Raw genomic sequence first — 115,343 nt, 5'->3', positions numbered from 1 at the left:
TCCTGCGGGTCAAGGAAAAGGAACTGCCGAAGTTCTTCTCCGAGTACCAGCGCGGCGGCCGCCGCGGCAGTTGGGACCTGGAGCGCGACTGGGACGACAAGAAGCCGCTGTCCAAGCTGGCCGAGCCGGTCTACGTCAACCGCTTCGTGCTCGGCGGAAAGCCCAACGAGCGGGTGCTGACTTACCTGCCCTTGCAGGACATCAAGGAACTGCAGGAGCCGGGCCTGTACTTCGCGGTGATGAAGCGCGCCGGCCAGTTCAAGGACGAGTTCGAGACCGCGTTCTTCACCGTCAGCGACCTCGGCCTGCATGCGCGCGCCTACAAGGACAAGCTGTTCGTGCACGTCGCCTCGCTGCAGGCCGGCGAATCGGCCAGCGGGGTCGAACTGAAGGTGCTCAACGCCGAAGGCGAGCCGGTGCTGAAGGGCCAGACCGACAGCAACGGCAACGCCATGCTCGGTTACAAGCTCGATGCCGGCCACGTGTTGATCGCCCAGCGCGGCAGCGATGTGTCGATGTTGCCGTTCAACCAGCCCGCGCTGGACCTGTCCGAGTTTGCCGTCGCCGGCCGCGAACAGGCCTGGTTCGACGTGTTCGCCTGGTCGGGCCGCGACCTCTACCGGCCCGGCGAAACCGTGCGCCTGTCGGCGCTGTTGCGCGACCAGGACGGCAAGCCGGTCGACAGCAAGGGCAAGGCGCCGCAGCCGGTGTTCCTGCGCTACGTGCAGCCGGACGGCAAGACCTTCCTGGAAACGCGCCTGCAGCCCGACGCGCAGGGCTATGTGCGGCATGCGCAATTGATTCCCGCCGACGCCGCCACCGGCCGTTGGCGGGTCGAATTCCGCACCGACCCGAGCAGCAAGGAAGCGGTGCAGGGCATGAGCCTGCGCATCGAGGAGTTCCTGCCCGAGCGCCTTAAGCTCGAACTCGACGCGCCGGCGGTGCTCAAGCCCGGCCAGCCGTTCAAGCTCGGCGTCGATGCCGCCTATCTGTACGGCGCGCCCGCCGCGGGCAACCGCTTCACCGCCAAGCTCGCGGTGATGATCGAACAGCATCCGCTGGAGCAGTTGCCGGGCTATTTCTTCGGCGACCCGACCGTCAGCCTGCCGAAGGAAGCCAAGGACGTCGTCGACACCAGCCTGGGCGCCGACGGCAAGCTGCAGCAGGACATCGCCTTGCCCGACGAGGCCAAGCCGGTCAGCCCGATCGCCGCGATCGTCACCGGCAGCGTCTACGAGACCGGCGGGCGCAGCGTCAACCGCAGCCTCAAGCGGGTGCTGTGGCCGGCCGACGCCCTGGTCGGCGTGCGTCCCCTGTTCGACGACAAGGAGGGGACCGACGCCGACGGCAACGCCGGCTTCGAGATCGCCCGCGTCGGCAGCGACGGCAAGCCGCGCCCGGCGACCGGTCTGCGCGTGACCCTGGTCCGCGAACATCGCGACTATCACTGGAACTACGGCGACGAGGGCGGCTGGGACTACGACTTCACCCGCCGCTACGAAGACATCGAGGTGCGCAACGTCGACGCCGGCGCTGCACCGGTCAAGCTCAGCTTCCCGGTCGAGTGGGGCGAGTACCGGGTCGACGTCTACGACCCGGCGACCAAGCTCACCACGCGTTATCCGTTCCGCGCCGGTTGGAGCTGGGACGACCAGAACCGCGGCCTCGACGCGCGTCCCGACAAAGTCAAGCTCGCGCTCGACAAGACCGCCTACCAGGCCGGCGACACCCTCGAAGTCACCCTGACTCCCCCGCACGCCGGCCCGGGCCTGCTGATGGTCGAGAGCGACCGCATGCTGTACGTGCAGTCGATCGACGCCAAGGCCGGCAGCAAGTTCAAGATCCCGGTGACCGCCGAGTGGGAGCGCCACGACGTCTACGTGACCGCCCTGGTGTTCCGCGGCGGCAGCGCGCCGAGCAAGATCACTCCGGCGCGCGCGGTCGGCGTGGCCCACGTCAAGATGGACCGGCGCGAGCGCAAGGTCGCGGTCGGCCTCAACGTGCCCAAGCTGATGCGTCCCGAGCAGGACTTGCCGGTCACCATCAGCGCGCCGCAGCTCGCCGGCAAGGACGCTTACGTGACCGTGTCCGCGGTCGACCTGGGCATCATCAACATCACCCGCTTCCCGGTGCCGGACGCGGCCGCGCATTTCTTCGCCCAGCGCCGCCTCGGCGTCGACGGCTACGACGTCTACGGCCGGGTGATCGAAAGCTACGAGGGCGAGACCGCCAAGATCCGCTTCGGCGGCGACATGGCGCTGCAGGCGCTGCCGCAGGCGCGGCGCCCGACCGCGCGCGTGCAGACCGTCGATCTGTTCGCCGGGCCGGTCAAGCTCGACGCCAAGGGCATCGCCCGGGTCAAGCTGGCGGTGCCGGACTTCAACGGCACCCTGCGCGTCTCGGCCTTGGTCTATGCCGGCGGCAGCTACGGCAACCGCGACGCCGAAACCGTGGTGCGCGCGCCGGTGCTCGCCGAGGCCAGCACGCCGCGCGTGCTCGCGCCCGGCGACAAGAGCAACGTGACCCTGGACGTGCAGAACTTCACCGGCAAGCCGGGCGAGTTCGAAGTACGGGTGGAAGGCATCGGCCCGCTCGGTTTGTCCGACGGCCAGCACAAGCTCTCGCTCGGCGTCGACGCCAAGCGCACCCTGACTTTCCCGATCGTCGCGCGCGAGGGCTATACGACCGCGCAGGTGCGGGTGCGGGTGGACGGCAACGGCTACAAGGTCGATCGCCGCTACGACGTGCCGGTGCGTCCGGCCTGGCCGTCGGTGCTGCGTTCGCGCACGCGCGTGCTCGACGAACTCGGCACGGTCCAGCTCGGCGCCGACTTCGCCGACGGGCTGATGCCCGATTCGGTCAACGCCCGCATGGTGATCAGCGCGCTGCCGCCGATCCCGTTCGCGAGCGCCTTGCAGGGCGCACTGGAATACCCGTACGGCTGCGCCGAACAGACCACGAGCAAGGGCTATGCCGCGCTCGAACTCGACGAGGCCACCGCCAAGATGCTCGGCGCCAAGGGCCTCGACGCCAAGCAGCGGCGCGCGCGCATGGAAGGCGCGTTCGGCCGCCTGGCGGCGATGCAGATCGGCTCGGGCCACTTCTCGATGTGGGGCGACGGCGACTACGTCAACCCGGCGATCACCCCGTACGTGGTCGAGTTCCTGCTCGATGCGCGCGACGGCGGTTTCGCCGTGCCCGAGGCGATGTTGCAGAAGGCGCTGAAGGTGCTCAACGAGGACTTGCTGTCGGGCAATGCCTCGTTCTACGGCTACGATCGCCGCGAACATCTCAAGTTCGCCTATCAGGCCCACGCCGGCTACGTGCTCGCCCGGGTCAACCGCGCGCCGCTCGGCACCTTGCGTGCGCTTTACGACAACGACCGCAAGCAGAGCCTGACCGGCCTGCCGTTGGTGCACCTCGGCTTGGCTCTGTCGCTGCAGGGCGACAAGGGCCGCGGCGCCAAGGCGATCAAGGAAGGCTTCGCGCGCGATCCGGCCGACCGCCCCGAGTATCTCGGCGACTACGGCAGCCGCTTGCGCGACGACGCCCTGATGATCGCGCTGGTGCACGAGCACAAGTTGTCCAAGCCCGAGTACGAAGCGCGCGTGGTCGGCATGGGCCGCGAGCTCGATGCGCGCCGCAACAGCGGTTGGCTGTGGCTCAGCACCCAGGAGCAGGTCGCCCTGGCGCGGCTGGGCAAGGCCTTGATGGCCGACCAGGCCAAGCAGATCTCCGGCCGCTGGACGGTCGGCGACAGCGCCTCGGACGCCGACCCGGCCAAGCTGATCGGCCGCGTGTTCGACTACGCCGCGCTGGCCCGCGGCGTCAGCTTCAGCCCGAGCGGCCAGCCGCCTCTGTACGCGAGCATGGAAATCGCCGGCGTGCCGCGCACCGCGCCGGCCGCCGACAGCTCGATGATCGAAGTCGGGCGCAAGTACTACACCACCGAAGGCAAGGAATGGTCGGGCGGCGGCCTGGTCGAAGGCGAGGCGCTGATCGTGCAGGTCACGATCAAGGCCCATCGCGCGATGCCCGATGCGCTGCTGACCGACCTGCTGCCGGCCGGCCTGGAGATCGAGAACTTCAACCTCGGCGACGCCAAGCAGTGGGCCGGCGTGGTCGTCGACGGGATCGAGATCTCCGAGCGCAGCAGCGCCGCCGAAGTCCGCCACGAAGAGTTCCGCGACGATCGCTACGTCGCCGCGCTCAAGCTCGAGCAGAACCAGACCGCGCGCGTGTTCTACCTGGTGCGCGCGGTGACGCCGGGCACCTATACGGTGCCGCCGTCGCTGGTCGAGGACATGTACCGGCCCGACTTGCGCGGTGTCGGCAAGGCCTCGCCGGCCTCGCTGACGGTGCGTCAGCCTTGAGTCGAGGCAGGGCGGCGGAAAGCGTTTCGCTTGCCGCCGCGCTGGCCTGGCTGCTCGCGGCCTGCGCGGCGCCGACCGCGCCGGCGGCGCCTGAGCCGCAAGCGACGGCGAGCGCCAATGCCGTCGCCGTCGCCGGGGCGGTTGCCAGCCCGGCTCGGCCGGCAGGCGAAGCGCCGGCACATCCCTTGCAGCTCGCGGCCGAGGCCCTGCTGCGCAAGGACGCGCCGCTGTTCGACCGCTATTACGTCGATTATGCGATCGGCGATCTCGATCGCGACGGCCGCGACGACATCGCGGTCGAGTACGGGCTGGGCGACGAGGGCGCGATGCGCCATGTCGCCAATCGGGTGCGCGTGCTGATGTCGCGCGAGGGCGGCCTGCAGCCGCTGGCCGAGGACGGCGGCGAGCTGTTCGGTTATTGCGCGGCCTTGCGCGACATCGTCGACGGCGTGCTGCGGGTCGACGCGCTCGAAGCCTGCATGGTGCCGTTCCCGAAGACCGTCGCGCATCACCGATACCGATGGTCGGAGCAGGGCCTGCGCCGGCTCGACGAGGAAACGCCGGAGCAGCGCGTCCTGTCGCAGCTGGCCGAACTGGCAACCGCGCTGCGCGAGCAGCGGGACGAGGTATTGGTGCGCCATCTGCGCACGCATCCGCGATCGACCGGACCCGGCGCGGCACCGCCGCCGGCCGACGCGGGCGTCGACCGCTCTCTGTTCGCCGATGCGCCGCGGCGCAAGGATTTCGCCGCCGCGGTCGAACTGTTGCGCAAGGCCGAGCTGCGGTCGCTCGGCGGGGACGAAAGGCAGGCCTCGGTACGCGGCCGCGCCGCCAGCAGCGGTGGCGAGTATCGTTTGCGGATCGACCTGAGCCCGGACCCGGGCCTCATCGAGACCGACGACGCCAGCTACGTGGTCGATGCCGAGGCGATGCTGGAATGGCCGCAGCGCGACGGTAGCCATTACCACGCGCGATTCCGCTTGATCGAAGGCGAGCTGTACCTGCTCGACCACAACTCCGATGAAGTCTGAGGCCGCCTGAAAGCCACGCGGCCGGCTCGCCGCGAGCCGGGCGCCCGTACCGCCCACGATCCGGCCCGAGGCCGCGACCGCCACCACGCAAGGAGCGAACATGCGCAAGATCGCAGCACTGTCCCTGATTCTCGGCCTGGCCGCGTGCCGGGCCGGCACCGAGGCCGGCCCGACCGATACCGCCGGGTCCGAAGATGCATCTATTGCATCCGCTGCAGCCCCTGCGGCGGCCGCGACGGCGGCGAACGGCGATACGCATAAAGCCACCGCCGAGCGCGCTTTCGCCGCGCTGCGGCAGCTCGACCCGGGCTTCGAACGGCTCGGCTTCGAGCACCTGGTCGGCGACCTCGACCGCGACGGCCAGGACGACGTCGTCGTCCTGTTCGGCCAGGGCACGCCCGATGCGACCATGGCCGCGTCGAAGAAGCTCGTGGTGCTGATGAACCGCGGCAAGGACTTCCAGGCGCTGCCGCAGGCGACCATGCCCGAGTTCTGCCCCGAGCTCGACAAGATTTCCGCCGGTCGCTTGTACCTGCGCGCGATCGACATCTGTTCGGCGGCGCGCCCCAAGACCACCGACTACTACGTCTACGCCTGGAACGGCCAGACCGTGGCCGAAACCGAGCACCAGACCCGCCAGCAGCGCGTGCTCGCCGAGCTCGCCGAACTCGGCCGGGCCTTCCGCATGCGCGACAAGAACCTCGTGCTCGACCGGATGAAGTTCCCGCTCGAAGCGGTCGGCCTGCCGATCTACGAGACCGCGCTGGAGAAAGCCGCCGCGGCCGCCGGCGGCAAGATCGATCGCGCCCTGGCCGAGAGGCACTACACCGATCTGTTCCCCGATTCGCGCGCCGACACTTACGCCGAAACCATCGAGCAGGCGCTCGGACGAAGCTTTACCAGCGAGCCGGACGGCACCCTGGTGGCGAGCCGTTCGCAGCAGCGCGGCAGGACCGAGGAAACTTATTCGATCAGCATCCAGCCCGACCCGGACGCCGACCGCGAGGAGGGCAACGAGGACCGCATCGACGCCCAGGTCTCGGTGATCGCGGCGGCCGCCGAGGAGGTCGAAGTCAGCGACGCCGAAGGCGGCAAGAGCGTCGAGCGACAGGAGGGTGCGGAAAGCCTGATCCTGCATTTGATCGACGGCCGCCTGCGCCTGGCCGCCTTCAACGTCGCCGGTTGACGTCGTCTGGCGTCGCGCCGTTGCCTGCCCGGCAACGGCGCGGCGCACTGCCGTAAGCTGATCATGGTCTCCGCCGGTCGCAGCCTGTCCCCCGTGTCCACCGAAACTCCCGCGCCCCAACTGGCTGATCGCCCCCGCGACCGTCCGCGCCGGCGCCGTGCCGCGCTGAAAACGCTGCTGGCGCTGATGCTGTCGGCGACCCTGGCGATGCTGCTCGACCTCGCGTTTCCGCTGCCGTTGCCGAAACCGCGCGACGCCGGCGCGGTGGTCACCGCCTCCGACGGCACTCCGTTGCGCGCGTTCGCCGACCGCGACGGCGTCTGGCGTTATCCGGTGCGCGCCGACGAGGTCTCGCCGTTGTATCTGCAGGCGCTGTTGAATTACGAGGACCGTTGGTTCTGGAAGCACCCGGGCATCAACCCGGTGGCGATGCTGCGCGCCGCCGGGCAATGGCTGGGCAGTGGGCGAGTGGTCTCGGGCGGTTCGACCCTGACCATGCAGGTCGCGCGCATCCTCGACGCGGCGCCCGGGCAGAACCGGCGCAGCCTGTGGTCGAAATCCCGGCAGATGCTGCGCGCGCTGCAGCTCGAAGTGCATTTGTCCAAGCGCGAGATCCTCGCCTTGTACCTCAACCGCGCGCCGTTCGGCGGCACCGTCGAAGGGGTGGAAGCGGCGAGCTGGGCCTATCTCGGCAAACCCTCGGCGCGTCTGTCGCATGCCGAGGCCGCGTTGTTGACGGTGCTTCCGCAATCGCCGAGCCGGCTGCGGCCGGACCGCGAGCCCGAGCGCGCGCGCAAGGCCCGCGACAAGGTCCTGCAACGCATGGCGGTGCTGAAGGTGTGGTCGAAGGCCGAGGTCGACGACGCGCGGGTCGAGCCGGTGGTCGCGCGCTCGCTGCAACCGCCGCGTTATGCGCCCTTGCTCGCCCAGCGTCTGCGCGTCGACAACCCGAAGGCCCTGCGGGTCGAGTCGACCATCGACCTGGAGCTGCAACGCACCCTGGAAGACCGCGTCTCGGCATACTTCTCCAGCCTGCCCGAACGCACTTCGGCGGCTTTGCTGGTGGTCGACAACGCCAGCCTGGAGGCGCGCGCCTATGTCGGCTCGGTGACCTTCGGGGATGCCGCGCGGCTCGGCCACGTCGACATGGTCAAGGCCTGGCGTTCGCCGGGCTCGACCCTGAAGCCGTTCCTGTACGGCCTCGCGCTCGACGACGGCCTGATCCATTCCGAAAGCCTGTTCGTCGATGCGCCGCAGTCCTTCCACGGTTATCGGCCGGGCAATTTCGACACCGCGTTCAACGGCCCGGTCGGCGCGGCGACCGCATTGCGCCTGTCCTTGAACATTCCCGCGGTGGATCTGCTCGACCGGGTCGGCCCCTCGCGGTTCTCCGCGCGCCTGGCCCATGCCGGCATCGACCTGCAATGGCCGAGCGGCGCGACGCCGAACCTGGCGATGATCCTGGGCGGCACCGGCGCGCGTCTGGAGGATTTGGTCGGCGCCTATTCGGCGTTCAACCGTGAGGGCATCGCCGGGCGCGTGCGTTACCAACGCCAGGCGCCGCGCTTGGAGCGGCGGCTATTGTCGCCGGGCGCGGCCTGGATCGTGCGCGAAATCCTCGAAGCCAACCCGCGCCCGGGCAGCGTCGAGCAGACCTTCGACAGCCGCGGCCGGCCGCGGGTGGCCTGGAAGACCGGCACCAGCTACGGCTTCCGCGATGCCTGGGCGCTCGGCAGCACCCGCGGCTATACGGTCGGGGTCTGGGTCGGCAGGCCGGACGGCACGCCCTTGCCGGGCCAGTACGGCGCGGTGACCGCCCTGCCTTTGCTGTTCGAAGTGATCGACAGTCTGCCGCGTCAGAACGGCGACGCCGCATTGCGGCCGCCGCCGAAGAACGTCGAGCAGATCGAGATCTGCTGGCCGCTCGGCGTCGCGCCCGACCCGCAGGCGCCGGAACTGTGTCACCGACGTTTGCAGGCATGGACGCTCGACGGCTCGGTGCCGCCGACCTTCGCCGAACGCGACGCGCGCTTGTGGAACGCCGGGCTCGAACGCTTCGAGGTCGATGCGCGCACCGGCCTGCGCCTGTCGGGCGAGTGCCGCCAGCCTCACGAACGCCGTACGCGCGAACTCGCGCGTTGGCCGGCGCTGGCCTCGCCCTGGCTCGCCGCCGATACCCGCAAGGCCGCGCGGCTGCCGCCGCTGGCGCCGGACTGCAGCGACGACGGCCGCGATGCGGTCGAGGAACTGCGCATCGAGGGCATCGACGATCAGGCTACCTTGGCGCGTGCGCCCGGCAACGCGACGCCGCTGCGCCTGTCGATTCGCGCGCTCGGCAGCGATGCCCGGGTGCGCTGGCTGCTCGACGGTCGCCTGATCGGCGAATCGCAGGGGCGTGCGCGCTTCGATCACGACTTCGGCGAGGTCGGCGAACACACCCTGACCGCCTTGGCCGACACCGGCGCCTGGTCGCGGGTGAGGTTCCGTGTGCTGCGCTGACCTATAGCCCGGAAAGGGCCAGGACTTGACGGAGACAGGTACCGAAAGTAACTTACACATAGTAAGTTACCTTTAGTAGTTAAATCTTCAGCGGACCTTTGCCCATGAATGCTCTGATCGTCGTCGCCCATCCCGACCCGCAATCGCTGACCCACGCCGTCGCCGCGCAACTGGCCGAAGGACTGTCCCAGTCGGGCCATGCCCACGAAGTCGCCGATCTGGCCGCGGAGGGGTTCGACCCGCGCTTCAACCGGGACGACGTCGCCGGCTTCTACCTGCGCGAGCCCGCGCCCGCGGACGTGCGCGCCGAGCAGGCGCGGATCGACCGCAGTGATGCGCTGGTGCTGGTGTTCCCGGTGTACTGGTGGTCGATGCCGGGCCTGCTCAAGGGCTGGATCGACCGCGTCTTCGCCAACGGCTGGGCCTACGAGGAAAAGGACGGCCGGGTCGCCAAGAAGCTGCAGCGCTTGCGCGTGCATTTGCTCGGCATCGGCGGGGCCGGCGCCGGTACCTACCGCAAACACGGCTACGACGTGGCGATGAACACCCAGATCGACCACGGCATCTTCGACTACTGCGGCGCCCGGGTGCTGACCTCGGAGCTGTTGCTGCACACCAGCCCCGACGAAGCCGCCGCGCTCCTGCCCAAGGCCTTCGCGTTCGGCCGCAGCGTGTTCGCCGAGGCGGCGCAAGGGGAGGCGGCGCACGGCGAAGCGGCGCAAGGCGAAGCGGCCTGAACCTTCGCGGAGATCTTGAGACGGCGGTCGCGGCTTACGCTGCACCTACACAAATCACTGCGTTCTGCCCCCTGTAGGAGCGGCGTAAGCCGCGACCGTGGAACGCGTAGAGTGCAAAACGCCTTCGGTCTTCGATCGAAGGCACGATTCCCACCGCGGGGCAGGAGCGGCGCAAGCCGCGATCGCGGAACGCGCAGCGGTCTGCACCGTCGTTGCCGTCCGACGAAGACCGGTTCGCCGCGCAGACCGGCCGCGGCTCACGCGGATCTACGAAAGAAGCCTCGAGCCGCGGCCTTCCGGAGCACGGCTTATTTGCCGGTCCAACCATCCAGCATGTCGGCCAGTTCGTCGGCGTGCTCTTCTTCCTGCGCCAGGATGTCCTCCATCAGACGCTTGGTGGTGGTATCGCGGTCGCCGAGGTAGTTGATGATCTCGCGATAGCTGTCGATCGCGATGCGCTCGGCGACCAGGTCTTCCTTGACCATGTCGCGCAGGTCGGTGCCTTCGACGTACTCGGCGTGGGCGCGCTTGGACAGCACGTCGGGGTTGAAGTCGGGGGCGCCGCCGAGCTGGACGATGCGCTCGGCGATGCGGTCGGCATGCGCCTGTTCTTCGTTGGCGTGTTCGAGGAATTCGGACTTGACCGCGTCGGCCATCAGGCCGCTGGCCATGTAGTAGTGGCGCTTGTAGCGCAGCACGCAGACGATCTCGGTCGCCAGGGCTTCGTTGAGCAGCTTGATGACCGCCTCGCGGTCGGCGCTGTAGCTTTCGGTGATCGCGCCGTCCTCGATGTGCTGGCGGGCACGGGCGCGGATCGTGGCGAGGTCGGTCACGAACGGCGAGGGTTGGCCGGCGGACGACGGGGTGGGCGCCGGACGGGCGGCGGTATTGCTGACGGGCTTGGCAGGCATGGTGCCTCCTGGCAGGTCGGGGATGAGAGCGGAGAAACCTCGAGCAGGCAGCTGCGGGAAAACGCGACGGTGCGCGTCGACGAAGCGGCCGGCCCGGACCTGCGACGGCCCGGGCCAGCTGCGGATCAAACCTGTTGCAGCATGTATTCGGCCGAAGACACCCGGTATTCGCCGGGTTCTTCGACATGCAGTTGCTTGACCACGCCATCCTCGGCGTACAGGGCGAAACGCTTGGCGCGGGTGCCCATGCCATAGGCGCTGGCGTCGAGCTCCAGGCCGAGCGCGCGGGTGAAGTCGCCGTTGCCGTCGGCCAGCATGATCATGCCGTCGGGGGCGTGCTGGCTCTGCGCCCAGGCCTGCATCACGAACGGGTCGTTGACCGCCAGGCACAGCACTTCGATGCCCTTGTCGCGGAACGCCTGGAAATGCTCGACGAAACCGGGCAGGTGCTTCTCCGAGCAGGTCGGGGTGAAGGCGCCGGGCACCGCGAACAACACGGCCTTGCGTCCGTCGAACAGGGTCCGGGTATCGACGCTCTCGATGCCTTCGTTGATGCGCTTGAGTACGACTTCGGGAAGGCGTTCGCCGACCTGGATGCTCATGGAAATCTCCTGTGGGGGTTCGAGTCTAGGAAGCAAGTGCTAAATACCGCGTCAACGACTTGAAATCGCGGTCGCCGCCGCCATGCTGTCAGGCTAATAATGCGTCAAGACGGCGTGAGTGGGCTGCGCCGCGTATTGGCGCTTGCAAGCGGGAGCGACGATGCAGTTCAAGGATTACTACGAAACCCTCGGTCTGGAACCGAGCGCCGGCGAGGCCGAGATCAAGACGGCCTATCGCCGCCTGGCGCGCAAATACCATCCCGACGTCAGCAAGGAGGCCGGCGCCGAGGAGAAGTTCAAGGCGGTCAACGAGGCCTACGAGGCGCTGCGCGACCCGCAGAAGCGCACCGCCTACGACCAGTTGCGCGCGCGCGGCTACCGGCCCGGCGACGAGGTGCAGCCGTCCGCGGGCGGCTACGGCGGCGGCAGCCCGGATTTCGAGGAGATCTTCGCCGGCGGCGGCGCCGGCGGCGGCTTCAGCGATTTCTTCGAGACCCTGTTCGGGCGTGGGCGCTCGGCCGCCGGCGGCTTCGGCCAGCAGGGCGCGCGCAGCGCGCCGCCGCGCGGCGACACCCGGGCCAAGCTCGCGGTGTCGCTGGAAACCGTCTACGAAGGCGGCAGCATCCGCATTTCGGTCAACAACAAGACCCTCGACGTGCGCGTGCCCAAGGGCGTGCGCCCGGGGCAGCTGATCCGCCTGGCCGGGCAGGGCGCGCATGGCGACCTGCTGCTCGAGATCGAATACGCCGCGCACCCGCAGTTCGAGGTCGACGGCCGCAACGTGATCCACGTGTTGCCGTTGGCGCCCTGGGAAGCCGCGCTCGGCGCGACCATCAGCGTGCCGACCCTCGGCGGCCCGGTCGAACTGAAGATTCCGGCCAACTCCGAAGCCGGGCGCAAGCTGCGCCTGCGCGGCCGCGGGCTGCCGGGCACGCCGGCGGGCGACCAGATCGTCGAGCTGGAAGTACTGGCGCCACGCGCGGAAACGCCGGCGCAGCACGACGCCTACGAGGCGATGCGGGTGGCGTTCGGCGAGGACTGGCGGCGGGTCTGAGCGCCGCCACGGCGGGGTCTTAGTGCCGCCGCGCCCCTGGCGCGGTTCGTCCTGCGATCCCGGCAAGGCCGGCAAAGAAAAACCCGGCTCGCGCCGGGTTGGTCGTTTTGCTGTGGAGCCGGCCGGTCAGCGGCGTTCCGCGTCCCGCATTCAGGCGGCCGAGGGCAGCAACTGCGCGATGATCTCGGACAGATCGGTCTCGCTGAACGGCTTGGTGATGTAAGCCTTGGCGCCCTGGCGCATGCCCCAGACCCGGTCGGTGTCCTGATCCTTGGTCGTGACCAGGACGATCGGGATGTGCTTCGTCGTGGATTCGCGGCAAATCGAGCGCGTCGCCTGGAACCCGTTGAGGTTCGGCATTACCACGTCCATCAGGATCATATCGGGCAGCTCGCGCTTGGCCGCTTCGACGCCGGCGGCGCCGTCCTCCGCGGTCAAGGCTTCATGCCCCAGTTTTTCGACGATGCGACGGATGCCCATCAGCTGGGACGGCGAATCGTCGACGATCAGAATACGCGCCATGTGTTTCCCCCAAGAACCTGCGGCCGATTGTAGCGACGCGCCGCGCCGCTGCAATGCCAACTAGATCACGACGAGGGTCCGGCCGACCGAACCGCCGGCCAGCATGCCCGGAAACACCTGCGGCAGCTCGGCCAGGCCGACTTCGCGCGTGCAGATCCGCTCCAGATGCGCGGGCTTCCAGTCGCTGCCCAGGCGCTGCCAGATCTCGTCGCGGATGCTTCTTGCGGTGCCGGCCGAGGCGACGCCGAGCAGGGACACGCCGCGGATGATGAACGGCATCACCGTGCTCGCCAGTTCGTGGGTCGCGGCGAGGCCGGCGGTGGCGACGTTGCCGTAGGGCGCGGTCTGGGCGAGCAGGCTGGCCAGCATCGGCCCGCCGACGTTGTCCAGGCCGCCGCCGAAGCGCGCCGACTCCATCGGCCGGCTGGTCTGCAGGGCGTCGCGGCCGAGCACCTCGCGGGCGCCGATCGAGCGCAGGTAATCGGCTTGTTCGGGCTTGCCGCTGATCGCGTGCACCTCGAAGCCGGCGCGGCTGAAGATGTCGAGCGCCAGCGAACCGACCCCGCCGGTGGCGCCGGTGACCGCGAGCGGCCCCTGCGCCGGCGTCTGCCGGTTATCGAGCATGCGGTGCAGGGCGAGCGCGGCGGTGAAGCCGGCGGTGCCGAGGATCATGCTTTCGCGCAGGCTCAGCCCGGCCGGCAGCGGAATCGTCCACTGCGCCTGCAGCCTCGCGTACTGGCCGTAGCCGCCGTCGCGCACCTCGCTGAGGCCGCAGCCGGTGACCAGCACCGCATCGCCTTCCTTGAACGCCGGGTCGCTCGAAGCGACCACGTGGCCGGCGACGTCGATGCCGCCGACCAGCGGGAACTGGCGCAGGATCTTGCCTTCGCCGGTGCCGGCCAGCGCGTCCTTGAAATTGACCGACGAGTACGCGGTCTTGATCACCACCTCGCCCGGCGCGAGATCGTCCAGGCGGACCGATTCGATGCCGCTGCGGTAGCCGCTGGCGTCGTTGTGGATTCGGAAGACGTCGAAGGGGGCGGGTAGGCTCATTGCGTGCTCGGCTGCGGTGCGGCCCGGGTGGGTGTTGCGGGCGGAGGTTGGGATGATAGCCGAGTGGGGATGGGCGATTTCGGAGTGATTCGGCTTCTGCGATACGAGGCCGTAGCCGTCGAGTAACGCCGGCAGCCGGTGGCCTGGTCTTAGGTAGGAGCGGCGCAAGCCGCGACCACGTACTCCGACAGCTCGCGTCGGCGGCCGCAGGTTCGCGGTCGCGGCTTGCGCCGCTCCTACAGGGGACGGCTGCGCGGCGCCCTAATGCCGGCTTTGGCTGTGCGCGGTCTCGCACTCGCGAAGGCTAGAGGAGACCCGCAGGGCGGCGCGCAGGGACGTGCGCCGTTTTTCATCGGGACAGGGATGTCCCGTATGAAAAATCCCTGCGTCGGCATCGCTCGTGCGGGCTTGTGATTCAAAACAAAAGCGTTTTTCTTTGGTTACTTTCTTTTGTCGCTTTTGACAAAAGAAAGTAACCCGCCGCTTTAGTGGCGGAAGCTTTGGGTTTGATCTCGATCTATTGAATGAGAGAAGCGCCGCAAGACTGTCATAGCGATGTCGCGGCTTGCGCCGCTCCTACCCCTGGCGAGAGCACGTCGCCACGATCGGTGGCATAGGCATTGCTGCCTCTGCGCGTCCCGTGGTCGCGGCTTGCGCCGCCCCTACAGGGGACGGCTGCGCGGCGCCCTAATGCCGGCTTTGGCTATGCGCGGTCTCATTCGCGAAGGCTAGAGGAGACCCGCAGGGCGGCGCGCAGGGATGTGCGCCGTTTTTCATCGGGACAGGGATGTCCCGTATGAAAAATCCCTGCGCCGGCATCGCTCGTGCGGGCTTGTGATTCAAAACAAAAGCGTTTTTCTTTGGTTACTTTCTTTTGTCGCTTTTGACAAAAGAAAGTAACCCGCCGCTTTAGTGGCGGAAGCTTTGGGTTTGATCTCGATCTATTGAATGAGAGAAGCGTCGCAAGACTGTCATAGCGATGTCGCGGCTTGCGCCGCTCCTACCCCTGGCGAGAGCACGTCGCCACGATCGATGGCATAGGCATTGCTGCCTCTGCGCGTCCCGTGGTCGCGGCTTACGCCGCTCCTACAGGGCGGCGACCAGGACGATCCATGCAAGATCGTTGATAGCCTCACGGCTGCACGGACCCTGCACTCGCGGCTTTGCCGAACGATGGCAGGCGGCAGCGATCCGGAGACGACAGCCGGGGATCGTCGGGGTCCAGCGGGGGGCGGGTCTGCGCGGACCAATAGCCGGCGCAGCTCGCGGTTTCGATCAGGGCCACGGTCTCGCAGAACACGTCCGGGACGAAACGCGCCTGCGGGTCGATCGAGGTCGACGACAGGGCGCCCGGTTTCTTGCTGTCGCGCAGGCAGGCCACCGCGTCCTGAGTAACGCGGCGCTTGCCGGCGGGGGTGCTGACGGTGATCGTCGTGATCGGGCCGTCGGAAGCGCTGGCGGAGTATTCCGGCAACAGTGCAGCGAAGGCCTTGGAGTTGACCCGCTCGAACAGCGCGCGGCGGTCCTTGTCGGCGATTTCGTGCGGGATCACAAGGTCGCCGTCGGCGTTGCGCAGCGGGTGGCGGCCGGTGAAGTCGCGGGCGCTGAAGATCGCCACGCCGTCTGAGCCGATGCGCAGCTTGTAGGCGGGACAACTGTCGCGGCAGCCGCTGCGTTCGATCACGACGGTGGTGCGGTCGATCGACGGCGGCCGGGCCGGCTTGCAGGCCGCGACGGCGACCAGGGTCAAGGGCAATACGATCCAGCGCACGATCCGACCTCCTGTCTGCGTTGCCTCATAGCTTATCGGGACTGGCTGCTTACCGCCGACCAGGCAAGCTCCGCCGCTCAGGCGCCGCCGGGCGAAGCCCGCCGTTCAGCGCAGGGCGTTGCGGCGCTTCTCGTCCATCCACTTCGATGCGGCCGCCGGCTCGTAGTCGCGCATCCAGGCCAGCATCGTGTTGAGGTCGTCGCCGTGCCACAGGTCGCGGCGCTGGTCGGCGTGCAGGAAGCGTTCTTCGACCATGCGGTCGAGCATCGACATCAGCGGGGTATAGAAGCCGTCGATGTCGAGGAAGGCGCAAGGCTTGTTGCCGATGCCGAGCTGGCGCCAGGTCAGCATCTCGAACATTTCGTCGAGGGTGCCGAAGCCGCCGGGCAGAGCGACGAAGCCGTCGGCGAGGTCGAACATGCGCGCCTTGCGCTCATGCATCGAGCCGACGATTTCCAGCTTGGTCAGGCCGCGGTGGGCGACTTCCCAGTTGACCAACTGCTCGGGAATCACCCCGATCGCTTGCCCGCCGGCTTCGAGCACGGCGTCGGCGACCGTGCCCATCAGGCCGACGTTGCCGCCGCCATAGACCAGGGCGATGCCGTCCTTGGCCATGCGCGTGCCGAGCGCCATCGCCCGTTCGGTGTAGATCGGCCTGGAGCCGGAGTTGGAGCCGCAGTAGACGCAGAGGGTTTTCATTGTTTTTGAGCTGTTGGGACTCGGGACTCGGGACTCGGGACTCGGAATTCGGGACTTGTAAAAAGCAAAACGCCAGGGCGGACCTGGCGTTTGCATTGGGACTCGGGAGGAAGGGCCGATCTCGCTTTGCGAGTCCCGAGTCCCCAGTCCCGAGTCCCGGCTTCAATTAGCCTTGTGGATCGCCCGCTTGTCGACCGCCATCGCGGCATCGTGGATCGCTTCCGACAGGGTCGGGTGGGCGTGGCAGATGCGCGCGAGGTCGTCGGCGGAACCCTTGAACTCCATGGTCAGCACGCCTTCGTGCACGAGTTCGGACACGCCGACGCCGACCAGGTGCAGACCGAGGACGCGGTCGGTTTCGGCGTGGGCGATGACCTTGACGAAGCCGGCCGGCTCGCCCATCGCCACCGCACGGCCGATCGCCGCGAACGGAAAGCTGCCGGTCTTGTACGGGATGCCTTCGGCCTTGAGCTGCTGCTCGGTCTGGCCGACCCAGGCGATTTCCGGCTCGGTGTAGATGACCCAGGGAATGGTGTCGAAGTTGACGTGGCCCGGCAGGCCGGCGATGAGCTCGGCCACGGCGATGCCTTCCTCGAAGCCCTTGTGCGCGAGCATCGGGCCGCGGACGCAGTCGCCGACCGCCCAGACGCCGTCGACGCCGGTGTGGCAATGCTCGTCGACCTCGATCTGGCCGCGCTCGTTGAGCTTGACCCCGGTGCCTTCGGCGAGCAGGCCCTTGCTGGCGGCGCGACGGCCGACCGCGACGAGCAGCTTGTCGACCACCAGTTGCTGGTCGGACTTGCCGTCGTTGTAGGTCAGATGGACGCCGTCCTTCTGCACTTCGGCCTTGCTGACCTTGGCGCCGAGCTTGATGTCCAGGCCCTGCTTCTTGAATTCCTTGGCGGCGGTCTTGGCCACTTCGGCATCGGCCGCGGCGAGGAAGTCGGGCAGCGCTTCGAGGATCGTGACCTCGGCGCCGAGGCGCTTCCACACGCTGCCGAGTTCCAGGCCGATCACGCCGGCGCCGATCACGCCCAGGCGCTTGGGCACTTCGGTGAAGTCGAGCGCGCCGACGTTGTCGACGATCTTGTCGCCGTCGAACTTGGCGAACGGCAGTTCGATCGAATCCGAACCGGCGGCGATGATGACGTTGGTGCCCTTGAGCTCGACTTCCGAACCGTCGTGCTGCTTGACCTTGACGATGTTGCCCGGGTGCAGGGTGCCGAAGCCGTAGTACGGGGCGACCTTGTTGGCCTTGAACAGCATCGCGATGCCGCCGGTGAACTGCTTCACGATCTTGTCTTTGCGGCCGACCATGGTGCCGACGTCGATCTTGGCGTTGTCGGCGCTGATGCCGTGCTCGCCGAACAGGTGCTGCAGGTTCCAGAACTGGCGCGAGCTGTCGAGCAGCGCCTTGGACGGGATGCAGCCCACGCGCAGGCAGGTGCCGCCGAGGGCGGGCTTGCCGTCCTTGCCGAGCGCGGCGTCGATGCAGGCGGTCTTGAGGCCCAGCTGGGCGGCGCGGATGGCGGCGTGATAACCGGCCGGACCGGCGCCGATGACGACTACGTCGAATTGTTCAGACATTGCGGAGTCCTTGGGGGTGCGGGACTCGGGACTCGGGGCCCGGGACCCGCACGACGAAGCGCGCGAGGCCCGGGTCCGCTGTGTTGTTCTTAGCCGAGTCCCGAATCCCGAGTCCCGAGTCCCGGCGAGGCATTACATGCCGAGCAGCATGCGATGCGGGTTCTCGAGCTGGTTCTTGATGTCGACCAGGAACAGCACCGCGTCCTTCCCGTCGATGATGCGGTGGTCGTAGGACAGCGCGATGTACATCATCGGCGCGGCGACCACGGCGCCGTTCTCGACGATGGCGCGTTCCTTGATCGCGTGCATGCCGAGGATGGCCGACTGCGGCGGATTGACGATCGGGGTCGACATCAGCGAGCCGAAGGTGCCGCCGTTGGTGATGGTGAAGGTGCCGCCCTGCAGGTCTTCCAGCGCCAGCTTGCCGTCGCGGGCCTTCTTGGCGTATTCGCCGATGGCCTTTTCGACGTCGGCGAAGCCCATGCGCTCGACGTTGCGCAGGACCGGCGTGACCAGGCCCTTGTCGGTCGACACCGCGATCGAGATGTCGGCGTAGCCGTGATAGACGATGTCGTTGCCGTCCACCGAGGCGTTGACCACCGGGTGGCGCTGCAGCGCGTTGGCGGCGGCCTTGGCGAAGAAGCTCATGAAGCCGAGCTTGACGCCGTTGGCCTTCTCGAAGGACTCGCCCAGCTCCTTGCGCATCGCCATGACCTTGCCGAGGTTGACTTCGTTGAACGAGGTCAGCATCGCGATCGAGTTCTTCGACTGCATCAGGCGCTCGGCGATGCGCGCGCGCATGCGGGTCATCGGCACGCGCTCTTCCGGGCGGGCGCCCGAGGCGTTGCCGACGCCGCCGGACTTGGCGTAGTTGAGGATGTCTTCCTTGGTCACCGCGCCCTTGCGGCCGGTGCCTTCGACCTGCGCGGCGTCGATGCCTTCCTTGTTCGCGGTGAAGCGCGCGCCCGGCGGCAGCTGGTCGTTGGAGGCGGCGGGCTTCGCGTCGGCCTTGGGCGCGTCGGCCTTGGCGGTGATCGGCTGGGCGCCGGCGGCCGGCAGGGCTTCGGCCTTGGCGGCGGCCGGAGCGGCGGCTGCGGCGGCGGGCTGGGCTTCGGCGGCGGCGCCGGCTTCGACGATCGCGAGCACCTGCTGGCTGGTCACCGTCGAGCCTTCCTCGAACTTGATTTCCTTGAGCACGCCGTCGACCGGCGAGGGCACTTCGAGCACGACCTTGTCGGTTTCCAGATCGACCAGGTTCTCGTCGCGCTTGACCGCATCGCCCGGCTTCTTGTGCCACGTGGCGATCGTGGCGTCGGAGACCGACTCGGGAAGGACGGGGACTTTGATCTCGGTGCTCATGGGGCAGGCATCCTGGAGTGCTTGAAAGGGTATGAGTCGTTCTGGGATGTAGGGTCGGCAGGCCAGCGCTTATTCGGCGCTGGACTCGCCTTGCAGCGAATTGACCAGCGCGTCGGCGACCAGCTTGGTCTGCTCGGCGACGTGGTCGGCCAGGTGGCCGGCCGCCGGCGAAGGCGAACGCGCGCGGCCGGCGTAGTGCAGGCTCTGCTTCGGCGCCAGGCAGGCGGTCAGGTGGTGGCGGATCTGGTACCAGGCGCCCTGGTTCTGCGGCTCTTCCTGGCACCACACCACGTCCTTGGCCGCGCTGTAGCGCTTGAGTTCGGCCGCCAGCAGTTCGCGCGGGAACGGATACAGCTGTTCGATGCGCACCAGGGCGACGTCGTCCAGGCCTTCCTTCTGCGCCTGTTCGAACAGGTCGTAATAGACCTTGCCCGAGCACAGCACGACGCGCTTGACCTTCTTGACGTTGGCCTGGGCGTCGGGGATCAGGTGCTGGAACTCGCCGTTGGCCAGTTCGTCCAGGGTCGAGACCGCGAGCTTGTGGCGCAGCAGCGATTTGGGCGTCATCACCACCAGCGGCTTGCGCGTGCTCATGCGCATCTGCCGGCGGATCATGTGGTAGGCCTGGGCCGGGGTGGTCGGCGCGCACACCAGCATGTTGTCGAGCGCGCACAGTTGCAGGAAGCGCTCCAGGCGCGCCGAGCTGTGCTCGGGGCCCTGGCCTTCGTAGCCGTGCGGCAGGAACAGGGCCAGGCCGCACAGGCGGCCCCACTTGGCTTCGCCCGAAGACAGGAACTGGTCGATCACCACCTGGGCGCCGTTGGCGAAGTCGCCGAACTGGGCTTCCCAGATGTCCAGGGTCATGGGATCGGCGGTCGAATAGCCGTACTCGAACGCCATCACCGCTTCTTCGCTGAGCAGCGAGTCGATGATGGTCATGTCCGACGGCGTGCGCACCAGCTCGCGCAGCGGCATGACGTAGGCGTCGGTGCTCTGCTCGTGCAGAATCGCGTGGCGGTGGAAGAAGGTGCCGCGGCCGCTGTCCTGGCCGACCAGGCGCAGCTTGTAGCCTTCGCTGAGCAGGGTGGCGTAGGCCAGGTTCTCGGCGAAGCCCCAGTCGCCGCCGAGCTCGCCGGCGGCCATCTTGCGGCGGTCCTCGTAGATCTTGGCCACGCGCGGGTGCAGCTTGACGTCGTCGGCGACCGCGTTGATCCGGGTGGCCAGCGCGTCGAGCTTGCTGCGCTCGAACTTGGTGTCGACCGGGTCGCTGAGCTTGCCCGACAGATACTTGGACCAGTCGATGGTGAACTCGTCCGGCTTGACCTCGACCAGCTCGGTGGTGACCGCACCCTGATCGAGCTTGTCGCGGTAGTTGTCGACCAGCGCCTGCGCGTCTTCGGCCTTGAGCACGCCTTCGGAAATCAGGCGGTCGGCGTACAGCTCACGCGGGGTCTTGTGCTTGCGGATCACCTGGTACATCAGCGGCTGGGTCGCCGCCGGCTCGTCGGCCTCGTTATGGCCGTGGCGGCGGTAGCAGACCAGGTCGATGACCACGTCGCGGCCGAAGCGCTGGCGGAAGTCCAGCGCCAGCTCGGCGCAGAACACCACCGCTTCCGGGTCGTCGCCGTTGACGTGCAGGATCGGCGCGCCGACCATCTTGGCCACGTCGGTGCAGTACAGCGTGGACCGTGCGTCCTGGCGCTCGCTGGTGGTGAAGCCGACCTGGTTGTTGATGACGACATGGACCGTGCCGCCGACCGCGAAACCGCGCGCCTGCGACATCTGGAACAGTTCCATGCCGACGCCCTGGCCGGCGAACGCGGCATCGCCGTGCAGCAGCACCGGCAACACCTGCGCGCGACCGTTCTCGCCGCGGCGGGTCTGGCGCGAACGCACGCTGCCGGCGACCACCGGGTTGACGATTTCCAGGTGCGAGGGGTTGAACGCCAGCGCCAGGTGGACCGGGCCGCCGGGGGTGGCGACGTCGGCGCTGAAGCCCATGTGGTACTTCACGTCGCCGGTGTGGGCGTGCTCGTCGTGGTCGAACTTGCCTTCGAACTCGTCGAACAGCTTGCGCGGCGGCTTGCCCAGGGTATTGACCAGGACGTTGAGGCGGCCGCGGTGGGCCATGCCGATCACCACGTCCTGCACGCCCTGTTCGCCGGCGCGGCGGATGGTCACATCCATCAGCGGGATCAGCGCGTCGCCGCCTTCCAGCGAGAAGCGCTTCTGACCGACGTACTTGGTGCCGAGGTAGCGTTCCAGGCCGTCGGCCGCGGTCAGCCGCTCGAGGATGCGCTTCTTGTCCTCGGCGCTGCGGGAGAACTTGCCGCCGGCGCCTTCCAGGCGTTCGTACATCCAGCGGCGCTGTTCGGCGTCGGCGATGTGCATGAACTCCGCGCCGATCGGGCCGGTGTAGGTGGCCTTGAGCAGGGCGAGCAGGTCGCCGAGCTTCATGCGTTCCTTGCCGGCGACGCCGCCGGTGCTGAACTCGCCGGCCAGATCGCTCTCGGACAGGCGGTGGAAGCCCAGCGCCAGGTCCGGCGCTTCGGGCTTCTCGAGCAGGCCGAGCGGATCGATGTTGGCGGCGAGGTGGCCGCGCGAACGGTAGGCGGTGATCACCTTGCCGACCGAACGCTCGCGCTCGTCGCTGGCCTGGGAGCCGCCCGCGGCGGCGGCGACGACGCCCCTGGAGGCGGCGCGGCCGGCGGCGGCGATGCTTTCAATGGCGGCCGAATGCGGGATGTCCCCGGCTTCGCGGCCCTTAAATCCGTCGAAATAGGCTTTCCATTTGCCCCCGACGCTTTCGGGGTCGACCAGGTACTGCTCGTACAGGTCTTCGATGAAGGCGGCGTTGGCGCCGAGTTGCGAGGATTGCGAGAACTGCTTCAGGAGACTGTCCACGATGGCTATCGGGAAACTCTAGGTGGGCGGATTGGGGTCGCGCATGCGCCAGGGGCGCGCGGACAAGGCCCGGAATTATAGCGGTAGTGTTAAGGCCAGCGGCATAACTACTTATGTCTAAGCGGCCGATTTTGTTCGATATCCGACACCGGAGCGGATACGGACCGTTCCGGCAATGCCGCCGGGCGCGCGCCGGGCGCCGGGTTGCGGGCGTCGGGCCCCGGCACGAGGCGGTTTAGCGCGGCCTCAGATTCCGAGCGCGCGGAACTCGCTGCAGGGGCGGGCGCGCTCCCAGACCGGGTCGAAATGCGCGCGCAGCTGGCGGGCGCGGGCGCCGCCGTCGAGCCGCGTCTCGCCGTCGTAGCGGTGGCCCAGCGGCCGGTAGTACCAGCCGTCGAGGTCGTTGACCAGATACGCCGCGGGGTATTTGAGGTCGACCGGCTCTTCGATGGCGCGGAACTCGAACACGCTCGACAGACGCTGGCTCAGCCCGATCAGGGGGGCGAGCGCGCGTTGCGGTGCGCCCGGGTCGTGCAGCAGCACCCGGACTGCGCCGCCGGAGGTGGCGAAGCGGCGGATCGCGGCGACCACCTCGGGGCGGTCGAGCAGGCCGGGATCGAGGTCGCGGCTGTAGATGGACAGGCCGCGGCGGGCGCTGCCGATCACCCCGGCCAGGGCGGCGAGGGCGGCGGCGCGGGTCTCGACCGGGTTGGCCGCGTCGAGCAACAGCCGCATCGACCGGTGCTCGATGCCGGCTTCGACGAACCGCTCGCCGACCGGCAGGAAACCGCGGCGGGCATAGAAACCGATCGCCGTGGCCTGGGCGTGCAGGGACAGTTCGCGCCAGCCGAGCTGGCGGGCGCGTTCGATCAGCGCCTCGAGCAGAGCCTCGCCGACGCCGCGCCCGCGCCAGGGGGCGAGCACCGCCATGCGGCCGATGCGCCGGTCCGGGGTCAGCCGACCGGTGCCGATCGGGCGTTGCTCGGCGTCCAGGGCCAATACGTGATGGCACAGCGGGTCGTGCGCGTCGAGCTCGATCTGGGCCGGGACCTGCTGTTCCTGCACGAACACCGCCTCGCGCACCGAGCGCAGCGCCGCCAGCGCGGCGGCGTAGTCGGCGACGGCGACGACCCGGAACCCGGCGCTCATTCCTCGTTCTCGCCGTGTTCGTCGGCGCCGTCCTCGTCGTCGAGGCCGAGGCGGTAATGGCCGGCGGCGATCAGTTCGTGGACGCAGTCGCGGCCGGCGTCGGACAGCGCCGAGTAGACGGCAGCGTCGATCTCGGCGGCCGCGGCGATGGCCTGGGCGTCGCCCGCCGGCAAGGCGAATTCCTGGCCGCTGACGTAGAGCCGGGCGAGCGCGCCTTCGGCCTTGGCCGGCTTCGACGCCTTGGCCGGCTGTGCGTGGGCCTTGCGCCAGGCCATCCGCGACCAGGGGTGGCGCCACAGGCTGGCGCCGCGCTCCAGGTCCCATTCGATTTCGATCCGCGAGCGCGGTTCCTCCTGGCCCGAGGAGACTTCGCCGGCGGCGCGGTAGACCGTGATGAAGCGGCCGAACCAGTCGCCGAGGCGGTCGGGATCGTTCATGCGCAGGACGTTCAGGGCCTCGACCACCCGGCCCATCGCGGCGGCGTCGATCTCGTTGGGATCGGCCGGCGGGCTCAGGTCGGGGTCGCGGTAGCGCAGGCTCTCGTCGGCTTCGACGGCCAGGGTGTCGATGAAATCGCCCATCAGCTCGGCGGCCGACGGCGCGCGCATGCCGACCGAGAAGGTCAGGCAGGCATCCTCGGCGACGCCGTGATGCGGCACGCCGGGCGGCAGGTACAGCATGTCGCCGGGGCCGAGCACCCAGTCGTGGCTCGGCTCGAACTCGCGCAGCAATTTCAGCTCGGCGTCCGGGCGGAAGTCCTGCGGCGCGTTGGGGCGGGCGTCGATCTGCCAGCGCCGGTGGCCCTGGGCCTGCAGCAGGAATACGTCGTATTGGTCGACATGGGCGCCGACCGAGCCACCCGGGGCGGCGAACGAGACCATGATGTCGTCGATGCGCCAGCGCGGCAGGAAATCGAAGGCCGGCAGCAGCGCGGCCACGTCGGCGTCCCACTTGTCGACGTCCTGGACCAGAAGAGTCCAGTCCTGCCTCGGCAGACCGGGGAACTCGGTCTCTGCGAACGGCCCGTGCCGCAAGGAATAACGATCGGTGGCGCGATCGTGCTGGATCAGGCGCGCCAGCACGCCGTCCTCGCAGGCCAGTCCGGCCAGGTCCTCGGGCTGGATCGGCGACTGCAGCCCGGGGAAGGCGTTGCGGATCAGCAGCGGGCGTTTCTGCCAATAGTCGCACAGGAATACGGCCGGCGGCATGCCGAGCGGCGGGCGTCGAGCGGCGTCGACTTCGATGAGAGGCGATTTCATGGGCGCGAAGTCTACGCCAGGGGCGTCGCGCCCGGCGTCGTCGCGGCTGGCGGAATCAGCGCGGCGTCAACGCGTCCTTGACTCCGCGTTCGCGGCGCTCGATGTCGCGGTCGAGCTCGCCGCCGCGTTCGTGCGAGGTATCGGGCGCGGCGCCGCCGCCCTGGGCCAGGCGCAAGCGCTGCAAATGCGCCGGTTCGCGAGGCAGGGTCAGGCCGCGCGCGGCCAGCAGTTGCTGGCAGCGCTGCTGCCATTGCGCGAGCTGCGGGAATTTGCCCCCGTCGACCGGCCACCAGTAGACGTTCTCGACCACGGTCTGGGCGCCGATGCGCTCGGGCTTGGCCGCGCTTTCGAGGCGATGGGTCGGGTCGGCGCCGCGTTCGAGCAGCCAATGGGCTTTGTCGAACTGGCCGCGCGAGTAGTAGCTCAGCAAGGTGTCGCCACCGTCGCCGTGGGCCGGCGCATCGATGTCGGCGCCATGTTCGATCAACAGTTGGACGTTGTCCCATTGCCCGGCGAGGGCGGCGATCCGGGTCAAGGGTTGCTGATCCTGATCGCTGGCGTCGGCGCGGCCGCCGCGCTCGAGAAAGGCACGCAGGATCTCCGGCGATTCGGCTTTGGCCGCCCACACCATGACCGTGCCGACCGCGGGTACCGCACGGTTCGGGTCGGCGCCGGCGTCGAGCAGGGCGGCGACGCCGGCGGCGTTGCCGCGCAGCACCGGCCAAGCCAGCAGCGGCAGGCCGCCGGGAGACACCGCATTGGCGTCGGCATGGGCTTCGGCGACCAGCCGGCGCACTTCGTCGCTGCGGCCGGCCGCGGCCGCCTGGGCGAGTTCGAGTTCCGGACCGCTGAAATGTTGCTCGATTCGCAAATTAGGGGCCATGGCGACGACGGGCTCGGCAGGAGAGGGGGAGGCGACCGCGGGCATCGGTGCCGAGTCGCTGCAGGCGCCCAGCGCCAGCAGGAGCGAAGGCGCCCAGACCCATTTAAAGCCGGCCCGGTGCGAGCAGGCCGGACCGGAGCCGCTGGGACGGAAGGACACGCGGGTCATGCCGGCAGTATGCCGCCGCGGCGATCATCCGGCGTGAGCCCGGCGCGTCGGCGCGGACTCAACCGAGCTGTTCGCGCAGGGCCGCCTCCTCGCTGTCGATGTGGTTGGCCATGGAGTCGTCGAACACGCCGAAGCTATGCCGGTCGACCATCTCCAGCACGCTCGGGATGGTGTCGGGTTCCAGTCCGGCCTCGATCGCGGTGGCCACGCCGGTCTCGATCGCGTCGGTCGCATCGGCGGCCAGGTCGCCGCCTTGCTCGACCAGATCGCCCAGCGATTCGATGCCGTCGCCGAGGGTCTCCACGCCGTCGCCGAACGCACCCAGGATCGCACCCGCCGGGCCGGGCAGGTGCTCGTCGATGAATTCGGTGCCGCTGTCGACCAGGTCGGTGAAGCCGCCGACGATGTCGCCGAACAGGCCGCCGCCGTCGCCGACGGTCTCGGCGACATCGCCGAGTTCGCCGATCGGCAACTGGTCGGAGGCATCGTTGATGCCGTCGATGGTGTCGTCGAGCGAGACGATGTCGGGACGCGCCTCGCCGTTCTCGTCGGTGGCGTCGAGGGTGACCCGGCGGCCGACCGCGTCGGGCAGATTGAGCACGCTTTCGGCGGTGGCGTTGGTCGGCAGCACCACGTCGTCCTGCAGTCGGTTCGCGGCCAGGCCGACCCCGTTGAGGATGGCGGCGAAGCCGGCGGCGTTGTCCTCGGACAGGCCCGAGGTCGCGGCCTGCAGTTCGGTCAGCAGATCGCCGTCGACCGCATAAGTGGTGATGTTGCCGTCGGCCTGCTCGAAGCTGAGGCCGCGCTCGGCCAGCGCCGCCTCGACCGTGGCCGGGTTCACCCCGGCCGGGTTGGAGACGATGCCGGGGTTGCCGGTGACCAGCGCCGCGGCGGTGGCGAGGCCGCCGCCGAGCGAATGGCCGCTGAAGATCACGTTGTCGCCGCCGTGCTCGGCGACCGAACTGGCGATGTCGATGGCCTGGTTGTAATAGGCCTCGTCGTTGCCGAGCGCCTGGGCGACGTCGGCGTTGACGTCCTCCAGGTCGGCGAAGTCGGTGCCCTCGAACTGCAGCACCGGCGCGGCATCGGGGCCGAACACCGCGGGGTCGGGGATGAACAACTCGGCGTTGAAGCCGGAGCCTTCCGGATGCAATTGGTCCGAGGTCAGACCGTACTGCTGCAACTCGGCGTCGCTGGCGCGATGCCAGCCTTCCGGCACTTCGTCGTCGGCGCCGAGCGAGCGGCTCAGGGCCAGCACTTCACGGTCGTGGTAGAGGGTTTCGAGCGCTTCGGTCTGCTGCCACAGAGCGCCATCCTGGTTCTGCTGCGCCTGGGTATAGCCCTGAGTCAGCAGTTCGCGCTGCTCCGGGTTCGAAGTCGCGGCGTTGACCCGGGCCTCGATCTGTTCGGGAGTCTGCGCCGGCGGCGGGGGCGGCGGCTCCTGCTGCAGCACCTGTTCGACGACACGGGATACGCTTTGCACGAAATCGGTGACGAAGGACATGACCGCGATCCGGGTTGTGACGGCTAAGGCGAATCTCGCCACAGGCTGCGCCGCCGCGCCATCCGGGCCGACCCTAGGCTAGGGGCGCCCCGGGGCGAATGGATCGGACCGGACCGTCCCCAGGCGATCGGATTCAGGGCGCGGTCGCGATTTCGTCGTAACCGCGGCCGACGAATTGCAGCAGGCACCAACCGTGCCCGAACGGGTCGGCGATCTGCACGATCCGGCCCCAACGGGTGCTGCGGATGCGGTCTTCCTGCACCGCGCCGGCCGCGACCGCGCTGGCGAGCGCGGCCTCGACATCCTCGACGACCACGTCGCAGTGCAGCGGCGTCCAGTGGCGCGAATAAACCCGCACGTCGTGGCCCGCGGCCGGGCTGCCTTCGCCCTTGAGCAACAGGTAGATCGGCGCTTCGCCGCCGATCAGCTCGACCACCTCGTCGCCGAAACGGCGGCCGACGTGCAGGCCGAACGCGCGGGTGTAGAACGCGGTGGCCTCGTCGAGGTGCGGGACGTCGATATTGATCAGTTGTTTCATCCGGCAGGCTCCACGGGCGACGAGGTCGTCGAGTGTGCGCGGGCGGACGCTAACGTTGCGTGGCGACGCCGCGAGGCTGCAGCAGAAGGCTGCGCCATGCCGCCGCGAAGGCGGCAGGCGAGAGGGCCGCGCCGGTGCCGGCGCGGCCGGGCGCGGGCTCACGGCGCCGAGGCGCGCTCCTTGGCCAGACGCGCTTCGAGCTTGCCGGCGCCGGTGGCGGCATAGGCGCGGCAGTCGTTGGAGCCGCTCTTGCCCTGCGGCGAGGGGGCGTCCAGACGCGCGAGCAGATCGCTGGCGTTGGGGTGCGGGGTCACCAGGATGTCGCAGGGCAGCGCGGCCACGGTCTCGATGCTGCGGCGGAACGCGGCGACCACGCCCGGATGCGCGGTCTCGTCGCTGTAGCGGTACACCTCGTCGCTGATCGGGGTCAGGCTGTCGGCGTAGGCGATCGCACGGCAGACGCCGGCCTCGTCGCAGGCGCGCCAGCTCCAACTGGTGCCGCCGGGAGTATGGCCCGGCGTGGCGTGCGCCGTCAGCGCGATCGGGCCCAGGCGCAGGGTGTCGCCGTCGCCGATGATCTGCACCTCGGTCACCGGCGGAAATGGCGAAACGCTGAGGAACTGCGGGTCGCCGCGGTCGGTCTTGCCGGTTTTCAGCGCTTCTACGGCCGGCGCGCGCGCGACCACGGTCGCGCCGCTGACGCGCTGCAGATGGGCGAGGCCGCCGGCGTGGTCGTTGTGTTCGTGCGAATTGAGCAGATAGCGGATCCGCCGCGGATCCACGCCGAGTTTGCGGATATTGGCTTCGATCAGCGGCGCGGCCTTTTCGGTGGCGCCGTCGATCAGCACATGGCCCTCGTCGGAGGTGATCAGCACCGCGCTGAGCCCGCAGGTGCCGACGTACCAACTGTTGCCGTGAATGCGACGCGGCTGGGTGGGCTGGTGCCAGTCCGGATCGGCCGCGCACGGCGCGAGGGCGGCGGTCGTCGCGACGACGGCGGCGGCTGCAGCGGGATTCGAACCGGCGCCGGCGACGGAATCGGTGTTGCCGCTTGAGACCGGCGGAGGCGCGCTCGCGCAAGCGCCGAGCAAGGGCAGGAGAGAGGCGGCAAGCAGACCGGCGCGCAAAGTCATCGGCGAATCTCGAACGAAGCGGAAGACCGCACACTATGTTCGATCGTGTCGCGCAGTGGAACCGCTGCGCGACGCGTCTTGGCCCACGGCGATCCGCGTCGACCAATCCACGGCAGGATCGACGCGAGTCGCGACCGCAGCCCGTGATCGCCGCGCCGCCGTCTGAAACCCCGCGGTCGCGGCTTACGCCGCTCCTGCAGGGAAACGGCGAATCGCTCAGTTTGGATCAGGCCTGGGCCTTGGGGTAGGAGCGACGCAAGTCGCGACCGCGCAGCTCCATGGCCGCCGCGCCGCCGGCGGTAAGCCCGCAGTCGCGGCTCGCGCCGCTCCTGCCCTGGAGCGGATCGCAGCGTCGCCGGCGAATCAGATCTCGCGCGCCAGCTTTTCGGCCAGGCCGGTGTAGCTGCCCGGGGTCATCGCCAGCAGGCGTTGTTTGTCCTCGGCCGGCAGTTCCAGCGAGGCGATGAACTCTCGCATCGAGGCCTCGTCGATGCCGTGGCCGCGGGTCAGCGCCTTGAGCTGCTCGTAGGGGTTCGGCAGGCCGTGGCGGCGCATCACCGTCTGCACGGCCTCGGCCAGCACTTCCCAGGACGCGTCGAGTTCGGCGGCGAGGCGCTCGGGATTGGCACTGAGCTTGCCGAGGCCGCGCAGCAGCGCGTCCAGGCCGATCAGGGCGTGGCCGAAGGCGGTGCCGAGCGCGCGCAGCACGGTCGAGTCGGTCAGGTCGCGCTGCCAGCGGCTGATCGGCAGCTTGGCGGCGAAATGCTCGAACAGGGCGTTGGCGATGCCGAAGTTGCCTTCGGCGTTCTCGAAGTCGATCGGGTTGACCTTGTGCGGCATGGTCGAGCTGCCGACTTCGCCGGCCTTGACCGACTGCTTGAAGTAACCCAGCGAGATATAGCCCCAGACGTCGCGGCACAGATCGATGCAGACCGTGTCGATGCGGCGCTGCGCGTCGCAGACTTCGGCGATGCCGTCGTGCGGTTCGATCTGGGTGGTGTAGGGCTGCCAGTCCAGGCCCAGCGAAGCGACGAAGCGCTGGGCGAAGGCCGGCCAGTCGATGTCCGGGTAGGCCGAGACGTGGGCGTTGTAGTTGCCGACCGCGCCGTTGATCTTGCCCGGCATCTGCGCGCCGGCGAGGGTCTCGCCCTGGCGCTGGAGGCGCGCGACCACGTTGGCGATTTCCTTGCCGACCGTGGTCGGCGAAGCGGTCTGGCCGTGAGTGCGCGACAGCATCGGCAGCGCGGCGTAATCGTGGGCCATCGCGCGCAGCTTCTGGATCAGCTCGTCCAGGCGCGGCAGCAGCACGTGCTGGCGGGCCTCGTTGAGCATCAGCGCGTAGCTGAGGTTGTTGATGTCCTCGCTGGTGCAGGCGAAGTGCACGAACTCCAGGGCCGGGCCGAGTTCGGCATCGTCCTTGAGGCGTTCCTTGATCAGGTACTCGACCGCCTTGACGTCGTGGTTGGTGGTGCGCTCGATCTCCTTGACCCGCGCGGCGTCCTCGATCGACAGCTCGTCGGCGAGTTTGCGCAGGCGGGCCGCGGCGGCCTCCGAGAAGGGCTCGAGTTCGACGATGCCGGGCTCGTTCGCCAAGGCCAGCAGCCATTCCACCTCGACCTTGACGCGGGCCTTGATCAGGCCGAATTCGGAGAAGATCGGCCGCAACGCGTCGACCTTGCCGGCATAGCGGCCATCGAGCGGGGACAGGGCGAGCAGGGTGGTCTTGGGATCGGCGGACATGGCATGCGCAGGGCAGGAAACAGTCGGCCATTCTACAGCCACGCCGCCGTGGGCCGCTCCGGCGCCCAGGCCGGGCTTCGAGATCGACCCGGATGCCGCCCGCGCCGAATCCGTGCCGGGCTCGGACTCGACAGGGTTTGGCGGTTCGCGCCCGCGCTCTCGACGCCCGGCTGCGCCCTCGCCATCATGGCGCCCGCCAGCCGCTGCACGCGCCAGCTCGTCCGTTCCGCCGGGCGTATCCTCGCAGCATCCGCGATACCCAGCGGCGCCTCGCATCCCCCTTGAATCGATGGAGCTGGCCATGGCGACTTCCGCCAAGAATCAAAGCAGGACCGCAAGCAAGACCGCGCCCAAGCGCGTCGCCAAACACTCGACGAACACGCCCGCAGCAGGCCGGGTCGCGGCCGGCTTCCGCCTGGAACACGACAGCATGGGCGAGCTCAGCGTGCCCGCCGAGGCCCTGTGGGGCGCGCAGACCCAGCGCGCGGTGCAGAACTTCCCGATCTCCGGCGTGCCGATGCCGCGCGAGTTCATCCGCGCACTGGCCCTGGTCAAAGGCGCCGCAGCCGAGGTCAACGCCGGTTTCGGCCTGCTCGCCAAGGGCCCGGCCGCGGCGATCCGCGCCGCCGCGGCCGAAGTCGCCGCAGGCCGCCACGACGCGCACTTCCCGATCGACGTCTACCAGACCGGCTCGGGCACCTCGAGCAACATGAACGCCAACGAGGTCATCGCGACCCTGGCCAGCCGCGCCGGCAAACACGCGATCCACCCGAACGACCACGTCAATCTCGGCCAGAGCTCCAACGACGTCATCCCGACCACGATCCGGGTCTCGGCGCAGCTGGCGGTGAACGAATCGCTGCTGCCGGCGCTCAAGCACCTGCGCAAGACCATCGAGACGCGCGCCACGGAGCTGGCCAGGCTGACCAAGACCGGCCGCACCCATCTGATGGATGCGATGCCGCTGACCTTCGGCCAGGAGTTCGGCGCCTGGGCCGCGCAGTTGAGCTCGGCGCAGGCGCGCATCGAGGACAGCCTGAAACGGCTGCGCCGCCTGCCGATCGGCGGCACCGCGATCGGCACCGGGATCAATGCCGATCCGCGCTTCGGCAAGGCCATGGCCAAGGCCTTGTCGGCCGCGACCGGGAGCAAGTTCGAGTCGGCCGCGGACAAGTTCGAGGGGCTGGCGGCGCAGGACGACGCGGTCGAGCTGTCTGGCCAGCTCAACGCGCTGGCGGTGGCGCTGATGAAGATCGCCAACGACCTGCGCTGGATGAACTCCGGGCCGCTCGCCGGCCTGGGCGAGATCGAACTGCCGGCCCTGCAGCCGGGCAGCTCGATCATGCCGGGCAAGGTCAACCCGGTGATCCCCGAAGCCCTGGCGATGGTCTGCGCGCAGGTGATCGGCCACCATGCGGCGATCACCGTGGCCGGGCAGAGCGGCAACTTCCAGCTCAACGTGATGCTGCCGCTGATCGCCCACGACCTGCTCGATTCGATCCGACTGCTCGGCAACGCCATGCGCCTGCTCGCCGACAGCAGCATCGCCGGCCTGAAGGTGCGCGAGGCGCATGTGCGCGAGGCGCTCGGCCGCAACCCGATCCTGGTCACCGCGCTCAACCCGATCATCGGCTACGAGAAAGCCGCGGCGATCGCCAAGCAGGCCTACAAGGAAGGCCGGCCGGTGCTGGAGGTGGCGATGGAGGCGACCGGCCTGCCGGAAAAACGATTGCGGCGCCTGCTCGATCCGAGCGCGCTGACCCGCGGCGGCATTCACGGCGGAGGCGGCGGAGGCGGCTGAGCCGCCCGGGCAGGCCTGCGACTGTGCCGGGCTGCCACGATACTCGCGATGCGCCGATTTCACCGCAAATTCAAGGACGTACCCGGGACATCGCGCCCGGTCGTGAATTGTTCGAGGATATTATTTCGCGACCGGCGTGGAGTTTCGCGGTGAGGCCGGTTCGTTATCCTCGGTGCGCATACAGGCAGCAATCCAGTCGCCGGGACATACTCGGCGGCAGTCGGACAGACCGGCAGGGGCGGTCGAGCGACAACCGGCATCCGGGCCATCGGCTCCGGCCGGTTCGCGTCGAACCCAAGCCCTCCCGGACCCGTTCGCCGGACGTCGTCTCGCCCGCGCTGCGGGACGGTGCCTTCGCGTTTTCGGTTTTCACGCTTGCGCACGACCCGTCGCGCAGCCGGTTATTGAGCGGTAACCGGTCTGCAACGCCGGGCGTATATCGAGCGGTTGATGTCCCAACGTCCGGCCGGCCGTCGCCAAGCGGTGGCCGGGCGAGCTGTTTCCCCCGACCCCCGGATTCGTTCCGGTCAGCCATAACCAGAAGTGGAGCTACGCTCATGAACTCGATTCGATTCTTTCGGTACGCCGCCGTCCTGTCCCTGTTCGCCTGCGCCGGCTGCAACCCGCAGAGCCTGCCCATCGGCGACGATGTGAAGCCCGAACTGCTGGCCAGCCACGCCGCCCCGGTGGCCGCGGCCGCTGCCCAGGCCACGGTCGCCCAGGTCAGCAAGGCACACTAACCGGCGCGTTCGTACCGGCCTCCGGCCCTGCCTCGGCACGGCCGGAGCGCCGTCGTCGTGCCTGCGCGCCGCGCGTGCGGGCACGGTATGGGTTTACCGCGGCGCCGAAGTGCGGCTCGAACCTGCCCGCGCCCAGGCGCGGCGTCAACCACACGCCTGAGCCGGGCTGGCTTGATCCGGGCTTGATCGGCGCTTGTTGGGCGGCTTGTTGGGGCGGGGCCGCGGCGCAAGCGTCTTCGACCGACCCGGTGCGATGGCCGCCTCGCTTCAACCCGGCAAATCCAACCGCGCGCGTGCGTGCCGGTGCCGTGCGGTCGTTCGGTCGATGAACCCATCGAGACCGGGCGACCTCGCCGCGGACCGCATCGCAAGGATGCGGATGATGTTTCCAAAGAGCGCCACGGCGTGCGATCGCGACGGTTATCGCGACCGCGGCCGGCTCCGCGTCGACGCTCAGCTGCGGCAGTTGCCGACCGACGTGGCCTTGATCGCGGCGAAGGGCCTGAACGCGGGCAGGCTCGCGCTGAGTTCCTGCTGCGCGGCATGCAGGTCGGCGAAGCGCGCGCACATTTCCTGCGCACGTTTTTCGAACACCGCCGCATCGGCTTCGACCTTCGCGCCGATCGCATCCGGATTGCCGCTGGCCAGGCCGTCCAGGACCGTGCCCACCGCCTTGCCGGCGAAGGCGGCGCCGTCCTTGCCCATGGCGACGCCTTCCTGGCTGATGCTCATGGCGTGGCGGTAATAGCGCCGGGCGACGGCCTGCTGGTCCGGACTCAAGGCGACCAGCCTGCCGTCGAGGTTGAGCGTGCCGTCGTTGCCGATTTCCGCCTGGGCGCCGTCCTGGCCGCGCAGGATCAGGCGATCCTTGGCCCAGCTCATCGGTTCGACCACCGAGACGTGCAGGCTGGCCTCGGGCGCCTGAGAGCAGGCGCCCGCCGATACGGCGATCAGTGCGGCGAGGGAAAGCGAGAGCGGACGTACGGCTTTCATAACGTAGCTTCCTGAGCGGTAAGCCGGCTGGACGAAGGCCGGATCGAACGTCCGGTCAATCGTCTTGCGGCAGGTGGACGCGGCCGGCGACCCCGTTGTGGACCACCGAGCCGCTGCCGATCGAATGCACGCGCAAGTCGCCGCGCACGCCGTCGACTTCCAGGTCGCCCGAGCCGATCCGGCTCAGTTCGACCGAGCCGCCGACGTCGCTGAGTTCGACGTCGCCCGAACCGACCGAGCCGAGCTTGGCGTCGCGGGCGATGCGCTTGGCGGTGAGGTCGCCGGAACCCAGCGAGATCACCTGCAGCGAGCCGATGTCCTGGAAATCGACGTCGCCCGAACCGATGTCGGCGGCGGCCAGGCCGCGCACATGGCTGGCCTTGACGTCGCCCGAACCGACGTCGGCGCTCAGCGAGGCGACGTGGTCGACGTCGACGTCGCCGGAGCCCACCTTGAGCTGGACCATCATCGTGTCCGGCACGGTCGCGCGCAGTTTCATGTAGCTGTAGCGGTTGAGGCCGAAGTTGATGTCGGTGCGGCGCTCGGCGACCACCACCAGCTTGTCGCCGACCCGCTTCTGGGTGACGGTCATGCCGGGCAGGTCGGCCGCATTGGAGGCGCAGGCGCGGCCGCTGAGCGCGGCCTTGGCGCCGGGCGCGCCGGAGACGCTGAGTTCGTCCGGGCCGATCTCGAAGACCACCGCCTTCACCCCGGACAGGTCGAGTTGCAGATTGCGCGGCGCGGAGAATTCGCAGTGTTCGGCGGCCTGGGCGGACAGCGACAGCGACAGGGCGAGGGCGAGCAGGGGAATCGTGTGGCGCATCGGGCGCTCCAGGAGTTGAGGGACGGTTCGATGGATGCGGCGCGGGCAGGCGGGGTTGCAATTATTTTCTTGCTTGCAAGACGCGGTCTCGCCGAGCCGTCATTACGGCCGAACTCCGGCCCCGCCCGCGGTCGCGGACGGGGCCGGACGGGGTCAGCCCTCGTCGCGCCAGCGGCGCAGGCGGATCGCGGCGTAGATCATCAGTGCGCCGAGCAGTGCGCCGATCCACAGGTCGACCGTGGCGAACGCCTGCAGGCTGCTGGTGAAATCGATCGAACGGGCGATGTCCTCGGGGCCGTTGATGACCGTGTTCGAGTCGACCCCGTTGATTTGCGGATTCAGGTACCAACTGCCCGGGACGATGCTGAGCAGGCCGCGGAACGCCACCGTGTACCAGATCGCGTCGTGCGGGATCTCGATGCCGGGCAGGATGTCGAGCCAGCTGATGAACATGCAGGCCAGCAGGGGGATCACCACCGCCCAGACGAAGGGCACGCTGCGCGCCCAGGCCGAGCACAGCATCAGCCAGCCGACCGTCGGCAGCGCCCACAGCGCGTACACCGGGATCGAACTGACGATCTGCAGGACCAGGCGCAGCGGATGCGCTTCGGTGAAGACCGCGCTCGCGCCGGGCACGCCGTTGAGCAGCACCGCCACCCACGACAACAGCCACATCACCACGCCGATCGCCAGGCCGATGCCGATCGCCAGCACCGGAGCCAGCACCAGCGCCCATAACAGCTTGGACAGCACCGCCTGGGTGTCGGAGATCGGCAGCGACTTCCAGAACAGGATGCTGCGGTCCTTGCGTTCGTCGTAGATCGAGCCCAGGGCGTAGAAGAACACCACGAACACGAACACCACGCAGGCCAGGCCCATGCCGCTGAGCAGGGCGACGTCGCCGGCGAGGCCGAACGCCGATTCGTGGCCGGAGACCTTGAGGCTGACCCCGTCCATGTGCACGTCGCCGCGGCGGATCGCGCTTTGCAGCATGACCGAACTGGCGACCACGCCGAGCAGCGAGAACACGATCGCGACCAGGCCGGTGATCACCGGGGCCCAGAAGAAGCCGCCGCGGTGTTCCCAGAACTCGCGCCGCAGCAGCATCTTGAAGGTCTGCAGCGGCGGGATCGCGGCGACCGCGCGCGGAGCGGCGGGGGCGAGGATATCGTCGGCGGCGTTCATGCGTAGGTCCCCTTCATGGTGGCGACGAACAGATCGGCCAGGCCGGGCGTGCGGACTTCGCCGAAGCCGGCCAGTTGCCCGGCCGGCACGCCGTCGAACAGCATCACGGTCTTGCCGAACGGCAGCGCGCGTTCGTCCAGCGGTTTGAGCGCGCGCGCCTGGGCGGCCGAGTCGGTGTTGACCAGCACTTCGACGAAGCGCTCGCCGAGCACTTCCATCGGGCTGTCGAGCACGACCTTGCCGTCGCGGATGAACATCACGTCGGTGAGGATGTGTTCGATTTCCTCGACTTGGTGGGTGGTCACCAGGATGGTCTTGTTCTCGTCGAAGTAGTCCTCGAGCAGGCGCTGGTAGAACTGCTTGCGGTAGAGGATGTCCAGGCCGAGGGTCGGTTCGTCGAGCACCAGCAGGCGCGCGTCGATCGCCATCACCAGCGCCAGGTGCAGTTGCACGATCATGCCCTTGGACATTTCGCGCACGCGCAGGTTTGGCTTGAGCTGGGTGCCGTGCAGGAACCGTTCGCACTTGGCCCGGTCGAAGCGCGGATGCACGCCGGCGACGAAATCGATCGCCTCGCGCACCCGCAGCCAGCGCGGCAGCACCGCGACGTCGGCGATGAAGCACACGTCGCGCATCAGCGCGTCGCGTTCGTGGCGCGGATCGCGGCCGAGCACCGACAGCTCGCCGTCGAACGCGATCAGGCCCAGGATGGCCTTGAGCGCGGTGGTCTTGCCGGCGCCGTTGGGGCCGATCAGTCCGACGATGCGCCCGGACGGGATGTCGAAGGCGGTGTCGTCGAGCGCGAGTTTGTTCTTGTAGACCTTGCGCAGGCCGCGCGCGGTGACGATATGACCCGGATCGATGTGGATGGCATTGGTCATGGGGCGTCTGCCTTGTCGTTGCCGGTGCGCGCACCGAGCAGTTCTTCGCTGCTGAGGCCCAGGCGCTGGATGCGCTCCAGGACCAGCGGCCATTCTTCGCGCAGGAAGCGTTCGCGCTCGTTGACGAGCAGTTTCCTTGCGGCTTCTTCGGTCACGTACATGCCCAGGCCTCGGCGTTTTTCGACCAGCGCCTCGTCCGCCAACTCCTGATAGGCGCGCGAGACGGTGATGGGGTTGAGTTGGTATTCGGCGGCGACCTGCCGCACGGACGGCAGGGCATCGCCTGGCTTGAGGACGCCGTCGAGCATCATCGCGACGACGCGCTCCTTGAGCTGGCGATAGATTGGAGCGCCGTCGCTCCATTGGATTGCGGTCATGGTTCAGCCCCGCGGCAGGAAAGAGAAATAAGGCATGACGAGGTTCCGTCGGTTACGGCGCGCGGCGGTCCCGGCCTTGCGTTTGGTTTCGGTGCTTGCCGGCTCCGCGGCAACGAGGGGGTCGACCGCATTGGCGATCGCGGTGAGGTCGGCGACTTCGCCGGCGACGCCGGCGACGAACAGGCTGACTTCGGCGGCGCTGGCGTCCCGGCCGAGCCGGTCGGCGCTGGCTTCGATGCGGCGCGCGACGGTGGCGACGTCGGTATGGCGGCTGCGGGCGCGCGCCACGAAGTCTCGGTCGAAGCTGATCCGGGCCTTGATCCCGCCGAGCTCGAGCTGGACCGGGCGGGTCGCCGGGGCGTCGCCGGCCAGCAGGGCCAGTTCGGGGGCGGCCGAGGCGGCCGGCGCGGGGGAGGGAAGAGCGACCACCAGGCCCAGAACCAGGGCGCCGCCGGCGGCCATCAAGGCTGAAATGGAGTTGTGGAGCTTGCGGTTCATATCGAACGTCCTGCTCGTTAGTGGGCCGGTGTTGTATGCAACTATAACACCTAAACACATTGAGTCAATCGATCCCGACCCAACTAAAGTCATACTTGGCCCCGCCAGACCGGCCCCGCCGGCTTTCCCTCTCGATCCACGAGGCTGCCCGATGACTCGTTCGCCGTTCTCCCGTTCAGGCCTGGCGCGTCGCGCCGGCCCGGTTGCCTTGTTGTCGCTGGCGCTGGCCGCCGGCGCGGCCGTTGCGGCCGCCGCCGCCGGCGGCATGCTCGACCGCAGTTTCCGCCCCTTGGCCGGCAAGACCCCGGTCAACCTCGGCGCCCGCTACGGCGGCGACGTGGTGCTGGTGGTCAATACCGCCAGCAAGTGCGGCTACACCCCGCAATTCGAGGCGCTGGAAGGCCTGCAGGCCAAGTACAAAGGCCGGGGCTTCGCCGTGCTCGGTTTCCCCTCGGGCGACTTCAAGGCGCAGGAGTTCGAGGACGAGAAGCAGATCCAGGAGTTCTGCACCCTGACTTACGGCGTCAAGTTCCCGATGTTCGAGAAGGTGCACGTGATCGGCGAGCAGGCTACGCCGCTCTATAAGGACCTGGCCAAGGCCGCCGGCGAAGCGCCGAAGTGGAACTTCCACAAGTACCTGCTCGGCCGCGACGGCCGCCTGATCGCCAGCTACGGCAGCAAGATCACGCCGGACGACCCGGCGGTGGTCGCGGCGATCGAGCGTGCGCTCACGGCGCCGCGGCCGAAGGCCGCTAAGGCGCCGGCAACCGACACTACGCCGCGGCCGAAGGCCGCTAAGGCGCCGGCCAGCGCTGCCGCGCCGCGACCGGCGGCGGCCCACTGATCCTCCGGGCCGCGCATCGGCCGCTCCCGGGCGTCGCCGCGCGATGCGCCGATCGAGCCGGACCGCGCCGGATCGCGCCGGAGCAGGGCGCCGCGCGCACGGATCTGCGCGGGCGATCCGGTTTCCGGCGCTCGCGGGCCGCGGCCGAATGGAACTTACCGGCTTGTCCGCCGTCACACTGGAACATTGCCGCCTTAGCGCCGGCCCGCGACAATGACGGGCTTGCGCCGGACTGCGGCGTATCGATTAGGTAAAAAGGAGCGGGACCCGATGAAGGCTTTCGTGCGCGGCGCGGCCGTGTTGATCACCACTGCGGCGCTGTTCGGCGGCGTCGCTTCTGCCCAGGAAAAAACCGTGCTCGCCAACGACCGTGAAAAGATCAGCTACGCCATCGGCCTGGACGTGGCCAGCTCGCTCAAGCCGGTCGGGCCCGACCTCGACACCGCCGCCTTCGAGCGCGCGGTCAAGAACGTGTTCGACGGCGGCAAGCCGCTGATCACCCAGGAAGAAGCCCGCACCGTCGACCAGGCCCTGCGCGCGCGCATCGCCTCGCGCGACGGCAAGCCGGTTCCGGGCGCCGCCCCGGGCGCGCCCCCGCCGCCGGTGGCCAAGGACAAGGTCGGCCTGCTGATCGGCACCTTCATGGTCGGCCCGTCGCTGCAGCAGATCAAAGGCGAGATCGAACTGCCGCTGCTGGTGCAGGCCCTGCGCACCTCGCTGGGCGGCGGCAAGCCGCTGCTCGCCGAAGCCGAGGCCCGCACCGTGCTGACCGGTTTCAGCGAGCGCCTGCAGACCAAGATGAAGGCCGAGGCGGCCGCGGCCGGCGAAGCCAACCTGAAGAAGGGCAAGGACTTCCTCGAAGCCAACAAGAAGGTCAAAGGCGTGTTCGTGACCGGCTCGGGCCTGCAGTACATGGTGCTGCGCCAGGGCTCGGGCGAACGTCCCAAGCCGACCGACAAGGTCAGCGTGAACTACAAGGGTACCTTGCTCGACGGCAGCACCTTCGACAGCTCCTACGAGCGCGGCCAGCCGGCCGAATTCCCGGTCAACGGCGTGATCCAGGGCTGGCAGGAAGGCCTGGCGATGATGCCGGTCGGCAGCAAGTTCAAGTTCTGGATCCCGGCCGAACTCGCCTACGGCCCGTCGGGCGCGCCGCCGAAGATCGGCCCGAATGCGACCCTCGAGTTCGAAGTCGAGCTGCTCGATATCCTCTGATCGTCCGATCAGACTCGTTGCGTTCAGCCGCCGGCTGGCAGTTTGTCCAGCCGCCGGCCCGGTTCCCACCCTCGTTTTCGGTTATTTCCTCCTCAGGAGTGCAGTTTGATGAAGCCTTTCATGCGTAACACCGCCCTCGCGTTCGCCGTGGCCTCGATGGCGCTGTTCGCCTCGGGCTGCAACCAGGCCGGCAAGCCGGCCGACGGCAAGGCCGCCGACGCCAAGCCCGGCGACAAGGCCGATGCCAAGAGCGAGGTCAAGGCGCTCGGCGGCATGAAGACCGAGAAGGAACAGGAAAGCTATCTGATCGGCATGGACATGGGCCGCTCGCTCGAGCTGCTAAAGGACGATCTCGACCTGGCCGTGCTGCAAAAGGCCATGCAGGCCAACATCAAGGGCGACAAGCCGCTGCTGAGCGACGACGAAGCGCGCCAGATCCGCGAACGCCTGCAGGAAAAGGTCCGCACCAAGCAGATCGAGAAGATGGTCGCGATGGCCAAGAAGAACCAGGAAGAGGGCGACAAGTTCCTCGCCGCCAACGGCAAGAAGCCGGGCGTGGTGACCACCGCGTCGGGCCTGCAGTACCAGATCCTCACCGAAGGCAAGGGCGCCAAACCCAAGAGCAGCGACACCGTGCGCGTGCACTACAAGGGCACCATGCTCGACGGCAAGACCTTCGACAGCTCCTACGACCGCAAGGAACCGGCGGTGTTCCCGCTCGGCGCGGTGGTCCCGGGCTGGCAGGAAGGCATTGCGCTGATGCCGGTCGGCAGCAAGTTCAAGCTGTGGATCCCGAGCAAGCTCGGCTACGGCGAGCAGGGCACCCCGGGCGGCCCGATCGGCCCGAACGCGACCCTGGTGTTCGACGTCGAGCTGCTCGACATCGTCAAGCCGGGCGCGGGCGCTCCCGCCGGCGGCCCCGAGTCGGCCGCGATGGGCGGCACGCACCCGCAGCACTGAGTCTTGCGCCGCTCCGTGCCCGCGCTTGCGGGCACGGAGTCCGGCCGCGGGGCCGGGCAATACCTCCGATAGAGAACTACCCATGCGCGTCACCATCTTCGGCACCGGCTACGTCGGCCTGGTCACCGGAACCTGCCTGGCCGACGTCGGCCACGACGTGGTTTGCGTCGACATCGACCAGGCCAAGATCGAGGGCCTCGAACGCGGGGTGATCCCGATCTACGAGCCCGGCCTGGAGCCGATGGTCAAGGCCAATCACGCCGCCGGCCGTCTCCACTTCACCACCGACGCCGCCGGCGCGATCGCCCATGGCGACCTGATCTTCATCGCGGTCGGCACGCCGCCCGACGAGGACGGCAGCGCCGACCTCAAGTACGTGCTCGCGGTGGCGTCGACCATCGGCCGCCATATCGAGCGCCAGGTGGTCGTGGTCAACAAGTCGACCGTGCCGGTCGGCACCGCCGACAAGGTCCAGGCGACGATCGCCCGCGAACTGCAGGCGCGCGGCATCGAGGTCGCCTTCGACGTGGCCTCCAACCCGGAATTCCTCAAGGAAGGCGATGCGGTCAACGACTGCATGCGCCCCGACCGCATCGTGATCGGCGCCTCCAGCCCGGTCGCGCTGGAAAAACTCAAGCGCCTGTACGCGCCGTTCAACCGCAATCACGAACGCATCGTCTACATGGACCTGCGCTCGGCCGAACTGACCAAGTACGCCGCCAACGCGATGCTGGCGACCAAGATCAGTTTCATGAACGAAATCGCCAACATCGCCGAGAAAGTCGGCGCCGACATCGAGATGGTCCGCCAGGGCATCGGTTCGGACCCGCGCATCGGCTGGCACTTCATCTACCCGGGCGCCGGCTACGGCGGCTCGTGCTTTCCGAAGGACGTGCAGGCACTGGCCCGCACCGCCCAGCAGCACGGCTACCAGGCGCGTCTGCTCGACGCGGTGGAAGCGGTCAACGATAGCCAGAAAGGCCATCTGTTCGAGCTGATCCAACGCCATTACGGCGGCGAGATCGCCGGCAAGACCTTCGCGGTCTGGGGCCTGGCGTTCAAGCCGAACACCGACGACATGCGCGAGGCCTCCAGCCGCACCCTGTTGACCCAGCTGTGGCAGGCCGGCGCGCGCGTGCGCGCCTACGACCCGGAAGCCAACGAGGAAGCCGAGCGCATCTTCGGCGAGCGCGAGGATCTGGTGCTGTGCGACTCGGCGCGCGCCGCGCTGGCCGACGCCGACGCCCTGGTCGTGGTGACCGAGTGGAAGCAGTTCCGCAGCCCGGATTTCGTGCGCGTGCGCCAAGCCTTGGCCGACGGCGTGATCTTCGACGGGCGCAACCTGTACCATCCCGACGAGGTCGAGTCGGCCGACCTGGCCTATTACGGCATCGGGCGCGGACGCTCGATCCTCATCGACGGCGATTGAGCCGCCGACCCGCCTGGATTACCGCCTGTGACTTCCGAACTCGAGCAACGCCTGATCGACCTGGAAACGCGCGTCGCGTTCCAGGAGCATGCGCTCAATGAACTCAGCGACGCACTCGCCGCGGCACGCAGCGAGGAAGCGCGCAATTCGCTGCTCATGTACCGCGCGCTCGACGAGATCAAGCAATTGCGCAGCGCCATGGCGGCTACGCCGCTCACCGGCGGCGACGCCGCCGGCGAACCACCCCCGCCGCATTACTGATACCGGATCATGAGCGACACTCTTCGCGACCAACTGTTGGGCCTGGGTTTCAAGCCGGCTCCGAAACCCGAACGTCCGGAACGCTCCGAGCGCGGCGGCGACGCCAAGCGCGGCGGCAAGCCCGGCGCCCGGCCGCACGGCGAACGCCCCGGCGCCGGCAGACGCGTTTCGGACAAGCCAGGTCCCGACCGGCCCGGCTCCTCCGACCGCCCCAACGCCAATCGGCCGCAGGGCCCGCGTCCGGGCGCCAACAAGTCCGGCCAGGGCCGTCCTGGCCAGCAGCCGGGCCGGCCGGGGCAGGGCAAGCCGCGCACGCGCGAGGACATCGACCTGGCCAAGGCCTATGCGATCCGTGCCCAGCGCGAGAAAGACGAACGCATCGCCGCCGAGCAGGCCAGGCAGGAAGAGGCGCGTCTGCGTCGCGAAGCCCGCGCCAAGTTGGCCGAAGCGCTCAAGGATCAGGCGCTCAACGCGCCCGATGCCGAGATCGCCCGTCACTTCCCGTACGGCGGCAAGATCAAGCGCGTCTACGTCACCGAGGTCCAGCTCAAGCAGCTCAACGCCGGCGAACTCGGCGTGGTCCAGCTCGAAGGCCGTTACGTCCTGGTGACCGCGGCGATGCTGGAGCAGGCCGAGGCGATCTTCGCCCCGGCGGTCGCGCTGAAGGTCGATCCGAATGCCCCGACCGAGGACGATCCTTATGCCGATCCGCTGTACCAGGTGCCGGACGACCTGGTCTGGTGATCGTGGGCGGCGCCGTGCGCCGCCCGTGTTTTCTCGATCCGGTTTAGTCGCTTTCCTCAGGTTTGCCGCTCCGTAGATTCCCGTAGCAGCGACGTGAGTCGCGACCGCGGAACGCGCAAAATTAGCGAGGCCGTCGTCATTCGTCGAAGCGAAGTGCTTTCGCGGGGTAGGAGCGGCGCAAGCCGCGACCGCCATGCCCCGATCTTTGCGTCATCTTCGGATGTGCCCCTGTAGGAGCGACGTGAGTCGCGACCACGGGACGCGCAGAGTTAGCGAGGCCGCCGTCATTCATCGAAGCGGCATGCTTTCGCCAGGGTAGGAGCGGCGCGAGCCGCGACATCGCTGTGACGGTCTCCCTGCGCCTCTTTCAAGCAAGATCAGAATCAAGATCAAACCCAAAGCTTCCGCCGCTAAAGCGGCGGGTTACTTTCTTTTGTCTAAAGCAACAAAAGAAAGGTAACCAAAGAAAAGTGCTTTGTTTTGATCACCAGCCCGCACGATCGGTGCCGGCGCGGTGATTTTTCATACGGGACGTCCCTGTCCCGATGAAAAACGGCGCGCATCCCTGCGCGCCGCCCTCCGGGTCTTCTTCAGCCTTCGCCAGGGCGAAGCGACGCACAGCAAAGGCACCGCCACCGCCGTGCATGCGGGCGCCCCTCTGTAGGAGCGACGTGAGTCGCGACCACGGGACGCGCAGAGTTAGCGAGGCCGCCGTCATTCATCGAAGCGGCATGCTTTCGCAGGGTAGGAGCGGCGCAAGCCGCGACCGCCATGTCCCAATCTTGCGTCGTCTTTAAGGGATTCCTGTAACCGCGGTCTCCGGCCCGCGGCGCGGGTAATCGCAGTTGCGTGGTCGCGGCTTGCGCCGTTCCTGCCCAACAGCAGCCGCGGCGCTGCACCGTCGCCGTCGCCGTCGCCGCCGTTGTTGTCGTGTTTTTGATCTGCTTTCCGCTTTGCCGGCCAAAAGCAGACCCGTAGGGCGGCCCGCAGGGATGCGGGCCGTGCGCAAGCAGGCCATGGATGGCCTGTCTGGAGCATCCCTGCGTCGGTACCGTTCTTGCGGGCTGCTGATTCAAAACAAAGCACTTTTCTTTGGTTACCTTTCTTTTGTTGCTTTAGACAAAATAAAGTAACCCGCCGCTTTAGCGGCGGAAGCTTTGGGTTTGATCTTGATCTTAATCTCCCACGAGAAATGCACCGCAAAACCGTCGCAGCGATGTCGCGGCTTGCGCCGCTCCTACCCTGCGAGAGCACGCCGCTTCGACGAATGACGGCGGCCTCGCCATCCCTGCGCGTCCCGCGGTCGCGACTTACGTCGCTCCTACAGGAAGCCTCAAGTAACGCCGTGAGGTTGAGGCAGCGCAGTCGCGGCTCGCGCCGCTCCTACCCTCGCGATGGTGTGCAGCTTCGACGAACGGAACCGGCATTGTTGTCGACAGGCGTTCCTCGATGCTCGCCGACGGCGCTCGGCGTCATGCCTTCGATCATCGCGACGATCGCCTGCGCGGTGTCCAGCGGTCGCTCCATCGGGAACAGATGGCCGCCTTCGATCCAGCGCCAACGCTCGCCGACCAGCCGCCGGGTCGGGGCAGCGCCGGCGTTGCGCAGTTCGCGCGAGCGGGTGCCAGCGAGAAAGCCGACCGGCACGCGCAGCGACGGCGCCAGGCCGCTGAGCGCGATGGTCGGCAGGGTGTGATAAATGCGGTATTCGATCTCGCGCTCGAACGCGAGTTCGCGGCTGCCGTCCTCGGCGGCGCGGGTGCCGTGCTCGACGTAGTCGTCGAGGACGCGTTGGTCCCAGCAGGCGAAGGCGGGCTTGGCCAGGAAGTGCTCGCGCACCGCGGCGCGGTCGGGCCAGAGGCGGCGGCGCTGCAAGGTGGCGCGCATCGGCATCAAAAGATTGTCCAGGCCGGTGCGTCGGCCGATCGAGACCAGGCGCGCGCGCCAGCCGGCGATCAGGGGCGAGTCCAGCATGACCACGCCGGCGACGCGCCCGGCCAGGGACGAGTCGGCCAGCCGATGGGCGGCGAACAGGCTCAGGTAGCCGCCGAGCGAATGCCCGACCAGCCAGATCCGGCGCGCACTGCCGGCGGCGTGCTCGGCGCGGGCGGCCAGTTCCTCGACCAGATGCGGCCAGTCCGGGGTTACCGGATAGCGCGGGTCATGGCCGATGCGGTCGGGCCGGACGACGTGGAAGCGTTCGGCCAGGGCGTCCAGCATCACCCGGTAAACCGGGGCCGGGAATCCGTTGGCATGGGAGAACAGCAGCAGGTCGTGCATGGCGATCCGTGGGCGGGGCGGGCTCGGCAGGAAGCCCCGCCCGGGCCGGCAATGGCGCCACCATACCATTGCGTATTGAATGGCGACAGCGGCGCCGGTCGCGTTTGCGGCGCAATGCCGGCCTGCCGGCGGCGCGAGCGCCTCGGCCGATGCGGTCGAACTCACGGGTGGCGTCGACCGTCGTGGAGTGTTTGGCGGCGCTGTGTCGCGGCATGCCAGGACGCGGACGGACGCGAACGGACGATCCTAGTCGAGTGCGCTGCTCAGCCAGTGCTTCGAGGTATGGCCCAGCTCGCGGATCGTCGACACGCCCAGGTCCCGGATGATCCGGTGGGTGCGATGCGGCAGCGGCGATTCGTCGATGTCGTGCGGGGCGATGTTCTTGCCGGGCACGCCGGGCAGGAACTCGATGCCGGCGGCGTGGTAGCAATGCTGGACCAGCGCCGAGCAATACAACGCGCCTTCCCTGGCCATCAGGTTGCTGCGCCGGCGCAGGCGGCGGCTGTGCATCGCCATCAGGGTGCCGACCAGTTCGCTGATCGAATAGCTCGACAGGCCCGACAGCAGGTCCAGGCCGGCGACCTGGATCTTGTGGACCTGTTCCGGGCTCAGGTCGAAATCGAGGATGGCGATGTTCGGAAAGGTCTCGGCATCGTAATAGCGATCGACGCGATTCTCCTGCACGCCCAGGCGGATCTGCTTGTAGCGCAGATCCAGGTCGGACTCGATCACCCACCAGTGCCCGTCGATGCGGCGTTCGCTGAAGACGAAGGCGTGCGACCACAGGCTGCGGTGGCCGTCCTCGGTCAGCGGCGACTGCGCCTTGCGGATCAGCTTGTTGATCCAGTCGCGCCCGCCGCACAGGCCGATGCGGCCTGGGGCCGCGTGTTTCTCGATGAAGGCGGCGTTGCCGAGGGCCTCGCCGGCGCGCTCGGCCGCCGCGTCGATGTCGTAACCGCCGGGTATCAGGATCTCGCTCATCCGTGCACGCTCGTGTTGACCAGTCCCTGGAGGGGCGGCTACGCGCCGCCGGTCCGTCTTTACTCGGGATCGTAATCCAGATTCGAGGCCAGCCAGCGTTCGGCCTGCGCCAGGCTTGCGCCCTTGCGGCGAGCGTAGTCCTCGACCTGCTCCTTGGACACCCGGCCGACCACGAAGTACTGGCTGTCGGGATGGCTGAAATACAGGCCCGAGACCGCCGCGGTGGGATACATCGCGAAGCTCTCGGTCAACTCCAGGGTGGTGTGGCGGGTGGCGTCGAGCATGCGGAACAGGGTGCTCTTCTCGCTGTGCTCGGGGCAGGCCGGATAGCCGGGCGCCGGGCGGATGCCGCGGTAGCCTTCGGCGATCAGAGCCTCGTTATCGAGCGTTTCGTCGGCGGCGTAACCCCAGAACTCCTTGCGCACGCGCTGGTGCAGACGCTCGGCCAGGGCCTCGGCGAAGCGGTCGGCCAGGGCCTTGAGCATGATCGCGTTGTAGTCGTCGTGGTCGGCCTCGAAACGGGCGACGTGCGGCTCGATGCCTATGCCCGAGGTGACCGCGAAGCCGCCGATCCAGTCCTGGCGGCCGGAGTCCTTCGGGGCGACGAAATCGGCCAGGCACAGGTCGGGCCGGTCGACCGGCTTGTCGACCTGCTGGCGCAGGAAGTGCAGGCGCACGGTTTCGCCGTCGCCGTCGCCGTCGCAGGGAAGACGCACCTCGACGTCGTCGCCGACCGAGTTCGCCGGCCACAGGCCGAACACCGCCTTCGCCTGGATCCACTTCTCGGCGACGATCCGCTCGAGCATGGCGCGCGCGTCGCGGTAGAGCTCGCTGGCCTGGCTGCCGACGATTTCGTCGGTAAGGATCGCCGGATAGCGCCCGGCCAGTTCCCAGGTGTTGAAGAACGGGGTCCAGTCGATGTATTCGACCAACTCGTCGAGCGGGTAATCGTCGAATACGTGCAGGCCCGGCTGCAGCGGCGCCGGCGGTTCGTATTCGCTCCAGTTGCCGTCGAAGCGTTGGCTGCGGGCCTTCTCCAGCGAGACCAGGCGCTTGCCGTCGCCGCGGTTGCGGTGGCGCTCGCGGATTTCGGCGTAGTCGGATGCGTTGGCGGCGACGAACGGCTCGCGCAGTTCGATCGAGATCAACGACTGGGCCACGCCGACCGCGCGCGAGGCGTCCTTGACCCAGATCGTCGGCGATTGGTAGTGCGGGTCGATCTTGAGCGCGGTGTGGGCGCGCGAGGTGGTCGCGCCGCCGATCAACAGCGGCATGGTGAAGCCCTGGCGCTGCATCTCGCGGGCGACGTGGCTCATTTCCTCGAGCGAGGGCGTGATCAGCCCGGACAGGCCGATCAGGTCGGCGTTCTCGGCCTTGGCGCGGTCGAGAATGGTCTGCGCCGGCACCATCACGCCGAGGTCGACCACGTCGAAGTTGTTGCAGGCCAGGACCACGCCGACGATGTTCTTGCCGATGTCGTGGACGTCGCCCTTGACCGTGGCCATGACGATCTTGCCGTTGGACTTGCCGGCGTCGCCGGTGCGCAGTTTCTCGGCCTCGATGTAGGGCAGCAGATAGGCCACGGCCTTCTTCATCACCCGCGCCGACTTCACCACCTGCGGCAGGAACATCTTGCCGGCGCCGAACAGGTCGCCGACCACGTTCATGCCGGCCATCAGCGGGCCTTCGATGACGTCGAGCGGGCGGGCGGACTCGGCTCGCGCGGCCTCGGCATCCTCTTCGATCCATTGGTCGATGCCGTGCACGAGCGAATGGCTGAGGCGGTCGCGTACCGGCCGGTCCCGCCAGGCCAGGTCCTCGACCCGCTTCTCGCCTTTCTTGCCCTTGTAGCGTTCGGCCAGGGTCAGCAGGCGCTCGGTGCTGTCGTCGCGGCGGTTCAGCACCACGTCCTCGACCGCTTCGCGCAGTTCGCTGTCGAGATCGTCGTACAGCGGCAGGCCGCCGGCGTTGACGATGCCCATGTCCATGCCGGCCTTGATGGCGTGGTACAGGAACACGGTGTGGATGGCCTGGCGCACCGCCTCGTTGCCGCGGAACGAGAACGAGACATTGGAGACGCCGCCGGAGACGTGGCTGTAGGGGAAGCGGCGCTTGAGCTCGCGCGTGGCCTCGATGAAATCGACCGCGTAGTTGTTGTGCTCCTCGATGCCGGTCGCGACCGCGAACACGTTCGGGTCGAAGATGATGTCCTCGGGCGGGAAGCCGATGCGCTCGGTCAGCAGCTTGTAGGCGCGCGTGCAGATCTCGACCTTGCGGTCGATGGTGTCGGCCTGGCCGACCTCGTCGAAGGCCATCACCACCACCGCCGCGCCGTAGCGGCGGACCAGGCGGGCCTGGCGCAGGAACTCGGCTTCGCCTTCCTTCATCGAGATGGAGTTGACGATGCCCTTGCCCTGCAGGCACTTCAGCCCGGCCTCGATCACCGACCACTTGGAGCTGTCGACCATGACCGGGATGCGGGCGATGTCGGGCTCGGCCGCGATCAGGTTGAGGTAGGTGACCATGGCCTGCTCGGAATCCAGCAAGCCCTCGTCCATGTTGACGTCGAGCACCTGCGCGCCGTTCTCGACCTGCTGGCGCGCGACCGCGACCGCCTCGTCGTAGCGGGCCTCGGTGATCAGCTTGCGGAATTGCGCGCTGCCGGTGACGTTGGTGCGTTCGCCGACGTTGACGAAATTGCTTTCGGGCGTGATCTGCAGCGGCTCGAGGCCGCTGAGGCGGGTCTGGCGGGGGAGGGCGGCGGTCATACGGGTGGCTGGTGCCTGGGAAGGGGGTGGGGCTGGTGAGAGGAGTGAGGAACGAGGAGTAAGGAGCTAGGAACGAGTGAGGGGGAGTGAGTAGTGAGCAGCGGGGGACGAGCAACGAGGAACGAGTGGGATGGCTTTACTCACTCCCCGCTTCCATGCACTCACTCCTCGCTTCAAGCCGCGTTTTCCAACTGCAGCGGGCGGCGCGGCTGGACGCCTTCGACCGCCGCGGCGATCGCGGCGATGTGCGCCGGGGTCGTGCCGCAGCAGCCGCCGACCAGGTTGAGCAGGCCGGCGCGGGCGAACTCGCCGAGCACCGCGGCCATGTCTTCCGGGGTTTCGTCGTAACCGCCGAAGGCGTTCGGCAGGCCGGCGTTCGGATGGGTGCTGACGTGCGAGTCGGCGATCTGCGCCAGCACGTCGATGTGCACGCGCAAGTCCTTGGCGCCGAGCGCGCAGTTCAGCCCGATCGCGGTCGGCTGGACATGGCGCACCGAATACCAGAACGCCTCGGCGGTCTGGCCCGAGAGGGTGCGGCCGGAGGCGTCGGTGATGGTGCCGGAGATCATGATCGGCAGGCGCGCGCCGCGGGCGTCGAAAGCCTCTTCGATGGCGAACAGCGCGGCCTTGGCGTTGAGCGTGTCGAAGATGGTCTCGACCATGATCACGTCGGCGCCGCCCTCGATCAGACCGTCGGTGGCTTCGCGGTAGGCGATGCGCAATTCGTCGAAGGTGATCGCGCGGTAGCCGGGCTGGTTGACGTCCGGGCTCAGCGAGGCGGTGCGGCTGGTCGGGCCGAGCACGCCGATCACGTAGCGCGGCTTCGCCGGCTTGCCCTGGCCGACATCGCGCGCCTCGGCCTCGTCGCAGGCCTGGCGGGCCAGCCGCGCGCCGCGTTCGTTGAGCTCGCGCGCCAGATGCTCCAGGCCGTAGTCGGCCAGCGAGATGGTGGTCGAGTTGAAGGTGTTGGTCTCGATCAGGTCGGCGCCGGCGGCGAGGTATTCGGCGTGGATGCCGCCGATGATGTCGGGACGGGTCAGGGTCAGCAGGTCGTTGTTGCCGCGCTGGTCGCGCGAGCAGCCGCAGCCCTCGCCGTGCACGTGGTCGCTTTCGCCGTCGTGGCTGCCCGTGTACAGCCGGTCGTAGCCTTCGGCGAAGCGCTCGCCGCGGTAGTCGGCTTCCTGCAACTCGTGCTGCTGGATCATCGTGCCCATCGCGCCGTCCATGACCAGGATGCGTTGTTCCAGGCCGCGCAGCAGGTTGTGCGCACGTTCGGCGTTGAGCCAGGGCAGGGTTTCCATCGGGGCCTCCTTACTTCTTCGCCGGCTTGCGGGCCGGTTCGGCGGCGGGCTTGCGCGCCATCAGGGCGATCACCTCGAAATGCGGCGGGCGCCGTTCGCGGGTCACGGTTTCGCAGTTGACGATGTCGAAGCCGGCCTTGGCGGCGAACTTCTGCAGATCCTTCTCGGCGAAACCCAGGTTGACGTGGCCGAACGCCTCGACCGCGCCGCGGTGCTCGTGGCTGGCCAGGCTGGTCAGCAGCAGGCGGCCGCCCGGGCGCAGCACGCGCGAGGCTTCGGCGACCGCCTGGGCCGGGTGTTCGGCATAGGTCAGCGCGTGCATCAGCACCACCAGGTCGAAGCTGTCGGCCTCGAACGGCAGCGCGTGCATGTCGCCCTCGCGCACCTCGACGTTGCGCAGCTTGCGCAGGCGCTCGGAGGCGGCGGCGACGACCTTGGTGCTGGCGTCCAGGCAGACGTAGCGGTTGGAGTGCGGCGCCAGCAGTTCGGCGAGCACGCCGTCGCCGGAGGCGATGTCGAGCACGTCGCCGGGCTGCAGCAAAGGCAGCGCCGAACGCGCCAGCGCTTCCCACGTGCGGCCCGGCGAGTAATGGCGCTCCATGTCGCCGGCGACCGAATCGGCCCAGTTCTGGTCGGAGGCGCGCATCGCCAGCACCGCGGCCACGCGCTCGGCGTCCTGGCGCAACAGCGGGTCGTCGCTGCCGGTGCGCAGGGTCTGCCACAGCGCGCGCTGGGCATGGTCGAGCGCGGCCTCGTCGAAACGGTAGTAAGCCGATACCCCGGCGCGGCGGTCGCGCACCAGTCCGGCTTCCTTGAGCTTGGCCAGGTGGGTCGACACGCGCGGCTGGGCCAGGCGGGTGATCGCCGACAGCTCGGCGACAGTCAGCTCCTCGCCCTCGAGCAGGGCGAGCAGACGCACACGGGTGGCGTCGGCGAACACCTTCAAGCGGGACGACCAGCCTTCGAGATCCATAGAAGCAACGCCTTGTGAATGGGGAAATCGGGAATCGGGAATCGAAGCGGGGCACCGGGACGGCCATCGGACCGACTTCCGATTCCCCATTCTGGATTCCCGTGTTCCATCAACGTATCGCGATATAGAGATAAGTGTGTTCCCGCGGGCCGGGCAGGTCAAGTCGGGGCCGCCCGGCATGCGTCGCGCAGACGCCCATCGCCGCAAACACCGGGGCGGCTGCCGGGCAGCCGCATGGGTGGGGTTATTCGGCGCGCGCAGCTACAATTCGCATTCGCGGCCATCGACAGCGCCGCGGACCAGGACGCAGAACCATCGCGCCGGTCCGGATCGACAGCGGCAGCGCCTACGGGCAGCCGCGCGTCCGGCCGCAGTGCTCAAACCAGCAGAGGTGCCGACGTGGATTTTGGCTTTACCGAAGAGCAGTTGATGATCCAGGACGTGGCGCGCCGTATCGCCCAGGAAAAGATTGCTCCCAGCGCCGAGCACCACGACCGGACCGGCGAGTTCCCGCTCGAGAACATCCGCACCCTCGGCGAGAACGGCCTGATGGGCATCGAAGTGCCGGCCGAGTACGGCGGCGCGGGCATGGATCCGATCTCCTACGTGCTGGCCATGGTCGAGATCGCCGCCGGCGACGCCGCCCACTCGACCATCGTCTCGGTCAACAATTCGCTGTTCTGCAACGGCATTCTCAAGTTCGGCACCGAAGCGCAGAAGCAGCTGTACGTGCGCGCGATCGCCGAGGGCCGCGAAATCGGCGCCTTCGCCCTGACCGAGCCGCAGTCGGGCTCCGACGCCACGGCGATGCGCTGCAAGGCGGTCAAGCAGGCCGACGGCAGCTTCGTCATCAACGGCAAGAAGAGCTGGATCACCTCCGGCCCGGTCGCCAAGTACGTCGTCCTGTTCGCGATGACCGACCCGGACAAGGGCGCGCGCGGCATCACCGCGTTCATGATCGACACCGGCAAGCCCGGCTTCCACCGCGGCAAGACCGAGCCCAAGCTCGGCATCCGCGCCTCGGCCACCTGCGAGATCGAGTTCGAGGACTACGTGGCCGCGCCCGAGGACGTGCTCGGCGAAGAAGGCCACGGCTTCAAGATCGCCATGGGCGTGCTCGACGCCGGCCGCATCGGCATCGCCAGCCAGGCCATCGGCATCGCCCGCGCCGCCTACGAGGCGACTCTGTCCTACGTGCGCGAACGCAAAGCCTTCGGCCAGCCGATCGGCGCGTTCCAGATGACCCAGGCCAAGATCGCCGACATGAAGTGCAAGCTCGACGCGGCCCTGCTGCTGACCTTGCGCGCGGCCTGGAAGAAGGCCGAGACCGACAAGCACGGCGGCCGCTTCAGCAACGAGGCCGCGATCGCCAAGCTCACCGCATCGGAAGCGGCGATGTGGATCGCCCACCAGGCCGTGCAGATCCACGGCGGCATGGGCTATTCCAAGGAAATGCCGCTGGAGCGTTATTTCCGCGATGCCAAGATCACCGAGATCTACGAAGGCACCAGCGAGATCCAGCGCCTGGTCATCGCCCGCAACGAAACCGGCCTGCGCTGAACCGGCCGATGAAACGTTTCGGCTCGTCACGGCCCACCGCCTGTCCTGAGGACGGCGGCATGGGCCTGCGCGCTTCGAACGCCGCCGCCGTGCGCGGCCCGCGCCCGATGGCGCGCGGCCGCGTGGGCGCCTCGCTCGACTACGGCGCCGCGCCCATTGCCGCCCTGCAAGCCTCGATCCGCAAGCTCTAACTTCTTCTCATGGCCCGCGCGAAAGCGTGGGCCTCATACCATCCGGACCTCAGAGTTCCCATGAGCAACAAACCCAAAGCCGCGTCCAAGCAGGAACCCGCCAAACAGGCCTCGGCCAAGCCGGCGGGCAAACAGGCAGTCAAGCCTGCCGCAGGCAAGTCCGGCGCGACCAAGCCGGCGGCGAAGAGCGCCGCCAAGCCGGCCGCCAAGTCCGCCGCGCCGGTCGAAACCCAGAGCGCCGGCGTCTCGCTGGAGCCGATCATCGCCGCGATGCGCAAGCGCCTGCCGAAGGCGCGCCACGCGCAGGCCGAGGCGTTCGCGAAGGCGTTCTACAAGCGCATGAGCCTGGACGAGATGCCGCAGCACCAGGCCGACGGCTGGGCCGCGCTGGCGACCGATTTCCTCGACTACGCGCGCGACCGCCGGCCGGGTTCGGCGCTGGTGCGCCTGTTCAATCCGACCCTGAAGACCCACGGCTGGGAATCGGCGCACACCGTGCTGCAGATCGCCAACGACGACATGCCGTTCCTGGTCGATTCGGTGACCATGGCCCTGGCCGACCTGGGCATCGGCGTGCACGTGCTCGGCCATCCGGTGGTGACCTTCCAGCGGGACAAGGCCGGCAAGCTGCTCGCGGTCGGGCAGGGCGTGGCCGAGTCGCTGATGCACCTGGAAATCGACCGCCTGACCAACGAGTCGATGGCCGCGGCCAAGAAGGCGTTGGAGACCGTGCTCGCCGACGTGCGCGCTATCGTCCGCGACTGGTCGCAGATGCGCGACAAGATGAACGAGGTCGCCGACGGCCTGATCTCCGAGCGCATGCCGGTCAACGAAGACGGCAAGCGCGAAGCGCAGGCCTTCCTGCGCTGGGCCGCCGAGAATCACTTCACCTTCCTCGGCTACCGCGAGTACGAGGTGATCAAGCGCGACGGCCAGGACCTGCTCAGCGCGATCAAGGGCAGCGGCCTGGGCCTGCTGCGCGGCAAGGACGCCGGCAAGCCGCGTCCGCTGACCTCGCTGGCCGCGCATTACATCCCGCAGTCGGGTTCGGTCGATGCGCTGATCCTGACCAAGACCAATGCGCGCTCGACCGTGCACCGTCCGGGTTACATGGACTACATCGGCGTGCTGAGCTTCGACGAGCAGGGCCGCCCGGTCGCCGAAAAGCGTTTCCTCGGCCTGTACACCTCCAGCGCCTACAACCGCCGGCCCTGGGACATCCCGCTGGTGCGCCAGCGCCACGCCTACGTGATGGAACAGTCGGGCCTGGCCCCGGACAGCCACAGCGGCAAGGCCCTGCGCCACGTCCTGGAAACCCTGCCGCGCGACGAGCTGTTCCAGTCGAGCGAAGAGGAGCTGTTCAAGACCACCTCGGGCATCCTCGGCCTGCAAGAGCGCGTGCGCAGCAAGATGTTCCTGCGCCGCGACCGCTACGGCCGTTTCTTCTCGGGCCTGGTCTACATCCCGCGCGACCGATTCAACACCGACGTGCGCCTGCGCGTGGAGGCGATGCTCAAACGCCGCCTGCACGGCGAATACATCGACACCACCGTGCACATCGGCGAATCGCCGCTGGCGCAGATGCACGTGATCGTGCGGCCGAAGTCGGGCGAAGCGATTCAGATCGACCACGTCGCGATCGAGGCCGAGTTGGCCGAGATCGTGCGCAACCGCCAGGACGAACTGCGCGATGCGCTGGTCCAGCGCCATGGCGAGCAGCAGGGCCTGGCCCTGGCCAACCGCTACGGCCGCGCCCTGCCGGCCGGCTACATCGAGGAAGTCTCGGCCGCCGTCGCCGCCCAGGACATCGCTCACCTGGCCGCGCTGGCCGGCCCGGACGATCTGCGCCTGAGCCTGTGCCGCACCCGCCAGGGCGAGGGCGGCCTGCGCTTCAAGTTCTATCGCCAGCTCGACGACATCCCGCTGTCGGACGCGCTGCCGATGATGGAGAACATGGGCCTGCGGGTGATCTCCGAGCACCCCTACCGCCTGCGCGTCGACGAGCAGCCGGTCTACATCCAGGACTTCGAGGTCGAGACCGCCAACAACGACATCGACATCGACAGCCTCGATGAGAACTTCGAGGACGCGTTCGCGCAGATCTGGCGCGGCAACGCCGAGAACGACGGCTTCAACCGCCTGATCCTCACCGCCAACCTGTCCTGGCGCCAGGTCGCGATGCTGCGCGCGTACTGCAAGTACCTGTTGCAGGTCGGCGTGCCGTTCTCGCAGAGCTACGTCGAGGAGACTTTCTCGCGCTATCCGCTGCTCGCGCGCTTGCTGGTGGAATTGTTCGAGGCCCGCTTCGATCCCTGCACCGGCAGCGAGAGCAAGGCAGAGATCAAGGCCGGCCAGGAGCGCCTGGTGCAGCAACTGCAGGCCCTGTCCGGCGGCGACGCCGTAGTGATGGCCGCGGTCAAGCCGGTCATCGAGGCGCGCAACGGCAAGCGCGACGAACAGGCCAAGGCCACCGTCGATGCGATCAAGGCGCTGCTCGACCGCGTCTCCAGCCTCGACGAAGACCGCATCCTGCGCAGCTTCGTCGGCGCGATCAACGCCACCCTGCGCACCAGCTATTACCAGCGCGGCGCCGACGGCGCCGACCGCGGCTACGTCAGCTACAAGTTCGATTCGGCGCTGGTGCCGGACCTGCCCAAGCCGCGTCCGTACCGCGAAATCTTCGTGTACGGCCCGCGCGTCGAGGGCGTGCACCTGCGCTTCGGCCCGGTCGCCCGCGGCGGCCTGCGCTGGTCGGACCGTCGCGAAGACTTCCGCACCGAGGTGTTGGGCCTGGTCAAGGCGCAGATGGTCAAGAACACCGTGATCGTGCCGGTCGGTTCGAAGGGCGGCTTCTTCGCCAAGCGCCCGCCGGCCGGCGCCGACCGCGACGCCGTGCTCGCCGAAGGCATCGCCTGCTACAAGATGTTCATCAACGGCCTGCTCGACATCACCGACAACATCGTCGACGGCAAGATCGTGGCGCCGCGCGACGTGGTCCGCCACGACCAGGACGACCCCTACCTGGTGGTCGCCGCCGACAAGGGCACCGCGACCTTCTCCGATATCGCCAACGGCATCGCCGCCGAGCACAAGTTCTGGCTCGACGACGCCTTCGCCTCCGGCGGCTCGGTCGGTTACGACCACAAGGGCATGGGCATCACCGCCAAGGGCGCCTGGGAGTCGGTCAAGCGCCACTTCCGCGCGATGGGCCGCGACAGCCAGACCCAGGACTTCACCGCGGTCGGCATCGGCGACATGTCCGGCGACGTGTTCGGCAACGGCATGCTGCTGTCCGAGCACATCCGCCTGCTCGCCGCATTCGACCACCGCCACATCTTCCTCGACCCGAACCCGGACGCGGCGCGCACGTTCAAGGAACGCGAGCGCATGTTCAAGCTGCCGCGCTCGAGCTGGGACGACTACGACAAGAAGCTGATCAGCAAGGGCGGCGGCGTGTACCCGCGGTCGGCCAAGTCGATCCCGCTGTCGCCGGAGATCAAGGCCGCGCTCGGCATCGACGCCGGCGTCGCCGCGATGAGCCCGGTCGAGCTGATGAGCGCGATCCTGAAGGCGCCGGTCGACCTGCTGTGGAACGGCGGCATCGGCACCTACGTCAAGTCCAGCGGCGAAACCAACAGCGACGTCGGCGACCGCGCCAACAACGGCCTGCGCGTCGACGGCCGCGAGCTGCGCTGCAAGGTGGTGGGCGAGGGCGGCAACCTGGGCCTGACCCAGCTCGGCCGCATCGAAGCGGCGCAGCACGGCGTGCTGCTCAACACCGATTTCATCGACAACTCGGCCGGCGTGGACACCTCGGACCACGAGGTCAACATCAAGATCCTGCTCAACGGCCAGGTGCAGGCGAAGAAGCTGACCTTGGCCGACCGCAACAAGCTGCTCGCTTCGATGACCGACGAGGTCGCCGAGCTGGTGCTCAACGACAACTACCGGCAGAACCAGGCGATCAGCCTGATGGAGCGGATGAGCCAGACGCGCCTGGGCTCCAAGCAGCACTTCATCCGTACCCTCGAAGCGCAGGGGCTGCTCGACCGCCAGATCGAGTTCCTGCCGTCCGACGCCGAGATCTCCGAGCGCAAGGCGCGCGGCCAGGGCCTGACCCGTCCGGAGCTGTCGGTGCTGCTGTCGTATTCCAAGCTGGTCGCGTTCCAGCAGATGCTCGACTCGGACGTGCCGGAAGACCCCTACCTGTCGAAGGAACTGGTGCGCTACTTCCCGCAGCCGCTGCAGAGCAAGTACGCCAAGGCGATGGAGAACCACCGCCTCAAGCGCGAGATCATCGCCACTGCGGTGACCAACTCGACCATCAACCGGATGGGCGCGACCTTCCTGCTGCGCATGCAGGAAGACAGCGGCCGTACTCCGGGCGAGGTCGCCAAGGCCTTCACCATCACCCGCGAGACCCTCGACGCGCGCGATTTGTGGGCGCAGATCGACGCGCTCGACGGTAAGGTCGCCGAGTCGACCCAGATCGACGCCCTGCAGGTGATCTGGAACCTGCAGCGCTCGTTCACCCGTTGGCTGCTGTCGCGTCCGGGCACGATCCCCGACATCACCACCGCGGTCGAGCGCTACCACGACGGTTTCAAGAACATCCGCGCCGGCCACGGCATCCTCGGCGACGGCCAGCGTCCGGCCCACGACGCCGCATTCGCCGACTGGAAGGCCAAGGGCGTGCCGGAAGCCTTGGCCGCCCAGTTGGCCGCGTTGCCGTACCTGGAGCCGAGCTGCGACATCATCGAACTGGCGCGCGAGCGCAAGCTCAAGCCGGTCGAGGTGGCCAAGGTCCACTTCCGCCTCGGCGAAGCGCTGCGCCTGCCGTGGCTGCAGGAGCAGATCGACGCGCTGACCGTCGACGGCCGCTGGCATGCGGTCGCACGCGGCGTGCTGCGCGAGGAACTGGGCGCGCAGCAGCGCATCCTGGTCGGCCAAGTGCTGTCGATGCCGGGCGCCAACGCCGACGCCAAGATCAAGCATTGGCTCGGCCGCGACGACGTCTCGCTGCGTTTCACCCTGGCCATGCTCAACGAGCTGGCCGCGCAGAAGTCGCTGGACTACCCGACCGCCTCGGTCGCGGTGCAGCGTCTGTCGCAGCTGGCTGCGCGCGGCTGATCCAGCGCTGACGCAGGCGCCGATGACGATGGACCCGAAGCCCCTTTCCCGCCCGGGAGAGGGGTTTTTTGTGCGCTCCGTCATGTCGCGGCAGAAACGCTCCGCTTTGGAGTAGGAGCGGCGCGAGCCGCGGCCGCGACATCGCAGCGACGAGGCAAACGGCAGGAACGCTGTCGCGGCTCGCGCCGCTCCTACCCCTGAAGCCGCTGCTTCACCGGCGGTTGCGACCGGCCGTGCGCAATCCGCCACGCCCTCCGGGTTATGCTGGCGGCATCCTTCCGGAGCCGCCGATGACCGCGACGCAACGCATCGCCTTCCTCGCCAGTCACACCGACGACGCCCAGCGCGCGCTCGCCGAGCTCGTCGCACGCCACGGCCAGCACGAGCCGGATGCGGCCGACGTCCTGGTCGCGCTCGGCGGCGACGGCTTCATGCTGCAGACACTGCACCGCCACGGCGGCCTCGGCAAACCGGTGTACGGGATGAAACTCGGCACGGTCGGGTTCCTGATGAACCAGCACAGCGGCGAGGACCTGTTCGCGCGCCTGGAAAACGCCGAGCCGGCGGTGCTGCGGCCGCTGGAAATGGTCGCCCAGACCGAGTCCGGCGCGACCTTCGGCTCGCTGGCCTATAACGAGGTGTCGCTGCTGCGCCAGACCCGCCAGGCCGCGCACATCCGCATCGATCTCAACGGCCAGACCCGGCTCGACGAGTTGATCTGCGACGGCGTGCTGGTCGCGACCGCGGCCGGCAGCACCGCCTACAACTTCTCCGCGCACGGGCCGATCCTGCCGCTGGGCTCGGCGGTGATCGCGCTGACCCCGATCGCGGCGTTCCGGCCGCGGCGCTGGCGCGGCGCCTTGCTCAAGGCCGACACCGAGATCCGCTTCCGCGTGCTCGACCCCTACAAGCGCCCGGTCAGCGCCACCGCCGATTCGCACGAGGTGCGCGACGTGGTCGAGGTGATGATCCGCGAGTCGCGCGACCGCACCGTCACCTTGCTGTTCGACCCCGAGCACAACCTCGAAGAGCGGATGCTGATCGAGCAGTTCACCAGCGGCTGAGCCGGCTCAGGCCAGCCGCAGCAGCAGTTCGCGCAGGCGCGGATCGGCCAGGTCGGGCAGCGCGGCCGCCTGCGCCGGTTCGAACCACTGCAGGCATCGGTGCTCGTCGCCGCGCGCCTCGGGTTCGCCGTCCCAGGCCTCGACCCGATAGATGCGCAGGGCCAGGCCGTCGATTGCCAGCTCGGCCAGTACGCTCGCGGCCGTCGCGGCCCGGTGGTCGGACGCATCGAGCCGGGGCGGGCCGATCCCGGCTTCTTCGCGCAACTCCCGCCACAGCGCTTGTTCCGGCGTCTCGCCGGCCTCGACGTGGCCGCCGAGCATGTCCCAGCAACCCGGTGCCAGCCGCTTGTGCGCCGCGCGCAGACCCAGCAACACCCGACCGCGACGCCACAGCAGCGCGCCGACCAGATCGATGCAGGGTTCGCCGATACTCATCGTGCGGCAGGTCCTTCGGGCTATGCGCCGAGCAGGACGATGTTCGCCGCACTGCCCGAAACCACCTTAAGTCGAGATTTTTTCAAACTTAATAATCAATAGTTTAAGGTAGATATCTAATCTCAATTCGCGCCGGCAGTCTGGCCGCGCATCCGCCGTGCGATTTCGCTGGCCGCGGCGATCAGCAGGGTCAGGGCTATCGTCGACAGCAGTTGCAGGCGCGGGCCCTCGATCGACAGGGCCAGCACGAACACTAGGCCGAGGATCGCCAGACCGAACCAGGTCACATACGGAAAGGCCCACATCTTGAACGGCAGCACCGTGCCGGCGCGGTCGGCGCGGCGGCGCAGGATCAGCTGCGAGACCAGCGACAGCGCCCACACCAGCAGGCAGGTCGAACCCACCACGTTGAGCAGGGCCGGCAGCACCTTGTCCGGATACAACAGCTCCAACGCGGTGGCGACGAAGCCGAAGGCCACGCTCGCCAGCACCGCCACCGTCGGCACGCGGCTGCGGCTGAGGTGGGCGAGCCCACGCGGCGCTTCGCCGCGTTCGGCCAGCGAATAGATCATGCGCGAGGCGCCGTAGAGGTTGGCGTTGAGCGCCGACAGCAGGGCGACCACCGCGACCAGGGTGATCGCGGTCGCCGCGCCGGGAATGCGCGCGACCTGCAGGACCGCGGCGAACGGCGAATTGAGCGACTCGCTGGTCCACGGCACCACCGCGATGATCACCGCGAGCGAGCCGATGTAGAACACCAGGATGCGCCAGGCGACGGTGCGGATGGCGTGGGTGATGCTGCGCTCCGGGTCCTGGGTTTCGGCCGCGGCGACCGCCACGATCTCGGTGCCGCCGAAGGCGAACACCACCACCAGCAAGGCCGCGCCGACCCCGGCCCAGCCCTTCGGCGCGAAGCCGCCGTGGTCGACGAAGTTCGACAGGCCCGGCGACGGCACGTTCGGCAACAGCCCGCACACCAGCAGCACGCCGATGGCGATGAAGGCCAGGATCGCGGCGACCTTGAGGATCGCGAACCAGAACTCGAACTCGCCGAAGTTGCGTACCCCGAGCAGGTTGACCCCGGTGAACACCGACATGAATACCAGCGACATCAGCGCCACCGGCAATTGCGGCCAGACCGTCGCGAGCAGGCCGGCGGCGCCGACCGATTCGGCCGCGATCACGATCACCAGCTGCGCCCACCACAGCCAGCCGAGGGTGGCGCCTGCGGTCGGGCCCATGGCATCGGCGGCGTAGACCGAGAACGCGCCGCTGGTCGGCCGCGCCGCAGCCATCTCGCCGAGCGCGCGCATCACGATGATGACCAGTGCGCCGGCGATCAGATACGACAGCAACACCGCCGGACCGGCGCTGCGGATGCCGACGCCCGAACCGAGAAACAGACCGGCGCCGATCGCGCTGCCCAGGCCCATCATGACCAGCTGGCGCGACTTCAAGGCATGGCCGAGCTGGGAGGCTGCCGCGCCGTTCATGAGCGTGGCGGCGCGGGCGGGCGGGACTTCGGGCAGGGACATGTCGGGCGTCCGGACGATGAGCGGTGCGGAACGATACCTTGTCGCCGCGCCCGGCAACGAGGCCCATGAGGTTTCCGGCCCGAAACCGCACGAAAACCGCACCGACCGGCCAGCGGCGCCGATGCGGGGCTAATCCGCGCGCACGGACGCCTCCGGCGCGGCTCCGGGCGAGTCTTCAGGCCAATCCTCAGGCCAACCCGCAACGCCGGCCAGGGCCAGGCTGACCACCATCGCCCCGGCCTCCTCGTCGAGGCGCAGGTCGACCCGGTAGCGCTCGCACAGTCGCTGCACGATCGCCAGGCCGAGGCCGAGGCCGGCGCTGCCTTCGCGTTTGCGGAACGGCTCGTGCAGGTGCTCGCGCAGCTCGGCCGGGATCGGATGGCCGCGGTTGGCGATGCGCAGGCGCTCGCCGACGACGCCGATCTCGACCGAGCCGCTGTCGGTGTGGGCGAAGGCGTTGCCGATCAGGTTCGACAACAGGATGTACAGCACCGGCTGCGGCAGGTCGATGCGCGCCTCGGCGGGTACCTCGACTTCGACCTCGACCGGCTTGCCGTCGAGCCAGACCGCCTGCTCGATCACCACCTGCTCCAGCACCGGCAGCAGCGCGATCGGCGCATCGGGCCGCACCGGCGGCGCTTCGCGCGCCAGGGTCAGCAGGGTGGCGACGGTCTGTTCGAGTTGCCAGGCCGATTGGCGCAGGTGCAGCAGCTGCGCGCGGCCGGCCGCGGACAGCGCGGGTTCGGCCAGCAGGCGTTCGCCGGCGCTGCGGATCACCGCCAGCGGCGTGCGCAGTTCGTGGCTGGCATCGCGGGTGAAGGCCTGCTCGCGGTCGATGAAGGCCTGGGTGCGCCGGGTCATCGCCTCCAGGCCGCGCGCGAGCACGCCGACCTCGTCGTCGGGAAAACCCGCGGCGATGCGCTGCGGCCAGCGGTTCGGCGACATCGTGTCGACCAGTGCGGCCAGCCGCGACAGCGGCGCGGTGCTGCGCCGCGCCAGCCAGGCGCCGAGCGCCAAGGCCAAACCAACCACCGCCAGCGCCGACCAGCCCAGCCACTGCAGCACGCGGTCGCGCATCGGCCGCACCACCAGTTGCCGGCTGACCTCGGCGACCAGCCAGGCGCCCGTCGCCGGCGCCGGCGGTCGCAGCGCCTTGACGTGGTAATGGCGGCCGTCGCGGCCGGCGAATTCCGAGCGCCAGGGCTCGGAGCGACGCGCGGCGACCAGGTCGGAAGGGAACTGTGCGGGGTCGGTGTACACGCGCATGAAGGCCTGCTGCGGTTCGGCCCAGCGCCCGTCGAGCGCGTGCCGGCGCAGTTGCGCCGCGGCTTCCTGTTCCAGCATCGAGTCGAAGAACGCGTCCTCGGTCGCGTACATGAAGGTCACCGCATACAGCCCGAACAAGGTCGCGACCGACAGGGCGAAGCCGGCGAAGGCGAGCATCAGGCGATTGCGCAGGCGCCGCCTCGGCCGCTTTTCCGCGGCGTTCACGGCGCCGCCGCCTGGTCGCTTTCGAGCCTGAAGCCGACCCCGTGCACGGTGCGCAGCATCGGTCGCGCGAACGGCTTGTCCAGCGCCTGCCGCAACAGGTACAGGTGCGAACGCAGTGGGTCGGATTGCGGCGGCGCGTCGCCCCACAGGCGCTGGATCAGCTCGCTGCGGGTCAGGGTGCGCGGCCAGGCCTCGGCGAGGATGGTCAGGATGCGCAAGGGCGTGTGCTGCAGGTCCAGCAGTTGTCCCTCGCGCCGTACTTCGCCGCTGCGGCGGTCGATGCTCAGGCTGCCGATGCGCAGGTCGTGCGGCTCGCCGGCGCGATGCCGGCGCGACAGGGCCAGGCAGCGCGCCAGCAGTTCTTCGCCGGCGAAGGGCTTGACCAGGTAGTCGTCGGCGCCGGCCTCGAAGCCGCGCAGCTTGTCGTCCAGGCCGTCGCGCGCGGTCAGCATCAGGATCGGCACGTGGCGGTCGGCGCGAGCGCGCAGCTCGGCGCACACGCGCAGGCCGTCGAGGCCGGGCAGGGTCAGGTCGAGCACCAGCACGTCGGGCGGATCGTCCAGAGCCAGTTGCAGGCCGTTGCGGCCGTCGGCGGCGAAATCGACCGCGTGGCCGTGCGATTCGAACATCGCCGCCATGGCCGTGCGCAGCGCCAGATGGTCTTCGATCACGAGGATGCGCAGGCGGTCGTGCATCAGCGCTCAGCCGTCGATCCGTTCGAGAAGGCGCTTAGCATCGGCCATGTCCGGATGGCTGACCAGCACCCCGCCGATCAGCGCCCGCGCCCGGGCCTCGTCGCCGAGCCGCCAGTGCGCCTCGGCCATGCCCAGGCGCAACTGCGGTTCGGGCATGTACGGCGCGGCCAGTTGCATGATCGCCAGCGCGGCGCGGGTGCGCGCGGGCTCCGGATGCGCCTGCATCTGGTAATAACCGATCAACCCGATCAACTGCACGTGGTAGGCGTCCGGCTCGTCGGCGAGCGCTTTGTGCGCGGCCTCGCGCTCGCCGGCGAGCAAGCGCTTGACCAGGGCCAGGCTGCGTTCGTCGCGCCAGGGCGTGCGCGCGACCGGCGTGCGCCCGAGCGCGGCGACGATGGTTTCGGCGACGGCTGCAGCGGCGTAGGGGTTCTGGCCGGTGATCAGGCGGCCGTCGACGGCCAGCCCCGGCATCATCAGCGGCGCCTCCTGCCAGCGTGCGCCGCGTCCACGCAGGGCGTCTTCGAGCTGGAACCGGAACTGCTTGGCCCAGCGCTTGCCGAAGACCGCTTCTTCCTCGTTGCTGAAACCAGTCACGGCGCGGCCGGCGACCAGGTAGGAGCCGTCGTCGAGAGGCACGTCCACCAGCGCCGCCGGGCCGTGGCAGACCGCGGCGACCACGCCGCCGCGCTGGTACACCTCGGCGAGCAGCCGCTGCAGCGCCGGATCGCCCGGCAGATCGAACATCGCGCCCTTGCCGCCGACCACGTAGACCGCAGCGTAGTCTTCGGCGCGCACGGCCGCGGTGGCCAAGCTCGCGCCCAATAGGCGCGGGCCCTGGCCGTCTTCGAGCAGGCGCGCATTGAAGTCGAGCCTCGGGTCGTACCGGTCGGCTTCGACCGCGCCGCCGCGCGGGCTGGCGACCTCCACCGCCAGGCCGTTGTCGCGGAAGATCAGATAGGCCTGGGCGAACTCGTCCATCTCGAAGCCGGGCCGGGTCCGGCCCTGGTCGCGGCCTTCGCCGCTGACCACGATCAGGACCTTGTCGGCGGCCTGGGCGAGGCCGGTGGCGGCGCACGCCAGCAGCAGGCCCAGGGCCCATCGGCGCGCAGGCGGAAATCGGAGGTTCATGGCGAGGACCGGGAGTGAAGGAGAGGCCCAGTCTCGCGGGCGCCTGTGAAGCAAACTTCAAACCGCAATCGGCCGGGCCATGGAGCAGTGTGCGTACGTCGCAGCCGAATGGCGGACGCGCCGCACGCAAAGTCCGTCCTATCTGCGTGGCGCGCGACAGGGCACAATGACGGCATGCCCGACCGTGATGCCGACCCGTTGATCGTCGCGATTTCCTCGCGCACCCTGTTCGACATGGAAGAAAGCCACGCGCTGTTCGAGCGCCAGGGCATCGACGCCTATGCCGACTTCCAGCGCGAACACGAGGACGACGTGCTGCGGCCCGGCGTCGCCTTCCCGCTGGTGCGCAAGCTGCTCGCGCTCAACGAAGGCGCGCCGCCGGAAGCGCCGCGGGTCGAGGTGATCCTGATCTCGCGCAACTCCGCCGACAGCGGTCTGCGCATCTTCAACTCGATCGCCCATCACAGCTTGTCGATCAAGCGCGCGGCCTTCAGCAACGGCGCGCCGCCGTTTCCCTACATCCGCCCGTTCGGCGCCGACTTGTTCCTCTCGGCCAATGCCGAGGACGTCAGCGCCGCGCTTGCCGCCGGCGTAGCCGCGGCGACCCTGTTGCCGGCGATACCGCCGTCGCGGTTGGCGCCGCACCTGCGTCCGGACCAGTTGCGCATCGCCTTCGACGGCGACGCGGTGATCTTCGACGACGAGGGCGAGCGCGTCTCGCGCGAAGGCGGCCTGGCCGCATTCGCCGAGCACGAGCGCAGCCACGCCGGCGAGCCGTTGTCGGGCGGCCCGTTCCGCGGTTTCCTCGATGCGCTGCATCGTTTGCAGAAGGCCTTCCCGGTCGGCCAGGACGCACCGATCCGCACCGCCCTGGTCACCGCGCGCTCGGTGCCGGCGCACGAGCGGGTGATCCGTACCTTGCGCGAATGGGGCATCCGCCTCGATGAGGCCTTGTTCCTGGGCGGTCGCCCCAAGGGCCCGTTCCTGGAAGCCTTCGGCGCCGACATTTTCTTCGACGATTCCGAGCACAACATCCTGTCGGCGCGCGACCACGTCGCCGCCGGACACGTGCCGCACGGAGTCGCGAACCGCTAGGGACGCGCTTCGACCCTGCCGCCGCGCTGACGCGCTAGGAAACTTTGCTTCCAGCGACGCCACGACGCTTTCCCGCGACCGCTAGGGTTCGTGTCCCGCGACGGCGGTCATACGCCGCCGCCGTCGGCCTTGCGTATCAGGGCAGCATCTTTTCCAGCGGCAGGCGCACGTCGGTCACCCGCCACTTGAAACCGTCGCGGGTCAGCACGAACACCACCGGATCGCCGTCGGCATTGGCGACCGTGGCGGTGAAACGCGATGGCGACTCGAAGCGGTAACTCGCGTGCTCGAGCGGTTCCGCCGGCGGTACCTGCGCATAGGCGTCGCGGCGCGGCGCCGACGAATCGAGACGGCGCAGCAGGTTGCGGCCTTCGAGCACCGCACCGATGCCGACCGGCGTGGCGATGGCGTCGACCGCGGTGCCGGCCACGCCGCTGGCCAGGCTGATGCCGAGCGCGGCGAGCGGATTGGACTGCAGCTCGGGGCCGGCGCGACGGACGATGTAGTCGTCGACCTGTGCCTTCAGGCTCAAGCGCAGGGCGGCGAAGTCGACATGCTCGCTCAGTTCGCCGGCGTTGCGTTCCTTGACCGCGCTGCGGATCGCGTTGACGGTCAGGAACGGCCCGGCGGCGACGTAGCCGAGCAACAGGACCAGGGCCAGGACGAGCAGGGCTATCCATTTCTTCATCGCGACGATCCAGGGTGGCGGACCGCCAGAGTAACGGCCTTGGCCTTACCTGGGCTTAAGAAAGCCGGACGCGGCTGGAACTTCCCCTTCGGCGGCGGCGGTCCGCCGCCTCAGGGGCAAGCGGCGAGACTACGCGGTCTCGACCGGGCGGGCGTCGCGTGCGTAGCGCTGGGCGGCCAGGTGCAGGGCGAGGGCGGCCAGCGAACAGACCGAGCCGGCCATGAACGCGGCCGTGCCGCCGCCGTGTTGCCACGCCAGGGCGGCCATGCCGGCGCCGAGCACGCCGCCGATGCCGCCGCTGAAGCCGTACAGCATGCCCTGCGCCGAGGCCATGTCGCGGCGCGCCGGGAACAGTTCGGCCATGCGCCGCATGCAGCCGGCATGGAAGGCGGCGAAGCTCAACGAGTGGCCGGTCTGGGCCAGCGCCATCCAGGCGAAGGAATCGGCGAACCAGGCCACCATCACCCAGCGCAGCGCGGTCGCGAAGATGCAGGCCGCGATCAGGCGATGCGCGCCCAAGCGCTGCACCAACCGCGGCGCCTGCCAGAACATCAGGATCTCGCACACCACCCCGATCGCCCACAACAGGCCGACCGCGAAACCGTCGTGGCCGTGCGCCTGCAACTGCAAGGTATAGAACACGTAGAACGGGCCGAAGCTCAGCTGCACCAGCAAGGCGGTGCCGAGCAGCCGGCGCGTGCCGGGGCGCCGCCACAGACGCTCGCGCGGCGTGCCCGCGAGCGGCGGCGGCGAGGGCGGATCGGCGCGGTGCAACCAGGCCGCGGCGACGGTCAACACCAGCCACGGCAGGCTCAGCCAGACGAAGGCGTCGTTGCCGAGCCGGTCGAGCAGCCAACCGTAGCTCGCCGCGACGATCAGGAACCCGACCGAGCCCCACATGCGGATCTTGCCGTAGTCGTGATTGCGTGTGCCCAGCGCGTTGAGGGTCATCGCCTCGAACTGCGGCATGACCGCGTTGAAGCACAGCGCGAACGCGCCCATCACCACGAACAGCATGGTGCCGCCGTCGAAGCGCGCGAACCCGGCGAACATCGCCAGGGACAGCACGCAGCCTGCGACGAGCCAATACCCCGGCTTCGGGCTGCGCGCGACCTGCCGCGCCCAGGTCGGCGGCGCCAGGATCCGCCCGCCGTACCACAGCGCCAGCATCGCCCCGACCGCGTACCCGCCGTGCCCGTTGGCGCTGACCCAACGCCCGATATAGGGCGTATACGCCCCGAGCATGCCGAAATAGCCGAGATAGAACAGGGCGTAACGGCGGAATTCGGCGGTGGACAAGTCGGGCTCGGCGAGGCGCGGCGGGTAGCGCTCACGATACCGGATAGGCGGCGCGATTCGAGCACCGCGGGCTGCCGATTTATGGAGGTTTTTGTGTATCGGCCAAGCGCGACCGGATCGGCGCTGCGATGCGGATGGGCAGTCGATCTCGTCGCGACCGGCGACCGTGCCTGGCTCGGCGCGGCTCGTGCTGTTCCGAGGGCGGCCGCGAGGCAGTCAGCGATTGCCGGTTGCCGTGAAGATCTTGCAGTTGCAGTTGCAGTTGCAGTTGCCATGGCTGTGGCTGTGGCTGTGGTTGTGCGCGCATCGCGCTAGCGAAGGCAATCGAAGACCCGGAGGGCGGCCCGCAGGGATGCGGGCCGTTCTTCATCGGGACAAGGATGTCCCGTATGAAAAATCCCCGCGGATGCATCGATCGTGCGGGCCCTTGATTCAAAGAAAAGCATTTTTCTTTGGTTACCTTTCTTTTGTTGCTTTGGACGAGAAAGTAACCCGCCGCTTTAGTGGCGGAAGCTTTGGGTTTGATCTTGATGTTGATCTATTGAACGAGAGATGCGCCGCAAGACCGTCCCAACGATGTCGCGGCTTGCGCCGCTCCTATCCTGGCGAAAGCGCGCCGCTTCGATGGACGGTATTGGCATTGTGGCCTCGGCGCGTCCCGTGGTCGCGGCTCACGCCGCTCCTACAGGGGCTAGGCTCGCGGCGACACGCTGGTGCGGCTCCAGGGTAGGAGCGGCGCAAGCCGCGACCGCGCCGTGTCCGGTCGCAGCGTCACCGGCCGTGAGGCTGTGAAGCCCACATCAAGAGCAAAGCTTCCGCCCCCTAAAGGGTGCGGGTAACTTTCTTTTGTCCAAAGCAACAAAAGAAAGTCACCAAAGAAAAGTGCTTCTTCCTGCAAGGGCACAAGCCCGCGCGATCGAAGCCGACGCAGGGATGCTCCAGACAGGCCATCCATGGCCTGCTTGCGTACGGCCCGCATCCCTACGGGCCGCCCTCCGGGTCTTCATTTGACCGGCAAAGCGGCAAAGCGGTGAAGCAAATCCAATCTGGGCACGGCAACGGCAACGGCAAAGACAAAGACAAAAACACGGCAACCGTTGACGTTTGCGTCTGCTCTTGGGTAGGAGCGGCGCAAGCCGCGACCGCGTGACCACATGCGCCGGCGCGACCACCACCGGCGCGAAGAACCTGAACCTCAAAACTCCAGATCCAGCGCCGCACACAGATAATCGGTAAACGGCGCCAACCCGGTCAGGTCCTTTTCCAGGGTCTTCAACAACCGCGGCCCGGTCATGGTTTCGTCGTCGATCGCGCGCAGGGCGACGAAATTCTTGCGCCGCAGGTCGTCGGCGAATTCGAAGTCGGCCGGGAAGCCGCGCGGGGCGCGGGTCAGCATTTCGCTGTCGTCGAGGTCGTAGCGTTTGCGGAACTTCGGGTCGTGCGCGGCGGCCTTCCAACTGCCCGGGTTGTCGAGCACGAAGTGACGGATCTTGCGCAGCGAATCGGGCTGCGGGTGCCACACGCCGGAGGCGATGAAGCAGTTGCCGCCTTCCAGGTGGATGTAGAACGAAGGCGCCTCGATCTGGCGGCCGCGCTCGTGGAACAGGCGCGCGCCCTGGTGGGTCTTGTACGGCGCCTTGTCGTTGGCGAAGCGAGTGTCGCGCTGGATGCGGAACAGCGAGCCGCCGACGTTCTTCGGCTCGGAGCGGTAATGCGGGCTGACTTCGGCCAGGACCGGCTGCAGGTCGGTCAGCAGGCTCAGGAACGGGCCGCGCACATGGCTCTCGAAATCGGCCTTGTGGGCGTGGAACCATTCGCGGTTGTTGTGTCGCGCCAGCGAACGCAGGAACTTGAAGCTGGCTTCGGAAAAATAGCGGCTCATGCGGCGGCTCTTCGGCGGGGGCTCGTAGCGGGGACGGGCAGTATCGCAGGGCGGGCTTCAGGCCGGCGTCGACGGCGCCGGGGAGGGCCTCAAGCCGGCGTCTATCGCGCAGGCCCAGGCTTCGAGCCGGTCCAGCAGCGCCTGCTTGCCGCCATCGGCGCCGGCCAGCGCGCGGGTCTGGGCCAGTTCGGCGCGGAAGCGCTCGAAGCTGTATTCCGACAGGCCGGCCTCGTCGTACAGACGGCGCCGCCGGTAATCGTCCCAGCGTTCGCGCTCTTGTGCGTCCAGGGTCTGCGGCCAATTGCGGGCGCGATAGCGGAACAACAATTCCGGCAGTCGGGCATCGCGGAAATCGAAAACGGCCTGGGCCAGCGCCTGCGGCGGCGTGGTCCGCACCTGGCGGAACAAGCGTTTATCGCCGTCGCCGATGAAGGCGTCGTACAGCGAGGCGTCGACGTCGGAAGGTTCGCGGGCGCGGTCGTTGGCGTAGACGCGGCGGACTTTCTCGACCAACTCGGGGCCGGCCTCGCGGATCTGCGCGGCGCGGTACTCGGCCTGGGCGGGGTCGATGCACAGACGCTCGAAATCGGCCGGACGCAGATGGTTCCAGGCGATCAACGCCGGGCAGCGGTTCAGATGCACTTCTTTCAGCGCGACGCGTTCCTCGCCTTCGGGCAGGTCGGCGGCCGGCGTGTACAGGCGGTCGGCGATCTCGTCCGGGGCCAGCTTCAGCAGCGCAGCCGGATCCTGGGCCAGGTCGAACACCAGCACGCGATTATCGATGCGCGGATGCCGCGCCAGCGGGATCACCGGCGCCGCGCACAGGCGGCTGGCCGGATAGCGCTGGGATACGTGCAGGGCCGGGGTCATCGCGATGGTGTCGAGCAAGGTCGCGGCGAAGCGCTTGTCGCGCAGGCGCAGGGCGTATTCCCACAGCTTCGGCTGCGCGGTCTTGAACTTGCGCGCGATGCCGATCAGGGCGCGCACGTCCGACAGCGCTTCGTGGGCATCGCCCTCGCGCACGCCGTTGGCCTCGGCCAGGTGTTCGAGCTTGAACGAGGTGGTGCCGTCTTCGCGCTGCGGCCAGACCACGCCGTCGGGACGCAGCGCGTGCGCCAGGCGCATCACGTCGAGCAGGTCCCAGCGGCTGTTGCCGCCGCGCCACTCGCGTTCGTAGGGATCGTAGAAATTGCGGAACAGGCCGTAACGGACGAACTCGTCGTCGAAGCGCAGCGAGTTGTAGCCGGCGCTGCAGGTCTCCGGCCGCGACATCTCCTCGGAGATCAGGGCGAAAATCTCGGCTTCGCTGACGCCGTCGCGCAGCGCGTCCTGCGGCGCGATCCCGGTGATCAGGGTCGCCACCGGCGAGGGCAGCAGATCGTCGGCGGGTTTGACGAACACGCTGATCGGCTCCTCGACCGGGTTCAGGTCGGCGTCGGTGCGGATCGCCGCGAACTGGGCGATGCGGGTCGTGCGCGGGTCGGCGCCGAAGGTTTCGAGGTCGTAAAACAGAAAACTGACGGGCATGGGATCAATCGTCCGCGGGCAGGGGCGACAAGCGCTCGCGCACCAGCGCGTCGACGGCGGGCCAGTCGAGGCTGTCCAGGCTGTCGTGGCCGCGGGTCAGCTCGACCAGCAACTCGCGTTGCTGCAGGCCGCGCGCATAGGCCACTTCGTAGGGCATGCGGTGGAAGGTCACCATCGCGTAGCGCGGCATGAAACGGTCGGGGTGGCGCTCGGCGAGTTCGTGTTCGAGGGCGCGTTGCAGCAGGTAATCGTCGTTGTCGACGCGGTCGCGCATCTCCAGATAGTTCTCCAGCGCCATCGCCTGGATCGCGCGTGCGCTCGGCAGCCGCTCGGCCTGGAACGCGGCGAAGGCCGCGGCGCGGTCGTCGTCGGCGAGCAGGCGCTCGGCCAGGGCGACGCAGTCCTCGAAGGCGCAGTTCATGCCCTGGCCGTGGAACGGCACCATCGCGTGGGCGGCGTCGCCGAGCAGCACTGCGCGGTCGTCCAGGTGCCAGCGGTCCAGGTACAAGGTGGCGAGCAGGCCGGCCGGGTTACGCTCGAAATCCTGTTCGAGCTGCGGGATCAAAGGCAGCGCATCGGCGAAGTCGCGCTCGAACAGGGCGCGCGCGTCGGCGCCGTTGCGCACGGTCTCGAAGCTCGGCTCGCCTTCGTTCGGCAGGAACAGGGTGACGGTGAAGGTGCGTTCGTCGTTCGGCAGGGCGATGCACATGTAGCGGCCGCGCGGCCAGATGTGCAAGGCGTTCGGCTCGATGCTGAAACCGCCGTCGGGCGAGGGCGGGATCTCCAGTTCCTTGTAGGAATGGCCGAGGAACTCGGTGCGCTCGCCCAATTCGGCCGCCTGCTTCATCGCCCCGCGCAAGGCCGAGCCGGCGCCGTCGGCGCCGACCAGGCTGTCGAACACGATCTCGTGCGCGCTGTCGTCGCGGTCGTCGTGGAATACCGCCAGGCGGCGTTCGAAATCGACCGACTGCAGGCCGCGGTGGAAGTGCAGCTGAGCACCGGCGTCTTCGGCGATCTGCAGCAGGATCAGGTTCAACTCGCCGCGGTGCACCGACCAGATCACTTCGCTGTCGTCGCGCCCGTAGCGCTGCAGGTCGGTGCGGCCGTCGAGGAAATGCACCATGCGCCCGCGCATCATTACTGCTTGCGCCATCACCGCCTCGTCGGCCCCGGCCAGGCGCAGCGCATGGCGGCCGCGCTCGGCCAGGGCGAGGTTGATCGAACGCCCGCCCTGATAGCCCTTCAGGCGCGGGTCGCCGCGCTTCTCGTAGACATCGACCTCCCAGCCGCGCCGCGCCAGCAAGGTGGCGAGCAGCGCGCCGGCCAGGCCGGCGCCGATGATGGTGATGTGTTTGGGGTATATGTTTGCGTTCAAGCGGCGAGTCCCATGGCGAGTCGCGCGAGGAGGGGCAGGGAGCCGTGGATCTTCACACCGTCATTCCCGCGAAGGCGGGAATCCAGAGGCTTCAGCTGGTACCCGCGAGGTCCTGCCATAAGTCGCGCCATTCCGGATTGTTCTCTTCGATCAGTCGGATCTTCCATTCGCGGTTCCATTTCTTTATTTTCTTCTCGCGTTGAATGGCGCTTTCCATGGTCTCGTGCTGTTCGTACCAAACCAGTCGATCGACGCCATAGCGTTCGGTGAAGCCTTGTGCCAGGTGCTCGCGATGTTGCCATACGCGTTGGATCAGGTCGCTCGTAACGCCGGTATACAGGGTGCCGCGTTTCGCGCTTGCAAGGAGGTACACGGCGGGCGACCTGGACACTTCAACCTCACTCTGGATTCCCGCCTTCGCGGGAATGACGGTAGGAGGGTTCGCCAGACCTGAGTGGATCTACGTGGGACGAAGCCTGGATCAAGCGCCCCTCCAGCTTTCCACTGCCTGGGCGAAGCGCAGTACGTCGGCGTGGGTGTTGTACAAGGGCGCCGGCGAGATCCGGATCACGTCGGGTTCGCGCCAGTCGCCGAGCACGCCGTTGCCGGCGAGGTAGTCGAACAGGTCGCGGCCGGCGGCGCGGCCGCTGAGGCCGCGGCCGCCGATCACCCGCAGCGACAACTGGCAACCGCGCTGCGTCGGGTCGGACGGGGTGACGATGTCGAGGGTGTCGGCGAGGCGTTCGCGGATCAGGCTTTCCAGATAACCGGTGAGGCGCAGGGACTTCTCGCGCAAGGCGCGCATGCCGACCCGGTCGAACAGGTCCAGCGATGCGCGCAACGGAGCGAGGCCCAGGATCGGCGGGTTGCTGAGCTGCCAGCCTTCGGCGCCCGCGGTCGGAACGAAGTCCGGGCCCATGCGGAAGCGGGTCGAGGTTTCGTGGCCCCACCAGCCGGCGAAGCGCGGACGTTCGCTGCGGGCGTGGCGTTCGTGGACGAAGCAGCCGGCGACCGCGCCCGGGCCGGAGTTCAGGTATTTGTAGTGGCACCACACCGCGAAATCGACGCCGCTGTCGTGCAACTGCAGTTCGAGGTTGCCCACGCCGTGGGCGAGGTCGAAGCCGCATACCGCCCCCTGGGCCTGGGCCATGCGCACGATCGCCGGCAGGTCGAAGGCCTGGCCGCTGCGGTACTGCACGCCGGGCCATAGCACCAGGGCCAGGCGCGGGCCGTGCTCGGCGATGGCGCGCTCGATCGTCGCCATCGAGATCAGGCCGCCGGGTTCGTCGGGCTCGACTTCGATCAGGTCGGTGGCCGGGTCGAAACCGTGAAAGGCGATCTGCGAGGCGACGGCGTAGCGGTCGGACGGAAACGAGCCGGCTTCGATCAGGATCGCCGGGCGCTCGCGGGTCGGCCGGTAGAAGCTGACCATCATCAGGTGCAGGTTGGCGGTCAGCGAGTTCATCGCGATCACTTCGCCGGGCTGCGCGCCGACCAGGCGCGCGAGCGGGTCGCGCACCAGTTCGTGATAGGGCATCCACTGCGCCTGGCCGGTGAAGTGGCCTTCGACCGCTTCCATCGCCCACTTGTCCAGCACTTCCTCGACGTGCGCGCGTGCGCCGCGCGGCTGCAGGCCGAGCGAGTTGCCGACGAAGTAGGCCTGCTCCCGGTCGCCGTGGCGCGGAATCAGGAATTCGCCGCGCAGGCTCGGCAGCGGGTCGGCGGCGTCGAGCGCGGCGGCATGAGCGGGGGACGACAGATCGGTCACGGGAAAGGCCTGGAAACGTGCAGCGGTGAGGAGGGGCGAGGGGGCGGACGTACTGCGCCGGCCCTCACTCGAAGCGCGACTTCGACAGCCCCAGCCATTCCAGCGCGGTGCCGTGATACAGCCGCGCCTGGTCGGCGGGCGGGAGATCGAGCGAGGCGATGCCGGCGCCGGGCGTCTGCTCGCCGAGCGGGAACGGGTAGTCGGTGCCGAGCATCACCCGCGACACGCCGCAGGTGTCGAGCAGGTATTCGAGCGCGCGCGGGTCGGCGACCCAGGAATCGAAATAGAACTGGTTCAGGTAATCGCGCGGGTTGCGCGGGTTGTCGGTCGCGACCAGGTCCGGGCGCATGTTGAAGCCGTGTTCGATGCGGCCGATCGTGTAGGGAAAACTGCCGCCGCCGTGAGCCAGGCAGATCTTCAGCTTCGGCAGGCGTTCGAGCACGCCGCCGAACACCAGGCAGCAGGCCGCGCGCGATTGCTCGGCCGGCATGCCGACCAGCCACGGCAGCCAGTACTTCGGCATGCTCGGCGTGCCCATCATGTCCCAGGGATGGACCAGGATCGCCGCGCCGAGATCGCTGGCCGCCTGGAAGAACTCGAACAATTCCGGCGCGTCGAGGTTCCAGTCGTTGACGTGGCTGCCGATCTGGCAACCCTGCAGGCCGAGCTGATCCATGCAGCGTTCGAGTTCCTGCACCGCCAGCCGCGGCGACTGCAGCGGCACCGTGCCGATGCCGGCGTAATGGCGCGGATAGTCGCGGCAGGCCTGGGCCATGTGATCGTTGAGCGCCTGGTGCAGGTCGAGCGCCTGGTTGGCCTTGGCCCAGTAGCTGAACATCACCGGCACGGTGCTGATGACCTGCACCTGCACGCCGAAGCGGGCGTAATCGTCGATGCGCTCCTGCGGGTCCCAGGTCTTGGACCAGATCTCGCGGAAGAACTTGCCGTCCTTGTAGATGCGATGGCGGCCATCGTCGGTGTGGTGGATCACCGGGAAGCGCTCGTCGCCGTACTTGCGCGCCAGATCGGGCCAGTCGCGCGGCAGGTAGTGAGCGTGGGTGTCGATCTTGAGCATCGTCGCCTCAGGTGTCGGGCATCACGTAGCGGCCCGGCGCCGGGTTCAGATGGCCGCAGTCCATGCAGGTCCGATGTTCGCGCGAGGAATAGAAACGCTCGAACACCGGCGGGAAGTCGGCTTCGATGTCGTGCAGATGGAAGAATTCTTCGTACAGCTTGTGATTGCAGCGTTCGCAGTACCACATCAGGCCGTCGTCTTCGTGGGCCAGGCGCTTGCGTTCGATGACCAGGCCGACCGAGTCGGGCATGCGCTGCGGCGAATGCGGCACGCGCGGCGGCAGCAGGAAGGTTTCGCCGGCGCGGATCGGGATGTCGCGCACCGCTCCATCCTCCTGGATCCGCAGGACCATCTCGCCTTCGAGCTGGTAGAACCACTCCGGGCCTTCGTCCCAGTGATAGTCGGTGCGCTGGTTAGGGCCGCCCACCACCATGACGATGAAGTCGCCCGCGTAGATCACCTTGTTGCCGACCGGCGGCTTGAGCAGGTGACGATGTTCGTCGATCCACTGGCTGAGGTTGATCGGTCCAGGAAGCATTCACGTGCCCTCGGGCGGTGCGCCGGCCCGCGACGAGGCGACGGCGGCGATGCATTTGAGTTCGATGGCGATCGGCGTCGGCAGCGCGGTGATGCCGAGCGTGGTCCGGCACGGGGCGCGTTCCAGGTCCGGGAAGTACTCGGCCCAGACCGCGTTGTAGGCGGCGAAGTCGCGGTCCATGTCGGTCAGGTAGACGGTGACGTCGACCAGGTCGTCCCAGCCGGCGCCACTGGCTTCGAGCACGGCGCGGACGTTGGCGAACACCGAGCGGCACTGCAGCTCGATGTCGTAGGCGATCAGCCGGCCGTCGGCGTCGTGAACGTTGCCGGGGATCGCGTTGCTGGCGGCGTCGCGCGGGCCGATCCCCGACAGGAACAGCAAGTCCCCGACCCGGCGCGCATGCGGGTACAGGCCGACCGGCCGCGGCGCCTTGGGGGCGCTGATGCCGCCGCCGCTCATCGCGGCGAGCCGCCGTGGGTCGAATGCACCGTGGCGACGGCGCGTTCGTAGGTGTCCTGCAGGGCCTCGAAGCTGTCGACGTTCATGCCGGTGTCGTGGACGCGGCCGTTGCGCAGGCTGTAGACCCAGCCGTGCACGGCGAGCGGCTGCTGGCGCGCCCAGGCGTCGCGGACGATGGTGGTCATGCTGACGTTCTGCACCTGCTCGATCACGTTGAGCTCGCACAGGCGGTCGTGGCGCTCTTCGGCGTGGGCGTGAGAGATGCAGGCGACGTGCTTGTCGGCGACGTCGCCGACGTGGCGGATCCAGTTGTCGGCCAGGCCCAGGCGCTGGCCGTGCAGGGCCGCGTGGACGCCGCCGCAGCCGTAATGGCCGACCACGAGGATGTGCTTGACCTTGAGCACGTCGACCGCGAACTGGATCACCGACAGGCAGTTGAGATCGGTATGGACTACGACGTTGGCGATGTTGCGGTGGACGAAGACCTCGCCCGGGGCCATGTCGATGATCTGGTTGGCCGGCACGCGCGAGTCCGAGCAGCCGATCCACAGGTATTCGGGCGCCTGTTGGCGCGAGAGGCGGGCGAAGAATTCAGGGTCTTCGGCGCTGATGCGCTCGGACCATTCGCGGTTTCGTTCGAGCAGGTCGTGCAACGGGGTCATACAACGGTCATCCCAGGTGAAGGCCGACGTTCTTGGCGTCGGTGAAGAAACGCATGGCCTCGGCGCCGCCTTCGCGGCCGAGGCCGGACGCGCCGACGCCGCCGAACGGCGTGCGCAGGTCGCGTTGCAGCCAGGTGTTGATCCAGACCATGCCGACGCGCAACTGCGCGGCGAGGCGGTGGGCGCGATTGAGATCGCGGGTCCAGACCGAGGCCGACAGGCCGTAGTCGCCCGCATTGGCCAGGGCCAGTGCCTGAGCCTCGTCGTCGAAGGCCTGCAGGGTCGCGACCGGGCCGAAGATCTCCTCGCGGTTGCTGGCGCAATCCGGGCCGAGGCCCTCGATCACCGTCGGCGCCACGTACCAGCCCGGCCGGTCCAGCGCATGGCCGCCGCACAGCACCCGACCGCCTTCGTCCCGCGCGCGCTCGAGCGCGGCCAGGACCTTGTCGTAGTGCGCCTGCGACACCAGCGGGCCGAGCGCGGTGCTCTCTTCGGCGGGTTCGCCGATCTTCAGCGCCTGCGCGCGTTCGACCAGAGCGTCGCGGACTTCGTCGTAGATCGAACGCTCGATCAGCACCCGCGAACCGCACAGGCAGATCTGCCCGGAATTCTGGAACGCCGAGCGCACCAGGGTGTCGAGGTGCGCGCGCCAGTCGCTGTCGGCGAACACCAGGGTCGGGTTTTTGCCGCCGAGTTCCAGCGAAACCTTGCGCAGCAGCGGCGCGGCGATGCCGGCGATGCGCCGGCCGACCGCGGTGCTGCCGGTGAACGAGATCGCGCGCACCGCCGGGTGCCGCACCAGGCTTTCGCCGACCTCCGGGCCCAGGCCGTGGACGATGTTGAGCACGCCCTGCGGAAAGCCGATCTGCGCGGCCAGTTCGCCGAGCAGGCTGGCGGTGGCCGGGGTCACCTCGGAGGGTTTGGCGACCACCGTGTTGCCGGCCGCGAGCGCGGGGGCGATCTTCCAGGTGAACAGGTACAGCGGCAGGTTCCACGGCGAGATCGTCGCGACCACGCCGAGCGGGGCGCGCAGGGTGTAGTTGAGCCCGGCCTGGCCGTGGTGGGATTCGCTGGCGAACTGGGTCGCGGCATGGGCGAAGAAGCGCAGGTTGGAGACCGCGCGCGGGATCTCGGCCTCGCGGGCGAGCCGGATCGGCTTGCCGGCGTCGCGCGACTCGGCGCGGGCGAAGTCCTCCAGGCGCGCCTCCAGGGCGCTGGCCAGGGCTTCGAGCCAACGCGCACGTTCGCTGTGCGGCAGCGCCGACCAGGCCGGGAACGCGGCCTGGGCCGCGGCGACCGCGAGCTCGATGTCGGCGGCGTCGCCGGCCGCGACCTGCGCATACGCTTGCGCATTGGCGGGGTCGTGGACATCGAGCCAACGACCGCCGGCCGCATCGCGCGCCTGGCCGTCGATCCAGTGCCGGAATCTGTGCATGCGCCAAGCTTAACGCGTGGGCGCGGCAGCGCCCATAGCAAGGGGTGGCGGCGGGTCGCGTTTCCGTGACGGCGTGGGTCGACAGCTGCGTGCGTTCCGGGATGGGCGCAGCGTTCGCAGTCCGGGGTGGCGTGCGCTTTGGGGGCTTCGCGAACGAGCGACCGTCGGCGACTTTGCCGATCCGGTCCGTGGGCGCGCGGCCATGACCAAAGTCATGCATGACTGTTGGCCCAGATGCACTGCAGCAAAACTCGTCCGGCGCATTCGCGACGACCGGCGCGGACGCGCGGCAGGGCAGGCGAATTACCGCGAAATGAGATGAATCGGTGCGCTCCGCGTCCCGCTTCGACCGCCTCGGTCGTCGCGACCACGGCCTCGCCGGTCACTGCCTCCCGGCACTTGACTGCCCGCGCGCGCGCTGCGCACATTCCGAGAGGTGACTTTCATCCATGCCTTGCGGCGGCATCCAGCACTGCCGATCGGGCCCACAACGGCGGAAACAATCTCGTGGATAGACGCAACTTCCTGACCATGTCGGGGCTCGGCATCGCCGGGCTGATGATTCCCTACGGCAGCGCGATCGCCGCCGAAGCCCTGTTGACGCCGCTGGACGTGGCCAAGAAGAAGGTGCTCGCCGACACCGCGCTGACCGCGGCGAACGGCGCGGGCGCGAGCTACTGCGACGTGCGCATCGGTCGCTACCTGCGCCAGTTCGTCATCACCCGCGAGGACAAGGTCCAGAACGTGGTCAACACCGAGTCGACCGGCATCGGTATCCGCGTGCTGGTCAACGGCGCCTGGGGCTTCGCCGCGACCAACCAGCTGGACGCCAAGAGCGTGGCGCAGGCCGCGCAGCAGGCGGCCGCCATCGCCCGCGCGAACTCCAAGACCCAGACCCAGCCGGTGGTGCTGGCCAAAACCCCGGGCGTCGGCGAGGTGGCGTGGAAGACGCCGATCCGCAAGAACGCCATGGAAGTGCCGATCAAGGACAAGGTCGAGCTGCTGCTCGGCGTCAACGCCGCCGCGGTCAAGGCCGGCGCCGACTTCGTCAACTCGATGCTGTTCCTGGTCAACGAGCAGAAGTATTTCGCCTCGACCGACGGCTCCTACATCGACCAGGACGTGCACCGGATCTGGGCGCCGATGACGATCACCGCGATCGACAAGGCCAGCGGCAAGTTCCGCACCCGCGAAGGCCTGTCCTCGCCGATGGGCATGGGCTTCGAGTACCTCGACGGCGCCGCCTCGGGCAAGACCGTCTCGCCGAACGGCGTGGTCAACTACAGCAACTCGTACGACATGCTCGAAGACGCGGTCGCCGCGGCCAAGCAGGCTCGGCAGAAGCTCACCGCACCGTCGGTCAAGCCGGGCAAGTACGACCTGGTCCTGGACCCTTCGCACACCTGGCTGACCATCCACGAATCGATCGGCCATCCGCTCGAACTCGACCGCGTGCTCGGCTACGAGGCCAATTTCGCCGGCACCAGCTTCGCCACCGTCGACAAGCTCAAGAGCGGCTTCAAGTACGGCAGCGACCAGGTCACGGTGTTCGCCGACAAGACCCAGCCCGGCAGCCTCGGCGCGGTCGGCTACGACGACGAGGGGGTCAAGACCAAGCGCTGGAACCTGATCAAGGACGGCGTGCTGGTCGACTATCAGACCATCCGCGACCAGGCCCACATCCTCGGCAAGACCGAGTCCGACGGCTGCTGCTACGCCGACTCGTGGTCGAGCGTGCAGTTCCAGCGCATGGCCAACGTGTCGCTGGCGCCGGGCAAGAACAAACTCAGCGTCGCCGACATGATCAAGGACGTCGAGAACGGCATCTACATCGTCGGCGACGGCTCCTTCTCGATCGACCAGCAGCGCTACAACGCCCAGTTCGGCGGCCAGCTGTTCTACGAGATCAAGAACGGCAAGATCACCGGCATGCTCGAGGACGTGGCCTACCAGATCCGCACCCCGGAATTCTGGAATTCCTGCGTCGCGGTCTGCGACGAAAGCGACTACCGCCTCGGCGGCTCGTTCTTCGACGGCAAAGGCCAGCCGGGCCAGGTCTCGGCGGTCTCGCACGGTTCCAGCACGGCGCGCTTCAATGGCGTCAACGTCATCAACACCGCCCGCAAGCTCGGCTGACCGGCGCAGGAGAATCCACCCATGAGCATCTTCACCGAAGCCGAAGCCAAGGCCATTCTCGACAAGGTCCTGGCCCTGTCCAAGGCCGACGAGTGCACCGCGACCCTGACCGGTTCGATCGCCGGCAACATCCGCTTCGCCCTCAACAACGTGTCCACCAGCGGCATCGTCAGCAACAGCAACCTGGCCGTGCAGTCGGCCTTCGGCAACCGCGTCGGCAGCGCCAGCATCAACGAGTTCGACGATGCCGCGCTCGAACGCGTGGTCCGCCGCGCCGAGGACCTGGCCCGGTTGGCGCCGCAAAACCCGGAGTTCATGCCGGCGATCGACAAGCAGGACTACAAGCCGAGCCCGACCTTCAGCGCCTCGACCGCGGCGATCACCCCCGAGTTCCGCGCCCAGGTCGCGGCCGACTCGATCGCGCCGTGCCGCGCCGACAAGCTCACCGCCGCCGGTTTCCTCGAAGACGGCCAGAGCTTCGTCGCGGTGGCCAACAGCAAGGGCAACTTCGGCTACCAGCAGGCGACCAACTTCGACTACACCTGCACCGTACGCACCGACGACGGCCGCGGTTCCGGCTGGGTCGGGCGCAACCTCAAGGACGCCAGCGAGTTCAAGGCCGACAACGAAGTGCGCATCGCCATGCGCAAGGCCACCGAGTCGGCCGAGGCCAAGGCGCTGGAGCCGGGCAAGTACACGGTGATCCTGGAACCGGCCGCGGCCGCCGGGCTGATCTCGTTCATGATGAATTTCTTCGATGCGCGCCAGGCCGACGAAGGCCGCAGCTTCCTGTCGAAGAAGGGCGGCGGCAACAAGCTCGGCGAGCAGGTCTACGACCCGCGCGTCAACATCAGCGCCGACCCCTGGGACCCGCGCGCGCCGGTGCTGCCGTGGGACGCGCAGGGCCTGGCCCGCGAGAAGATGTCGGTGGTCGAGAACGGCAAGGTCACCGCGCTCGACTACTCGCGCTTCTGGGCCAAGAAGCAGGGCAAGCGCGCGGTCGGCGCGCCCGGCAACCTGCTCATGGCCGGCGGCGACAAGTCCACCGCCGAGCTGATCAAAGGCACCCAGAAGGGCATCCTGGTCACCCGCACCTGGTACATCCGCATGGTCGACCCGCAGACCGTGCTGCTGACCGGGCTGACCCGCGACGGCACCTTCTACATCGAGAACGGCGTGATCAAGCACCCGGTGAAGAACTTCCGCTTCAACGAGTCGCCGGTGATCATGCTCAACAACATCGAGGAGCTTGGCCGGCCGGTGCGCGTGGCCGGCGACGAGTCGACGTTCGTGATGATGATCCCGCCGATGAAATTGCGCGATTTCACCTTTACTTCGTTGTCGGACGCGGTCTGAGCCGTTCTTGAGGGGCGGCGTGCCGGCGACCCGGTGCGCGCCGCCCCCTCGGTTCGCTGCCACAGCGTTCCTTCAGCCGTCCGCCCAGTGACTCCGCCGACCCGAGCCGCCCGATGCAACGACGCGATTTCCTCAGTTTCACCGGCCTGGGCCTGGCCGGCCTGACGCTGCCCTACGGCCGTGCGATCGCCGCCGAGGCCTTGCTCGAACCGGCCGACCTCGCGCGCCGGCGGCGCCTGGCCGACACCGCCTTGAACGCCGCGCGCGAGGGAGGGGCGGATTACTGCGACGTGCGCATCGGCCGCTACCTGCGCCAATCGGTGGTGACCCGCGAAGCGCAGGTGCGCAACATCGTCAACGGCGAGTCCGCCGGGGTCGGCATCCGCGTGCTGAGCCAGGGCGCCTGGGGCTTCGCCGCCACCGACACGTCCACGCCGGACGCGGTCGCGGCGGCCACCCGCCAGGCGCTCGCGATCGCCCGCGCCAACGCGCGTATACAGACGCGCAAGGTCGAACTGGCGCCGGTCGTCGGCGTCGGCGAGGTGCGTTGGGCCACGCCGCTGCGCAAGAACGCGATGGCGGTGCCGATCAAGGACAAGGTCGAGTTGCTGCTGGGCGTCAACGCCGCCGCGCTCGAGGCCGGCGCCGACTACGTCAACTCGACCCTGTTCGTGATCAACGAGCAGAAGTATTTCGCCTCCACCGACGGCAGTTATATCGATCAGGACATCCACCGCATCTGGCTGCCGCTCACCGCGACCGCGGTCGACAAGGCCAGCGGCAAGTTCCGCACCCGCGACGGCCTGTCGGCGCCGATGGGCATGGGCTACGAATACCTCGACGCCGAGCCGGCCGGCAAGGTCGCGCTGCCCGGCGGCCTGACCGGCTACGGCCGTTCCTACGATGTGATGGAAGACGCGGTCGCCGCGGCGAAGCACGCCCGCTCCAAGCTCAAGGCGCCGTCGGTCAAGCCGGGCAAGTACGACCTGGTGCTGGACCCGTCCAACCTGTTCCTGACCATCCACGAGAACGTCGGCCACCCGCTCGAACTCGACCGCGTGCTCGGCTACGAGGCCAATTACGCCGGCACCAGCTTCGCCACCCTCGACAAGCGCGATCAGGGCTATCGCTACGGCAGTGAGCTGGTCAACTTCGTCGCCGACAAGACCCGTCCCGGCAGTCTCGGCGCGGTCGGCTACGACGACGAAGGCGTCAAGACCCGCGAATGGGACCTGATCCGCGACGGCATCCTGGTCGACTACCAGGCCACCCGGGACGAGGCCCATCTGCTCGGCCACAAGCACTCGCACGGCTGCAGCTATGCCGATTCCTGGTCGAGCGTGCAGTTCCAGCGCATGGCCAACGTCTCGCTGAAGCCCGGCAAGCAGCCGCTGACGGTGGCCGAGATGGTCAAGGGCGTCGAGCGCGGCCTGTACGTGCACGGTCGCGGTTCGTATTCGATCGACCAGCAGCGCTACAACGCCCAGTTCGGCGGCCAGTTGTTCTACGAGATCAAGAACGGCCAGGTGGTCGGCTTGGTCGAGGACGCGGCTTACCAGATCCGCACCCCGGAATTCTGGAGCGCCTGCGTGGCGGTCTGCGACGAACGCGATTTCCGCCTCGGCGGTTCGTTCTTCGACGGCAAAGGCCAGCCGAGCCAGGTCTCGGCGGTCTCGCACGGGTCGAGCACGACGCGCTTCAACGGCGTCAACATCATCAACACCGCGCGTGCGCTGTAGCCGATGAGGTCGAGGCAGGGCATGTTCGTCTCGGGCACCCGGATCGGCGCAGGCAGGGCCCTGTGAACCGGGCGCAGTTCCTGCGGCTGATGCTCGGCGGCGCCGCCGGCGCCTGGCTGGCGCACTCGCCGTTGGCACGGGCCGCTCGCGCAGACTACGACTTCTGGTTCACCCGGCTCAAGTACGACTCGGGCGACTGGGACGTCGACCAGCGCATGCCGGCGAACCTGATCACCTCGCTGATCGACTACACCAACCTGCGGGTCGACCCGAAAGAGCACGTGCTGGCCCTGGCCGACCCGAAGATGCTAGGCGCGCCGTTCTGCTACCTGGCCGGGCACAAGCTGGTCGAGTTCAACCCCGACGAGCGCCGCAATTTCGAGCGCTACGTGCGCAACGGCGGTTTCGTCTTCGTCGACGACTGCAACCACGACATCGACGGCCTGTTCGCCAAGTCCTTCGAGGCGCAGATGGCGAAGATCTTCGGCGCCAAGGCCCTGCGCCGTTTGCCGAAGAACCACGCCCTGTACCGCAGCTTCTTCGTCTTCGACGGCCCGCCGGCGACCGGCTTCGAACTCAACGGCTGGGGCGACGATCTGGTTCACGACTATCTGCAGGGCATCGAGATCGACGGCCGCCTCGGCGTGCTGTACAGCAACAAGGACTACGGCTGCGAATGGGACTACGACTGGCGCAACAAACGCTTCCTGGCCGAGGACAACACCAAGTTCGCGGTCAATATCGTGATGTATGCGTTGAACTCTTGATGCTCGGGGCTCGGGGCTCGGGGCTCGGGGCTCGGGGCTCGGGACTCGGGATTCGGGATTCGGGATTCGGGATTCGAGATTCGAGATTCGGGATTCGGGAATCGGGAATCGGGAATCGGCAGCGCGCGTGATGATGTGCGTGCTTGCTGTTGCCCCTTTGACAAAGGGAGCGGCGACCGCGCAGCGGACGCGGGGGATTTGCTGTTGCTGTTGTGGTTGCTTGCTTGAAGAACGCGGAGCGAATCTGCACTGGCTTTCGGGACGATCTAATGAACACGAACGTGGCAACCGGCGGCAACGAAACCGAACTGAAGGCGCAGCTCGATCGTCTCGGCGCGCTGCGCGAGGCGATCGCCCAGGCGATCGTCGGCCAGCACGAAGTGGTCGAGCAATTACTGATCGGTCTGCTGGCCGGCGGCCACTGCCTGCTCGAAGGCGTGCCCGGCCTCGGCAAGACCCTGCTGGTGCGCTCGCTCGGGCAGGCGCTGGAACTGCAGTTCCGGCGGGTGCAGTTCACCCCCGACCTGATGCCCAGCGACATCCTCGGCACCGAGCTGCTCGAGGAGGACCACGGCACCGGCCACCGCCATTTCCGCTTCCAGCCTGGGCCGATCTTCACCCACCTGCTGCTCGCCGACGAACTCAACCGCACTCCGCCGAAGACCCAGGCCGCCTTGCTCGAGGCGATGCAGGAGCGCACGGTCAGCTATGCCGGCGTGACACATGCGCTGCCGGCGCCGTTCTTCGTGCTGGCGACCCAGAACCCGCTCGAACAGGCCGGCACTTATCCCTTGCCGGAAGCGCAGTTGGACCGTTTCCTGCTGCATATCCGCGTCGGCTATCCGAGCGAGCGCGAAGAGCACGACATCCTGTTGCAGACCACCGGCACCCGCAGCGCCGAGGTGCCGCGGGTGATGGGCGGCGAGGAAATGATCGCGCTGCAGTCGCGGGTGCGCGAAGTGCACCTGGGCGAGGACCTGCTGATCTGGATCACCCGGCTCGTGCGCGCGAGCCGACCCGACGAAAGCGCCTTGCCGGAAGTGCGGCAGTGGGTGAAGTGGGGCGCCGGTCCGCGTGCCGGGCAGTCGCTGGTGCTGGCGGCGAAGGCGAGGGCGCTGCTGCACGGGCGCTACGCCGCGACCCGCGATGACATCGTCGCCCTGGCCGCGCCGGTCATGCGTCACCGCCTGCTGCTGTCGTTCGCCGCCGAGGCCGAACTCAAGAGCGCCGACGACGTGATCGCCGCCTTGCTGCGCGGCGTGCCGTTCCCGGGCGCCTGAGCGCGGTCGCCGAGGCCTCGTGAAGGACTTCATTCCACCGGCGGTGCGGGCGCGGCTGCGCAGTCTGCGGCTGTCGTCGCGGCGCGCGTTCGGCACCCACGGCATCGGGCTGCACAACAGCCGCAGCCGCGGCGCCGGCCTCGAATTCGCCCAGTACCGCGCCTACGAGCCCGGCGACGAGCTGCGCCAGGTCGACTGGAAGCTGTATGCGCGCTCGGACCGTTTCTTCGTGCGCGAAGCCGAACGCGAGAGCCCGCTCGCGGTCTGGCTGTTGATCGACGCCAGCGCGTCGATGAACCAGCACGATGCGGCGCGCCCGGACTGGTCGCGGCTCGATGCCGCCAAGGCGCTGGCCGCCTGTGTCGCCGAACTGGCGCTGCGCCAGGGCGATCGCTTCGGCCTGATCGCGCTGCGCGACGACGGCGTGCGCCTGGTCGCGCCGGCCACCGGCGCGCGCCAGCGCGACCGCCTGTGGCTGGAACTGCACGGCTTGTCGGCGCAGGGCGCCTGGCCGCGTGCGCAACGCCTGCGGCCGCTGTGGGAACGCATCGCCGCCGGCGACCTGGTGCTGATGATCGGCGACGGTTTCGACGACGGCACCGATGAGGGCGCCGTCGCGGTCGCCGAGCGGCTCGCATCGGCGCGGCGCGAGGTGGCGAACATCCGCATCCTGACCGCGGAGGAGCGCGACTTCCCGTTCCGCGGCGGTTACCGGTTCCGCGACCCCGAGACCGGCGAGGAGTTGCTCGGCGACGGCGCCGCCTTGCGCGACGGGTTCCTCGACCGGTTCGCCGCCGCGCGCAGGGCGCTCGACGCCCGCCTCGATGCCTGCGGCATCCGCCACACCGAATACGTGCTCGACGAGGCGCTCGATCTGCCGCTGCGGCGCTTGTTCGGCGCCCGCGACATGGCGGAGCAGGCGTGAACTTGAGCCTGCTGCTGCCCGCCGCGCTGGCCGCCCTGGCGGCCCTGATCCTGCCGTTGCTGATCCATCTGGCGCGGCGCAGCGAACAGCGCCCGACCGATTTCGCCGCCTTGCGCTGGCTGCGCCATCGGCCCAAGCCGCGTCATCGCATCCGCTTCGACGAATGGCCGCTGTTGCTGCTGCGCCTTTTGCTGTTGGCCTTGCTCGCGCTGTGGCTGGCGAGGCCGGTGCTGATCGGTGCCGAGAGTGCGCGGCCGTGGATCGTGGTCGCGCCCGGCGCCGATGCGCAGGCCGCGCGCGCTCAGGCGGTCGCCACGAATGCGCGCTTGCATTGGCTCGCGCCGGGTTTTCCGCATCTGGACGCCGCCGCACCGCCGCCGCCCGCGCCGCTGTCGAGCCTGCTGCGCGAACTCGATGCCGACCTGCCGGCCGCGACCGTACTGACCGTATTCGTGCCCGAGCGCATGGGCGGCGCCGACGGCCAGCGGCCGCAGTTGTCCCGGCCGGTCGAATGGCGCGTGCTGCCCGGCACGACGCCGGCCGCTACCCCGATCCGCGAGATCGTCGCGCCGTCGCCGGCGATCCGCTACGCCGCCGATCGCGCCGCGGCCCTGCCGTATCTGCGTGCCGCTATCGAGGCCTGGCGCGATCCGGCGGTGCCGGACCCATCGAAGCAGGCCCCATCGAAGCCGGCCCCATCGCAGCAGGATTCAGTCGCGCCGAGCACTCAGGCCCTGCCGGCCGAGAGCCGCGAGCTGATCTGGCTGGTGCCCGGCGCGGTGCCGGCGCAGGTGCGCGAGTTCGCCCGCAACGGCGGTCGCGTGCTGCTCGATGCCGGCAGCGGCTGGCCAAGCGATGCCGCCTCGCCGCGTGCACCGTTGTGGCGCGACAGGTCCGGCGCGGTGCTGGCCGAAGGCGTCTCCTTCGGCCACGGCCGGCTGATGCGGCTGACCCGCGCGGTGACCCCGCAGGCCATGCCGGAATTGCTCGAGCCCGGCTTTCCGCGGCGTTTACGCGAGTTGTTCGCGTCGAGCCTTCCGGCACCGGCGTGGGTTTCGGCGAAGGAACATGCGCCGGCGACCGGCGGCGCGGCGTATCCCTTGCCGCCGCGCGATCTGCGCCTGTGGTGGGCGCTGCTGATCGCGTTGGCGTTCGTGTGCGAACGTTGGCTGGCGACGCGCGCACGACGCGGGGCGACGCCATGACGGCGGCGACGATCCTCGCGAATGCCTTGGGTTCGGCGCGCCGGCGGCGCGCCTCGGACCTGATGCTGCAGTGGCTGCCGTGGGCCGCGGCCGGCGCCGGCTTGGCCTGGCGTCTGGTAGGCGTCGCGGCGTCGCTGTCGCTGGCGCTGACGTTGTGCACGGCGTTCGCCGCCTTCGCATGGCGCAGGGCGCTGCGCCTCGATCAGGTCTGGCTCGCACGTCGCCTCAACGCCACACGTGGCGACATGGACGACAGCGCCGATCTGTTGTTCGCGGCGGGCGAGGGCTTGAACGGCCTGCAGCGTCTGCAGCAGGCGCGCTTGCGCGAACGCATCGAAACCGCGAACGGTCCCGAACTGCGCCCGGCCTGGTCGACGCGCCGCATCGGCCTGTCTGGCTTCGCCGGCGCCGCAGCCTTGGCCGCCATCCTGCTATGGCCAGGCCAGTCCAGGGATGAGCACGGCCTCGACGCTTTGTCGCCGGCGCCGCAGCTCGTCGCCCTGCCGGGCCAGCCGCGCCTGATCGAACAGGGCCTGCGCATCGACCCGCCGGCCTATACGCGCTTGCCGCCGCGCAGCGAGCCCACCCTCGAAGGGCGCGTGCCCGAGAACGCGCGCTTGCGCTGGAACCTGCGTTTCGAACCGCAGCCGACGGCGGTCGAGCTGGTCTTCCACGACGGTCCGCGCTTGCCGCTCGCCCGCCAGGCCGACGGGCGCTGGAGCGCCGAACGCGTACTGGCCAAGCCGGCCCTGTATCGGATCGTCGCCGCCGGCGCGGCGCAGGCGCAGATGCGACGTCTGTACCGGCTCGACGTCAGCGCCGACCGTGCTCCGCAACTGCGGGTGCTCGAACCCGACCGCGGCCTGAGCCTGATGAGCGCGGGCCAGCGCGGCTGGCCGCTGGAGTTCGAGGCCAGCGACGATTACGGCCTGGCCCCGAATGCGCAGTTGCGCATCACCCTGGCCCAGGGCAGCGGCGAGAACATCAGCTTCCGCGAGCAACGCCTGAGCCTGCGCGGCACCGGCACCGCGACCGGCAAACGCTATGCGCAGCGCCTCGACCTGGCCAGCCTCGGCTTCGCGAGCGGCGACGACCTGATCGTCCAGCTCAGCGTCGAGGACAACCGTTCGCCGAAGCCGCAGACCGCGTCGAGCCCGAGCTTGATCCTGCGCTGGCCGGCCGACCTCGGCAGCGAGGCGACCGGCCTGGACGGCATGGTCAAGACCACCTTGCCGGCGTATTTCCGCAGCCAGCGCCAGATCATCATCGACGCCGAAGCCTTGATCGCACAGCGGCGCAAGCTCGACGAGCCCAGGTTCGTCGAGCGCTCCGATGCGATCGGCGTCGACCAGCGCCTGCTGCGCCTGCGCTACGGCCAGTTCCTCGGCGAAGAGTCCGAAGGCGCGCCGCAGTTGCCGACCAACGACCGCGACGAAGCCGAACCGCACGACGCGCATGCGGGCGAGGGCAAGGGCCAGGGCGCGAGTGCACCCGAGGCCGACGAACACGACGAGCATGCGCATGCGGCGAAGCCGGCGGCGCCGACTTTCGGCGCGGAAGGCTCGGTGCTGGAGCAGTTCGGCCACACCCACGATCATGCCGAGGCGGCGACCCTGCTCGACCCGGACACGCGCAAGCTGCTCAAGGCCGCGCTCGACGAGATGTGGCAGTCGGAACTGCATCTGCGCCAGGGCCATCCGCAGCAGGCGCTGCCCTATGCCTACAGGGCGTTGGGCTTCATCAAGAAGGTGCAGCAGGCCACCCGCATCTACCTGGCCCGGGTCGGCCCCGAGCTGCCGCCGATCGACGAAAGCCGCCGTTTGAGCGGCGAACGCAAGGGATTGGCGAGACGCGGCGAAATGCTGATCGCGACGAACGCGGCCGATCCCGCGCTCGAATCGCTGTGGCGCGACCTGGAGCCGAGCGCGGGCACGGCTCAACTCGCGCCGATCGACTACAGCGGCCTGCAGCGTTGGCTGCGCGAACACGAATCGCGCGTGCCCGATCCCCTGGCGTTCGCCGCCGCCTTCGAGGCCTTGCGCAACGAACCCGAATGCCGGCGCTGCCGCGCCGAGTTGCGGCGCCTGCTGTGGCCGCTGCTGACCCGGCCCCCGGCGAGCGTGCCGCGGCGCGCGCAGGGCGACGCCGTAGACCGGCGTTATTTCGAAGCTTTGCAGCAGGAGGCGTCGCGGTGATCGGCGCCATCGACCTCGATACCGGGGTGCAGGCCAGCCCGGAAACGCTGATCGTCACCGTGCTCGGCGCCGCCGCCGTGCTGGCGATGGCGCGCCTGATCCGGCGCCAGTACCGCGACGGGGCCGGGACGCGTGCGCGCGGTTGGCGGTTGGGCGTGTTGCTGATCGCGCAACCGCTGATGGCGGCGTTGCTGTATCTCGCGCTGTTGCCGCCGCAGCGCCATGACGAACCCGGCACCCTGGTGGTGGCGACCGCCGGTGCGAGCGCGAGCGATGGCGCCTTCGCCGGCGAACACCAAGTCGCCTTGCCCGAGGCGCGTACCGTCGGCGACAGCGCACGCGTGCCCGACCTCGCCACGGCGCTGCGCCGCCATCCCGGCACGCAAAAGCTGCGCCTGCTCGGCGCCGGCCTGGAGCCGCGCGATCGCGACGCGGCTCGCGGCCTGAGCATCGAATGGCGAGCGCCCGCGTTGCCTCGCGGATTCAGCGGTCTGTGGGCGCCGCGCGAGGTCGCAGCCGGCGGCGAGTTCGAAGCGAGCGGTCGGGTCGAAGCGGTGCCGGGCGCAGTCGTCGAATTGCTCGACCCGGGCCTGGAACGCGTCGACCGCTCCCCGCTCGCGGCGGATGGCGGCTTCCGCGTCGGCGCCGTCGCGCGCTTGCCGGGAGCGGCGACCTTCCGGTTGCGTCTGCGCGATGCGCGCCAGAACATCGTCGAAGAGATCGAACTGCCGTTGTGGGTGACCGCCGATCCGCCACCGCGGGTGTTGATCCTGGCCGGCGCACCGAATCCCGAGTTGAAGTATCTGCGGCGCTGGGCCGCGGACGCCGGAATCAAGCTGCACACCCAGATCGAGGTCGGCGCCGGCCTGCAGCTCGGCGATGCGCCGCTGAGCCTGAACGCATCGACCCTGGCCGGGTTCGACCTCGTGGTGCTCGACGAACGCGTCTGGGACCGGCTCGGCGAATCGCAACGCGGCGCGCTGTTGGGCGCCATGCGCGACGGCCTCGGCGTACTGCTGCGCATCGGCGGCCCCTTGTCGCCGCGTACGCGTGCGCAACTGCGGGCGCTGGGCTTCGAACTCGGCACCGGCGCGGACTCGCTCGACATGCGGGTGCCGCCGACCAGCGCGGACGAAGCGGCGACCCGCGCCCGCATCGGCCCGGGCACCCGCGAGGCACCGCGCCTGCGCGACGAGGCGCTGGCCGAATTGCCGGTGTTGAGCCGGCGCGCGCTCTCGATCGATACCGCCGGTGCGCACAGCCTGCTGCGCGGAGCCGACGGCCAGGCTTTCGCGAGCTGGCGCAACGCCGGCCGCGGCCGGCTCGGCCTATGGACCTTGAGCGACAGCTTCCGTCTGACCCTGGCCGGCCGCGACGACCTGCATGGGCAATGGTGGAGCGCCACGTTTGCGGCGCTGGCGCGGCCCCAATCGAAGCCGATGCTGCGGATCCAAGGCGAGGCGCGCCAGGACCGGCGGATCGTGCTGTGCGGATTGAGCGACGGCGCCTTGGTACGTACGCCACAGGGCCGGGACATCGCCTTGCTGATCGACCCGGCCAGCGGCAGCGAACGCTGCGCCGGGTTCTGGCCGACCGACGCGGGCTGGCATGCCCTACGCCAGGGCGAGCGCTCGCTACCCTTCGCGGTGCGAGGCCGCGACGAGGCCCCGGGCTTGCGCGCGAGCGAACTGCGCGAGGCGACCTTGCAGTTGATGGCGCAGGCGCCGCAGCTTCCGCTTGAAGTCGCGCCGTCGTCTGCGGGCGCTGCGTCGGCGCGGGCGCAGCGTGGAGCATCGTGGCCGTGGTTCCTGGCCTGGCTGTTCGTCAGCGCCGGGGTGTGGTGGCTGGAGCGTTCGCGACGGGGGCGGGTATCGGTGCCGCCGCAGGTCGTTGCCGGATCGCCGTGAGCCGCGACCCCGGAACGCGCAGCGGCACCAAGGCTTATGTCGTTCCTCGAAGCGGCGTGCTTTCGCCAGGGGTAGGAGCGGCGCAAGCCGCGACATCGCTACGACGGTCTCGCGGCGCTTCTCTCGTTCAATAGATCAACATCTAGATCAAACCCAAAGCTTCCGCCACTAAAGCGGCGGGTCACTTTCTTTTGTCATAAGCAACAAAAGAAAGGTAACCAAAGAAGTTTCTTTCTTTGAATCAAGGCCCACACGAACGATGCCTCCGCGGGGATCTACATACGGGACATCCCTGTCCCGATGAAAAACGGCCCGCCTCCCTGCGGGCCGCCCTCCGGGTCTTCGATTGCCTTCTTTAGTGCGAGGCGACGCACGGCGTAAGACAGAGGCAAAGACAGGCCGGAACCAGAGTGCCTGCGATGCCGCCCCTGTAGGAGCGACGTGAGTCGCGACCGCGCAGCCACAAGGTCTTTGCGTCGCGAGACCGTTGCGGCGCGGTCGCGGCTTGCGCCGCTCCTACCCTAAAGCGGCGAACCTTTGCCTTTGCTGTGAACAGCTTGGTGCAGCTCCGAACTCGCGATGCAACCGCAGACCCGGAGGGCGACCCGCAGGGAGGCGGGCCGTGCGCAGCCAGGCCATGGATGGCCTGTGCGGAGCATCCCCGCGCCGGCACCGCGCTTGCGGGCTCTTGATTCGAAACAGAAGGCACTTTTCTTTGGTTACTTTCTTTTGTCGCTTCAGACAAAAGAAAGTGACCCGCCGCTTTAGTGGCGGAAGCTTTGGGCTTGATCTTGATCTATTGAATGAGAGAAACGCCGCAAGACCGCTGCAACGATGTCGCGGCTTGCGCCGCTCCTACCCCGGCGAAGGCGCATCGCTTCCAAATGACGACAGCCGATCAAATCGACTGCATGCGCCCGCCATCGACCGCCAGGCTGACGCCGTTGACGTAGGCCGCGGCCGGGGAGCACAGGAAGGCGATGCAGGCGGCGATCTCGGCGGGGGCGGCGAAACGGTTCGCGGGAACGGTCTTGCGCATGGCCTCGATCACCGCCTCCGGGGTCTGGCCGCTGTTGCGGGCACGGTCGCCGATGATCTGTTCGATGCGCGCGGTCTGGGTGTAGCCGGGCAGGACGTTGTTGACGGTGATGCCGTCGGCGCCGAGTTCGCGCGAGAGGGTCTTGGCCCAGCCGGCGACGGCGCCTCGGACGGTGTTGGACACGCCGAGGCCGACGATGGGTTCCTTGACCGAGGTCGAGATCACGTTGACCACGCGGCCCCATTGCGCCGAACGCATGCCGGGCAGCACCGCGCGCACCAGGGTCTGGTTGGCGAGCAGGTGACGCTGGAAGGCGTCGAGGTAGGCGCTGTCGAGCGCGGTATGCGCCGGGCCGCCGGGCGGGCCGCCGGTGTTGTTGACCAGGATCTGCACCGGCTTGCCGGCGGCGAGCGCTTCGACCTGGGCGGCGAGGGCGGCCGTGTCGGCGACGTCGGCGGCGATCCAGCCGTGGGCCTGCGCGCCGCTGCACGGCAAAGCCTGCGCGACCGCGGCCAGGACGTCGGCGCGGCGCGCCAGCACGGTCACGTCGCAGCCGAGCAGGGCCAGCTCGTGCGCGGCGGCGCGGCCGATGCCGTCGGAGGCGCCGCAGACCAGGGCATGCTTGCCGTTGAGATTCAGATCCATGTCAGTCTCCGCTGCCCGGCAGGGCCGTGCGCTCGCGCATCAGCGCGGCGACCGCGCGGCTGTCGTCGCGGTCCTGCGCCTGCAATTGGGTCGCGACGTTTTCGCGATTGGCCAGGGGATGGTTCTGGCTGAGCTTGAACTTCAGGGTGATGCGTTCGACCCGGAAGCGGAAGCCGACGATGCCGCGCAGTTGCCGGCGCAGTTCCTCGCGTTCGGCTTCGAAGCGCCAGTCGCTGCCGATGCGGCGTTCGTGGCGGACGCTGAGGTCGTCGACGAGTTGGGCCAGGCCGGCTTCGTCCTCGAAGGTCTGCAGCTCGCCGTGCAGATGGGCGACCGCGTAGTTCCAGGTCGGCACCCGCGCCGCGCTTTCCTTGTCGCTGTACCAGCCCGGCGATACATAGGCATGCGGGCCTTGCAGGATCGCCAGGGCCGGGCCGGCGTGGCGCGCCTGCGGATTCGGGCGCGCCCAATGGCCGCGCAGTTCGACCTGCTCGCCGTCGCGCCGGTACAGCAGCGGCAGGTGGCTGACGGTCGGCGCGTCGTCGCGCACGGTGATCAGGGTGGCGAAGTCGTAGGCGTCGGCCAGGCGATCGAGCGCGTCCAGGTCGGTTTCGGCGAAGGCGCGTGGCAGGTACATGGCGTCGGGCTCAGTGGCGCTGCGGCAGTTTCTGGATCATCAGGGTGCCCAGGGTTTCGTCGTCCTGGGCCTGCGGCGGCACCAGTTCGTCGAGGGCGAAGCCGCGCGCTTGCGCGTCGTCCTCGTCCAGGCCTTCGAGCTCGACGAATTCGGCATCCATCAGCGCGGCGCGGGCGGTGTCTTCGCTGTCGTAGGACAGGGTGTTGGCGTCGCTGTCGAAGACTTCGGCGGTACCGGCCTCGCGCACGCGCAGGCGCGCCCAGATCACGGTGCGGCCGAGCGTGGCCAGCCACCACCGGCCGTCGCCGGAGGCCGGCGCGGAAGAGGTCTCGTATTCGTTTTCGGTCATCAGGACACCATCATGGAAAGCAGCCAGAGCAGGCCCGAGCAGGCCAGCGAGGCGAACACGATCAGCAAAGAGACCCGTGCCGGCGTAGCCAGGCCGTCGAGGTTGCGGTCGCCGGCGACGCGATAGCGCTGGCGCAGCAGCCAGCGCCAGGCGGAGGGATCGACGAAGGCGGCCTCGCCGAGTTCGCCGCGCAGGGCGGGGTGGCGATCTCGCAGGTGGACCAGGGCCAGCGGCCAGAAGATCGCGAACGCGCACAACGCGGAGATCGCGATACCGACGAAGGTCAGGGCCAGGAACAGGATCACGTAGGTCTTACCTCTGCGGCCCGGAGGCCTGAATCGACGCCGGCCGCCATCATGTGCCGCGACCGTGGCGGGGTAAAGCGGCGAGAGGCCGCGGCGGTTGCGCCTGTCTGGGCACTTTCACCCGTCATCCCCGTCTGCGCGGGGATGACGGGCCAAGCAAAGCCGCAGCATTCGATGCGGATCAGAACTCGGCGCTGCCCGGCGCGCGCGGGTAGGCGATCGCGTCGCGGATGTTGCTCAGGCCGCAGACGTAGACCACCAGGCGCTCGAAGCCGAGCCCGAAACCGGCGTGCGGCACGGTGCCGTAGCGGCGGAAATCGCGGTACCAGTCGTAGTGCGCCGGATCCAGGCCGAACTGGGCCATGCGCGTGTCGAGCACGTCGAGGCGCTCTTCGCGCTGGCTGCCGCCGATGATCTCGCCGATGCCGGGCGCCAGCACGTCCATCGCCGCGACGGTCTTGCCGTCGTCGTTGAGGCGCATGTAGAAGGCCTTGAAGTGCTCGGGGTAGTTCAGCACCACCACCGGGCGGCCGACGTGCTGCTCGGTCAGCCAGCGCTCGTGCTCGGTCTGCAGGTCCAGGCCCCATTCGACCGGGAACTCGAACTTCTGCCCCGACTTCTGCAGCAGCGAGATCGCATCGGTGTAGTCGATGCGCTCGAACGGCGAGTTGACGAAGGTCTCCAGGCGGGTGATCGCATCGGGCTGGACGCGTTCGGCGATGAAAGCCATGTCGTCGCCGCGCTCGTCGAGCACCGCGCGGAACAGGTACTTGAGGAAATCTTCGGCGACCCGCGCGTTCTCCATCAGGTCGGCGAAGGCGATTTCCGGCTCGATCATCCAGAACTCGGCCAGATGGCGGGTGGTGTTGCTGTTTTCGGCGCGGAAGGTCGGGCCGAAGGTGTAGACCTTGCTCAGCGCCAGGCAGTAGGCCTCGACGTTGAGCTGGCCGGACACGGTCAGGAAAGTTTCCTTGCCGAAGAAGTCGCGCGAGAAATCGATCGCGCCGTCCTTCTCGCGCGGCAGGTTGGCCAGGTCCAGGGTCGAAACCCGGAACATCTGGCCGGCGCCCTCGGCGTCGGAGGTGGTGATGATCGGCGTGCTGATCCAGTAGTAGCCGTTCTCGTGGAAATACCGGTGCACGGCCTGCGACAGGCAGTGGCGGATGCGGGTCACCGCGCCGAACAGGTTGGTGCGCGGGCGCAGGTGGGCGAACTCGCGCAGGTACTCCAGGGTGTGCGCCTTGGGCTGCATCGGGTAGGTCAGCGGGTTCTCGACCCAGCCGACCACCTGCAGGCTGGAGGCCTGGATCTCGAAGTTCTGGCCCTGGCCCTGCGAGGCGACCAGGGTGCCGGTGGCGATCACCGAGCAACCGGCGGTGAGGTGTTTGACCTCCTCGTCGTAGTTGCCCAGCGTATTCGGCGCCACGACCTGGATCGGTGCGAAGCAGGAACCGTCGCTGACGTTGACGAAGCTCAGTCCGGCCTTGGAATCGCGACGGGTACGCACCCAGCCGCGCACCGTGACTTCGCCGCCCGCCGGAATCTTGCCCGCGAGTGCCTGTTCGACGCTAACCACCGTCATGTGATGCCGCCCCAGCGCGTGAAAAGTAAAGGACGGCGATGATAACGGATGCCGCCGGCACAAGGCGTGCCGGTCGCCGCGGCCTTAGACTGCCCTTCGGGATCAAGGGCGGGGCGCGGGAATGAATCGGGTAAGACGTTGGGTCGGGCTATCGGGACGCGGCTGGGCCGGCGGGATGCTCGCCCTGGCGGCGGCGACAGGCGTGCAGACGGCTGGAGCCGCGGCGGCGGCGCCCGAGCCTTTGCCGGTGGTGGCGCTCGACGAGGCCCGCGCCGGCCATTTCGCCGGGCTCGCGTTGAGCTGCGTCGGCCGCGAATACCCGAACAAGATCAGCCATCGTCTCGACGGCGCCAAGGACGTGGCCGCGCCGAGCACGCTGTACCCGGCGTTCTACGGCTGCTACGACTGGCATTCGTCGGTGCATGGGCATTGGTTGCTGGCGCGCCTGATCGAACGTTTCCCGCAGGCGCCGTTCGCCGCGCCGGCCCGCGCCGCATTGGCGCGCAACCTGACCACGCAGAACATCGCCGGCGAACTGGCCTATCTGCGCCGCGGCAGCGACGAAACCTTCGAGCGCCCCTACGGCCTGGCCTGGCTGCTGCAACTGGGTTCGCAACTGCGTGGCTGGGACGACCCGCAGGCGCGGCAGTGGGCGGCCGCGCTGGAACCGCTGGAACGCGAGGCCGCGGCGCGTTTGCTGCGCTGGCTGCCGAAGCTGACCCGGCCGATCCGCGTCGGCGAACACAGCCAGACCGCCTTCGCCTTCGGCCTTGCCCTGGACTGGACCCGCCGCAGCGGCGACCAGGCGCTGCGCGATGCCCTGGTCGCCCGCTCGCGTTTCTTCTACCAGGGCGACCGCGACTGCCCGCTGGCCTACGAACCGTCCGGGCAGGACTTCCTGTCGCCGTGCCTGGCCGAGGCCGACCTGATGCGGCGGGTGCTGGGACCGGACGAATACGCGCGCTGGCTGCGCGAGTTCCTGCCGCAGGTGCCGCGCCGCGCCCGCGCCGACTGGCTGGTGCCGGCGCTGGTGCTCGATCCCGAGGACGGCAAGCTCGCCCACCTAGACGGCCTCAACCTGAGCCGGGCCTGGATGCTCGAAGGCATCGCTGCCGGATTGCCGCCGCGCGACCGCCGGATCGGCGCTTTGCGCGCGGCCGCGGCGGTGCATCGCGAACTGGGCCTGATCGCGGTCGGCGACAGCCATTACGCCGGCGCCCACTGGCTCGGCAGCTTCGCCACCTATCTGATGGCGCCGCCGGAGCCGGCGCCCGCGCCTGCAGCCCCAGCCGTAACCGCAGGGGCCGGTGCTGGGGCAGGGCATAGCGACTGAGGCGCGCCGCGGCCGGTCGCGAAGGGCTGAACGGCCGCTGCGAGGCGCTTGAACACGGCCGCAATGCCGCCATATCGGGTACAGCCCGCCGATGCCGGGCTGCTACCATTCCATGGCGTCCGGCCCGGACGCAGCCGGCATCGAGTCAACATTCCTACGAGTACCGCCATGTCCGTGACCCTCGCCCCCGCCGCTCTCGCCCGTGTCCAGCATTTCCTGACCGAAACGCCGACCGCCCTGGGCCTGCGCTTCGGCGTGACCCGCACCGGGTGCTCGGGCTGGCAGCACACCGCCGATCTGGCCCGCGACGAGCGCGAAGGCGATACCGTGTTCGAGCAGGACGGCGTGCGCATCTACGTCGACCCGATCAGCCTGCCGCTGGTCGACGGCACCCGCATCGACTTCCTCAAGCAGGGCCTGGGCGAGATGTTCGTGTTCCAGAACCCGAACGCGGCGGCCGAATGCGGTTGCGGCGAAAGCTTCACCACTCAAGCCGACGCGGCCTGAGGCTGCGGGGCAGGGCGCGACCTGCCTGCGGGACCTCGCGACGACCGCGGCGAGGCATCGCCCGACGCCGAGCGCACGGCGCCAGCCGCCAACTTTCGACATGCGGCAGGACCCCGGGGCCGGGCTAGACTCGGCCGCTGGTCTCCTGGGGAATCCGCATCATGCTCCGACCCGTTCTGCTCGCCGCGGCCATCGCCGTGGGCCTGGCCGCGCCGCTCGCGGTCGCCGCGCCCGGCAGCGCCGCGTCCGCGACGCGCAATGCCAATGCCGCCACCGAGGCGCTGCACCGCTTGTTCGACGAGGAGTGGGAGCGCGGTCTGCGCGAGAACCCCGAAGGCGCCAGCTTCAACGGCGACAAGCGCTATAACGACCGTTGGACCGACGCCAGCCTGAGCGCCATCCAGGCGCGCCAGGAAAGCGACCGCCAGGCCCTGGCCCGGCTCAGGGCGATCGACCGCAGCCAACTGTCGGAAGCCGACCAGCTCAACTACGACGTGTTCGGCTGGAATCTCGAAAAGAGCATCCAGCGGCAGAAATACCGCGAATACCTGGCGCCGGTCGGCCAGAGCGGCGGCGTGCAGACCGCCGACGGCCTGGTCGAGGCCTTGTCGTTCGAGCAGGTCAAGGACTATCGCGACTGGCTCGCGCGCATGCGCGCTCTGCCGAAGCTGATCGAACAGAACCAGATTCTGCTGCGCGAGGGCGCCAAGGCCGGGATCACCCCGCCGCGCGTGCTGATGCAGCGCGTGCCGGGCCAGATCGCCAAGCAGATCGTCGAGGACCCGGCCAAGAGCCCGTTCTACAAGCCGTTCCACCGTTTCCCCGACAGCATCCCGGCGGCCGAGCGCAAGGCGCTGCAGGCCGAGGCGAAAAAGGTCATCGCCGAAACCGTCGTGCCGGCGTACCGCGAGTTCGGCGGCTTCTTCGAGAAGGAATACCTGGCCGCGGCGCGCACCAGCATCGCCGCCAGCGACCTGCCCGACGGCAAGGCCTACTACGATTTCCTCGCCGCCGATTTCACCACCACCGACCTCGGCGCCGACGCGATCCACAAGATCGGCCTCAAGGAAGTCGCGCGCATCCGCGCCGAGATGGAGAAGGTCAAGGCCGAGGTCGGCTTCAAGGGCACGCTGGCGGAGTTCTTCGCTTACCTGCGCAGCGACCCGAAGTTCTTCCACAAGACCCCGGCCGCGTTGCTCGAGGCCTACCAGGCGATCTCCAAGCGGATCGACCCGGAGCTGGTCAAGATTTCCAAGCTGATCCCGCGCCAGCCTTACGGCGTGCGCCCGATCCCCGACAACGTCGCCCCCGACACGACCACCGCCTATTACCTGCCGGGCGCAGTCGACGGCACCCGCGCCGGCTATTACTACGTCAACCTGTACAAGCCCGAGGTCCGCCCGACCTGGGAAATGATGCCGCTGTCGCTGCACGAGGCGGTGCCCGGTCATCATTTCCAGTTCGCTCGCGGCCTGGAACTGCCGGATGCGCCGATGTTCCGCCGCACCGGCTACTTCGTCGCCTACGGCGAGGGCTGGGGTCTGTACGCCGAGCGCCTGGGTTACGACATGGGCCTGTACGACGACCCTTACGACCGCATGGGCCAACTGTCCTACGACATGTGGCGCGCGGTCCGGCTGGTGGTCGACACCGGCATGCACAGCAAGGGCTGGAGCCGCGACAAGGCGATCAAGTTCTTCATGGACAACGCGCCCAAGACCGAGCAGGACGTGGTCAACGAGATCGACCGCTACATCGGCTGGCCGGGCCAGGCCCTGGCCTACAAGATCGGCCAGCTCAAGATCTCCGAGCTGCGCGAGCGCTCGCGCAAGGCGCTGGGCAAGGACTTCGACCTGCGCGACTTCAACGACGAAGTGCTGTCGACCGGCTCGGTGCCGCTGCAGGTGCTCGAGAAGCACATCGACGCCTGGATCGCGGCCAAGAAGCCGGCCGCAGCGGCGAAACCGGCCGGCGAGCCGAAGAAGCGTTGATCTCCTGAAACGATGAGACAAGCCCGGCGCCGGACGGTCCGGCGCCGGGCCACGCCCCGAGCAGTCGATCCAAAGGGTAGGAGCGGCCCGCGACCGCGCCCACCCGGACGGCAGCGAAACGCCGCGATGGCCGAGGTACCGCTCCTACTCCCCGGGCCAACGCGGCCTGGGCGGCGGTTTGCCGGTCCATGTGTCCTCGATTTGCACCTAAGCCCTTGTCCCTGCCATACTTTCCGGCTCCCGACTGGCCTGGTGCCGGGCGGGACCTTGCTCCACCGCGTCCGCATCCGGACCCCGGGGGGCTGAACCGGGTCGCCCTCGGCGATCCATCATCCACAAGGAAACAGACCCATGCGTCATTACGAAGTCGTGTTCCTGGTCCATCCGGACCAGAGCGAGCAGGTGCCCGCCATGATCGAGCGCTACAAGTCGCTGATCGAAGCCGGCGAAGGCAAGATCCACCGTCTCGAAGATTGGGGCCGCCGTCAGCTGGCCTATCCGATCGAGAACTTGGTCAAGGCCCACTACGTCCTGCTGAACATCGAAGTCACCCAGACCGTGCTCAACGAGCTCGTCGACGGTTTCCGTTTCAACGACGCCGTGCTGCGTCACCTGGTCATGAAGCGCGACGAAGCCGACACCGAGCAGTCGCTGATCATGAAGTTCAAGGACGAGAAGGGCGACAAGCCCGAGCGCGGCGAGCGCGGTGAGCGTCGTCGTCGTGACGACGACAGCGACACCGCCGTCGGCACCGCCGACAACGCCGACGACAACGCCGAAGCCGCCTGAGGATTGCCCCCATGTCCAAGTTTTTCCGCCGCCGCAAGTTCTGCAAGTTCACCGCCGAAGGCGTCAAAGAGATCGACTACAAGGATCTCAACACCCTGCGCCAGTACCTGACCGAGACCGGCAAGATCGTGCCGAGCCGCGTCACCGGCACCAAGTCGAAGTACCAGCGCCAGCTGGCCACGGCGGTCAAGCGCGCCCGTTTCCTCGCGCTGATCCCGTACACCGACAATCACAACGCCTAAGAGCCGGGAACGAGTGGGCGGCCTGGCCGCCGAGGAACGGGGAGCGAGTTCACTCGTTACCCGTTCCTCTCCACTCGTTTCTTGTTTCATTCGGACAGCGAATCCCGCTGCGGACCTACAGGCCCGCTAACGAACACGGAGCAAGACCATGCAACTGATCCTCCTGCAGAAAGTCACCAACCTCGGCAACCTCGGCGACAAGGTCAACGTCAAGCCGGGCTACGGCCGCAACTTCCTCGTGCCGCAGGGCAAGGCCGTTCCGGCCACCGCCAGCAACCTGGCCGACTTCGAAACCCGCCGTGCGGAGTACGAAGCCAAGGCCAAGTCGCTGCTGGAAGGCGCCGAAGGCCGCAAGGCCCGCCTGGAAGGCGCTTCGGTGACCGTCCACGCCAACGCCGCGACCGAAGGCAAGCTGTACGGCTCGGTGACCCCGCGCGACATCGCCGAGGCGCTGACCAAGGCCGGCTTCGAAGTCGGCAAGTCGGAAGTGATCATGGGCGAAGGCCCGATCCGCCGCACCGGCGAGTACGACGTGCTGATCCACCTGCACGCCGACGTCGAAGTGACGGTCAAGGTCATCGTCGCGGGCGAAGCCGCTTAATCGCGAGCGCCCGAGCGTAAGACTTGCGAAGGGCGCCGAAAGGCGCCCTTCGTTTTATTCCGCCGGCGCCCAAAGGCGCCCTTCGTTTCATTCCGCCGGCACCCAAAGGCGCCCTTCGTTTTTGCAACGAGCGGCTGCGGGTTCTGCTTGGGACCGTCGTGGTCTCAGGCCTTGAGACCTTGCGCTGGCATACCGATGCTGACTTATCCAGGCTTATCCACAGCTTGATAACAGATCTGTATGCAACTGCCTGCCGCCCGTCCCGAGTACGATGTGCGCCCGACTCGATTGCAGTCCGACCGCGACGCAGCGGTTCGGCTTTCGGTCGGCATGCCACTACCCCAGCCCCTGAGCCTAGACCGGCTCGATTGGCCGCAGCTGTGGCCGAACGACGAGGATCGTCTTCTCCGATGAGCGCACGTGGCGGATTCCGTAGCGAAAAACGTTTCGAGACCCGCGCCGAACAGCGCGTGGACCAGCTCCGGGTGCCGCCGCAATCGATCGAGGCCGAACAGGCCGTGCTCGGCGGTCTCATGCTCGCGCCCGACGCCTACGACCGGGTCGCCGACCAGATCGTCGAGGAAGACTTCTATCGCCGCGATCACCAGCTGATCTACCGCGCGATCCGCGACCTGGCCGAGAAGAGCCGGCCGTTCGACGCGGTGACCCTGGGCGAATGGTTCGACTCGCAAGGCCTGTCCGAACAGGTCGCCGGCGGCGCCTACCTGATCGAACTGGCCAGCACCACGCCGTCGGCCGCCAACATCACCGCTTACGCCGAGATCGTTCGCGACAAGGCGGTGATGCGCAAGCTGATCGAGGTCGGCACCGAGATCGTCAACGACGGCTTCCAGCCCGACGGCCGCGACAGCGGCGAGATCCTGGCCAAGGCCGAGCAGCAGGTGTTCGCGATCGCCGAAGCCGGTGCCCGCGGGCGCACCGACTTCACCCCGGTCACCAAGGCTCTGTCCGAAGCCTTCGACGTGCTGCAGACCCGCTACGCCAGCGGCGGCGCGGTCACCGGCCTGGCGACGGGCTACACCGAATTCGACGAGATGACCGCCGGTCTGCAACCGACCGACCTGTTGATCCTCGCCGCGCGTCCGGCGATGGGCAAGACCACGCTGGCGCTGAACATGGCCGAGTACGCCGCGTTCCGCAGCAAGAAGGCGGTGGCGATCTTCTCGATGGAAATGTCGGCGAGCCAGCTTGCCCTGCGCCTGATCTCCTCGGTCGGCCGGGTCAACGCGCAGCGCCTGCGTTCGGGCCAGCTCGAGGACGAGGACTGGAGCCGGGTGACCAGCGCCATCCGCCAACTGCGCGAAGCCAAGATCTTCATCGACGACACCCCGGGCCTGTCGCCGGAGGTGCTGCGCGCCAAGTCGCGCCGCCTCAAGCGCGAACACGACCTGGGCCTGATCGTGATCGACTACCTGCAGCTGATGTCGGTGCCGGGCAACAGCGAAAACCGCGCGACCGAAATCTCCGAGATCTCGCGTTCGCTCAAGCACCTGGCCAAGGAACTCAACCTGCCGGTGATCGCGCTGTCGCAGCTCAACCGCTCGCTGGAACAGCGCGCCGACAAGCGCCCGGTGATGGCCGACCTGCGCGAATCCGGCGCTATCGAGCAGGACGCGGACGTGATCATCTTCATTTACCGCGACGACTACTACAACAAAGAGACCTCGCCGGACAAAGGCCTGGCCGAGGTCATCATCGGCAAGCAGCGTAGCGGCCCGACCGGTTCGCTGAAGCTGAAGTTCTTCGGCGAATACACCCGCTTCGACAATCTCGCCCACGACAGTATCGGCTCGTTCGAGTAGTCCTCGCCGCGGTGGCCTGGCCGGGTCCAGGCGAGACACCACGACGGCACCGACAGGGTGCCGTCGTCGTTTCGCCACCGGCTCTCCCACGATCCGGCTACAGCGGAATCTCGAGCTGCGCCCGCAGCGAAAGCGAGGTGGGACGGCGCCGCTGCGTGCCTTGCCAGCCTTCCTCGTCGAAATACTCCGCCGCGCTGACGAGGTCGCGTTCGAGCAGATTGCCCAGGCTCAGGCGCAGCTTGCCGCGCGGGCCCAACTTGACCGAGGCATAGGCGTCGAGTTCGCGTCGCGGCGATTCGCTTTCGATCTCGTGCGCGCCGGTGCGCACCGGTCCGCCGCTGCGGTAGCTGTAACTCGCACCGAACGTCCAGGCCGGGCCGAGCGCATAGTCGGCGGCCAGGGTCGAGGTCAGGCGCGGTTGGCTGTCGATGCGGTTGTCCGGGCCGGGCAGGGCGTCCACCCGCGACTCGTTGCGGGCAAGGTTGAAGCGCAGGTCGACCGGCACCGCGGGGAACCAGCGCGACAGCGACAACTTGCCGTCGATTTCCAAGCCCCAACTGCGGGCGCGGCCGCCGTTGCCCGGCACGGCCACCCAACGCTCCTCGATCAGCCGCGTCTCGGTCCGGATCAGATCGTCGATCTCGCGCAAGTAGGCGCCGACACTTAGCATCGCGCCGCGGTCCCAGTATTTTTCGTAGGCCAGGTCGAGGCCGGTCGCGAGTTCCGGCCGCAGCGCCGGGTTGCCTTGCTGGTCGGGATTGAGCGCGCGGTTGTTGGTCGAGGTGTAGGGGCGCGGGATCAGCGAGCGCAGTTCCGGCGCGCGATAGCTGCGGCTCAGGCCCAGGCGCACCTGGTCGTTGCGGGTCGGCGAGAGTTTCCACAACGACTGCAGCACCGGCGACAGCACGCTCGAGCCGTTGCGCACGGCGGCGAAGCGGTTGCCCTCGCTGCGGGTGTCCATGCGCTCCCAGCGGGCGCCGAGATACAGCGACCAGCGCGGGCTCAGCCTCCATTCGTCCTGCGCGTACAGCGCCAGCCGGCGCAGGGTGGCGTCGAAGTCGGGGTCGCTGAGCGTTTCCGGCCGGCCGGCGATGGCGCGCAGTCGCTGCCGGCGCGATTCGCTTCGACGCTCCAGGCTGGTTTCCCAGCCGAGTTCGAGCGCGTGGCGGCCGCCGTCGCCGGCATCGGACTGGGACAGGGGCAGGGCGTACTTGCCGCTGGAACTGAGCCCGTACCCGCGCAAGCGACCGTCGGTGGCATCGTCGAGGTTCCGGCTCGTATCGACCGCATAACCTTGCTCGCGAAAACGCGAACGCTCGCGATGGCCGCTGAGGCCGAACTTGCTGCTGAGCGTGCCGGCCTCGGCGAACTCATGGCGCCAGTGCAGGTCGTTGCGCAGTTGCACGACGTCGGTGCCGGTGAACTGCCGATAGCGGACATGGTCGAGCTCCGGGCCGAGCGAGGTCGCCCAGGCGATGTCGGCGTATTTGCCGGCGTGGCTGGCGTCGAGCCAAGACTGCAGGGCCAGGGTGTCGCCGTTTTCCAGGCGCAGCTCGACGCGCGGCGCGATCGAAAGCGCATCGCGGTAGCCGTCGACGCGCAGGCGCGTGCTGCGTTGTGCGCGCAAAGAGCCATCGCGGCCGCGCGCGGTTTCGCCGCCGGTTTCCTCGACCAGGTACTCGCGCCGCAGCAGCGAGGCCTCGAGCGAATGGCTGCGATGACCGTCGCGGCGCGAATGGCTCCAGTGCAGGTTCGGCAGACGGCGGCCGTTCGACACGCCGAGAGCCAGCTTGAGCTCGTCGCTGTCGCGGCGCGCCTGCCGCGCGAGCACGAGGTTGATGGTCCCGGCGATCGCAGCGCTGCGCAGGTCGGCGGTGGTAGTGCGCAGGATCTCGACCCGTTCGATCATCTCCGGCGACAACGCGCCGAGGTCGAAACCGGGCGGCGCGGCCTGCCCGTCGATCAGTAGCTGGGTGTAGCCGTTGCCCATGCCGCGCAGGGAAATCGCGCCGGTGCCGCCCGGCGCCGCTCTGCCGATGCTGACGCCGGGCAGGCGCTTGATCGCGTCGGCGAGGCTGCCGTCGCCGAATGCCAGCAGCTCGGCGCGGGTCACCACGGTGCGCGAGGCGGTGTCCTCTCGGCGTGCGTCGTAGCGCGGGCCTTCGACGATCACGGTGTCGAGTTCGGCGACGGGCGTCGCGGGCACCGCCGGCGAGGGCGTGGCCTGGGACGGCGCAGCGCCAGCCGGCAGGCAGGCCAGCATCGCCTGGGCGAGCAGGGCGAGGCGGCCGGCGTTGTGCAAATGTTCGTGCCGTGGCGTCGGGATATTTAAAGGCATCGATGTCATAGGGACCTAGGGAAAGGCGCACTCGCGCCGCCGCCGTGCTTGGCGGCGGCGGAGCGGCGAAGATCGCGGGCAAAGGCCGGCCCGGCCCGCAAGCGGGGCATCGGTGCGAACAGGCCGGGTGGGGTGGCGGCGCGGTTCGCGCGTCGCCGGGACGACTCAGCGGCTCATGGCCGCGAACTCAGCGCAGCAGCGGCTCCGGGTCGACCCGTCGGCCGTCGCGCAGCAGCTCGACGTGGACGTGCGCACCGGTGACCTTGCCGGTGGTGCCGACCCGGCCGATGCGTTCGCCGCTGGCGACCTGCTGGCCGATCTGGACTTCGTAGCGGTCGAGATGGGCGTACAGCGATTGCCAGCCGCCGCCGTGATCGAGCACGACCACGGTGCCGTAGTTCGGCGCGTTGTCGTAGCGTTCGGTGGCGGCGACCACCACGCCGGCGGCCGGCGCATGCACTGGCGTGCCGCGCGGCGCGGCGAAGTCGAGGCCGCGGTGCGGATTGCTGCGCGGCGGGCCGACCTCGCCGAAGTGGCCGCTGATCCTCGGCTTGCGCATCGGCGAGGCGAACGCGATCTCGGCGCTGGCCGCGGCGGCGACCGCGCTCGGTGCAGCCTGGGCCGGCGCGCTCGCCGGAATGCCCGACGAAATGCCCGCAGCGGGGCGCGGGGCGGTCCCGGGCGCAGCGACTTGCACCGAAGCGATCGCCGCTCCGGCGGCCAGCGCGGTCGCCGCCAATACCCAGCGCAAGGCCGGAGGCGCCCGGCGACGCCGGTCGCCTTCGATCATGTGGGCGATGCGCAGGCGGTGATGGCCGGGGTCCTGGCGCGAGAACGCCGCGGCCGACGCCGGCAGCGGCGCGCCAGCGGAAAGGCGCAGGGTCTGCAGATAGGCCTGGGCATAGCTGCGGCGGCGATCGGCGCGATCGGCGATGGCCTCGGCGTCGCAACGCAATTCTGCGGCGACCTGCACGCGTTGCGCGATCAGGCGCAGGAAGGGATCGAACCAAAGCAGCACTTGGACCAGGCGCATCGCGGCGGCGCGTTGCGGGTCGCGGCGGGCGAGGTGGGCGGCTTCGTGACGCAATACCATGCGCAGTTGCTCGCCGCTCATCCGCGCGACCAACGCGCCCGGGACCAGGATGGTCGGCCGCGGCAGGCAGACCGCGAACGGACTGGTCGCGACGTCGATGCTGCGCAGCTCGATGCCGGCCTCGCGCAGGCGCCGCGACTCGGCGGCGACCGACGGGTCGTCGAACCTGCCATCGAATCGGTCCTCGAAAGGACGCGAAGCCGCGACGATGCGGCGCACCGCGCGCAGACCCGACCACCAGCGCAGCGCGGCGACGAACGCGCCGCCGAGATACACGGCGGCCAGCAAGGGTTCGAGCCAATCGCGCAACGCGGTTGCCGCGGCCGGCGTCGCCGGCGATGCGGCGCCCAGGCCCGGCCAGGCGCCGGCGTCGTCGAGCACCGGCAGCGGCAGCGACGGCGCGATCGGCCAGGCCGAGGCCTCCGATCCGAGCCAACGCAGGGCGAGCGCCGCGACGGTCGGCAGGGCCGCCAAGGTCCAGACGCCGAGCCAGTAAGCGCGCGAGGCGTGCGACAGGCGCAGGGCGCGATGCAGGCCGAGGCCGAGGGCCCAGGCCAGCAGCCCGGTGACCAGACAGGCGCCCAGGTGCAGCGACCAGAATTCCAGGCTCGGCAAGCTCATGCCCGCGACTCCGGCTCGCCGTCGCGCAGCAACGCTTCGAGCTGATCGATCTCGTCTTCGTTGAGCAGCCGGCTGTCGGCGAAGGCCTGGGTCGGCAGCGGCCCGTCGATCTCGAGCACGCGCTTGGCGAAGTCGCTGCTCAGCGCGGCGAGCACCGCGACCTTGCCGACCGCGGCGCGGTAGACGTTGAGCCCGTGCTCGCCGACTTCCTCGACCAGGCCTTTGTCGACCATGCGTTCGAGGGTCTTGCGCGTGGACGAGTACGACCAGTCCAGCAGCGGCGCGACGCGCTCGTGCAACTCGCGTGCGCTGCAGGCATTTTCGCGCCACAGGCATTTCAGCAATTCCAGTTCGGCGTTCGACGGGCGGATCATCGCGGAGGGGCTCCAGCGTCAGGTGTCGCAAACATGCGACAAGTGTCGCAAGGTGTCAAGCCGCGAGCCGCCGGCGCTCGAACCGAGCCTCTGCGCTTGCCGCTGTGCGCCTATACGGCAAACCCGCACGCAGCCGCGAACCCGGTCGGCGGGCCGAGCGAAGGCATCGGTCGAATCGGCGAGCCGTAGCTGTACGGTCGCGGCCCGCGAGCCTGACCGTGCGCTTCGAATCGAAGTCGCGCGTGCCGTACTCGCGAGCGTCGATGCGCGCCGGCAACGCAGAGTCGGCAGAGCCTATCCGGACATACGCGCAAGCCGTCGCAGATTCACTACGCGATTGCATCGACACGCATCGGCGCCTGCGCGCGTTCAGCATCGCGCCGGTAGCCTTGCGACATGCGCGAACGGCGTCGCGACTGGGTTGACGCAGTCGTGACGGATGCGGGCGCATCGTGCATTCCGTCCATACCTCTATCGGTGAGTCCATGAACTCCAAGCTCAAATCCACGATCGCCGTTGCCCTGATGTCCTGTGTCATGGCGACCGGCGCGGCGACCGCGCAGACCAAGTCCAAGTCCAAGGCGCACCAGCCGCGTTGCTACGACGTCGAAGTGCAGCGTCCGAAGCAGGTCAAGGATCAGCACAAGATCGCCGGCACCGCGATCGGTGCGGTCGCGGGCGGCCTGCTGGGCAACCAGGTCGGCGGCGGCAGCGGCAAGAAGCTGGCGACCGCGGCCGGTGCGGTCGGCGGTGCGTTCGCCGGGCGCAAGATCCAGGAGAACCAGCAGAACAAGACCGAGACCGTGATCGAGCGCCGCTGCGACTGAGCCAGGCCGGTTGCGACCGGCCCGACCGGTCTCGACCCGAACGTCTAGGTCCAAAAACGTCTCGACCCAAAACCGCGCGGGTTCGCCCGCGCGGTTTTTTCATGGCGAGGTTTTGCCGGGCGCGTGGTTTGCGCGCGTTCGCCATGCGGCTCGCCCGCGAGCGCGCCGGCGCGCGCCGGCGCCCGCTAGAATGCGCGCATGGCACGACCGACCTCCGCAAGCATCCACACCGACGCGCTGCGTCATAACCTCGCCCAGGCGCGCAGCATGGCGCCGCACAGCCGCGTCATGGCGGTGGTCAAGGCCGACGGCTACGGACATGGCCTGGAACGGGTGGCGCGCGCGCTCGAAGGCGCCGATGCGTTCGGCGTGGCCGCCTTGTCCGACGCCGACCGCCTGCGCGCGGCCGGATTGTCGCAGCCGATCGTATTGCTGTCGGGTTTCGACGAGGCCGACGACCTGCCGCAACTGCGCCGGCTCGGCGTGGAGACCGTGGTCCACCACGTCAGCCAGGTCGAGATGCTCGAACAGGCCGGGCCCGGCGAGCCGATCCGCTGCTGGCTCAAAGTCGACAGCGGCATGCACCGGCTCGGCTTCGCGCCGCAGGACGTGCGCGAAGCCCATGCGCGGCTGAGCGCGGCGGCGAGCGTGGCCGACGGCATCGTGCTGATGAATCACTTCGCCAGTTCGGACGAATTCGACAAGCCGCAGACCCGCCAGCAACTGCAGGCCTTCGCCGCGGCCACCGCCGACCTGCCGGGTTCGCGCTCGCTGGCCAATTCCGCCGCCGTGCTCGGCTGGCCGGATGCGCACGCCGACTGGATCCGTCCGGGCGGCCTGCTGTACGGCATCAGCGCTGTCGAAGGGCGCACCGGCGCCGACTTCGGCCTGCGTCCGGCGATGACCCTGTCGACCCGCCTGATCGCGGTCAACCGGGTCGGCAAGGGCGAACGCATCGGTTATGCCGCGACCTGGGAATGCCCCGAGGACATGCTGGTCGGGGTCGCCGCGATCGGTTACGGCGACGGCTACCCGCGCGCGGCGCCCTCGGGCACGCCGGTGCGCGTGGCCGGCCACGACACCCAGGTCATCGGCCGGGTCTCGATGGACCTGATGACGATCGACCTGCGCGGCATCCCCGAGGCGCGGGTCGGCGACCCGGTGCTGTTGTGGGGCCCGGAACTGCCGGTCGAGCGCATCGCCGAAGCCAGCGGCACCATCGGCTACGAGCTGACCTGCTCGATCACCCGGCGGGTGCGCTTCGTCGAAGCCTGAGCGCTGCGGCGGTCCGCAGCGGTCACGGGGGGGCCGTCCCGGACGGTTCGGCGCTCTCGCGTCGGCTGGCGAGAACCTGTCTCGCCCAGTGCCTGGCGATTTCGTAAGCCGCACATTGGTGCGCGGATCCGTCTCACGCCAGTTCGCGACAGTCGCAACGCATGAACGGGACCTCCTCCCTACTAGCGGCCAAAACCGCTATTCATTAATTTAAATTTGTGGCCTTTATCACAAATTAACGATTGCAGTGGGTGGTTTCGCCCATTTCCGGCCCCTCCCCGGGCGCGCTAGCGTCGCTGGAGCGTCGCGGCCAAGACCGCACGCGGCCAACCGGCCCGGACCGCGTCCGGGCCGCAATCTATCTCGGGGAGTCACGAATGAAGCAACGCAATTTGGTGAGCGCACTGGGTCTGGGCCTGGCGATGACGGTCGCTTCGAGCATGGCCAACGCCGAAGGCCCGAACCCGAACCGGGTCTGGGTGAAGTTCAAGCCCGGTGCCGGCGCGGGCGCCGCCAACCGCGGCCTGGCCCAGGCCAACCTGCAACAGAAGGTGCAAGCCTTGCGCACCAAGCTGGCCACGCTCCACGGCGGCGACGCCACGGTCAATTTCCAGTTCGACCAGCTCAACGCCGCCGTGCTGACCCTGCCGTCGGCCGCCGCAGTCAGGGCCCTGCGCGATAACCCCGAGGTCGAATCGGTCGAGATCGACCAGCCGCGCTATCCGATGGCGCAGAGCGTTCCCTACGGCATCGACCAGGTCCAGGCCCGCGACGTATGGGACGCCAATCGCGACGGCGTCATCGACGCCGGCGCGGCCACCGGCGAGGGCATCAAGGTTTGCGTGATCGACTCGGGCATCAACTCGACCCACGAGGATTTCGCCGGCATCGCCCTGACCGGCTATCCGACCGGCTGGAACACCGACACCTGCGGCCACGGCACCCACGTCGCCGGCACCATCGCCGCGGCCAACAACGCCACCGGCGTGGTCGGCGTCAGCCCGGGCAAGGTCTCGTTGCACATCGTCAAGATCTTCGGCAGCAACGGCTACAACGGCAGCAGCCACGGCCAGTGCTCGTGGACCTACAGTTCGACCCTGGTCGATGCCGCCAACCGCTGCGCCGCGGCCGGCGCCAAGGTCATCAACATGAGCCTCGGCGGCGGCGGCAGCTCGGCCACCGAGAGCAATGCCTTCCAGACCCTGGCCAACAACGGCGTGCTGAGCATCGCCGCGGCCGGCAACGACGGCAACGCCACCCTGAGCTACCCGGCGTCGTACCCGAGCGTGGTGTCGGTGGCGGCGATCGACCAGAACAACGCCAAGGCCGACTTCTCCCAGTTCAACAGCGAAGTCGAACTCGCCGCGCCGGGCGTGGACACCTACAGCACCACGCCGCTGGCCAACGATCCGCTGGTGGTCGGCAACAGCCAGTTCGCCGCCAACCCGATCAGCGGCTCCAGGCAGACCACCGCCAGCGCCGGCTGGGTCAACGGCGGCCAGTGCACCGCCTCGTCGAACACCTGGCGCAACAAGGTCGTGCTGTGCCAGCGCGGCACCAACACCTTCACCGACAAGGCGAGCAAGGTGAAGACCGGTCGCGGCCTGGCGATGGTGGTCTACAACAACGTCGACGGCCCGCTGCAGGCCGGTCTGTACAGCTCGGCGACGCCGCCGCAGCCGGTGACCAGCACGCTGCCGGCGGTGGGCATCAGCAAGGCCGACGGCGAAACCATCATCGCCACCCTGGCCGGGCAGACCGCCACGGTCGATGCGACCCCGTCGGTCAGCAACGTCGCCTACGAAAACAAGAGCGGCACCTCGATGGCGACCCCGCACGTCTCCGGCGTGGCGGCGGTGGTGTGGAGCGCCAAGCCGACCGCGACCGCGCAGCAGGTCCGCGACGCCCTGGCGACTACCGCGGTCGACCTGGACGCGGCCGGCCGCGACAACAACACCGGCTGGGGCCTGGTCCAGACCCAGGCGGCGATCACGGAACTGCAGTCTCGGTAAGCGCCGGTCGCACGGACGGGGTTCGAGCATGAACCCCGTCCGCTCCGGACGGCGGAGGACGCGGCATACTGCCGCCTCCTCGACCTCGCGGCTGCCGCAATGCCCGAAGCCAACGCGACCGCGCTGATCTGGTTCCGCAACGATTTGCGCCTGGCCGATCATCCCGCGTTGCGCGCCGCGCTGGAGGCCGGCTACACCCCGATCCCGATCTACATTCACGCCCCCGACGAGCACGCCGGCTGGCGTCCCGGTGCGGCCTCGGATGCCTGGCGCCATCGCTCGCTCGCCGCGCTCGACCGAGACCTGCGCCAACGCGGCTCGCACCTGCGCCATTTCTTCGGCCCGAGCCTGGCCACCCTGCAATCGCTGATCCTCGCCACCGACGCCCAGGCGGTGTTCTGGAACCGCCGCTACGAGCCGCACATCGAACGCCGCGACACCAAGATCAAGCAGACCCTGCGCGGCATGGGCTTGGAGGTCGAAAGCTTCAACAGTGCGCTGATGTTCGAGCCGTGGACCTTGCGCACCAAGCAAGGCGGGCCGTTCAAGGTGTTCACGCCTTACTGGCGTTCGGCCCTGGCGAACTGGAGGGACGAGCCGCTGTGGCAGCCGCCGGCCTCGCTGCCGAGCACCCGCGAAGGGCCGGACGGCGTGCCCCTGGCCGCGCTCAAGCTGGCGCCGGAGCGCGACTGGGCCGAACCGTTCTGGCACCACTGGACGCCGGGCGAAGCCGGCGCGCACGCGGCCTTGGAGACTTTCGCCGACGGCGCCTTGCGCGGGTACAACGAGCAACGCGACCGCCCCGACCGGGTCGGCACTTCACGGCTGTCGCCGCACCTGCATTTCGGCGAGATCGCGCCGTGGCGCGTGGCGCAAGCGCTGCGCGAGCAGCGCAACGCCGGCAACGCCCGCGACGTCGACTCGGCGGTGCGCGAGCTGGGCTGGCGCGAGTTCGCTCACCACCTGCTGCATCACTTTCCGGACACGCCGGAGCAGAACTTCAATCCGCGCTTCGCCGATTTCGACTGGGCGCGCGTGTCGCAGCCGCGCCTGGACGCCTGGCAGCAGGGCCGCACCGGGGTTCCGATCGTCGACGCCGGCATGCGCGAGCTGTGGGCCACCGGCTGGATGCACAACCGCGTGCGCATGATCGTGGCGAGCTATCTGACCAAGCACCTGCGCTATCACTGGCGCCACGGCGCGCGCTGGTTCTGGGACACCCTGGTCGACGCCGACCTGGCCAACAACAGCCTGGGCTGGCAATGGGTCGCCGGCACCGGCGCCGACGCCGCACCGTATTTCCGCGTGTTCAATCCGGTGACCCAATCGGAGAAGTTCGATCCCGACGGCGACTACATCGCGCGCTGGGTGCCCGAACTCGCCGGCCTGCCGGTGCCGCTGCGCTTCGCGCCCTGGCGCGATGCGGCGCTGTTGCGCCGGCATGCGCCCGACTATCCGCCGCAGCCACTGGTCGACCTGGCGGCCGGGCGCGACGACGCGCTCGAGGCCTACCGCAAGCTGCGCGACTGAGGGCAGGGTGCGGCCGCGTGCGTGGCGACGCAGGTCACGCATCACGGATGCGCTCGCCGGGCGCGCGCGGCGCCCGCTTCGGCGCGGCTCGCGTTGACGCCGCTCGCGGCAGCGTGATTCACTCGACGCTGACGCTTGGGAGGGCGCATGGCCAAAGCAGAAGCGGGGGCAACATCGCGCAAGCGTGCGCGTCGCGAGCCGATGTCGCGGGTCGATACGGCCTGGCTGCGAATGGAACGCTCGACCAATCCGATGATGATCACCGGCGTGCTGATGTTCGCCGAGCCGATGTCGCTGGACGCACTCAAGCGCGTGGTCGAGCAGCGTTTCCTGGCCTATACGCGTTTCAGCCAGAAAGCGGTCGACACCGCCGCGGGCGCGTATTGGCAGACCGACGAAGACTTCGACCTCGACTGGCACGTCCAGCACACGGCCTTGCCCGGGCGCGGCGGCAAGCGCGGGCTGGAGCGGTTCGTCAGCCAACTCGCGTCGAGTCCGCTCGACGGCAGCCGGCCGCTCTGGCAGTTCCACCTGGTCGAACGCTACAACGGCGGCTCGGCGCTGATCGCGCGCATCCACCACAGCTATGCCGACGGCATCGCCCTGGTCCAGGTGCTGCTGTCGCTGACCGACACGACCGCCGAACCGGCCAAGGGCAGCGACCTGGCCCATGCCTGGCTCAAGCAGGACGGCGCCGAAGTCGCGCGCCGCGTCGGTGCGGTCGACCGCTACATGAAGCTCGGCAGCAAGGTGGTCGAGAAGAGCATGGAGATGTACCGCGACCCGACCCTCGCCGCGATGCTGGCGAAGGAGGGCGGCGAGATCGCCCGCGAACTGCTGCATGCCCTGTCGCTGCCGGACGACCCGCCGTCGCTGCTGCGCGGCAAGCTCGGCGTCAGCAAGCGGGTGGCCTGGGCCGAGCCCTTGGACCTGGAAGAGGTCAAGGCGGTCGGCCGCGCCTGCGACTGCACCGTCAACGACGTCTTGATGGCGACCGCGGCCGGCGCGCTGCGCAGCTACATGATCGAGCGCGGCGACAACGTCGACGGCCTGACCTTGCGCGCGACGGTGCCGGTGAACCTGCGCCCGCTCGAACACGCGCGCAAGCTCGGCAATCACTTCGGCCTGGTCTTCCTCGACCTGCCGGTCGGCGAGGACAACCCGATCCG

The 115,343-nt window shown here is 68.8% G+C and carries 91 protein-coding genes and 2 pseudogenes (2 of these 93 cut by a window edge); 41 read left to right on the top strand and 52 right to left on the bottom strand.

What is annotated here, in order from left to right; translation table 11 throughout:
• The 5 genes from AC6CH2_RS03345 to AC6CH2_RS03325 form a co-directional block, all read left to right on the top strand.
• On the top strand, positions 1–4,373 hold the 3' portion of the coding sequence (locus tag AC6CH2_RS03345; RefSeq protein WP_498268201.1) for an alpha-2-macroglobulin family protein. The gene continues 511 nt to the left of window position 1, outside the view; the window shows 4,373 of its 4,884 coding nt (coding positions 512–4,884); the start codon falls outside the window, past its left edge; its stop codon occupies positions 4,371–4,373.
• Positions 4,370–5,404 carry a hypothetical protein gene (locus tag AC6CH2_RS03340; protein WP_498267928.1) on the top strand — a complete coding sequence of 345 codons (1,035 nt, stop codon included), beginning with the start codon at positions 4,370–4,372 and terminating at the stop codon, positions 5,402–5,404. The genes AC6CH2_RS03345 and AC6CH2_RS03340 overlap by 4 nt, the downstream gene beginning before the upstream one ends.
• A gap of 100 nt (positions 5,405–5,504) precedes the next feature.
• Positions 5,505–6,590: a hypothetical protein gene (locus AC6CH2_RS03335; RefSeq protein WP_498267927.1), complete on the top strand. Its 1,086-nt coding sequence runs from the start codon at positions 5,505–5,507 to the stop codon at positions 6,588–6,590.
• Between the two features lie 63 nt (positions 6,591–6,653).
• Positions 6,654–9,089, top strand: a complete 2,436-nt coding sequence (gene pbpC, locus AC6CH2_RS03330) for a penicillin-binding protein 1C (RefSeq protein WP_498267926.1) — start codon at positions 6,654–6,656, stop codon at positions 9,087–9,089.
• A gap of 104 nt (positions 9,090–9,193) precedes the next feature.
• A complete protein-coding gene (locus AC6CH2_RS03325; RefSeq protein WP_498267925.1) occupies positions 9,194–9,826 on the top strand; it encodes an NAD(P)H-dependent oxidoreductase in 633 nt (210 codons plus the stop codon).
• A gap of 308 nt (positions 9,827–10,134) precedes the next feature.
• Here AC6CH2_RS03325 and AC6CH2_RS03320 read toward each other — a convergent pair whose 3' ends face one another.
• Together AC6CH2_RS03320 and AC6CH2_RS03315 are read right to left on the bottom strand one after the other, a co-directional pair.
• Positions 10,135–10,737 carry a ferritin-like domain-containing protein gene (locus tag AC6CH2_RS03320; RefSeq protein ID WP_498267924.1) on the bottom strand — a complete coding sequence of 201 codons (603 nt, stop codon included), beginning with the start codon at positions 10,735–10,737 and terminating at the stop codon, positions 10,135–10,137.
• 125 nt (positions 10,738–10,862) lie between these two features.
• Positions 10,863–11,339, bottom strand: a complete 477-nt coding sequence (locus AC6CH2_RS03315) for a peroxiredoxin (protein ID WP_498267923.1) — start codon at positions 11,337–11,339, stop codon at positions 10,863–10,865.
• Positions 11,340–11,499: 160 nt separating this feature from the next.
• Between AC6CH2_RS03315 and AC6CH2_RS03310 the strand changes: the two genes are divergently transcribed.
• Positions 11,500–12,393, top strand: a complete 894-nt coding sequence (locus AC6CH2_RS03310) for a DnaJ C-terminal domain-containing protein (protein WP_435395649.1) — start codon at positions 11,500–11,502, stop codon at positions 12,391–12,393.
• Positions 12,394–12,543: 150 nt separating this feature from the next.
• Here the strand turns inward: AC6CH2_RS03310 and pilH are convergent, their stop codons facing one another.
• From pilH to purB, 14 genes are all read right to left on the bottom strand, one after another.
• A complete protein-coding gene (gene pilH, locus AC6CH2_RS03305) occupies positions 12,544–12,915 on the bottom strand; it encodes a twitching motility response regulator PilH (RefSeq protein WP_031370810.1) in 372 nt (123 codons plus the stop codon).
• A gap of 60 nt (positions 12,916–12,975) precedes the next feature.
• Complete coding sequence (locus AC6CH2_RS03300; protein WP_498267922.1) at positions 12,976–13,968, bottom strand: YhdH/YhfP family quinone oxidoreductase; 993 nt, start codon at positions 13,966–13,968, stop codon at positions 12,976–12,978.
• A 1,132-nt stretch (positions 13,969–15,100) separates the two neighbouring features.
• Positions 15,101–15,739: a DUF6438 domain-containing protein gene (locus AC6CH2_RS03295; protein WP_498267921.1), complete on the bottom strand. Its 639-nt coding sequence runs from the start codon at positions 15,737–15,739 to the stop codon at positions 15,101–15,103.
• Between the two features lie 105 nt (positions 15,740–15,844).
• Positions 15,845–16,438: an LOG family protein gene (locus tag AC6CH2_RS03290; RefSeq protein WP_498267920.1), complete on the bottom strand. Its 594-nt coding sequence runs from the start codon at positions 16,436–16,438 to the stop codon at positions 15,845–15,847.
• Between the two features lie 162 nt (positions 16,439–16,600).
• Entirely contained in the window at positions 16,601–18,025 is a 1,425-nt protein-coding gene (gene lpdA / locus AC6CH2_RS03285) for a dihydrolipoyl dehydrogenase (protein ID WP_435395645.1), read from the bottom strand.
• 132 nt (positions 18,026–18,157) lie between these two features.
• Positions 18,158–19,384, bottom strand: coding sequence for a dihydrolipoyllysine-residue succinyltransferase (gene sucB, locus AC6CH2_RS03280; protein ID WP_498267919.1), 1,227 nt, complete (start codon positions 19,382–19,384; stop codon positions 18,158–18,160).
• A gap of 69 nt (positions 19,385–19,453) precedes the next feature.
• Entirely contained in the window at positions 19,454–22,288 is a 2,835-nt protein-coding gene (locus tag AC6CH2_RS03275) for a 2-oxoglutarate dehydrogenase E1 component (protein ID WP_498267918.1), read from the bottom strand.
• Between the two features lie 246 nt (positions 22,289–22,534).
• A complete protein-coding gene (locus AC6CH2_RS03270) occupies positions 22,535–23,437 on the bottom strand; it encodes a GNAT family N-acetyltransferase (protein ID WP_498267917.1) in 903 nt (300 codons plus the stop codon).
• On the bottom strand, positions 23,434–24,696 hold the full coding sequence (locus AC6CH2_RS03265; protein ID WP_498267916.1) for a JmjC domain-containing protein: 1,263 nt from the start codon (positions 24,694–24,696) through the stop codon (positions 23,434–23,436). Before AC6CH2_RS03265 ends, AC6CH2_RS03270 begins: the two co-directional genes overlap by 4 nt.
• Before the next feature lie 55 nt (positions 24,697–24,751).
• Positions 24,752–25,579, bottom strand: a complete 828-nt coding sequence (locus tag AC6CH2_RS03260; protein ID WP_498267915.1) for an ankyrin repeat domain-containing protein — start codon at positions 25,577–25,579, stop codon at positions 24,752–24,754.
• A 226-nt stretch (positions 25,580–25,805) separates the two neighbouring features.
• Complete coding sequence (locus tag AC6CH2_RS03255) at positions 25,806–27,251, bottom strand: Tle-like phospholipase domain-containing protein (protein WP_498267914.1); 1,446 nt, start codon at positions 27,249–27,251, stop codon at positions 25,806–25,808.
• A gap of 133 nt (positions 27,252–27,384) precedes the next feature.
• Complete coding sequence (locus AC6CH2_RS03250) at positions 27,385–27,789, bottom strand: VOC family protein (RefSeq protein WP_498267913.1); 405 nt, start codon at positions 27,787–27,789, stop codon at positions 27,385–27,387.
• Between the two features lie 158 nt (positions 27,790–27,947).
• Positions 27,948–28,922 (bottom strand): subclass B3 metallo-beta-lactamase, encoded by a 975-nt coding sequence (bla, locus tag AC6CH2_RS03245; protein WP_498267912.1) that lies wholly within the window; start codon positions 28,920–28,922, stop codon positions 27,948–27,950.
• Between the two features lie 363 nt (positions 28,923–29,285).
• Complete coding sequence (gene purB, locus AC6CH2_RS03240) at positions 29,286–30,662, bottom strand: adenylosuccinate lyase (protein ID WP_498267911.1); 1,377 nt, start codon at positions 30,660–30,662, stop codon at positions 29,286–29,288.
• Between the two features lie 301 nt (positions 30,663–30,963).
• Between purB and AC6CH2_RS03235 the strand changes: the two genes are divergently transcribed.
• The gene (locus AC6CH2_RS03235; protein WP_498267910.1) at positions 30,964–32,463 is read left to right on the top strand and encodes a class II fumarate hydratase; all 1,500 of its coding nucleotides are present in this window, start codon (positions 30,964–30,966) and stop codon (positions 32,461–32,463) included.
• 557 nt (positions 32,464–33,020) lie between these two features.
• Complete coding sequence (locus AC6CH2_RS03230; RefSeq protein WP_498267909.1) at positions 33,021–33,203, top strand: hypothetical protein; 183 nt, start codon at positions 33,021–33,023, stop codon at positions 33,201–33,203.
• A gap of 453 nt (positions 33,204–33,656) precedes the next feature.
• Here AC6CH2_RS03230 and AC6CH2_RS03225 read toward each other — a convergent pair whose 3' ends face one another.
• The 6 genes from AC6CH2_RS03225 to AC6CH2_RS03200 all read right to left on the bottom strand — a co-directional run bounded on the left by AC6CH2_RS03225 (position 33,657) and on the right by AC6CH2_RS03200 (position 37,960).
• Positions 33,657–34,196 carry a YggN family protein gene (locus AC6CH2_RS03225; protein ID WP_498267908.1) on the bottom strand — a complete coding sequence of 180 codons (540 nt, stop codon included), beginning with the start codon at positions 34,194–34,196 and terminating at the stop codon, positions 33,657–33,659.
• Between the two features lie 55 nt (positions 34,197–34,251).
• Positions 34,252–35,019 (bottom strand): DUF4097 family beta strand repeat-containing protein, encoded by a 768-nt coding sequence (locus tag AC6CH2_RS03220; protein WP_498267907.1) that lies wholly within the window; start codon positions 35,017–35,019, stop codon positions 34,252–34,254.
• Between the two features lie 153 nt (positions 35,020–35,172).
• On the bottom strand, positions 35,173–36,204 hold the full coding sequence (locus AC6CH2_RS03215) for an ABC transporter permease (protein WP_498267906.1): 1,032 nt from the start codon (positions 36,202–36,204) through the stop codon (positions 35,173–35,175).
• Complete coding sequence (locus AC6CH2_RS03210) at positions 36,201–37,085, bottom strand: ABC transporter ATP-binding protein (protein ID WP_435395631.1); 885 nt, start codon at positions 37,083–37,085, stop codon at positions 36,201–36,203. Before AC6CH2_RS03210 ends, AC6CH2_RS03215 begins: the two co-directional genes overlap by 4 nt.
• Positions 37,082–37,462 carry a GntR family transcriptional regulator gene (locus tag AC6CH2_RS03205; RefSeq protein ID WP_435395630.1) on the bottom strand — a complete coding sequence of 127 codons (381 nt, stop codon included), beginning with the start codon at positions 37,460–37,462 and terminating at the stop codon, positions 37,082–37,084. Before AC6CH2_RS03205 ends, AC6CH2_RS03210 begins: the two co-directional genes overlap by 4 nt.
• Before the next feature lie 3 nt (positions 37,463–37,465).
• Positions 37,466–37,960 (bottom strand): hypothetical protein, encoded by a 495-nt coding sequence (locus tag AC6CH2_RS03200; protein WP_498267905.1) that lies wholly within the window; start codon positions 37,958–37,960, stop codon positions 37,466–37,468.
• A gap of 151 nt (positions 37,961–38,111) precedes the next feature.
• Between AC6CH2_RS03200 and AC6CH2_RS03195 the strand changes: the two are divergent.
• From AC6CH2_RS03195 to AC6CH2_RS03165, 7 genes and pseudogenes are all read left to right on the top strand, one after another.
• A pseudogene (locus tag AC6CH2_RS03195) lies at positions 38,112–38,699 on the top strand (glutathione peroxidase); the annotation flags it as partial.
• 375 nt (positions 38,700–39,074) lie between these two features.
• A complete protein-coding gene (locus AC6CH2_RS03190) occupies positions 39,075–40,019 on the top strand; it encodes an FKBP-type peptidyl-prolyl cis-trans isomerase (RefSeq protein WP_498267904.1) in 945 nt (314 codons plus the stop codon).
• A gap of 120 nt (positions 40,020–40,139) precedes the next feature.
• Positions 40,140–40,979 carry an FKBP-type peptidyl-prolyl cis-trans isomerase gene (locus AC6CH2_RS03185; protein WP_498267903.1) on the top strand — a complete coding sequence of 280 codons (840 nt, stop codon included), beginning with the start codon at positions 40,140–40,142 and terminating at the stop codon, positions 40,977–40,979.
• Positions 40,980–41,061: 82 nt separating this feature from the next.
• A complete protein-coding gene (locus AC6CH2_RS03180) occupies positions 41,062–42,408 on the top strand; it encodes a UDP-glucose dehydrogenase family protein (protein WP_498267902.1) in 1,347 nt (448 codons plus the stop codon).
• A 27-nt stretch (positions 42,409–42,435) separates the two neighbouring features.
• A complete protein-coding gene (locus AC6CH2_RS03175; RefSeq protein ID WP_031372970.1) occupies positions 42,436–42,669 on the top strand; it encodes a SlyX family protein in 234 nt (77 codons plus the stop codon).
• A 9-nt stretch (positions 42,670–42,678) separates the two neighbouring features.
• The gene (locus tag AC6CH2_RS03170; protein ID WP_498267901.1) at positions 42,679–43,413 is read left to right on the top strand and encodes a DUF2058 domain-containing protein; all 735 of its coding nucleotides are present in this window, start codon (positions 42,679–42,681) and stop codon (positions 43,411–43,413) included.
• A gap of 1,001 nt (positions 43,414–44,414) precedes the next feature.
• Positions 44,415–44,546, top strand: a complete 132-nt coding sequence (locus tag AC6CH2_RS03165; RefSeq protein ID WP_498267900.1) for a hypothetical protein — start codon at positions 44,415–44,417, stop codon at positions 44,544–44,546.
• Positions 44,547–44,796: 250 nt separating this feature from the next.
• On the opposite strand, the gene AC6CH2_RS03160 is transcribed toward AC6CH2_RS03165, so the two are convergent.
• The 5 genes and pseudogenes from AC6CH2_RS03160 to AC6CH2_RS03140 all read right to left on the bottom strand — a co-directional run.
• Complete coding sequence (locus AC6CH2_RS03160) at positions 44,797–45,693, bottom strand: alpha/beta fold hydrolase (protein WP_498267899.1); 897 nt, start codon at positions 45,691–45,693, stop codon at positions 44,797–44,799.
• A 246-nt stretch (positions 45,694–45,939) separates the two neighbouring features.
• The gene (locus tag AC6CH2_RS03155; RefSeq protein ID WP_498267898.1) at positions 45,940–46,674 is read right to left on the bottom strand and encodes a hypothetical protein; all 735 of its coding nucleotides are present in this window, start codon (positions 46,672–46,674) and stop codon (positions 45,940–45,942) included.
• Between the two features lie 59 nt (positions 46,675–46,733).
• The gene (gene metH, locus AC6CH2_RS03150) at positions 46,734–49,442 is read right to left on the bottom strand and encodes a methionine synthase (RefSeq protein WP_498267897.1); all 2,709 of its coding nucleotides are present in this window, start codon (positions 49,440–49,442) and stop codon (positions 46,734–46,736) included.
• Positions 49,443–49,615: 173 nt separating this feature from the next.
• Entirely contained in the window at positions 49,616–50,743 is a 1,128-nt protein-coding gene (locus AC6CH2_RS03145; protein ID WP_498267896.1) for a homocysteine S-methyltransferase family protein, read from the bottom strand.
• A gap of 46 nt (positions 50,744–50,789) precedes the next feature.
• Positions 50,790–51,716: pseudogene (locus AC6CH2_RS03140) on the bottom strand (ArsR/SmtB family transcription factor); the annotation flags it as partial.
• A 399-nt stretch (positions 51,717–52,115) separates the two neighbouring features.
• Here AC6CH2_RS03140 and AC6CH2_RS03135 point away from each other — a divergent pair.
• The 4 genes from AC6CH2_RS03135 to AC6CH2_RS03120 all read left to right on the top strand — a co-directional run bounded on the left by AC6CH2_RS03135 (position 52,116) and on the right by AC6CH2_RS03120 (position 59,661).
• Positions 52,116–53,276, top strand: coding sequence for an acyl-CoA dehydrogenase family protein (locus AC6CH2_RS03135; protein WP_498267895.1), 1,161 nt, complete (start codon positions 52,116–52,118; stop codon positions 53,274–53,276).
• A gap of 8 nt (positions 53,277–53,284) precedes the next feature.
• Positions 53,285–53,467, top strand: a complete 183-nt coding sequence (locus tag AC6CH2_RS03130) for a hypothetical protein (protein ID WP_498267894.1) — start codon at positions 53,285–53,287, stop codon at positions 53,465–53,467.
• Positions 53,468–53,527: 60 nt separating this feature from the next.
• Complete coding sequence (locus tag AC6CH2_RS03125; RefSeq protein ID WP_498267893.1) at positions 53,528–58,597, top strand: NAD-glutamate dehydrogenase; 5,070 nt, start codon at positions 53,528–53,530, stop codon at positions 58,595–58,597.
• Positions 58,598–58,887: 290 nt separating this feature from the next.
• On the top strand, positions 58,888–59,661 hold the full coding sequence (locus AC6CH2_RS03120; RefSeq protein ID WP_498267892.1) for an NAD kinase: 774 nt from the start codon (positions 58,888–58,890) through the stop codon (positions 59,659–59,661).
• Positions 59,662–59,667: 6 nt separating this feature from the next.
• Here AC6CH2_RS03120 and AC6CH2_RS03115 read toward each other — a convergent pair whose 3' ends face one another.
• The 5 genes from AC6CH2_RS03115 to AC6CH2_RS03095 all read right to left on the bottom strand — a co-directional run bounded on the left by AC6CH2_RS03115 (position 59,668) and on the right by AC6CH2_RS03095 (position 64,948).
• Positions 59,668–60,096, bottom strand: coding sequence for an NUDIX domain-containing protein (locus AC6CH2_RS03115; protein WP_498267891.1), 429 nt, complete (start codon positions 60,094–60,096; stop codon positions 59,668–59,670).
• Between the two features lie 122 nt (positions 60,097–60,218).
• On the bottom strand, positions 60,219–61,589 hold the full coding sequence (locus AC6CH2_RS03110) for an amino acid permease (protein WP_498268200.1): 1,371 nt from the start codon (positions 61,587–61,589) through the stop codon (positions 60,219–60,221).
• 171 nt (positions 61,590–61,760) lie between these two features.
• Complete coding sequence (locus AC6CH2_RS03105) at positions 61,761–63,122, bottom strand: HAMP domain-containing sensor histidine kinase (protein WP_498267890.1); 1,362 nt, start codon at positions 63,120–63,122, stop codon at positions 61,761–61,763.
• On the bottom strand, positions 63,119–63,805 hold the full coding sequence (locus AC6CH2_RS03100) for a response regulator transcription factor (protein ID WP_498268199.1): 687 nt from the start codon (positions 63,803–63,805) through the stop codon (positions 63,119–63,121). The genes AC6CH2_RS03105 and AC6CH2_RS03100 overlap by 4 nt, the downstream gene beginning before the upstream one ends.
• Before the next feature lie 18 nt (positions 63,806–63,823).
• Positions 63,824–64,948 (bottom strand): type 1 glutamine amidotransferase domain-containing protein, encoded by a 1,125-nt coding sequence (locus AC6CH2_RS03095; RefSeq protein ID WP_498267889.1) that lies wholly within the window; start codon positions 64,946–64,948, stop codon positions 63,824–63,826.
• A gap of 174 nt (positions 64,949–65,122) precedes the next feature.
• Between AC6CH2_RS03095 and AC6CH2_RS03090 the strand changes: the two genes are divergently transcribed.
• The gene (locus AC6CH2_RS03090) at positions 65,123–66,043 is read left to right on the top strand and encodes a 5'-nucleotidase (protein ID WP_498267888.1); all 921 of its coding nucleotides are present in this window, start codon (positions 65,123–65,125) and stop codon (positions 66,041–66,043) included.
• Between the two features lie 136 nt (positions 66,044–66,179).
• On the opposite strand, the gene AC6CH2_RS03085 is transcribed toward AC6CH2_RS03090, so the two are convergent.
• The 12 genes from AC6CH2_RS03085 to AC6CH2_RS03030 all read right to left on the bottom strand — a co-directional run bounded on the left by AC6CH2_RS03085 (position 66,180) and on the right by AC6CH2_RS03030 (position 78,751).
• Positions 66,180–66,731 carry a DUF2939 domain-containing protein gene (locus AC6CH2_RS03085; RefSeq protein WP_498267887.1) on the bottom strand — a complete coding sequence of 184 codons (552 nt, stop codon included), beginning with the start codon at positions 66,729–66,731 and terminating at the stop codon, positions 66,180–66,182.
• A 129-nt stretch (positions 66,732–66,860) separates the two neighbouring features.
• Complete coding sequence (locus AC6CH2_RS03080; RefSeq protein WP_498267886.1) at positions 66,861–68,030, bottom strand: MFS transporter; 1,170 nt, start codon at positions 68,028–68,030, stop codon at positions 66,861–66,863.
• Positions 68,031–69,225: 1,195 nt separating this feature from the next.
• Entirely contained in the window at positions 69,226–69,912 is a 687-nt protein-coding gene (locus AC6CH2_RS03075; protein WP_498267885.1) for a DUF2461 domain-containing protein, read from the bottom strand.
• Between the two features lie 57 nt (positions 69,913–69,969).
• A complete protein-coding gene (gene sbcB / locus AC6CH2_RS03070; RefSeq protein WP_498267884.1) occupies positions 69,970–71,439 on the bottom strand; it encodes an exodeoxyribonuclease I in 1,470 nt (489 codons plus the stop codon).
• A 4-nt stretch (positions 71,440–71,443) separates the two neighbouring features.
• Positions 71,444–72,814: an FAD-dependent oxidoreductase gene (locus tag AC6CH2_RS03065; RefSeq protein ID WP_498267883.1), complete on the bottom strand. Its 1,371-nt coding sequence runs from the start codon at positions 72,812–72,814 to the stop codon at positions 71,444–71,446.
• Between the two features lie 91 nt (positions 72,815–72,905).
• Complete coding sequence (locus tag AC6CH2_RS03060; protein ID WP_498267882.1) at positions 72,906–73,187, bottom strand: GIY-YIG nuclease family protein; 282 nt, start codon at positions 73,185–73,187, stop codon at positions 72,906–72,908.
• Positions 73,188–73,295: 108 nt separating this feature from the next.
• Positions 73,296–74,582, bottom strand: coding sequence for a kynureninase (gene kynU, locus AC6CH2_RS03055; RefSeq protein ID WP_498267881.1), 1,287 nt, complete (start codon positions 74,580–74,582; stop codon positions 73,296–73,298).
• Between the two features lie 64 nt (positions 74,583–74,646).
• Positions 74,647–75,657: an amidohydrolase family protein gene (locus AC6CH2_RS03050; RefSeq protein WP_057917911.1), complete on the bottom strand. Its 1,011-nt coding sequence runs from the start codon at positions 75,655–75,657 to the stop codon at positions 74,647–74,649.
• 7 nt (positions 75,658–75,664) lie between these two features.
• Complete coding sequence (locus AC6CH2_RS03045; RefSeq protein WP_498267880.1) at positions 75,665–76,195, bottom strand: 3-hydroxyanthranilate 3,4-dioxygenase; 531 nt, start codon at positions 76,193–76,195, stop codon at positions 75,665–75,667.
• Positions 76,196–76,654, bottom strand: coding sequence for a RidA family protein (locus tag AC6CH2_RS03040; RefSeq protein ID WP_498267879.1), 459 nt, complete (start codon positions 76,652–76,654; stop codon positions 76,196–76,198).
• A complete protein-coding gene (gene can, locus AC6CH2_RS03035; protein WP_498267878.1) occupies positions 76,651–77,316 on the bottom strand; it encodes a carbonate dehydratase in 666 nt (221 codons plus the stop codon). Before can ends, AC6CH2_RS03040 begins: the two co-directional genes overlap by 4 nt.
• 7 nt (positions 77,317–77,323) lie before the next feature.
• On the bottom strand, positions 77,324–78,751 hold the full coding sequence (locus tag AC6CH2_RS03030) for an aldehyde dehydrogenase (RefSeq protein ID WP_498267877.1): 1,428 nt from the start codon (positions 78,749–78,751) through the stop codon (positions 77,324–77,326).
• A 507-nt stretch (positions 78,752–79,258) separates the two neighbouring features.
• Between AC6CH2_RS03030 and AC6CH2_RS03025 the strand changes: the two genes are divergently transcribed.
• The 9 genes from AC6CH2_RS03025 to AC6CH2_RS02985 all read left to right on the top strand — a co-directional run bounded on the left by AC6CH2_RS03025 (position 79,259) and on the right by AC6CH2_RS02985 (position 92,261).
• Complete coding sequence (locus AC6CH2_RS03025; RefSeq protein WP_498267876.1) at positions 79,259–80,887, top strand: TldD/PmbA family protein; 1,629 nt, start codon at positions 79,259–79,261, stop codon at positions 80,885–80,887.
• Between the two features lie 21 nt (positions 80,888–80,908).
• A complete protein-coding gene (locus tag AC6CH2_RS03020; RefSeq protein WP_498267875.1) occupies positions 80,909–82,243 on the top strand; it encodes a TldD/PmbA family protein in 1,335 nt (444 codons plus the stop codon).
• Between the two features lie 113 nt (positions 82,244–82,356).
• Positions 82,357–83,982, top strand: a complete 1,626-nt coding sequence (locus AC6CH2_RS03015; RefSeq protein WP_498267874.1) for a TldD/PmbA family protein — start codon at positions 82,357–82,359, stop codon at positions 83,980–83,982.
• Positions 83,983–84,071: 89 nt separating this feature from the next.
• Positions 84,072–84,749, top strand: coding sequence for a DUF4159 domain-containing protein (locus AC6CH2_RS03010; protein WP_498268198.1), 678 nt, complete (start codon positions 84,072–84,074; stop codon positions 84,747–84,749).
• Between the two features lie 269 nt (positions 84,750–85,018).
• On the top strand, positions 85,019–86,029 hold the full coding sequence (locus AC6CH2_RS03005; RefSeq protein ID WP_498267873.1) for an AAA family ATPase: 1,011 nt from the start codon (positions 85,019–85,021) through the stop codon (positions 86,027–86,029).
• A 19-nt stretch (positions 86,030–86,048) separates the two neighbouring features.
• Positions 86,049–86,954 carry a DUF58 domain-containing protein gene (locus AC6CH2_RS03000; RefSeq protein ID WP_498267872.1) on the top strand — a complete coding sequence of 302 codons (906 nt, stop codon included), beginning with the start codon at positions 86,049–86,051 and terminating at the stop codon, positions 86,952–86,954.
• Positions 86,951–88,159, top strand: coding sequence for a BatA domain-containing protein (locus tag AC6CH2_RS02995; protein ID WP_498267871.1), 1,209 nt, complete (start codon positions 86,951–86,953; stop codon positions 88,157–88,159). Before AC6CH2_RS03000 ends, AC6CH2_RS02995 begins: the two co-directional genes overlap by 4 nt.
• Positions 88,156–90,354 carry a hypothetical protein gene (locus tag AC6CH2_RS02990; protein WP_498267870.1) on the top strand — a complete coding sequence of 733 codons (2,199 nt, stop codon included), beginning with the start codon at positions 88,156–88,158 and terminating at the stop codon, positions 90,352–90,354. Before AC6CH2_RS02995 ends, AC6CH2_RS02990 begins: the two co-directional genes overlap by 4 nt.
• On the top strand, positions 90,351–92,261 hold the full coding sequence (locus AC6CH2_RS02985; protein ID WP_498267869.1) for a carboxypeptidase regulatory-like domain-containing protein: 1,911 nt from the start codon (positions 90,351–90,353) through the stop codon (positions 92,259–92,261). The genes AC6CH2_RS02990 and AC6CH2_RS02985 overlap by 4 nt, the downstream gene beginning before the upstream one ends.
• 898 nt (positions 92,262–93,159) lie before the next feature.
• Here the strand turns inward: AC6CH2_RS02985 and AC6CH2_RS02980 are convergent.
• The 5 genes from AC6CH2_RS02980 to asnS all read right to left on the bottom strand — a co-directional run bounded on the left by AC6CH2_RS02980 (position 93,160) and on the right by asnS (position 96,818).
• Positions 93,160–93,945 (bottom strand): SDR family NAD(P)-dependent oxidoreductase, encoded by a 786-nt coding sequence (locus AC6CH2_RS02980; protein WP_498267868.1) that lies wholly within the window; start codon positions 93,943–93,945, stop codon positions 93,160–93,162.
• A gap of 1 nt (position 93,946) precedes the next feature.
• The gene (locus tag AC6CH2_RS02975) at positions 93,947–94,582 is read right to left on the bottom strand and encodes an FMN-binding negative transcriptional regulator (RefSeq protein ID WP_498267867.1); all 636 of its coding nucleotides are present in this window, start codon (positions 94,580–94,582) and stop codon (positions 93,947–93,949) included.
• Between the two features lie 10 nt (positions 94,583–94,592).
• The gene (locus AC6CH2_RS02970; RefSeq protein ID WP_498267866.1) at positions 94,593–94,931 is read right to left on the bottom strand and encodes a hypothetical protein; all 339 of its coding nucleotides are present in this window, start codon (positions 94,929–94,931) and stop codon (positions 94,593–94,595) included.
• The gene (locus tag AC6CH2_RS02965; protein ID WP_435393876.1) at positions 94,931–95,236 is read right to left on the bottom strand and encodes a hypothetical protein; all 306 of its coding nucleotides are present in this window, start codon (positions 95,234–95,236) and stop codon (positions 94,931–94,933) included. The genes AC6CH2_RS02970 and AC6CH2_RS02965 overlap by 1 nt, the downstream gene beginning before the upstream one ends.
• Positions 95,237–95,417: 181 nt before the next feature.
• The gene (asnS, locus tag AC6CH2_RS02960; protein ID WP_435393875.1) at positions 95,418–96,818 is read right to left on the bottom strand and encodes an asparagine--tRNA ligase; all 1,401 of its coding nucleotides are present in this window, start codon (positions 96,816–96,818) and stop codon (positions 95,418–95,420) included.
• A gap of 121 nt (positions 96,819–96,939) precedes the next feature.
• On the opposite strand from asnS, the gene AC6CH2_RS02955 reads away from it, so the two are divergent.
• The 7 genes from AC6CH2_RS02955 (at position 96,940) to AC6CH2_RS02925 (ending at position 104,104) form a co-directional block, all read left to right on the top strand.
• Positions 96,940–98,151, top strand: a complete 1,212-nt coding sequence (locus AC6CH2_RS02955; RefSeq protein WP_498267865.1) for a DUF2891 domain-containing protein — start codon at positions 96,940–96,942, stop codon at positions 98,149–98,151.
• A 168-nt stretch (positions 98,152–98,319) separates the two neighbouring features.
• On the top strand, positions 98,320–98,658 hold the full coding sequence (locus tag AC6CH2_RS02950) for a HesB/IscA family protein (protein WP_435393873.1): 339 nt from the start codon (positions 98,320–98,322) through the stop codon (positions 98,656–98,658).
• Between the two features lie 161 nt (positions 98,659–98,819).
• Positions 98,820–100,649 carry a DUF885 domain-containing protein gene (locus AC6CH2_RS02945; protein ID WP_498267864.1) on the top strand — a complete coding sequence of 610 codons (1,830 nt, stop codon included), beginning with the start codon at positions 98,820–98,822 and terminating at the stop codon, positions 100,647–100,649.
• A 351-nt stretch (positions 100,650–101,000) separates the two neighbouring features.
• Entirely contained in the window at positions 101,001–101,438 is a 438-nt protein-coding gene (gene rpsF / locus AC6CH2_RS02940; RefSeq protein WP_435393871.1) for a 30S ribosomal protein S6, read from the top strand.
• Positions 101,439–101,449: 11 nt separating this feature from the next.
• On the top strand, positions 101,450–101,680 hold the full coding sequence (gene rpsR / locus AC6CH2_RS02935) for a 30S ribosomal protein S18 (protein WP_031372470.1): 231 nt from the start codon (positions 101,450–101,452) through the stop codon (positions 101,678–101,680).
• Between the two features lie 148 nt (positions 101,681–101,828).
• Positions 101,829–102,281, top strand: a complete 453-nt coding sequence (rplI, locus tag AC6CH2_RS02930; RefSeq protein ID WP_435393870.1) for a 50S ribosomal protein L9 — start codon at positions 101,829–101,831, stop codon at positions 102,279–102,281.
• 410 nt (positions 102,282–102,691) lie between these two features.
• Entirely contained in the window at positions 102,692–104,104 is a 1,413-nt protein-coding gene (locus tag AC6CH2_RS02925; protein WP_031372468.1) for a replicative DNA helicase, read from the top strand.
• A 97-nt stretch (positions 104,105–104,201) separates the two neighbouring features.
• Here AC6CH2_RS02925 and AC6CH2_RS02920 read toward each other — a convergent pair whose 3' ends face one another.
• The 3 genes from AC6CH2_RS02920 to AC6CH2_RS02910 form a co-directional block, all read right to left on the bottom strand.
• A complete protein-coding gene (locus AC6CH2_RS02920; protein ID WP_498267863.1) occupies positions 104,202–106,406 on the bottom strand; it encodes a TonB-dependent receptor plug domain-containing protein in 2,205 nt (734 codons plus the stop codon).
• 223 nt (positions 106,407–106,629) lie between these two features.
• The gene (locus tag AC6CH2_RS02915; protein WP_498267862.1) at positions 106,630–108,156 is read right to left on the bottom strand and encodes a M23/M56 family metallopeptidase; all 1,527 of its coding nucleotides are present in this window, start codon (positions 108,154–108,156) and stop codon (positions 106,630–106,632) included.
• A complete protein-coding gene (locus AC6CH2_RS02910) occupies positions 108,153–108,530 on the bottom strand; it encodes a BlaI/MecI/CopY family transcriptional regulator (RefSeq protein WP_435393867.1) in 378 nt (125 codons plus the stop codon). The genes AC6CH2_RS02915 and AC6CH2_RS02910 overlap by 4 nt, the downstream gene beginning before the upstream one ends.
• 485 nt (positions 108,531–109,015) lie before the next feature.
• Between AC6CH2_RS02910 and AC6CH2_RS02905 the strand changes: the two genes are divergently transcribed.
• The 5 genes from AC6CH2_RS02905 to AC6CH2_RS02885 form a co-directional block, all read left to right on the top strand.
• Positions 109,016–109,357 (top strand): glycine zipper 2TM domain-containing protein, encoded by a 342-nt coding sequence (locus AC6CH2_RS02905; protein WP_498267861.1) that lies wholly within the window; start codon positions 109,016–109,018, stop codon positions 109,355–109,357.
• Between the two features lie 198 nt (positions 109,358–109,555).
• A complete protein-coding gene (alr, locus tag AC6CH2_RS02900; RefSeq protein WP_498267860.1) occupies positions 109,556–110,632 on the top strand; it encodes an alanine racemase in 1,077 nt (358 codons plus the stop codon).
• A 377-nt stretch (positions 110,633–111,009) separates the two neighbouring features.
• Positions 111,010–112,644, top strand: a complete 1,635-nt coding sequence (locus AC6CH2_RS02895; RefSeq protein WP_498267859.1) for a S8 family serine peptidase — start codon at positions 111,010–111,012, stop codon at positions 112,642–112,644.
• A 99-nt stretch (positions 112,645–112,743) separates the two neighbouring features.
• The gene (locus AC6CH2_RS02890) at positions 112,744–114,174 is read left to right on the top strand and encodes a cryptochrome/photolyase family protein (RefSeq protein ID WP_498267858.1); all 1,431 of its coding nucleotides are present in this window, start codon (positions 112,744–112,746) and stop codon (positions 114,172–114,174) included.
• Positions 114,175–114,321: 147 nt separating this feature from the next.
• On the top strand, positions 114,322–115,343 hold the 5' portion of the coding sequence (locus AC6CH2_RS02885) for a WS/DGAT/MGAT family O-acyltransferase (RefSeq protein WP_435393862.1). Its footprint extends 445 nt past the window's final position; only the first 1,022 of its 1,467 coding nucleotides appear in the window; it begins with the start codon at positions 114,322–114,324; its stop codon lies off the right edge, out of view.

It is taken from the genome of Lysobacter sp. GQ73 (assembly GCF_059758755.1).
The sequence above is the reverse complement of the archived record's forward strand: the minus strand, read 5'-3'. Positions and strand labels throughout refer to the sequence as shown.

Excerpts from the sequence above, each read along its gene's own strand:
- AC6CH2_RS03335 (WP_498267927.1), top strand. The coding sequence starts at position 5,505 with ATGCGCAAGATCGCAGCACTGTCCCTGATTCTCGGCCTGGCCGCGTGC.
- pbpC (WP_498267926.1), top strand. The coding sequence starts at position 6,654 with ATGGTCTCCGCCGGTCGCAGCCTGTCCCCCGTGTCCACCGAAACTCCC.
- AC6CH2_RS03325 (WP_498267925.1), top strand. The coding sequence starts at position 9,194 with ATGAATGCTCTGATCGTCGTCGCCCATCCCGACCCGCAATCGCTGACC.
- AC6CH2_RS03320 (WP_498267924.1), bottom strand. The coding sequence starts at position 10,737 with ATGCCTGCCAAGCCCGTCAGCAATACCGCCGCCCGTCCGGCGCCCACC.
- AC6CH2_RS03315 (WP_498267923.1), bottom strand. The coding sequence starts at position 11,339 with ATGAGCATCCAGGTCGGCGAACGCCTTCCCGAAGTCGTACTCAAGCGC.
- AC6CH2_RS03310 (WP_435395649.1), top strand. The coding sequence starts at position 11,500 with ATGCAGTTCAAGGATTACTACGAAACCCTCGGTCTGGAACCGAGCGCC.
- pilH (WP_031370810.1), bottom strand. The coding sequence starts at position 12,915 with ATGGCGCGTATTCTGATCGTCGACGATTCGCCGTCCCAGCTGATGGGC.
- AC6CH2_RS03300 (WP_498267922.1), bottom strand. The coding sequence starts at position 13,968 with ATGAGCCTACCCGCCCCCTTCGACGTCTTCCGAATCCACAACGACGCC.
- AC6CH2_RS03290 (WP_498267920.1), bottom strand. The coding sequence starts at position 16,438 with ATGAAAACCCTCTGCGTCTACTGCGGCTCCAACTCCGGCTCCAGGCCG.
- lpdA (WP_435395645.1), bottom strand. The coding sequence starts at position 18,025 with ATGTCTGAACAATTCGACGTAGTCGTCATCGGCGCCGGTCCGGCCGGT.
- sucB (WP_498267919.1), bottom strand. The coding sequence starts at position 19,384 with ATGAGCACCGAGATCAAAGTCCCCGTCCTTCCCGAGTCGGTCTCCGAC.
- AC6CH2_RS03270 (WP_498267917.1), bottom strand. The coding sequence starts at position 23,437 with ATGAGCGCCGGGTTCCGGGTCGTCGCCGTCGCCGACTACGCCGCCGCG.
- AC6CH2_RS03265 (WP_498267916.1), bottom strand. The coding sequence starts at position 24,696 with ATGAAATCGCCTCTCATCGAAGTCGACGCCGCTCGACGCCCGCCGCTC.
- AC6CH2_RS03260 (WP_498267915.1), bottom strand. The coding sequence starts at position 25,579 with ATGGCCCCTAATTTGCGAATCGAGCAACATTTCAGCGGTCCGGAACTC.
- AC6CH2_RS03255 (WP_498267914.1), bottom strand. The coding sequence starts at position 27,251 with ATGTCCTTCGTCACCGATTTCGTGCAAAGCGTATCCCGTGTCGTCGAA.
- AC6CH2_RS03250 (WP_498267913.1), bottom strand. The coding sequence starts at position 27,789 with ATGAAACAACTGATCAATATCGACGTCCCGCACCTCGACGAGGCCACC.
- bla (WP_498267912.1), bottom strand. The coding sequence starts at position 28,922 with ATGACTTTGCGCGCCGGTCTGCTTGCCGCCTCTCTCCTGCCCTTGCTC.
- purB (WP_498267911.1), bottom strand. The coding sequence starts at position 30,662 with ATGTCCGCCGATCCCAAGACCACCCTGCTCGCCCTGTCCCCGCTCGAT.
- AC6CH2_RS03235 (WP_498267910.1), top strand. The coding sequence starts at position 30,964 with ATGGCGACTTCCGCCAAGAATCAAAGCAGGACCGCAAGCAAGACCGCG.
- AC6CH2_RS03230 (WP_498267909.1), top strand. The coding sequence starts at position 33,021 with ATGAACTCGATTCGATTCTTTCGGTACGCCGCCGTCCTGTCCCTGTTC.
- AC6CH2_RS03225 (WP_498267908.1), bottom strand. The coding sequence starts at position 34,196 with ATGAAAGCCGTACGTCCGCTCTCGCTTTCCCTCGCCGCACTGATCGCC.
- AC6CH2_RS03220 (WP_498267907.1), bottom strand. The coding sequence starts at position 35,019 with ATGCGCCACACGATTCCCCTGCTCGCCCTCGCCCTGTCGCTGTCGCTG.
- AC6CH2_RS03215 (WP_498267906.1), bottom strand. The coding sequence starts at position 36,204 with ATGAACGCCGCCGACGATATCCTCGCCCCCGCCGCTCCGCGCGCGGTC.
- AC6CH2_RS03210 (WP_435395631.1), bottom strand. The coding sequence starts at position 37,085 with ATGACCAATGCCATCCACATCGATCCGGGTCATATCGTCACCGCGCGC.
- AC6CH2_RS03205 (WP_435395630.1), bottom strand. The coding sequence starts at position 37,462 with ATGACCGCAATCCAATGGAGCGACGGCGCTCCAATCTATCGCCAGCTC.
- AC6CH2_RS03200 (WP_498267905.1), bottom strand. The coding sequence starts at position 37,960 with ATGAACCGCAAGCTCCACAACTCCATTTCAGCCTTGATGGCCGCCGGC.
- AC6CH2_RS03190 (WP_498267904.1), top strand. The coding sequence starts at position 39,075 with ATGAAGGCTTTCGTGCGCGGCGCGGCCGTGTTGATCACCACTGCGGCG.
- AC6CH2_RS03185 (WP_498267903.1), top strand. The coding sequence starts at position 40,140 with ATGCGTAACACCGCCCTCGCGTTCGCCGTGGCCTCGATGGCGCTGTTC.
- AC6CH2_RS03180 (WP_498267902.1), top strand. The coding sequence starts at position 41,062 with ATGCGCGTCACCATCTTCGGCACCGGCTACGTCGGCCTGGTCACCGGA.
- AC6CH2_RS03170 (WP_498267901.1), top strand. The coding sequence starts at position 42,679 with ATGAGCGACACTCTTCGCGACCAACTGTTGGGCCTGGGTTTCAAGCCG.
- AC6CH2_RS03160 (WP_498267899.1), bottom strand. The coding sequence starts at position 45,693 with ATGCACGACCTGCTGCTGTTCTCCCATGCCAACGGATTCCCGGCCCCG.
- AC6CH2_RS03155 (WP_498267898.1), bottom strand. The coding sequence starts at position 46,674 with ATGAGCGAGATCCTGATACCCGGCGGTTACGACATCGACGCGGCGGCC.
- metH (WP_498267897.1), bottom strand. The coding sequence starts at position 49,442 with ATGACCGCCGCCCTCCCCCGCCAGACCCGCCTCAGCGGCCTCGAGCCG.
- AC6CH2_RS03145 (WP_498267896.1), bottom strand. The coding sequence starts at position 50,743 with ATGGAAACCCTGCCCTGGCTCAACGCCGAACGTGCGCACAACCTGCTG.
- AC6CH2_RS03130 (WP_498267894.1), top strand. The coding sequence starts at position 53,285 with ATGAAACGTTTCGGCTCGTCACGGCCCACCGCCTGTCCTGAGGACGGC.
- AC6CH2_RS03125 (WP_498267893.1), top strand. The coding sequence starts at position 53,528 with ATGAGCAACAAACCCAAAGCCGCGTCCAAGCAGGAACCCGCCAAACAG.
- AC6CH2_RS03120 (WP_498267892.1), top strand. The coding sequence starts at position 58,888 with ATGACCGCGACGCAACGCATCGCCTTCCTCGCCAGTCACACCGACGAC.
- AC6CH2_RS03115 (WP_498267891.1), bottom strand. The coding sequence starts at position 60,096 with ATGAGTATCGGCGAACCCTGCATCGATCTGGTCGGCGCGCTGCTGTGG.
- AC6CH2_RS03110 (WP_498268200.1), bottom strand. The coding sequence starts at position 61,589 with ATGAACGGCGCGGCAGCCTCCCAGCTCGGCCATGCCTTGAAGTCGCGC.
- AC6CH2_RS03095 (WP_498267889.1), bottom strand. The coding sequence starts at position 64,948 with ATGAACCTCCGATTTCCGCCTGCGCGCCGATGGGCCCTGGGCCTGCTG.
- AC6CH2_RS03090 (WP_498267888.1), top strand. The coding sequence starts at position 65,123 with ATGCCCGACCGTGATGCCGACCCGTTGATCGTCGCGATTTCCTCGCGC.
- AC6CH2_RS03085 (WP_498267887.1), bottom strand. The coding sequence starts at position 66,731 with ATGAAGAAATGGATAGCCCTGCTCGTCCTGGCCCTGGTCCTGTTGCTC.
- AC6CH2_RS03075 (WP_498267885.1), bottom strand. The coding sequence starts at position 69,912 with ATGAGCCGCTATTTTTCCGAAGCCAGCTTCAAGTTCCTGCGTTCGCTG.
- sbcB (WP_498267884.1), bottom strand. The coding sequence starts at position 71,439 with ATGCCCGTCAGTTTTCTGTTTTACGACCTCGAAACCTTCGGCGCCGAC.
- AC6CH2_RS03050 (WP_057917911.1), bottom strand. The coding sequence starts at position 75,657 with ATGCTCAAGATCGACACCCACGCTCACTACCTGCCGCGCGACTGGCCC.
- AC6CH2_RS03045 (WP_498267880.1), bottom strand. The coding sequence starts at position 76,195 with ATGCTTCCTGGACCGATCAACCTCAGCCAGTGGATCGACGAACATCGT.
- AC6CH2_RS03040 (WP_498267879.1), bottom strand. The coding sequence starts at position 76,654 with ATGAGCGGCGGCGGCATCAGCGCCCCCAAGGCGCCGCGGCCGGTCGGC.
- can (WP_498267878.1), bottom strand. The coding sequence starts at position 77,316 with ATGACCCCGTTGCACGACCTGCTCGAACGAAACCGCGAATGGTCCGAG.
- AC6CH2_RS03030 (WP_498267877.1), bottom strand. The coding sequence starts at position 78,751 with ATGCACAGATTCCGGCACTGGATCGACGGCCAGGCGCGCGATGCGGCC.
- AC6CH2_RS03020 (WP_498267875.1), top strand. The coding sequence starts at position 80,909 with ATGAGCATCTTCACCGAAGCCGAAGCCAAGGCCATTCTCGACAAGGTC.
- AC6CH2_RS03015 (WP_498267874.1), top strand. The coding sequence starts at position 82,357 with ATGCAACGACGCGATTTCCTCAGTTTCACCGGCCTGGGCCTGGCCGGC.
- AC6CH2_RS03010 (WP_498268198.1), top strand. The coding sequence starts at position 84,072 with ATGCTCGGCGGCGCCGCCGGCGCCTGGCTGGCGCACTCGCCGTTGGCA.
- AC6CH2_RS03005 (WP_498267873.1), top strand. The coding sequence starts at position 85,019 with ATGAACACGAACGTGGCAACCGGCGGCAACGAAACCGAACTGAAGGCG.
- AC6CH2_RS02990 (WP_498267870.1), top strand. The coding sequence starts at position 88,156 with ATGACGGCGGCGACGATCCTCGCGAATGCCTTGGGTTCGGCGCGCCGG.
- AC6CH2_RS02980 (WP_498267868.1), bottom strand. The coding sequence starts at position 93,945 with ATGGATCTGAATCTCAACGGCAAGCATGCCCTGGTCTGCGGCGCCTCC.
- AC6CH2_RS02975 (WP_498267867.1), bottom strand. The coding sequence starts at position 94,582 with ATGTACCTGCCACGCGCCTTCGCCGAAACCGACCTGGACGCGCTCGAT.
- AC6CH2_RS02970 (WP_498267866.1), bottom strand. The coding sequence starts at position 94,931 with ATGACCGAAAACGAATACGAGACCTCTTCCGCGCCGGCCTCCGGCGAC.
- asnS (WP_435393875.1), bottom strand. The coding sequence starts at position 96,818 with ATGACGGTGGTTAGCGTCGAACAGGCACTCGCGGGCAAGATTCCGGCG.
- AC6CH2_RS02955 (WP_498267865.1), top strand. The coding sequence starts at position 96,940 with ATGAATCGGGTAAGACGTTGGGTCGGGCTATCGGGACGCGGCTGGGCC.
- AC6CH2_RS02950 (WP_435393873.1), top strand. The coding sequence starts at position 98,320 with ATGTCCGTGACCCTCGCCCCCGCCGCTCTCGCCCGTGTCCAGCATTTC.
- AC6CH2_RS02945 (WP_498267864.1), top strand. The coding sequence starts at position 98,820 with ATGCTCCGACCCGTTCTGCTCGCCGCGGCCATCGCCGTGGGCCTGGCC.
- rpsF (WP_435393871.1), top strand. The coding sequence starts at position 101,001 with ATGCGTCATTACGAAGTCGTGTTCCTGGTCCATCCGGACCAGAGCGAG.
- rpsR (WP_031372470.1), top strand. The coding sequence starts at position 101,450 with ATGTCCAAGTTTTTCCGCCGCCGCAAGTTCTGCAAGTTCACCGCCGAA.
- rplI (WP_435393870.1), top strand. The coding sequence starts at position 101,829 with ATGCAACTGATCCTCCTGCAGAAAGTCACCAACCTCGGCAACCTCGGC.
- AC6CH2_RS02925 (WP_031372468.1), top strand. The coding sequence starts at position 102,692 with ATGAGCGCACGTGGCGGATTCCGTAGCGAAAAACGTTTCGAGACCCGC.
- AC6CH2_RS02915 (WP_498267862.1), bottom strand. The coding sequence starts at position 108,156 with ATGAGCTTGCCGAGCCTGGAATTCTGGTCGCTGCACCTGGGCGCCTGT.
- AC6CH2_RS02910 (WP_435393867.1), bottom strand. The coding sequence starts at position 108,530 with ATGATCCGCCCGTCGAACGCCGAACTGGAATTGCTGAAATGCCTGTGG.
- AC6CH2_RS02905 (WP_498267861.1), top strand. The coding sequence starts at position 109,016 with ATGAACTCCAAGCTCAAATCCACGATCGCCGTTGCCCTGATGTCCTGT.
- alr (WP_498267860.1), top strand. The coding sequence starts at position 109,556 with ATGGCACGACCGACCTCCGCAAGCATCCACACCGACGCGCTGCGTCAT.
- AC6CH2_RS02895 (WP_498267859.1), top strand. The coding sequence starts at position 111,010 with ATGAAGCAACGCAATTTGGTGAGCGCACTGGGTCTGGGCCTGGCGATG.
- AC6CH2_RS02890 (WP_498267858.1), top strand. The coding sequence starts at position 112,744 with ATGCCCGAAGCCAACGCGACCGCGCTGATCTGGTTCCGCAACGATTTG.